Annotated in this window: 132 protein-coding genes and 5 pseudogenes; 123 read left to right on the forward strand and 14 right to left on the reverse strand. The window is 32.0% G+C overall.

Features of this window, described 5'->3' with window-relative positions; translation table 11 throughout:
* Positions 1–187 precede the first annotated feature (187 nt).
* A pseudogene (locus LC076_RS13315) lies at positions 188–451 on the forward strand (ATP-dependent Clp protease proteolytic subunit); the annotation flags it as partial.
* Between the two features lie 147 nt (positions 452–598).
* Positions 599–1219 carry a DUF3298 and DUF4163 domain-containing protein gene (locus tag LC076_RS13320; RefSeq protein ID WP_226669598.1) on the forward strand — a complete coding sequence of 207 codons (621 nt, stop codon included), beginning with the start codon at positions 599–601 and terminating at the stop codon, positions 1217–1219.
* An 805-nt stretch (positions 1220–2024) separates the two neighbouring features.
* Here LC076_RS13320 and LC076_RS13325 read toward each other — a convergent pair.
* Positions 2025–2510, reverse strand: coding sequence for a hypothetical protein (locus LC076_RS13325; RefSeq protein ID WP_226669599.1), 486 nt, complete (start codon positions 2508–2510; stop codon positions 2025–2027).
* A 412-nt stretch (positions 2511–2922) separates the two neighbouring features.
* On the opposite strand from LC076_RS13325, the gene LC076_RS13330 reads away from it, so the two are divergent.
* The 22 genes from LC076_RS13330 to LC076_RS13440 all read left to right on the forward strand — a co-directional run bounded on the left by LC076_RS13330 (position 2923) and on the right by LC076_RS13440 (position 18809).
* Positions 2923–3549 (forward strand): hypothetical protein, encoded by a 627-nt coding sequence (locus LC076_RS13330; protein ID WP_226669600.1) that lies wholly within the window; start codon positions 2923–2925, stop codon positions 3547–3549.
* A gap of 65 nt (positions 3550–3614) precedes the next feature.
* Positions 3615–3983 (forward strand): hypothetical protein, encoded by a 369-nt coding sequence (locus tag LC076_RS13335; RefSeq protein WP_226669601.1) that lies wholly within the window; start codon positions 3615–3617, stop codon positions 3981–3983.
* Between the two features lie 325 nt (positions 3984–4308).
* Positions 4309–4506 carry a hypothetical protein gene (locus LC076_RS13340; RefSeq protein WP_226669602.1) on the forward strand — a complete coding sequence of 66 codons (198 nt, stop codon included), beginning with the start codon at positions 4309–4311 and terminating at the stop codon, positions 4504–4506.
* 531 nt (positions 4507–5037) lie between these two features.
* On the forward strand, positions 5038–5412 hold the full coding sequence (locus LC076_RS13350) for a hypothetical protein (protein WP_226669604.1): 375 nt from the start codon (positions 5038–5040) through the stop codon (positions 5410–5412).
* A 304-nt stretch (positions 5413–5716) separates the two neighbouring features.
* Positions 5717–5872, forward strand: a complete 156-nt coding sequence (locus tag LC076_RS13355; RefSeq protein ID WP_226669605.1) for a hypothetical protein — start codon at positions 5717–5719, stop codon at positions 5870–5872.
* 141 nt (positions 5873–6013) lie between these two features.
* Complete coding sequence (locus LC076_RS13360; RefSeq protein WP_226669606.1) at positions 6014–6232, forward strand: hypothetical protein; 219 nt, start codon at positions 6014–6016, stop codon at positions 6230–6232.
* Between the two features lie 151 nt (positions 6233–6383).
* Positions 6384–6614, forward strand: coding sequence for a DUF3953 domain-containing protein (locus tag LC076_RS13365; RefSeq protein WP_226669607.1), 231 nt, complete (start codon positions 6384–6386; stop codon positions 6612–6614).
* 130 nt (positions 6615–6744) lie between these two features.
* A complete protein-coding gene (locus LC076_RS13370) occupies positions 6745–7338 on the forward strand; it encodes a hypothetical protein (protein ID WP_226669608.1) in 594 nt (197 codons plus the stop codon).
* 656 nt (positions 7339–7994) lie between these two features.
* The gene (locus LC076_RS13375) at positions 7995–8534 is read left to right on the forward strand and encodes an RNA polymerase sigma factor (RefSeq protein WP_226669609.1); all 540 of its coding nucleotides are present in this window, start codon (positions 7995–7997) and stop codon (positions 8532–8534) included.
* Positions 8524–9471 (forward strand): stage II sporulation protein P, encoded by a 948-nt coding sequence (spoIIP, locus tag LC076_RS13380; protein ID WP_226669610.1) that lies wholly within the window; start codon positions 8524–8526, stop codon positions 9469–9471. Before LC076_RS13375 ends, spoIIP begins: the two co-directional genes overlap by 11 nt.
* A 161-nt stretch (positions 9472–9632) precedes the next feature.
* A complete protein-coding gene (locus LC076_RS13385) occupies positions 9633–10385 on the forward strand; it encodes a hypothetical protein (protein WP_226669611.1) in 753 nt (250 codons plus the stop codon).
* Positions 10386–10557: 172 nt separating this feature from the next.
* Positions 10558–10857 carry a DUF2089 family protein gene (locus LC076_RS13390; protein WP_413465988.1) on the forward strand — a complete coding sequence of 100 codons (300 nt, stop codon included), beginning with the start codon at positions 10558–10560 and terminating at the stop codon, positions 10855–10857.
* Positions 10858–11142, forward strand: a complete 285-nt coding sequence (locus LC076_RS13395; RefSeq protein ID WP_226669613.1) for a hypothetical protein — start codon at positions 10858–10860, stop codon at positions 11140–11142.
* A gap of 376 nt (positions 11143–11518) precedes the next feature.
* Positions 11519–12295, forward strand: a complete 777-nt coding sequence (locus LC076_RS13400; protein WP_226669614.1) for a TerC family protein — start codon at positions 11519–11521, stop codon at positions 12293–12295.
* A 1135-nt stretch (positions 12296–13430) separates the two neighbouring features.
* Positions 13431–14021 carry a hypothetical protein gene (locus LC076_RS13405; protein WP_226669615.1) on the forward strand — a complete coding sequence of 197 codons (591 nt, stop codon included), beginning with the start codon at positions 13431–13433 and terminating at the stop codon, positions 14019–14021.
* Positions 14022–15516: 1495 nt separating this feature from the next.
* Entirely contained in the window at positions 15517–16095 is a 579-nt protein-coding gene (locus tag LC076_RS13410) for a histidine phosphatase family protein (protein ID WP_226669616.1), read from the forward strand.
* Between the two features lie 127 nt (positions 16096–16222).
* Positions 16223–16402, forward strand: coding sequence for a hypothetical protein (locus tag LC076_RS13415; protein ID WP_226669617.1), 180 nt, complete (start codon positions 16223–16225; stop codon positions 16400–16402).
* Positions 16403–16540: 138 nt separating this feature from the next.
* Positions 16541–16855, forward strand: a complete 315-nt coding sequence (locus tag LC076_RS13420; RefSeq protein ID WP_226669618.1) for an antibiotic biosynthesis monooxygenase family protein — start codon at positions 16541–16543, stop codon at positions 16853–16855.
* Positions 16856–17049: 194 nt separating this feature from the next.
* Positions 17050–17295, forward strand: a complete 246-nt coding sequence (locus tag LC076_RS13425; protein ID WP_226669619.1) for a hypothetical protein — start codon at positions 17050–17052, stop codon at positions 17293–17295.
* A gap of 162 nt (positions 17296–17457) precedes the next feature.
* Positions 17458–17946 (forward strand): hypothetical protein, encoded by a 489-nt coding sequence (locus tag LC076_RS13430; RefSeq protein WP_226669843.1) that lies wholly within the window; start codon positions 17458–17460, stop codon positions 17944–17946.
* A 261-nt stretch (positions 17947–18207) separates the two neighbouring features.
* Positions 18208–18432, forward strand: coding sequence for a hypothetical protein (locus tag LC076_RS13435; protein ID WP_226669620.1), 225 nt, complete (start codon positions 18208–18210; stop codon positions 18430–18432).
* Positions 18433–18599: 167 nt separating this feature from the next.
* Complete coding sequence (locus tag LC076_RS13440; RefSeq protein WP_226669621.1) at positions 18600–18809, forward strand: DUF5316 family protein; 210 nt, start codon at positions 18600–18602, stop codon at positions 18807–18809.
* 583 nt (positions 18810–19392) lie between these two features.
* On the opposite strand, the gene LC076_RS13445 is transcribed toward LC076_RS13440, so the two are convergent.
* On the reverse strand, positions 19393–20016 hold the full coding sequence (locus LC076_RS13445; protein ID WP_226669622.1) for a LysE family translocator: 624 nt from the start codon (positions 20014–20016) through the stop codon (positions 19393–19395).
* A gap of 144 nt (positions 20017–20160) precedes the next feature.
* Between LC076_RS13445 and LC076_RS13450 the strand changes: the two genes are divergently transcribed.
* The 9 genes from LC076_RS13450 (at position 20161) to LC076_RS13490 (ending at position 26915) form a co-directional block, all read left to right on the forward strand.
* Positions 20161–20706: a cupin domain-containing protein gene (locus LC076_RS13450; protein WP_226669623.1), complete on the forward strand. Its 546-nt coding sequence runs from the start codon at positions 20161–20163 to the stop codon at positions 20704–20706.
* A gap of 298 nt (positions 20707–21004) precedes the next feature.
* Positions 21005–21517: an RNA polymerase sigma factor gene (locus tag LC076_RS13455; protein WP_226669624.1), complete on the forward strand. Its 513-nt coding sequence runs from the start codon at positions 21005–21007 to the stop codon at positions 21515–21517.
* Positions 21504–22514: a hypothetical protein gene (locus LC076_RS13460; protein ID WP_226669625.1), complete on the forward strand. Its 1011-nt coding sequence runs from the start codon at positions 21504–21506 to the stop codon at positions 22512–22514. The genes LC076_RS13455 and LC076_RS13460 overlap by 14 nt, the downstream gene beginning before the upstream one ends.
* Positions 22515–22691: 177 nt before the next feature.
* Positions 22692–23408: an aspartate/glutamate racemase family protein gene (locus LC076_RS13465; protein ID WP_226669626.1), complete on the forward strand. Its 717-nt coding sequence runs from the start codon at positions 22692–22694 to the stop codon at positions 23406–23408.
* A gap of 176 nt (positions 23409–23584) precedes the next feature.
* Positions 23585–24226 (forward strand): HD domain-containing protein, encoded by a 642-nt coding sequence (locus tag LC076_RS13470; RefSeq protein ID WP_226669627.1) that lies wholly within the window; start codon positions 23585–23587, stop codon positions 24224–24226.
* A gap of 34 nt (positions 24227–24260) precedes the next feature.
* Positions 24261–24923, forward strand: a complete 663-nt coding sequence (locus LC076_RS13475) for an HAD family hydrolase (RefSeq protein ID WP_264191548.1) — start codon at positions 24261–24263, stop codon at positions 24921–24923.
* 175 nt (positions 24924–25098) lie between these two features.
* The gene (locus tag LC076_RS13480; RefSeq protein ID WP_319005527.1) at positions 25099–25452 is read left to right on the forward strand and encodes an RDD family protein; all 354 of its coding nucleotides are present in this window, start codon (positions 25099–25101) and stop codon (positions 25450–25452) included.
* Between the two features lie 234 nt (positions 25453–25686).
* Positions 25687–26202: a GNAT family N-acetyltransferase gene (locus LC076_RS13485; RefSeq protein ID WP_226669628.1), complete on the forward strand. Its 516-nt coding sequence runs from the start codon at positions 25687–25689 to the stop codon at positions 26200–26202.
* Between the two features lie 188 nt (positions 26203–26390).
* Positions 26391–26915: a hypothetical protein gene (locus LC076_RS13490; RefSeq protein WP_226669629.1), complete on the forward strand. Its 525-nt coding sequence runs from the start codon at positions 26391–26393 to the stop codon at positions 26913–26915.
* 124 nt (positions 26916–27039) lie between these two features.
* Here LC076_RS13490 and LC076_RS13495 read toward each other — a convergent pair whose 3' ends face one another.
* Positions 27040–27576: a hypothetical protein gene (locus tag LC076_RS13495; protein WP_226669630.1), complete on the reverse strand. Its 537-nt coding sequence runs from the start codon at positions 27574–27576 to the stop codon at positions 27040–27042.
* A 110-nt stretch (positions 27577–27686) separates the two neighbouring features.
* Positions 27687–27812 (reverse strand): annotated as a pseudogene (locus LC076_RS13500) (IS1595 family transposase); the annotation flags it as partial.
* A 182-nt stretch (positions 27813–27994) separates the two neighbouring features.
* Between LC076_RS13500 and LC076_RS13505 the strand changes: the two are divergent.
* The 4 genes from LC076_RS13505 to LC076_RS13520 all read left to right on the forward strand — a co-directional run bounded on the left by LC076_RS13505 (position 27995) and on the right by LC076_RS13520 (position 30507).
* Positions 27995–28144 (forward strand): hypothetical protein, encoded by a 150-nt coding sequence (locus LC076_RS13505; RefSeq protein WP_226669631.1) that lies wholly within the window; start codon positions 27995–27997, stop codon positions 28142–28144.
* Between the two features lie 463 nt (positions 28145–28607).
* Positions 28608–28802: a hypothetical protein gene (locus LC076_RS13510; protein ID WP_226669632.1), complete on the forward strand. Its 195-nt coding sequence runs from the start codon at positions 28608–28610 to the stop codon at positions 28800–28802.
* A gap of 154 nt (positions 28803–28956) precedes the next feature.
* Positions 28957–29499 (forward strand): DUF4269 domain-containing protein, encoded by a 543-nt coding sequence (locus LC076_RS13515; RefSeq protein ID WP_413465989.1) that lies wholly within the window; start codon positions 28957–28959, stop codon positions 29497–29499.
* 561 nt (positions 29500–30060) lie between these two features.
* Complete coding sequence (locus tag LC076_RS13520; protein ID WP_226669633.1) at positions 30061–30507, forward strand: hypothetical protein; 447 nt, start codon at positions 30061–30063, stop codon at positions 30505–30507.
* Between the two features lie 195 nt (positions 30508–30702).
* On the opposite strand, the gene LC076_RS13525 is transcribed toward LC076_RS13520, so the two are convergent.
* Entirely contained in the window at positions 30703–30936 is a 234-nt protein-coding gene (locus LC076_RS13525; RefSeq protein ID WP_226669634.1) for a hypothetical protein, read from the reverse strand.
* 278 nt (positions 30937–31214) lie between these two features.
* On the opposite strand from LC076_RS13525, the gene LC076_RS13530 reads away from it, so the two are divergent.
* The 13 genes and pseudogenes from LC076_RS13530 (at position 31215) to LC076_RS13585 (ending at position 38522) form a co-directional block, all read left to right on the forward strand.
* Entirely contained in the window at positions 31215–31745 is a 531-nt protein-coding gene (locus tag LC076_RS13530) for a DUF6518 family protein (RefSeq protein WP_226669635.1), read from the forward strand.
* 253 nt (positions 31746–31998) lie between these two features.
* Complete coding sequence (locus LC076_RS13535) at positions 31999–32244, forward strand: hypothetical protein (protein WP_226669636.1); 246 nt, start codon at positions 31999–32001, stop codon at positions 32242–32244.
* 104 nt (positions 32245–32348) lie between these two features.
* Positions 32349–32441: pseudogene (locus LC076_RS24375) on the forward strand (SAM-dependent methyltransferase); the annotation flags it as partial.
* 147 nt (positions 32442–32588) lie between these two features.
* Positions 32589–33041 (forward strand): hypothetical protein, encoded by a 453-nt coding sequence (locus LC076_RS13540; RefSeq protein WP_226669637.1) that lies wholly within the window; start codon positions 32589–32591, stop codon positions 33039–33041.
* A gap of 88 nt (positions 33042–33129) precedes the next feature.
* Positions 33130–33627: an LURP-one-related/scramblase family protein gene (locus tag LC076_RS13545; RefSeq protein WP_226669638.1), complete on the forward strand. Its 498-nt coding sequence runs from the start codon at positions 33130–33132 to the stop codon at positions 33625–33627.
* Between the two features lie 218 nt (positions 33628–33845).
* Positions 33846–34352: a hypothetical protein gene (locus tag LC076_RS13550; protein WP_226669639.1), complete on the forward strand. Its 507-nt coding sequence runs from the start codon at positions 33846–33848 to the stop codon at positions 34350–34352.
* Between the two features lie 131 nt (positions 34353–34483).
* On the forward strand, positions 34484–34807 hold the full coding sequence (locus LC076_RS13555; protein WP_226669640.1) for a hypothetical protein: 324 nt from the start codon (positions 34484–34486) through the stop codon (positions 34805–34807).
* Between the two features lie 94 nt (positions 34808–34901).
* Entirely contained in the window at positions 34902–35069 is a 168-nt protein-coding gene (locus LC076_RS13560) for a hypothetical protein (protein ID WP_226669641.1), read from the forward strand.
* A 180-nt stretch (positions 35070–35249) separates the two neighbouring features.
* Complete coding sequence (locus LC076_RS13565) at positions 35250–35849, forward strand: class I SAM-dependent methyltransferase (protein WP_226669642.1); 600 nt, start codon at positions 35250–35252, stop codon at positions 35847–35849.
* A 276-nt stretch (positions 35850–36125) separates the two neighbouring features.
* Positions 36126–36410: a hypothetical protein gene (locus LC076_RS13570; RefSeq protein WP_226669643.1), complete on the forward strand. Its 285-nt coding sequence runs from the start codon at positions 36126–36128 to the stop codon at positions 36408–36410.
* A gap of 453 nt (positions 36411–36863) precedes the next feature.
* Positions 36864–37142, forward strand: a complete 279-nt coding sequence (locus LC076_RS13575) for a hypothetical protein (protein WP_226669644.1) — start codon at positions 36864–36866, stop codon at positions 37140–37142.
* A gap of 179 nt (positions 37143–37321) precedes the next feature.
* Positions 37322–37936 (forward strand): hypothetical protein, encoded by a 615-nt coding sequence (locus tag LC076_RS13580; RefSeq protein WP_226669645.1) that lies wholly within the window; start codon positions 37322–37324, stop codon positions 37934–37936.
* 166 nt (positions 37937–38102) lie between these two features.
* Positions 38103–38522 carry a hypothetical protein gene (locus LC076_RS13585; RefSeq protein ID WP_226669646.1) on the forward strand — a complete coding sequence of 140 codons (420 nt, stop codon included), beginning with the start codon at positions 38103–38105 and terminating at the stop codon, positions 38520–38522.
* Positions 38523–38841: 319 nt separating this feature from the next.
* Here the strand turns inward: LC076_RS13585 and LC076_RS13590 are convergent, their stop codons facing one another.
* Positions 38842–39297 carry a VOC family protein gene (locus LC076_RS13590; protein WP_226669647.1) on the reverse strand — a complete coding sequence of 152 codons (456 nt, stop codon included), beginning with the start codon at positions 39295–39297 and terminating at the stop codon, positions 38842–38844.
* A gap of 77 nt (positions 39298–39374) precedes the next feature.
* On the opposite strand from LC076_RS13590, the gene LC076_RS13595 reads away from it, so the two are divergent.
* The 11 genes from LC076_RS13595 to map all read left to right on the forward strand — a co-directional run bounded on the left by LC076_RS13595 (position 39375) and on the right by map (position 46818).
* A complete protein-coding gene (locus LC076_RS13595) occupies positions 39375–40283 on the forward strand; it encodes a helix-turn-helix transcriptional regulator (RefSeq protein ID WP_226669648.1) in 909 nt (302 codons plus the stop codon).
* A 315-nt stretch (positions 40284–40598) separates the two neighbouring features.
* Positions 40599–41084 (forward strand): peptide ABC transporter substrate-binding protein, encoded by a 486-nt coding sequence (locus tag LC076_RS13600; protein ID WP_226669649.1) that lies wholly within the window; start codon positions 40599–40601, stop codon positions 41082–41084.
* Between the two features lie 129 nt (positions 41085–41213).
* A complete protein-coding gene (locus LC076_RS13605) occupies positions 41214–41582 on the forward strand; it encodes a hypothetical protein (RefSeq protein ID WP_226669650.1) in 369 nt (122 codons plus the stop codon).
* A 452-nt stretch (positions 41583–42034) separates the two neighbouring features.
* The gene (locus LC076_RS13610; protein WP_226669651.1) at positions 42035–42445 is read left to right on the forward strand and encodes an NUDIX hydrolase; all 411 of its coding nucleotides are present in this window, start codon (positions 42035–42037) and stop codon (positions 42443–42445) included.
* Positions 42446–42566: 121 nt separating this feature from the next.
* Entirely contained in the window at positions 42567–43052 is a 486-nt protein-coding gene (locus LC076_RS13615) for a hypothetical protein (RefSeq protein ID WP_226669652.1), read from the forward strand.
* 84 nt (positions 43053–43136) lie between these two features.
* Positions 43137–44051 (forward strand): hypothetical protein, encoded by a 915-nt coding sequence (locus LC076_RS13620; RefSeq protein ID WP_226669653.1) that lies wholly within the window; start codon positions 43137–43139, stop codon positions 44049–44051.
* 320 nt (positions 44052–44371) lie between these two features.
* The gene (locus LC076_RS13625; RefSeq protein WP_226669654.1) at positions 44372–44524 is read left to right on the forward strand and encodes a hypothetical protein; all 153 of its coding nucleotides are present in this window, start codon (positions 44372–44374) and stop codon (positions 44522–44524) included.
* Between the two features lie 87 nt (positions 44525–44611).
* Positions 44612–45148, forward strand: coding sequence for a GrpB family protein (locus tag LC076_RS13630; RefSeq protein ID WP_319005523.1), 537 nt, complete (start codon positions 44612–44614; stop codon positions 45146–45148).
* 173 nt (positions 45149–45321) lie between these two features.
* The gene (locus LC076_RS13635; protein ID WP_226669655.1) at positions 45322–45519 is read left to right on the forward strand and encodes a helix-turn-helix transcriptional regulator; all 198 of its coding nucleotides are present in this window, start codon (positions 45322–45324) and stop codon (positions 45517–45519) included.
* Between the two features lie 6 nt (positions 45520–45525).
* On the forward strand, positions 45526–45957 hold the full coding sequence (locus LC076_RS13640) for a hypothetical protein (protein ID WP_226669656.1): 432 nt from the start codon (positions 45526–45528) through the stop codon (positions 45955–45957).
* A 120-nt stretch (positions 45958–46077) separates the two neighbouring features.
* Entirely contained in the window at positions 46078–46818 is a 741-nt protein-coding gene (gene map / locus LC076_RS13645) for a type I methionyl aminopeptidase (RefSeq protein ID WP_226669657.1), read from the forward strand.
* A gap of 137 nt (positions 46819–46955) precedes the next feature.
* Here map and LC076_RS13650 read toward each other — a convergent pair whose 3' ends face one another.
* Positions 46956–48356 carry a PQQ-dependent sugar dehydrogenase gene (locus LC076_RS13650; protein ID WP_226669658.1) on the reverse strand — a complete coding sequence of 467 codons (1401 nt, stop codon included), beginning with the start codon at positions 48354–48356 and terminating at the stop codon, positions 46956–46958.
* A gap of 272 nt (positions 48357–48628) precedes the next feature.
* On the opposite strand from LC076_RS13650, the gene LC076_RS13655 reads away from it, so the two are divergent.
* The 16 genes from LC076_RS13655 to LC076_RS13725 all read left to right on the forward strand — a co-directional run bounded on the left by LC076_RS13655 (position 48629) and on the right by LC076_RS13725 (position 59354).
* Positions 48629–48823: a DUF6199 family natural product biosynthesis protein gene (locus tag LC076_RS13655; protein WP_226669659.1), complete on the forward strand. Its 195-nt coding sequence runs from the start codon at positions 48629–48631 to the stop codon at positions 48821–48823.
* A gap of 419 nt (positions 48824–49242) precedes the next feature.
* Positions 49243–49764, forward strand: coding sequence for a hypothetical protein (locus LC076_RS13660; RefSeq protein ID WP_226669660.1), 522 nt, complete (start codon positions 49243–49245; stop codon positions 49762–49764).
* A gap of 67 nt (positions 49765–49831) precedes the next feature.
* Positions 49832–50212 (forward strand): hypothetical protein, encoded by a 381-nt coding sequence (locus tag LC076_RS13665; RefSeq protein WP_226669661.1) that lies wholly within the window; start codon positions 49832–49834, stop codon positions 50210–50212.
* Between the two features lie 105 nt (positions 50213–50317).
* A complete protein-coding gene (locus LC076_RS13670; RefSeq protein WP_226669662.1) occupies positions 50318–50650 on the forward strand; it encodes a DUF3221 domain-containing protein in 333 nt (110 codons plus the stop codon).
* Between the two features lie 142 nt (positions 50651–50792).
* Entirely contained in the window at positions 50793–51179 is a 387-nt protein-coding gene (locus LC076_RS13675; RefSeq protein ID WP_226669663.1) for a hypothetical protein, read from the forward strand.
* A 185-nt stretch (positions 51180–51364) separates the two neighbouring features.
* Positions 51365–51772, forward strand: coding sequence for a DUF4362 domain-containing protein (locus LC076_RS13680; RefSeq protein ID WP_226669664.1), 408 nt, complete (start codon positions 51365–51367; stop codon positions 51770–51772).
* A gap of 259 nt (positions 51773–52031) precedes the next feature.
* Positions 52032–52253, forward strand: a complete 222-nt coding sequence (locus tag LC076_RS13685) for a hypothetical protein (protein ID WP_226669665.1) — start codon at positions 52032–52034, stop codon at positions 52251–52253.
* 280 nt (positions 52254–52533) lie between these two features.
* Positions 52534–53013, forward strand: a complete 480-nt coding sequence (locus tag LC076_RS13690; protein WP_226669666.1) for a DUF4240 domain-containing protein — start codon at positions 52534–52536, stop codon at positions 53011–53013.
* A 307-nt stretch (positions 53014–53320) separates the two neighbouring features.
* Entirely contained in the window at positions 53321–53572 is a 252-nt protein-coding gene (locus LC076_RS13695) for a DNA-binding protein (RefSeq protein ID WP_226669667.1), read from the forward strand.
* Positions 53573–53626: 54 nt separating this feature from the next.
* The gene (locus LC076_RS13700; protein ID WP_226669668.1) at positions 53627–54157 is read left to right on the forward strand and encodes a hypothetical protein; all 531 of its coding nucleotides are present in this window, start codon (positions 53627–53629) and stop codon (positions 54155–54157) included.
* A gap of 486 nt (positions 54158–54643) precedes the next feature.
* Positions 54644–54889 carry a hypothetical protein gene (locus LC076_RS13705; RefSeq protein ID WP_226669669.1) on the forward strand — a complete coding sequence of 82 codons (246 nt, stop codon included), beginning with the start codon at positions 54644–54646 and terminating at the stop codon, positions 54887–54889.
* 799 nt (positions 54890–55688) lie between these two features.
* On the forward strand, positions 55689–56417 hold the full coding sequence (locus LC076_RS13710) for a phosphatase PAP2 family protein (RefSeq protein WP_226669670.1): 729 nt from the start codon (positions 55689–55691) through the stop codon (positions 56415–56417).
* 65 nt (positions 56418–56482) lie between these two features.
* Entirely contained in the window at positions 56483–57352 is an 870-nt protein-coding gene (locus LC076_RS13715) for a metallophosphoesterase (RefSeq protein ID WP_226669671.1), read from the forward strand.
* Positions 57353–57426: 74 nt separating this feature from the next.
* Positions 57427–57549 carry a hypothetical protein gene (locus tag LC076_RS24170; protein ID WP_264191549.1) on the forward strand — a complete coding sequence of 41 codons (123 nt, stop codon included), beginning with the start codon at positions 57427–57429 and terminating at the stop codon, positions 57547–57549.
* Between the two features lie 237 nt (positions 57550–57786).
* The gene (locus LC076_RS13720) at positions 57787–58734 is read left to right on the forward strand and encodes a processed acidic surface protein (RefSeq protein ID WP_226669672.1); all 948 of its coding nucleotides are present in this window, start codon (positions 57787–57789) and stop codon (positions 58732–58734) included.
* Positions 58734–59354, forward strand: coding sequence for a class D sortase (locus LC076_RS13725; RefSeq protein ID WP_226669673.1), 621 nt, complete (start codon positions 58734–58736; stop codon positions 59352–59354). The genes LC076_RS13720 and LC076_RS13725 overlap by 1 nt, the downstream gene beginning before the upstream one ends.
* A 325-nt stretch (positions 59355–59679) precedes the next feature.
* Here LC076_RS13725 and LC076_RS24505 read toward each other — a convergent pair whose 3' ends face one another.
* Positions 59680–60756, reverse strand: coding sequence for an acyltransferase family protein (locus tag LC076_RS24505; RefSeq protein ID WP_226669674.1), 1077 nt, complete (start codon positions 60754–60756; stop codon positions 59680–59682).
* A 366-nt stretch (positions 60757–61122) separates the two neighbouring features.
* On the opposite strand from LC076_RS24505, the gene LC076_RS13735 reads away from it, so the two are divergent.
* From LC076_RS13735 to LC076_RS24385, 5 genes and pseudogenes are all read left to right on the forward strand, one after another.
* Complete coding sequence (locus LC076_RS13735; RefSeq protein ID WP_226669675.1) at positions 61123–61266, forward strand: hypothetical protein; 144 nt, start codon at positions 61123–61125, stop codon at positions 61264–61266.
* Between the two features lie 12 nt (positions 61267–61278).
* A pseudogene (locus tag LC076_RS24380) lies at positions 61279–61446 on the forward strand (GNAT family N-acetyltransferase); the annotation flags it as partial.
* A gap of 387 nt (positions 61447–61833) precedes the next feature.
* On the forward strand, positions 61834–62121 hold the full coding sequence (locus LC076_RS13745; protein WP_226669676.1) for a hypothetical protein: 288 nt from the start codon (positions 61834–61836) through the stop codon (positions 62119–62121).
* 148 nt (positions 62122–62269) lie between these two features.
* Positions 62270–63037 carry a DUF4230 domain-containing protein gene (locus LC076_RS13750; protein WP_226669677.1) on the forward strand — a complete coding sequence of 256 codons (768 nt, stop codon included), beginning with the start codon at positions 62270–62272 and terminating at the stop codon, positions 63035–63037.
* Positions 63038–63383: 346 nt separating this feature from the next.
* A pseudogene (locus tag LC076_RS24385) lies at positions 63384–63530 on the forward strand (RNA-guided endonuclease TnpB family protein); the annotation flags it as partial.
* A 156-nt stretch (positions 63531–63686) separates the two neighbouring features.
* Here LC076_RS24385 and LC076_RS13755 read toward each other — a convergent pair.
* Positions 63687–64175, reverse strand: coding sequence for a CBO0543 family protein (locus LC076_RS13755; RefSeq protein ID WP_226669678.1), 489 nt, complete (start codon positions 64173–64175; stop codon positions 63687–63689).
* A 581-nt stretch (positions 64176–64756) separates the two neighbouring features.
* On the opposite strand from LC076_RS13755, the gene LC076_RS13760 reads away from it, so the two are divergent.
* The 4 genes from LC076_RS13760 to LC076_RS13775 all read left to right on the forward strand — a co-directional run bounded on the left by LC076_RS13760 (position 64757) and on the right by LC076_RS13775 (position 69850).
* Positions 64757–65446 carry a response regulator transcription factor gene (locus LC076_RS13760; protein WP_226669679.1) on the forward strand — a complete coding sequence of 230 codons (690 nt, stop codon included), beginning with the start codon at positions 64757–64759 and terminating at the stop codon, positions 65444–65446.
* Position 65447: 1 nt separating this feature from the next.
* Positions 65448–66452 carry a sensor histidine kinase gene (locus LC076_RS13765; RefSeq protein WP_226669680.1) on the forward strand — a complete coding sequence of 335 codons (1005 nt, stop codon included), beginning with the start codon at positions 65448–65450 and terminating at the stop codon, positions 66450–66452.
* 126 nt (positions 66453–66578) lie between these two features.
* Complete coding sequence (locus tag LC076_RS13770) at positions 66579–67262, forward strand: ABC transporter ATP-binding protein (RefSeq protein WP_226669681.1); 684 nt, start codon at positions 66579–66581, stop codon at positions 67260–67262.
* Positions 67259–69850 carry an ABC transporter permease gene (locus LC076_RS13775; RefSeq protein WP_226669682.1) on the forward strand — a complete coding sequence of 864 codons (2592 nt, stop codon included), beginning with the start codon at positions 67259–67261 and terminating at the stop codon, positions 69848–69850. Before LC076_RS13770 ends, LC076_RS13775 begins: the two co-directional genes overlap by 4 nt.
* A 69-nt stretch (positions 69851–69919) precedes the next feature.
* Here the strand turns inward: LC076_RS13775 and LC076_RS13780 are convergent, their stop codons facing one another.
* Positions 69920–70267, reverse strand: coding sequence for a hypothetical protein (locus LC076_RS13780; protein ID WP_226669683.1), 348 nt, complete (start codon positions 70265–70267; stop codon positions 69920–69922).
* An 818-nt stretch (positions 70268–71085) separates the two neighbouring features.
* Here LC076_RS13780 and LC076_RS13785 point away from each other — a divergent pair.
* From LC076_RS13785 to LC076_RS13805, 5 genes are all read left to right on the forward strand, one after another.
* On the forward strand, positions 71086–71379 hold the full coding sequence (locus tag LC076_RS13785; RefSeq protein ID WP_226669849.1) for a hypothetical protein: 294 nt from the start codon (positions 71086–71088) through the stop codon (positions 71377–71379).
* A 111-nt stretch (positions 71380–71490) separates the two neighbouring features.
* Entirely contained in the window at positions 71491–72642 is a 1152-nt protein-coding gene (locus LC076_RS13790; RefSeq protein ID WP_226669684.1) for a DUF1835 domain-containing protein, read from the forward strand.
* Positions 72643–72963: 321 nt separating this feature from the next.
* Positions 72964–73482: a sigma-70 family RNA polymerase sigma factor gene (locus LC076_RS13795; RefSeq protein ID WP_226669850.1), complete on the forward strand. Its 519-nt coding sequence runs from the start codon at positions 72964–72966 to the stop codon at positions 73480–73482.
* Positions 73475–74554, forward strand: a complete 1080-nt coding sequence (locus LC076_RS13800; RefSeq protein WP_226669685.1) for a DUF4179 domain-containing protein — start codon at positions 73475–73477, stop codon at positions 74552–74554. Before LC076_RS13795 ends, LC076_RS13800 begins: the two co-directional genes overlap by 8 nt.
* A gap of 413 nt (positions 74555–74967) precedes the next feature.
* Complete coding sequence (locus LC076_RS13805) at positions 74968–75054, forward strand: putative holin-like toxin (RefSeq protein ID WP_226669851.1); 87 nt, start codon at positions 74968–74970, stop codon at positions 75052–75054.
* A 476-nt stretch (positions 75055–75530) separates the two neighbouring features.
* On the opposite strand, the gene LC076_RS13810 is transcribed toward LC076_RS13805, so the two are convergent.
* Entirely contained in the window at positions 75531–75926 is a 396-nt protein-coding gene (locus LC076_RS13810; RefSeq protein ID WP_226669686.1) for a DUF3888 domain-containing protein, read from the reverse strand.
* Between the two features lie 261 nt (positions 75927–76187).
* On the opposite strand from LC076_RS13810, the gene LC076_RS13815 reads away from it, so the two are divergent.
* The 16 genes from LC076_RS13815 to LC076_RS13890 all read left to right on the forward strand — a co-directional run bounded on the left by LC076_RS13815 (position 76188) and on the right by LC076_RS13890 (position 90057).
* Complete coding sequence (locus LC076_RS13815) at positions 76188–76358, forward strand: hypothetical protein (protein ID WP_226669687.1); 171 nt, start codon at positions 76188–76190, stop codon at positions 76356–76358.
* 407 nt (positions 76359–76765) lie between these two features.
* Positions 76766–77353 (forward strand): hypothetical protein, encoded by a 588-nt coding sequence (locus LC076_RS13820; RefSeq protein ID WP_226669688.1) that lies wholly within the window; start codon positions 76766–76768, stop codon positions 77351–77353.
* A gap of 271 nt (positions 77354–77624) precedes the next feature.
* The gene (locus tag LC076_RS13825) at positions 77625–78212 is read left to right on the forward strand and encodes a hypothetical protein (RefSeq protein WP_226669689.1); all 588 of its coding nucleotides are present in this window, start codon (positions 77625–77627) and stop codon (positions 78210–78212) included.
* Between the two features lie 274 nt (positions 78213–78486).
* The gene (locus LC076_RS13830) at positions 78487–79068 is read left to right on the forward strand and encodes a hypothetical protein (protein WP_226669690.1); all 582 of its coding nucleotides are present in this window, start codon (positions 78487–78489) and stop codon (positions 79066–79068) included.
* A 10-nt stretch (positions 79069–79078) separates the two neighbouring features.
* Positions 79079–81220 (forward strand): DUF6792 domain-containing protein, encoded by a 2142-nt coding sequence (locus LC076_RS13835; protein WP_226669691.1) that lies wholly within the window; start codon positions 79079–79081, stop codon positions 81218–81220.
* Between the two features lie 6 nt (positions 81221–81226).
* The gene (locus LC076_RS13840; RefSeq protein ID WP_226669692.1) at positions 81227–81559 is read left to right on the forward strand and encodes a hypothetical protein; all 333 of its coding nucleotides are present in this window, start codon (positions 81227–81229) and stop codon (positions 81557–81559) included.
* An 86-nt stretch (positions 81560–81645) separates the two neighbouring features.
* Entirely contained in the window at positions 81646–81783 is a 138-nt protein-coding gene (locus tag LC076_RS13845; RefSeq protein WP_226669693.1) for a hypothetical protein, read from the forward strand.
* A 151-nt stretch (positions 81784–81934) separates the two neighbouring features.
* Positions 81935–82018 (forward strand): putative holin-like toxin, encoded by an 84-nt coding sequence (locus LC076_RS13850; protein WP_226669852.1) that lies wholly within the window; start codon positions 81935–81937, stop codon positions 82016–82018.
* Between the two features lie 375 nt (positions 82019–82393).
* Complete coding sequence (locus tag LC076_RS13855; RefSeq protein ID WP_226669694.1) at positions 82394–84640, forward strand: McrB family protein; 2247 nt, start codon at positions 82394–82396, stop codon at positions 84638–84640.
* A complete protein-coding gene (locus LC076_RS13860; RefSeq protein ID WP_226669695.1) occupies positions 84615–86102 on the forward strand; it encodes a DUF2357 domain-containing protein in 1488 nt (495 codons plus the stop codon). Before LC076_RS13855 ends, LC076_RS13860 begins: the two co-directional genes overlap by 26 nt.
* Positions 86103–86129: 27 nt before the next feature.
* The gene (locus LC076_RS24510) at positions 86130–86213 is read left to right on the forward strand and encodes a putative holin-like toxin (RefSeq protein WP_226669853.1); all 84 of its coding nucleotides are present in this window, start codon (positions 86130–86132) and stop codon (positions 86211–86213) included.
* A gap of 505 nt (positions 86214–86718) precedes the next feature.
* The gene (locus LC076_RS24515) at positions 86719–86802 is read left to right on the forward strand and encodes a putative holin-like toxin (RefSeq protein WP_226669854.1); all 84 of its coding nucleotides are present in this window, start codon (positions 86719–86721) and stop codon (positions 86800–86802) included.
* A gap of 440 nt (positions 86803–87242) precedes the next feature.
* Positions 87243–87443 (forward strand): hypothetical protein, encoded by a 201-nt coding sequence (locus LC076_RS13875; protein ID WP_226669696.1) that lies wholly within the window; start codon positions 87243–87245, stop codon positions 87441–87443.
* Between the two features lie 332 nt (positions 87444–87775).
* A complete protein-coding gene (locus LC076_RS13880; protein ID WP_226669855.1) occupies positions 87776–87859 on the forward strand; it encodes a putative holin-like toxin in 84 nt (27 codons plus the stop codon).
* A gap of 454 nt (positions 87860–88313) precedes the next feature.
* Complete coding sequence (locus LC076_RS13885; protein ID WP_226669697.1) at positions 88314–88556, forward strand: hypothetical protein; 243 nt, start codon at positions 88314–88316, stop codon at positions 88554–88556.
* 115 nt (positions 88557–88671) lie between these two features.
* The gene (locus LC076_RS13890) at positions 88672–90057 is read left to right on the forward strand and encodes a PD-(D/E)XK nuclease family protein (RefSeq protein ID WP_226669698.1); all 1386 of its coding nucleotides are present in this window, start codon (positions 88672–88674) and stop codon (positions 90055–90057) included.
* 197 nt (positions 90058–90254) lie between these two features.
* Here the strand turns inward: LC076_RS13890 and LC076_RS13895 are convergent, their stop codons facing one another.
* Positions 90255–91142 carry an AraC family transcriptional regulator gene (locus tag LC076_RS13895; RefSeq protein WP_226669699.1) on the reverse strand — a complete coding sequence of 296 codons (888 nt, stop codon included), beginning with the start codon at positions 91140–91142 and terminating at the stop codon, positions 90255–90257.
* A 173-nt stretch (positions 91143–91315) separates the two neighbouring features.
* On the opposite strand from LC076_RS13895, the gene LC076_RS13900 reads away from it, so the two are divergent.
* The 13 genes from LC076_RS13900 to LC076_RS13960 all read left to right on the forward strand — a co-directional run bounded on the left by LC076_RS13900 (position 91316) and on the right by LC076_RS13960 (position 106829).
* Entirely contained in the window at positions 91316–94660 is a 3345-nt protein-coding gene (locus LC076_RS13900; protein WP_226669700.1) for a DUF5107 domain-containing protein, read from the forward strand.
* Between the two features lie 80 nt (positions 94661–94740).
* Positions 94741–97074 (forward strand): beta-galactosidase, encoded by a 2334-nt coding sequence (locus LC076_RS13905; RefSeq protein WP_226669701.1) that lies wholly within the window; start codon positions 94741–94743, stop codon positions 97072–97074.
* 97 nt (positions 97075–97171) lie between these two features.
* Positions 97172–98704 carry a response regulator gene (locus tag LC076_RS13910; RefSeq protein ID WP_226669702.1) on the forward strand — a complete coding sequence of 511 codons (1533 nt, stop codon included), beginning with the start codon at positions 97172–97174 and terminating at the stop codon, positions 98702–98704.
* Positions 98701–100032 carry a histidine kinase gene (locus tag LC076_RS13915; RefSeq protein ID WP_226669703.1) on the forward strand — a complete coding sequence of 444 codons (1332 nt, stop codon included), beginning with the start codon at positions 98701–98703 and terminating at the stop codon, positions 100030–100032. The genes LC076_RS13910 and LC076_RS13915 overlap by 4 nt, the downstream gene beginning before the upstream one ends.
* Before the next feature lie 54 nt (positions 100033–100086).
* Positions 100087–100446 carry a sensor histidine kinase gene (locus LC076_RS13920; RefSeq protein WP_226669704.1) on the forward strand — a complete coding sequence of 120 codons (360 nt, stop codon included), beginning with the start codon at positions 100087–100089 and terminating at the stop codon, positions 100444–100446.
* A gap of 73 nt (positions 100447–100519) precedes the next feature.
* Complete coding sequence (locus LC076_RS13925) at positions 100520–101836, forward strand: ABC transporter substrate-binding protein (protein ID WP_226669705.1); 1317 nt, start codon at positions 100520–100522, stop codon at positions 101834–101836.
* 237 nt (positions 101837–102073) lie between these two features.
* On the forward strand, positions 102074–103030 hold the full coding sequence (locus LC076_RS13930; protein ID WP_226669706.1) for a carbohydrate ABC transporter permease: 957 nt from the start codon (positions 102074–102076) through the stop codon (positions 103028–103030).
* Positions 103027–103833 (forward strand): carbohydrate ABC transporter permease, encoded by an 807-nt coding sequence (locus tag LC076_RS13935; protein ID WP_226669707.1) that lies wholly within the window; start codon positions 103027–103029, stop codon positions 103831–103833. Before LC076_RS13930 ends, LC076_RS13935 begins: the two co-directional genes overlap by 4 nt.
* 537 nt (positions 103834–104370) lie before the next feature.
* Positions 104371–104649: a hypothetical protein gene (locus LC076_RS13940; RefSeq protein WP_226669708.1), complete on the forward strand. Its 279-nt coding sequence runs from the start codon at positions 104371–104373 to the stop codon at positions 104647–104649.
* Between the two features lie 224 nt (positions 104650–104873).
* A complete protein-coding gene (locus tag LC076_RS13945) occupies positions 104874–105074 on the forward strand; it encodes a hypothetical protein (protein ID WP_226669709.1) in 201 nt (66 codons plus the stop codon).
* 110 nt (positions 105075–105184) lie between these two features.
* On the forward strand, positions 105185–105703 hold the full coding sequence (locus LC076_RS13950) for a peptidase MA family metallohydrolase (RefSeq protein WP_413465992.1): 519 nt from the start codon (positions 105185–105187) through the stop codon (positions 105701–105703).
* A 268-nt stretch (positions 105704–105971) separates the two neighbouring features.
* Positions 105972–106409: an SMI1/KNR4 family protein gene (locus LC076_RS13955; RefSeq protein WP_226669710.1), complete on the forward strand. Its 438-nt coding sequence runs from the start codon at positions 105972–105974 to the stop codon at positions 106407–106409.
* Positions 106410–106535: 126 nt separating this feature from the next.
* Entirely contained in the window at positions 106536–106829 is a 294-nt protein-coding gene (locus LC076_RS13960; protein ID WP_226669711.1) for an RNA polymerase alpha subunit C-terminal domain-containing protein, read from the forward strand.
* A 216-nt stretch (positions 106830–107045) separates the two neighbouring features.
* Here LC076_RS13960 and LC076_RS13965 read toward each other — a convergent pair whose 3' ends face one another.
* Entirely contained in the window at positions 107046–109859 is a 2814-nt protein-coding gene (locus LC076_RS13965; RefSeq protein WP_226669712.1) for a glycoside hydrolase family 2 protein, read from the reverse strand.
* Positions 109860–109976: 117 nt separating this feature from the next.
* Here LC076_RS13965 and LC076_RS13970 point away from each other — a divergent pair, with 117 nt between their 5' ends.
* The 3 genes from LC076_RS13970 to LC076_RS13980 all read left to right on the forward strand — a co-directional run bounded on the left by LC076_RS13970 (position 109977) and on the right by LC076_RS13980 (position 114438).
* Positions 109977–110825 (forward strand): helix-turn-helix domain-containing protein, encoded by an 849-nt coding sequence (locus LC076_RS13970; RefSeq protein WP_226669713.1) that lies wholly within the window; start codon positions 109977–109979, stop codon positions 110823–110825.
* A 127-nt stretch (positions 110826–110952) separates the two neighbouring features.
* Positions 110953–111036 (forward strand): putative holin-like toxin, encoded by an 84-nt coding sequence (locus LC076_RS24520; protein ID WP_226669857.1) that lies wholly within the window; start codon positions 110953–110955, stop codon positions 111034–111036.
* A gap of 591 nt (positions 111037–111627) precedes the next feature.
* The gene (locus LC076_RS13980) at positions 111628–114438 is read left to right on the forward strand and encodes a DEAD/DEAH box helicase (protein ID WP_226669714.1); all 2811 of its coding nucleotides are present in this window, start codon (positions 111628–111630) and stop codon (positions 114436–114438) included.
* Between the two features lie 41 nt (positions 114439–114479).
* On the opposite strand, the gene LC076_RS13985 is transcribed toward LC076_RS13980, so the two are convergent.
* On the reverse strand, positions 114480–114872 hold the full coding sequence (locus LC076_RS13985; protein ID WP_226669715.1) for a (deoxy)nucleoside triphosphate pyrophosphohydrolase: 393 nt from the start codon (positions 114870–114872) through the stop codon (positions 114480–114482).
* Positions 114873–115343: the final 471 nt, after the last annotated feature.

A 115343-nucleotide genomic window follows, 5' to 3' on the forward strand; every position in this document is an offset into this window, starting at 1 on the left:
CCTGTGTATGCGGAGTCCATCATCAAAGAGATATTAACGCAGGACAAAATCTTAAAAATGAAGCGATAAGACTTCTAACCGCAGGGACTGCGGGTGTAGCCTAACCATAACTGGCGGGTGCGCTGGTGTTCTTAGGAATCCCCCACTTCAAACAGCTCGAAAGAGCAGTTAAGTGGCGGGTAGTTCAATACTGGCTGGCACGAAAGGAAAGCGCTATGCTCTGCCAAACAGTGAGATAATGATTCATCAGCCGTTAGGTGGTGCGAAAGGGCAGGCAACAGATATTGAAATATCCGCCAAACGCATCCTCAGCCTCCGAAAACACATTAATCAAATGATTGCTGACCGAACAGGCCAACCAATTGAAAAGGTTGCCCAAGATACGGACCGTGATTATTTTATGAGTGCCGAAGCGGCAAAAGAGTACGGCATCATTGATGAAATCATTTAGTATCTTGCATGAAAAACCACTGAAGAAGGTAAAAGACCTTTTTCAGTGGTTTTTAATTTAAATTTAGTGTAGTTGGATAAGCTCTCTTAAGAGTATATCTTTAGGTACGTGATGCATAGAATGAGGTAAAAAAGAGGATGGATGACAATGCCTATCACGTTACCAGTTACTATTAAAACATTAAAGATTAGTAGTGGACCTAAAATCACCGTTTTTTATCCAAAAGTGCTTAATATTGCAAATCAGCAGTTGCAAAAGATAATCAATACTACAATTGTCTATGAAACTCAAAAACTTATTAACGAGCAAGTAGGTAATATGCCCACCACAGTCGAAGAAATGCTAGGCTATTATGAAATCAAAAATAATCAACGAAAAGTTTTAAGTTTAACACTTTCTAATTATACCTACCACTACCATGCTGCACATGGAATGACCTATTTACAATCATTAACCTTTGATTTAGAAAAAGAGAAACAGTGCCAGTTACGTGACTTATTCAAGCCCGGTGTAGATTATGTCAAGAAACTGTCAGAGATCATCAAGAAGCAAATGAAACAACGAGATATCCCATTGCTTAACGAATTCAGTACAATCAAACCTAATCAAGATTTTTATATTGCTGATAAAACTCTAGTCATTTATTTTCAACTGTATGAAATCACTCCATATGTTTTTGGTTTCCCCATGTTCCCGATTTCTGTTTATGATATTCAGGATATCATTGATGAAGATGGTCCCCTTGGTCGCATGGCTGTGAATAATTAGCACAGGTTAGATGTTTATAGATTTCCTTGGGAAAGTAATATTTTAGACCATCTATTATAACAAAAAAAGGGTTAGACTCCTTGTATACTTAATTTTAAAATAATATATATTTTCAATATACCAAACTAGTATATTACAAAATAAAGCAACGGCGGAATTATTTTGAGTTGTCTCTGGTGATAGTAAACAAGAAAATAATCCAATATTTCATAATATCAAAGCCTCAGATTCAAATGTATCATTAGAGTAACCTTATTTAATTAAAGAATCTATTTCTTCAGAAATCATGTTAGAAATAAGTTCTAATCCTTTATAGGAAAAATCAACTTTATATATAAAGAAAAAGATTCAGAATATGCTTTAATAATTTTAAAAAATGATAAGCAAGTTAATCTGAATAAACCATTTATTAATGTAGAAAATATAGGGAAAGTTGAAATTCCTATTAATTTCAAACTAGAAGATAATTCAAATAATATAATCACTTGTTTAATACCAAAACCATTTAATGAACCTAATACTAGTGAAGATCAATTAAAAAAATTTGGCTCTGTTAAACTTTGTGGTTGATTTCCGTTACAGGCATTCGCTTTCCGCGGGCGGTCCGGAAGCCTCCTCGGCGCAAGCGCCTGTGGGGTCTCCCTTCGACACGCTTCTCCCGCAGGAGTCTCATGCCTTTCACTCCAATCAACCAAGTGCTAATAATCAACCTTAAGCTTTAACATAGCCAAAAATTTAAACCTTACTCAACTAATAAAATTACTATGATTAAAAAATAAAGAAAAGACCTTAAATAGTCTTTACTCTATTTTATTTCTATTGGAAAACCTCCACTTTTTTCATAGCCGAATAAAGGATCACTTTTATTTGTTTTAATCTTCATTTCATATTCGTAATAAACTTCATATTTACCTGAATCTAACTTTATTGATTTGTTCGAAGAATACATCTCTTTTACCCTTATTTCCCGTTTATTATTTTGATTTATACCGTTAAAATCTGAATAAATAACTTTACCATTTTCTAAATTAGTTATCCTAATATAAGGAGAAGTACTTCCTTTTAAATTTTCAATATCTTTAAGTAATGAGACATTAGAGTCAAATTCTAAAACCTTTCCCTTTTTTTCTCTAACTGTAAGATTAATTTTAACAGGAACATCTCTACCGGCTTGATCTTTAGTATCAATTATTTTCGGTAGCTTAGTAAATCCGTCATAAGTAGTCACATTATCATTAATACCTCCTGATAATAAAAAACAAAAAACGATACCTAAGATTAAAGCTTTCATATTTTCACTTCTTTCAAATATTTTCTCAGTAATATATTTTCCTTAAAATAGAATTAAATGCACATTACCAATTTTTTTAAGAGAGGGTCTAGAATGGCACGTCATTTACATTCCTAGCATTTTTCATCATGGCTTTATTATCATTTGTCGTTGATTTATGTTACTGGATATAACTTTTCTAGGAGGCTTTTTGAACCCTTTTTCTGCATTTTTGTCAAATTAAGATAAAAAGCATTTACTAGAGAGTATATGATTTATTTTTTAAAATTTATTGAAGGGGATCTAATTAAAATCTGGCAACTTAAAGTATAATTGGGTTATCTATATTCAAGGTATAGGTACTGTTTTAAAAAATTAATAGAGCAGAGATATTTAACTAGAGGAAATTTTGGTTGTAGTAAGGAGGAAGCTAATGAAACAAGGAACGAGTATTTTTATGATGGTATTTATCCTGTTAATGGCTGGTTGTAATAGTGATGATACTATAAAAATAGAAGAACAACAGAAACAATTGAAAGAATTAGAAGCTAAAATTGTCGACTTAGAAGAAATCAACAAAGAACAACGAAAGATTATCGAAGAACAGAATAAAGAGTTTTCTTATATAAAGGATTTTACAAAAGAGGAGTTAGAAGCCTACGAACAATTTGTTCAAGATAAAGATGCACAACATCTATTAGGTTTATCACCTGAAAAGATTCTGTTGATTTATTACCACTTAATCGTTATTGATGATGTAGAAGCAATTTATTCATTAACATATGATGATGGTACTTTACCTGACTTATCAACTTTTAGAGAGAATTATTATAAAAATGGTCTTCATCTAAAATGGCAAGATAGCACAATCTATTACAGGTACTACAATTCTATTAAAGTTAAAGAAGATCATAAAAATGAAAATGAAGTCGTGGTCGAAATGACCGTAAACTTAGGATCTAATGTATCAACAATCGTTTATGGATTAAAAAAGGAAAAGGGAATTTGGAAAATGGATACCTTGCACTTAATGGAAAACGATAAAGATGGAAATAAATAATTATCATTAATTCTACACGTATCTCCAATTTTAGAAAAAAAGCAGCAGACGTCAGGGGAAATTTTATGAAAAGTTTAAAAACTATGGATATTGTGATTCTTTTCGCAATTACATTGTTATTTATTTATGACTATTTTCCAAATAATGCTTGGACAAACCTCATTCCAAAAATAGTTGTCATAGTATTAATTATTGGATTATTTTTATTTAGTCTGCTTTTTAAAAGATATAGAAATGTGGAAAGTAAAGAAATACTGCAATGGCAAATCATTTCTACTGCTTATTTCGTTTTCATAATAGGGTTGTTTACTGCATTAGGAGGGAAATCTTCTTCAGGCGTTTCATTGAATAATGGCTTCTTATGGATAGCTTTGTTCATCTCTGTAGTTGAAATGACTTTCCAATGGAAAAAAATCAAGCAGTCAAAAGCATAGAATGTGAAGTTGTTTAATTAAATTAACGAACACTTGCTTGTTTTAAGTGAGAGGTGTTGTAATCGAAACTACTTTTGTTATTGACTAACGATGCAGAATTTCTGAATAAATCTTTTGAACACTAACTGTGCAAAAGTAAATAATGTGATAGTGAATTACCTTATAGTGAGTGTTCTTAATAAGAACAGTCGCTTTTTCATTTAACGTAGTAAAATTGTAAAAGATAGGTATAATGTGAAACTTCCTTCATAATTGTTTCGTAGATAAGTAAAAGGAAGTGAGAAGATTTGAAGAAATATATTGTTTTATAGTAAGTTTTGTTTTGATGTATATGGTATTTCAAATATTATCAGGTTTGCTTTTAACAGCTCTATATACTCCAGATTTAACGTCAATTAACAATAATATAAGTAAAGAGGTAGTGTTAGGACAGACTTCATTTAAACCATTTTTAGCTACTTTATTAATCGCAGTTTTTGCTTATTTAATGTCTCAAAAATTATTTATAAGCGGTAAAAAATAAATACACAGTAGATTGCTTGAATTAAATTAAATTCTGACTAACTGAGTAGTTTCGTTTAAGTTTAACAAGTGATGATATAAGGGTGTGAAGATATTCGTGAATAATAGGGATTTGGTTCAAGAATTAATAAGTATGAAATAGATAATATTGGGGCTGATTCTGCAAGTTACAATCAAGAAGAGGTTGAATCTCTTCTGAATTGTTGTTATTATGCCGCAGTTTAATTGAGGAGATGATTCTTTGATTAGTTTATTAGAAAATGTATTTCAAATAACGGCAATCATACTACTGCTATGTTCATTCTTTTATTACAATCACTTTAAAAAAATGAAGAGGGAAAGAAAACTAACTTTACTTGAGCGTACAGTCTATATATCAACCCAAGTTGCAATTTATCTTTGTGCAGGTAGTTATTTACTCTTGTTTTTAGATAGGAATTTTGGTTAGAAATTTTATCTTTTTTATGAGTATTTAATTTAATCTGGATGGGAAAATACCTATAACAATTCTATTCAGAGGTGTTAATAATTCATGAAAAAAACAGTCATATTAGTTATGGTGTTAGTTGTTTTACTTTTGGTAGGGTGGAACCGAGGAGTGTCCAAAAATGAATTGCTCGAAGAAACTTTATATGAAAGGTATCATTCTTATCTCAATAAAAACTATTCAGAGTTTATTATGTGTCCCAAAATAGATAAAATCGAAAGAATAGAAGGCGATATACGTAGACATATCGCTCACATAAGTGCATTAAATTATGATGGACATCATGGCGATGTTCCTTATGATAGAATTTATATCATTTTGACTGATACTCCAGAAAAAGGTGTTAAAATCAATAAAGTTAGAGTTGAAAAAGGCATTTCTGAAAAAGAAAGTCTTATACAATGTAGAAAGAAAAACTAATAACTAATAACTCTTATTTGGCTAACGAGGGGAGGTTATAACTTAGCTAATATCGTTTATCAAAACCTCGCTAGTGCATAAACAACTGTTCTTATTGAAGACTTACACCTATTAATTTTTTCATTTTTTATTAAGGTAACTATCCCAACACTAAACACTAAGATACCAATTAACATCAATGAATGTATAAAACTATTTAAAATTGGTATATATTTTTCAGTTGAATTCTAGTGAATAAAAAGTGAAAAATAAATAAAGGTTTATGGTAAAATATTCATATTTACATCAACAGAGGAGATATAGAATGAATTTCACTATCCTATTAGTTTCACTTATTATATTTATATTAATTTTTAATGGAGTGAAAAAAGGATCTATAACTTTCACTTTTAAAAAAATCGCTCTTGGATTAGTTTTAACTCTAGTAATTATTAATGTAGTCATGTTTTTAATTATGTAAATATGAAAGGGTATGCAGTTAATATCATGGTCTTAATTTTTACGTGGTTTATATGAAAGAATGCCGATGCTTTAGATTCTTAAGAATGAAAGTATTCAACTTAAAGTTGAAGTATTGTCGATATTCTTGAAGGGGATTCATATGGGGAAAGATAATAGGAATACACCAACTAAATTAATTCTATTTTGTGTTCTTTTTACTTTTATTCTGATAAGTGAGAGTTTTTTAGTTATAACCTCACCCTTGTTAATTGTTAGAGTAATAAATCTTGTAGCAGTAATTGGTATTTCACTAATTATAGGTGCATTTATTAGAGAAATATTTATTTTAAAGAATGGAGAGAAATCAAAATCAAAGTAACCTTTTATTCAATTATCGTGTACATTCATTGAAAAAGGGGTGCTTTTTTTCTATGGTGTAAAAGGAAGTTAATGTTAAACGCAAGAGCGGGAGTATTCATCAGATCTTAAAAAATAGGTTCATATTTTCTATTTATATGGGAGATGACAATTTGTTACTAGTTTTGAGAATAGTGATTGCTGCTCTTGCACTAAGTATATCATTTTGGGCTTTAGTTACAGGAATCAATGATTTTTCACCATATATGTTATTATTTTTAGCAGCAATGTTCCTTGCGATTGCTGTTTTTGAAATGAAAGCAAAACGAAAGAAAAATGCTGTTATATCGTACCTTGCATCTGCATTTATATTTTTTATTTCGTTTTATACTTTTTTAAGATAGCAATTTTACCCTTAAACAGGCGGTTCATGGCGAATAGGAATTTAATCGTAAAGTAAATGGGAGCTTTGTTCAAAGAAATTAGAAATGAATGATAAAATTAAAATCTAAATACATTTATTAGGGGGATTTGATGAGACTTTTCATTAGTATTCTAATAATGCTATTGCTTTTTTCAGGGTGTGTAAGTAAACCTTCAATAGAGTTAGTTAGCTCATCAGTTGATTTTAGTAATGAGGAAGAAAGACTTGGAGGAATTGGTATTACTTCAGGAGAAAAGAATGGTGAAATCATAGTACCTACTGCATTAAGTTATAATTTTATTTTTAAGAATATTGGTAAAAAAAGACTCGGAAGTGCTGAAAACCTAAATAAACAGACATTTGATTATGACGATGGAATAAAAGTACATATTGAACCAAATGAAAAATTGAAAGCCGTTTCTGAAGAAATAATGGGAGTAAATATTTTCAATTTTGATGAAGAAGGAAGGCATAATTCAGAGCTAGGTACAGGGGTTACGGGTGTACCAATTATTGAACCAAATCAAGAAGGAACATATACTTTAGATTTTATTTTGGGTGCGAATAAAGATCATCCTGAAATAAGAGTTTTACCTTCAGCAGAACAATTAGAAATATTGAAGGGAAATGCTATGGAAGCGAGTTTAATTGTTTCTATTGAAGGTGAAGAAGTCGCACATTTTGATCTTAGTAATTTAAATTAGCTGGATAAAACATTTTTGTATTGTTCATAAGTTAAAACTTACTCTTTTACTAACAGATGCGATTTTTCAATTAGAAAAGCCACTTTTTACTAACTGACCAAGATTGTTGAAGAAGCCTAATTCATTTTAAAGTTTAATTGAAGATGTTGTCATACATTCAGAATTTCAAAAATAGCTTTTAGTTCGATCATGGTGTAATCTTTGTTAGATGAACGATCTTATATTGATGTGATTAGCATGATGTGTGTAAATGAACTAATTCCTTATTATGTGAAAAATAATTTTCGATATAGGAAATCTTATTTTGTATTTCTCAGAAAATCAAAGATAAGTGATTCAGCTAAAAGCAAGCTTTTGTTCAAGTAAATCTTTCCAAACCCCTAGAAAAAGGATCGTCAATCGACGTTCCTTTTTAGGTTAAATAACCATTTATATTGAATCTTAATTCAACTTAAAAAGGAATTTACTTAAGGGTAGATTATCCATTTAATATTTAATTCTAATATTCGGTTTAATGATTTTAATCTTAAAAGTAAAAATGTGATATAAATTAAAGTTTTAAATTGAAAAATCTTTTTACTTAATTATTAAAAACTGTAACTTTTTTGATCCTCATTCGATTAATCATTGAACACTTAATTAAGGGGGGGGTATTGTTGTCAAACACAAATATAGTAGACACGTGGATTGCAGAAGTTTATGAACTTTACTACTTAGATGTATATAAGTTTTTAATTTGTTTTACTGGTAATAAAGATGATGCAGAAGATCTTACACAAGAAGTTTTTATTAGAGTAATAAAATCCTACTCAAATTTTAATAACGAAAGTAAATATAAAACCTGGATAATATCCATTGCTAAACATGCTGCCATAGACCAAATGAGAAGAAGAAAGTTTTCCTCCATATTTAAAGACACCTTCTTTAAGCAAATACCGTCAAAGAAAAAATCACCTTATGAAGAAATTCAAGTAAACGAAGATAGAAAAGAATTGTATGATGCTATTTCCTTATTAAAACCAAGTTATAGATCTGTAATAATCCTAAGAGGAATCAATGAGTTTTCCATAAAGGAAACAGCTGAAATCCTTGAGTGCACTGAATCAAAGGTAAAGGTGGATTATTATAGAGCATTACGTGTATTAAAAAATAAATTACATATCAATTCTGAGGAGGTATTTAATAATGCGAACTGAAGAAGAAATCTTTGATCGTATCAAAAATTCTCCAGAGCTAGAACCTCGTAAAGAATTTGTACATCAGACAAAGTTAAATTTAATGAAAGAAGCAAAAAAATATAATAAAAGACAAAAAAAGATAAAGTTTTCTTATTACTTTTCAGGAGTTATCGCGTCAATCTTATTAGTAACTTGGATAACTCTTTTTGGTGGAACTGAATATATTGCCGAATCAATAAATCAAGTAAAAGCTTCATTTACTTCTAATGATAAACAAATTTCAACACCTGATCATAATAAAAATAATACCCCTATTTCAAATGGAAATGCAGAAGTATTTATATATCATACACATAACACTGAATCCTTTACACCATTATTGAACATTGAAGACCCAAGGATGGCTGCTGATAATGAAAGAAATGTAACTTTGGTGGGCCAAAAATTAGCTAATTCCTTGAAAAAGAGAGATATAATTGCCCTTCATGATAAAACGAATATTCAACAAATACTTAAAGACAAAGGATTAAGTTATTCATATTCATATGAAGTAGCAAAAGACATTATAATAAAGGCTCTTGATGAGAATTCTAAGATGAAACTTCTGATAGATATTCATAGAGATGGACAACCGAAAGAGTACACGACAACTAAAATTAACGGAAAAAAAGTCGCGAAAATTGAATTTGTCGTTTCCGAACGTAGTAGTAAATTTAAAGGAAACTTAGAAATAGCTGAAAAAATTCAACTTGAACTAGAAAGCAAATATCCAGGGATTACGAGTGGTGTTTGGATTAAGGGAGCAAAAGAAACAGAACAAGATTATAATCAAGACTTATTTACAAACTCACTTCTTGTTAACATAGGTGGCGCTGAAAATTCTTTAGAAGAGATATACAGTAGTGTTGATATTTTTTCAGAGGTTATCTATGATGTTTGGGCTGAAATAGAATAAATCTTTTCCATTGAACCCTTAAAAACTGCGTTGGGGTTTTTAGATCTTCATTAATCTATACTCGCGATTGTTCAATAAAAACAGTCGCTTTTACACTAAACCAGTTTGTACATTTAGAATACATAGTAAGGTAACACTAAAAATAAAAAGAGGTGTTGCCTATGAAACCATACTTCACTTTAATAATAGGTTTAGCTCTTTTATTTACTACTACTTATGTAAGAGCTGAGATTAAAGGATATGAAATTGTGAGTCAGAACAATAAAGAGAATGTAACCCTTTATGGTAAGGAAATAGACGGTTTATACAGAGGATTTAAAATTGATTTCAAAGGCGTAATTTATCCAAAACCTTATTGGAACAGCACAACAAGTCTAGCGTACGCTCCACAAATTTTTTATCTAGACATGAATAAAGATAAAAAGAAAGAGTTAATTATCACGCTGACAACTGGGAATGGTTCAGGTGTGAAGTTGGAAGAAGTTCATCTTTTTAAAATGCAGGATGATCAACTTGTCGAACTCATTGTTGATCATCCTTTAGCAATCATTAATAACAATGTAAAAACCGAGTTATCAAATAAAGAAGCGAAAATATGTATAGGCGATAAGGATGACGAAGTGGATATAACACCTTTTCAAATTAAACCTGAGAACCTATTCAATGATATAGGATTTGGGAGCATTATTGATTATGAAATTATTGATAATCAACTTATGGTAAGAGTAAGTGGACAAATATCACCTGCTTCGTTTGTTGGGGATATTGTGATCAGTTATGAATACCGTGACAACATGTATCAAGCTGAAACAATTTTTTTTATAAAGGACATTAATAAAAATCCTTTTTATGGTCCAGTGACAGTAGGAGATCCAAAAGGTATGGTTCTTTTAAAGAAAGGAGCAGAAAAATGAACAAAGTGATAAGCTAAAATCAGGCGTGATCTCTTTCTGAGATTACGCCTAAATTATAGAATTTAGAAAATATTCTTATACAAATACTTAAATGAAAATAAATAAAATTAACTTTTTGTTGAATAAAGTTAAATTATACTTTAATATTATTTATATAGAAAGGAGGTTTGAAATGAATAGAGAAGATGTTCCTGAGTGGATTCTTTCGTTAGATGTGGAGTCACTTGAATTCATTAGGAAATTTATACTGAATTCTGGTTCACTTAAAGAAGTTGCTAAAATTTATGGAGTTTCTTATCCAACAGTTAGAGCAAAGCTTGATAAGTTGATTAAGAAAGTCGAATTAAACAGCAAGAAGGAAGATGTTGAGTTCATTAATATGATTAAAAATCTAGTCATTGATGAAAGGGTAAGTCTTGATGTCGCAAAAGTTATTATTGAAAAGTATAAATCTGAAAAGGATGATAAATAAATGGAACAAGTTTATGGGTGGTCAATTGCCATCGTTGTTTTAGTTATTCAATTTTTACTTTCAAGAAGAGAGAAAGCTATATGGGGTGCAATAATTCCTTTTCTATATCTGATTTTTATGGTCTATTGGATACCTAATAATTATGAGGATTTTAGTATATTTAAACTTATAATAGTGGCTATTGGAGGCCTTGCAGTTCTATTCAGTATTTGGATTAATGGTAGAGAGTATTTAAAAAAGAAACGAAAAAAAGAATTAGTACAGATTGACTTGAAGAATCTTTAATGATTAAAAAATAAATTATCAGAGTTAAGTATCTAAAGAATTACAAGCATCATATATTTAATTATCTATTGAACGATGAGGAAGAGGATCGTTTTTCAGAAAGTATCAAGAAGGTATGAAAAGTAGAGGATTATAATAATCGAAAATTTATAAGAAAAACAAATGTAGTGAAAAGATTTCATATATGTAGATAAAAAAGCTTATAACGGGTGTTATTAGCTTTTTTTGCTTTGCTAAAGTTATCAGAAAAAGGAAAAAATAGAAAGATTTTAAGTATTAGTGTGAGAAATATCCAAAATTCTCTAGGCGTAATTTGTCAAATGAAGTAGAATCTATTGTTAGGGAATCATTTTTAATTTTTTGGGGGGAAAGGCAAATGGATTCAATTTGGATTGAATATGGTTGGGCGTTGTTGATTTTAATTGGTTTAGAAGGATTATTATCAGCAGACAACGCTCTTGTACTAGCAGTTATAGCGAAAGATTTACCTGAGGAGCAAAAAAAGAGAGCTATCAATTATGGAATTATTATGGCCTTTGTCTTTCGATTTGGTGCACTGTTTGCGATTTCTTTTATTGCAAATGTGTGGCAAATACAAGCAATAGGTGCTGCTTATCTTCTGTATCTTGGACTGAAGCATGTGATTAAAGCTAAGTTCGGAAAAGAAAATGAAAATATCCGCGAAGACTTAAAGGAAGAAGCTAAAGGAAAAGGATTTTGGCCAACTGTTGGTAAGATCGCTTTAGCAGATTTGGCCTTTGCGATTGATTCTATTTTAGCTGCGGTTGCTCTTGCTTTAGGTTTACCGGATTCACCATTAGATGATTTCGGCGGTATGGACGGTGGTAAGTTTCTTGTTGTCGTTTTAGGTGGTATTGCAGGATTAATCTTGATCAAATTCGCTGCAACTTGGTTTGTGGCTCTATTGGCCAAGCGTCCAGCGTTGGAAACAACAGCTTATGCGATCGTAGCGTGGGTTGGTGTCAAACTAGCCGTTATTACATTAGCTCATGAGGATATTGGTGTTCTAGATCATCATTTCCCACACAGCACAGGTTGGAGTCTTGTTTTTTATGGTGTATTGATCGCAATTGCCCTTTTGGGTTGGTTCGCACCTACTAAGAAGTCTTCAGATATAAAAATGCCTGAATAATATACAAAAATGAGACCGACTTATTTAGTCGGTCTTTTCTTTCCTATGCAAGTTTAGCTGAGTATAGATTTTACCTTCCTATATAAACAACACGAACCATACTCCTCAATGTCATTCACTAAATCTTCACTATAAACATGGTAAATTTATACAATTGTTTATTTAAAAAGTTCAAGTGAAATCAATCCTTAAAATGCACAAATCCAACTTACAATAGCATCCACAATGTTTTCAAGTGCTTTAACACCTACTCCAACACTTCGACATCCATTCAAGAGAGTTGAAGTAAAATTCTCAAATGGGTAATTTATTGAGATTATTGAATACAAAAAAAAGGAAATTAATGTTAAAATTTAAAGAGGAATCAGTGATGAAGCAGTTTAGTTATTATAGAAATGCTCATTTATTTATCAGGATAGATTGGTTTAAAAAGTTAGGCATAAATAAAATAGGTTTTACATATCCAAAACAATTTACTGTGATTTGGTGGATTAAATATTTAGAAAAGGTGTGACAACCTTGTTTTAGACAGTAAGATATATCATAAAGAATCTCTATATAAAAATCCGGCATTCCATTTCAACACTGACGATATACATAAGGCTTATCACTCTCTCAAACAACATAATGTTGATTTTGTTACCGATATCGAGGACGACATTGGTTTAATTTTAAAGATCCTGATGGGAATTTGTTAATGGTTTGCAAATGTTAGAATATACCTTTTTAGTGTGAAAATTGGATTAATGATTAAAAGATTAATTTAACTTCAATTTCTTTTACTTTAGGTTCGGTGTTTGAAATGGTTATTCCCAGTTAAAATAGTTAAACAACGATTAATTAGGAGTAAGAAGATGAATAATAAAAAAAGAAATAGAGAAGGTTTTTTTAAAGATACCCTAATTGAATTTATATTTGAAGTGGTTTGGAATATCTTAATGTTTATACCAAGAATGATCATTCGCTTAATAGGGAACATGTGGTGAAGTAGTTTAGTCAAAATAAAGCTAACGGTGGCGAGTGTTATAAGAACACTGGCTTTTTTATTATGGATTAGGTTAGTTTATAATAAGGGTAGTAAGAAACTTTTCTTATCCATTAATCGTCTATCAATAAAAAGGGGGTTAACAATGAGATGAGAAAATTCTCTTACATATTTTTATTTACCAGTTTCTTTTTATCAATAATGATAATTAACATTTCAGTTTCAGCAACAAGTTGGGTTGAATTAAAACCAGAAGAAGTTGTTGATAGAGCTGAAGTTATTGTTACTGGTAAATATGACTTTTCAAGCAAGCCGAAACCAAGTGATTTTGTTTTTCAAGGTTTATCATTCAACGTTATAGATGTTTATAAAGGAGATATTTCTAAACAATTAAGAACAGGTATTGATTTTAATGATGTAGGATGGGCAGAGGAATTTCAAAATGAAGGTGGTGAATTCCTCTTATTTTTAGAAAAAAGTAAAGATGCAGATTTCCTAATTCCAGTAGGAGGTTCGTACGGTATGATTCAAGTTTACAATGGGAGGGTTAAGGACCCAAATGATGAAAGAAGCATTTTTTTCGAAGATTTTATAAAATCACAAACAAATCAAACGAGTGAAACACATCTTAAAACAGTTGATAATGGTCAGAATGATAATTCTTACATACTCGTTAGTACAGTTGTTTTAGTTGGTATAGCAATATTTTACTTACTATATCGAAATATCAGGAAAAAATAGTTTTTCATGATTAAAAGCTGCGTATCTTCAAGAAAGAGATCGTACTTTTTATTGAGTAAAGTAGTAGTTTACTTCTAGAGTGATTGGCTATTTATGGTAAGATAAATACGTAGATATTAACTGTATTTAGTTAAAGATTATAGATAGACAACGTTAAAGGGGATACTTATGAAGCTTTTTAAGTTTAAACCAGAATTCATTCCAAATTTTATTGGATTTTTATTAGGAGGCGTGCTTCTTTTAGGAATAATAAGTAAAATGTTTTCGATTAAGGAAATAGTTACTTTTTCTCTCGTAATATCTTTACTTTTTGTTTTTAGTTCGGATATTAAAAAAAGGACTTTTAAGAAGGAGAAAAACAAATTACCTGTCAAATATGGTGTTTACATTGGACTATTTTGTTTATTAATCTTTATATAATTTGTATACTAATGCTTACAATTTTTTCTTTATGGTCATCAAGAATTCCTAAATATCTCTATTTAAGACAGCTACTTACTATCAACCCCGTTTGATATAGAACTGTGTCCTATTTTGTAATTTAATGATAATGCCCTAATAACGAGTAGCTTGCGAATATATGTACTTCAAGTAACAGGTGTGAGTGTTCATGAAGAATAGTCACTTTTGATTAACGGACAGTAAAGTTCAAAAAAATTAAATAATAAGGTCGATACATATGTTTAAAGAATTTAAAGACAAGCGTTATTGGATATTACTTCTACCATTCCTATTTATTGGAATTATACTACTCATTTATTTACCTCAAAATCTTAAACCATTTACAATACTTTTAGGGTTAGTTTTTTGGGTAGTTTTTTATAGTTGGAATTACTTTAGTGAAATTAGAAAGGTTAAAGGAAGAAAAAATAATTAAACGTTTTAATTTTACGGATGAGTGCATTCCTTCAACAAGGGGTGCTTTTTTTATGTCTTCACGAAGGAAAATTAAATTAAACTAGAGAAGCTTACTGGAATAACCTGGGTTGAATTATGGTATTATTTAGGTGGGATAATGAAGTGGTAATTTGCCATCTATAATTACTCACTATGACTTTTGTTATTATTGTTTTTTTGCCATGGCTAAAATAATAAATTTAAAGATGCTCTGTGGAGGTGTGATTGATATGTAAATGGTTCATTAAATTGTAGCGGGCAATGTTATAAGCAATAAAAGACTTACTCTTATGGAATTACAAACGCTTTGATTTTGTTGCAGATAGACGATTGATGGAGATTGAAGATGAGCATCTTACCTATGTTGAAATACCAAAAGATTTAATTTTTCATCATAATGATAAATGTATATTAGCTATGTGTTCCCACGAAAAAAATTACTAAATGGAAGAAACGATTTAACAATTTGTAATAATTTTTTATTGAACTGACGTGGTGCGAGATTTCATAAAGAACAGTTTTTTTTTCAATAGGTACATTCCAGTTTAAAAGTATAGATTTTGGTTATGTAAGATTAAAAATCAAAGGAGGAGCAGAATTGCAGTTTATCTTTATAAGGCATGGACAAGGAGAGCATACATTGAATTTGCCAAACAGCTTAAATCATCCTGATCCTTCATTAACTCAAAATGGCATGGAACAAGCTAAAATGCTTAGAAATCAATTCCCCTTATCAGTAGACGATGTATTAATGGTTAGTCCAATAAGAAGGACAATACAGACTGCAATAATATGGAGCGAGGGTGTAAGGTGTCGAAAAATAGTAACCCCATTGGTATCCCCAAGAATCTTTCCTCAAAAAAAAGAGAGATCTTCAACCCTACCTTGTAATGTGATTTTAACAAGGGATAAGATACAACTCGAATTTGCAGATTTCCATTTGGTTGAAGATTTGTCCTTGGAATTATGGAATAAGGGTATTAATACGATTCCAGAAAAAAAGTTTAATTCCATTGCTGAAATGTTTTTGAAAAGGTGCAGAAAACTAGGTAAGGAGAAGATCTATATTGTATCTCACGATGGAACAATAACTTCATATAGGCAGTTTATCACTGGCGATAAACTTTCAAGAGAAGATTTCCCAAAAGAGACGGGCTGGTTTACAATTGACTGTTAATTCGTTGTGGTATTGTTTCCGTTTGATTTTTAATGATAATATCTTTTTCTTATTCAACTAACGGAGCAGGTTAGTTGAACAAGAAATGCTAATATAAAGTTAAATAAACTTGTTGGAGGTCTTCATAATGAAGAAACCAGTTGGAGTTCAAATAGAGGGTTCTATTTATGCAAGTGACGGTGAAGATATAGGACATAATCAGTTTTTGGATGAATTTATTGAGTTTATCGAAAGTAAGGGCTGGAGTTTCGGTGGAGGTAGTTTCCAGATAGATGAAGAAGGGATAAAAATAGATGATATTGATTAGTTTGTTAAGCTAACGGGTGCGATTGCTCAATAAAGGGTTATCGCTTCTTCTTGTAGAAGTAACGGGGCAGGTTAATTGGAGAAGACTTTTGTCACAGGGGGACAGTACTTTTATATTACTAATTGGGGGGATTTATAAATGAACAGTAATGAGAAAAAACAACAACCACCATATTATGCAGTCATATTTACTTCACAGCGAACTGATGGTGACAATGGATATGGAAAAATGGCACAAGCAATGGAAGAATTGGCTTCAAAACAAAAAGGATTTTTAGGTGTTGAGAGTGCAAGAGATAGTGAGTTAGGCATTACTGTTTCATATTGGGAGACTTTAGATGACATTAAAAAGTGGAAAGAAAATTCAGCACATAAGGTAGCACAAGAAAAGGGTAAAGAAGAATGGTATAAAAATTATAATGTTCGAGTCTGCAAAGTTGAAAGGGATTATTGATTTGATATGTAGTATTGTTGTGCTAAAGGTTGCGTTCCTTTAACAAGGAGACACATTCTTGCAAATGAAAAGGAAGTCAATATTAAATGATGATGAAGTTTTATAGAATAAGTACTCTGGGTCTAATTCCATTATATGTTATTATGTAAAGGGAAGAGTGTAGAAATAGAGGTGTTTTTTTGGGATTTATAATCTTGATACAAGACTATACAAAAAATAGTAAAATGAATTATTTTGAAGTTTCTTTAATTCAAGATGGAAACAAGATTACTTCAGCAAAACCTTTAAATCTTATTGAAGTTATTTCTAGAATTAATTTCTTGACTGCACATTATAAGTTGAACAATCGCGATAAGATTATCTATACATACTATGATGAACAATCAAAAGAAACGTTATCAGCAGAGAAAACAATAGCTAAATTTAAAGATGTTTTTTAGAAGGAAGTGAACTAATTCACCTTCTTTTATTATTCTACTTCGATCACTGAACAATAGCAGCAGGTTTGTTTAAGAAGAAATGGAACTTGTAATGAAAGGGTTTAGTATGTGAAATATAAAAGATCGAGTTCAAGAAGAGAAATCTATATATATAGGCTGAATATGGAGGTGAACAAAATAATATCAAGAAAAATTATTTCTGCATCTGTCTCTGGTTCAATGTTTGCTATTTTGTTAGGTCTAATCGTGCCAAATCCATTTGGTGGAACGATTTCATCAATACCAAATTATTTATTTGAGGTTGTATTAACCACTCCTCTTTATTTGATGTATAGTTTCCCAGCGATACTAATTTATGGAGTGTTAACCTCTGTCATTAGTGATAGAGTCAGTCAATTTATTTCAACAAAAGTGAAAAATGGAAAATCAGAAATAATTTTCTCAGGTATTTTGCACGCTCTTTTTGGTCTTATATTACTATTTTATAGTTTAGGTGCTTCTATATTGTTCTTTATTACCGATAGAGTCCTACAAAGGATAAATATAGATTATAAACCGTTACAAGCCATTAAGAGTTTAGCAATTCCATTAACAGTCTGGCTAATTTTTATGGGGATTGTATATTTAGAGCATATATTAACAGGTGCTTAAATAGGTACTGGGAAACTTTATCAAGGGTTGCTCGAATTTTATATCATACTTCAACCATAAAGTTTAACAGTGTCTTATATTTATATCTTTATAAAAAAGCACACTGAATATGAACCTATTTCGATGTCTAAGTAACTAACCGTTTTATATTTAAATCCTCAAATCCTCTAGATTTTAAAACGACATTTCAGACTTTGGAGAATTGTAAACGAAAAAAATAAAAACACTCATTCCTATTTATTTTCTATTTAAACCATACATATGGGAGACGAATCTTCTGCTTGGGATTTACTACAATATAGCTTATTTCGTGTTGATAAATTTTCTTCTGCTATGACACATAAATTTCTCCAAAATCCTTCTTATTTTATAAGTAGTGAAGAAAAAGAGAAAATGGACTCCGTTATTACAGTTAATAGAACCATTGATGAAGAAAAAGACAATGAATTAGTCGACTTATATGTACCTATTTTCCGAAAAATATGACTCACTATATTTATAATGCTGCACTCTTATACGATAGGTAAATATAAAGAATTTACCAAATATGTTATTCATTTATAATTGATTTATTTATAATTGTATAATAAAGGAAATGGATTGAAATTTTTGAAATTATTTACTAATAAATTCAATATATAAGGAGTGGTATTTTGGAAGGATATACTTTTTTAGTTGGTGTGACGTTTCTAATAATTGCAGGAATTATTAGTGGTGTAGGTTCAAGTTTTGAACAGCAACGAATGAATTTTGAAACTGAAACAAATGCAGAAAGAACTAAGAAACATAAATATTCTTTCTGGTTTTTTATTTTGGGTATAATTTTTATCATTGCATCAGTTTTTTTATTCATGGTCAGATAAAAAAACGGATACATTCTTTATGTATATTTCAAGAATATCGCAAATGTTAATGGAGAGGAATTACATAGGGTGCGAAAGTTACTAGAAGAACTTTTATTACAGAAGACATAATAAACAAGATGGTTGAAAGTATTTAATAAGAGAGTACCAATTCTTAAACATACACTACAAAACCTATTAATCTTATTGTCTTGTATTGGGAGGTTGCAATGTTTGTTCTTAAGATGCTATGTGCAATGGCAGGAATGACAATATTGATTTGTTTCCTCGTATTCTATATCTACAAATTGTTACGAAATCAAAAAAACTTTTACTTTTGGTTCATTACCCTGATAGTAACTATTTCCTTTTTAGGAGTTGCTATTTGGGAAAGTTTAAATTTCTTTAACATAAGGCCATAATGCTCTATTAATGTAACTGGGGGCTAGCTACCTATACTGTGAAATATTACACTTAAACAACGGGTGATTATCTTGAAGAAGGATAAGTCCCTTTTTGTTGAAGTTATTAAGCTAACGGTGCAGGATAGTTCAACAGTAACAACAAAAAAACATTGGGACATATAACCCAATGTTTTTAGTTGTTACTGTTGCTTTTCTAAGGCTAATTTTAAACCAAATCCAATTAAAACCAGTCCTGTTGTTTTGTCCATGTTTCTCTGAACCTTAGCAGACATTAGCCATTCTCGTAAATAGTTGATGAAAAAAACATAAATAAAGAACCATGTTATTGAAAGTACGGTATAAATAACGCCCATAGTGATGAGTTGGACAGTAACATTGTTTCCATTAATCACAAACTGTGGAAGAAACGTAATGAAGAACATAGCAACTTTTGGATTTAATACATTAGATATTAAACCTTGTTTAAAGGCTGATTTACTTCTACTTACTTCATTAAATTGTTCATTATTATAGGGTTGTTTGTTATTTCTCGTAATAAACGAAGAAACACCAAGATAGATTAAATAAATGGCTCCAACATATTTTACAATTTCAAATGCAATAGCAGACTGCATTAGAATAGCAGAGAGTCCGAAGGCAACTGCCAATGTATGGACTAACGAACCTGCTGTAATCCCTAATGCCATTTTAAATCCATCTTTTCTTCCATCTGAAATTGTCCTTTTTGTTATAAGTGCGGTATCAATACCAGGACTCATGACAACAAATAGTGATAACAACAAAAATGTAAATATGTCATTCATGTTAGACACCCTCCTAAGCATTGTAATAGAACATTAAATAAAATATAATTTAATATATGTTAAATACAGATTAACACAACCACTTGTGTTTGTTAAATTATTTTTAATAAAGTTAAATTATATTTAATGAGGGAGAGTGTAAATATGGAGAATATTGATATTGGTAAAAAGGTTGAAAAATATAGAAAAGACAAGAATTTAAGTAGTAGAGAATTAGCCAAATTAGCTGAAATTACCCCTTCCATGTTAAGTCAGATTGAACGAGGGTTAGCTAACCCTTCCATACAAACACTTAAAGTATTAGCTAAAGCACTTGATGTGCCAACCTTTAGCTTTTTACTCGAAGATACGCAAACAGCAGATTTAGTTGTGAGAGCGAATCAAAGGAAGAACATGATTGTTGAGGATATGTCATATGAACTTGTTACACCTAATTTTACAGGAACCTTGGCAACTGCAATTATGAAAGTTCCACCACAAACCTCTTCGTCAGAAAAACTTTTAGAGCATAAGGGCGAAGAAGTTGCTTTTGTATTAGAGGGGAAAATTAAAATGTACTTAGATAACGAGGAGTATATTTTAGAGACAGGAGATAGTGTTAAAATTCCTTCATATATGAAACACAAATGGGAAAATAGCTTTGAAAAAACAGCATCCATTTTATTTTCCGTTACTCCACCGTCTTTTTAAGAGACCTAACTATTCTTCTTCAATTAACGGGTGCGTTTCTGGAACAAGTAGAAACGCTTATTTCACTATTGGGCAGGATAGTTCAACAAGCCAATTTTAAAATAGCGTCTTTTGTTATGAAAAACGAAATTAATAAATTAAACCGTGAAGCTTGGTTACTTTCGAACCAGGCTTCTTTATATTATTTATCTATGATAAAATTTGAAGCATTTCTCAACAAAAAATATTTGGAAAAACTGAAATATTTTGATCAGTGGATTCGACTAAATATTAAGTGAAAATAACGGAGGAGAAATGGATGTTAAATACCACAATTTCAGAATGGTTTTTTAAATACAACAAAGATATATACCATTTCTTAATGTACTATGTCGGATCAGGAGATATAGAGGATCTGGTTCAAGAAGTTTTTATCCGTGCAATCAAAGGGTTTGATTCCTATCAAGCAAAATCAAGTCCGAAGACTTGGCTGTTTTCTATTGCACGAAACGTAGGAATAGATGAGATCAGGAAAAGAAAAAGGAATAGAGTAAAAAGTATGTTAACCTTTGGAGAAAATGAACCAAAAGAGGAAAAGACACCTGAAAAGATGCTTAGATTAAATGAAGACAAACGAATTTTATATCAATTAATTCAGTCTTTAAAATCGAACTATCGGGATGTAATAATTCTCCGATCCATTAAGGAGTTATCTGTTACTGAAACTGCAGACATTTTAAATTGGAATGAAAATAAAGTCCGTATTACTTATCACAGAGCCCTAAAAACTTTGGAGATGAAAAAGGAGGAATTTCTATATGAAAGAGAATGATCGGTTTAAAGAATTAATCGATGAAATACATTCACTTCCTGAACCAGATTATGAAAAGGATTTTGATATAAATAAACAAAGTAATATATATGAAAACCTTATAATATTCTCAAGAAGTTTTGAACAAAAGCAGAAAAGAGGCGATTTAATAAAACGATTATCTACTGGGGTAGTAGGTCTAGCTTTACTAATATTATTTTCTGTTGTTTTAATTACAAACTTTGATGATTCAACTAATGTTACTACCCCAGAAATAAAAACATTTGAAGAGTTTTTCCATCAAGAAATGGAGATAAAACACGAGGCAGAAGATGATTTTTCATACAACCTTGTTCACACAGAGTTAAATACATTACACCAAAACGATGCTATCGCTGTATTTAGAGAGTATAATCCTCAAGGAGAACAAATTTTCATAGCTTATTTTGAAAAGCAAAATAGCAAATGGGAATGGAAACAAACAAGAGGAGCTGAATGGGATTCACCTGTCAAATGGTCTTCTATGCATCAATCACCGTACATTTATTCAGGTGCAATTAGTGATAATTCAATAAAGGAAGTTTATGCAGGTGAGAAACGAGCAAAAGTAATTACAGTTGAAGGAAATAAAAGGTTTTGGTATGTCATTAGCCCAGAAAAAAATGTTAAAGTTATGTTCGTAAAAAAAAATGGAAGTAAAGAAATTGTTGAAGAAGTGGACCAGCAAAACGTAAAAGAGAAAAACAGTGATGAAACACTGGTATTAGACGTTAGGGAGGATATTTGGAATCAACTTACAGAAAATCATAAAAAACATATACAGGGGACTTGGAAAGATGCAAGTTACCAAAAAATAATCCTTAGAGAAACAATGGGAAATATAACGGATAAAACGTTTATTGGAAAAGAAGTTTTCATTTTGGATTTTCCATCAAAAGATAACCCCACATTGGGAGGGGTTACAGTTTATGCGGATTTAAAAACACACAAATTGATTGGATATGGATATAGAGAGTAAAGATTGTGAAGTTACTCACTCAAACTAACGGGTGCGTTTCTGCAATAAAATACAGTTACGCTTTTTAATTTGTCTAGCACCAAAAAGGTAATAACTGCGTGGTTAGTTGACAAGAGAAAATTACAATTTTAACCAATTCGTGCTAAAGTTAAATAGTATTGTGAGGGGAGAGATATTATGCAAAAACTTGGTATTGTTGGCGGTATGGGTCCAGAATCAACGGTAGACTATTACCAAACAATAATTTCTAAATATCAAAAGATGATAGGTAGTAAAGAAGAATTACCAGAGTTTTTTATCAATAGCATTAATATGTATAAAATGTTTAACCTTCTTACGATTGGACAAACTCAAGAGTTAATAAATTACTTAGTTGATGCTGTAGAAAAATTAGAAAGTGTTGGGGCTGATTTTGTCATAATGGCTGCAAATACACCACACATTGTTTTTGATGAAGTACAGAAAATTGTTAGAGTACCAATGATTAGTATTGTCGAAGAAACATTCTTAAAGACACAGGAGTTAGGTTTAGACAAGATTGGATTAATAGGTACTAAGTTTACAATGGAAAATAATTTTTTCAAAAAACCTTTTACTTCTAATAAAAAGGAAATTATAGTACCAAGCCTATCAGAACAGGATTACATACATAGGAAAATTGTTGAGGAATTAGAAAATGGAATTGTAAATTATGAAACTAAAAAAGCTTTCTTAAATATCATCAACGGCATGATAAATCGTGACAATATAGAAGGCGTCATATTAGGATGTACAGAACTTCCAATCTTGATTAATAGTGATGATTTAACAATTCATCAATTAAATACAACTGAAATTCACATAAATAAAATTATTACTACAATTTTACAAAAAAAACCTTTAAGAGTTGAGTAAGGAGTTGTTAAGAGCAACTCCTTTCGTTTTATTTCAACAAAAGGGTTCGAATAGAAGAGCAATTACTAATTAATAGCAGGATTAGTTGTTGTTCTTGAGTCAATAATGCTTAGGAAGAAAACTTGAAACACGGGGGAGAAAGAGTATAGATTAAATTAGAAAGGAAGAAAGATCTAATGAAGTATATAGTGGACAGAGATTATGCAATCGAACTTATTGAATGGGCATATCAACAAAATCCTGGACCTTGGTATAAACATTCTCTAAATGTCGCAAGAGCTACTGAAAATATCTTGATTGAATTAAATAAACAAGGCTTTGAACTTGATGTTGATTTAGGTTATAATGCAGCCCTTTTGCATGACATAGGTAGGTATAAAGGATTTACAAAATCTGTTATTCATTCATATGACGGGTATATTTATTTTAAGGAACTAGGTTACTTAGGTAATGCAATTGTTTGTGTTACCCACTCATTTCCCTGCAAAAATGAACATATAGAAATAGCAGCCGACTGGAGCCTTGTTCCTAAACATATGAAGATAAAGTTAGTAGAAATTCTAGAAGAGAACAGTACAAATGATATTTATAATAAAGTAATCACTTTATGTGATGCTCTTGCTGATTCCGAGGGCTTTACCACACTTGAAAAAAGATTGGTATCAGTTGGTTTACGACATGGAACAACTTCACACACTTCTTTGCACTGGAAGGGATTTTATAAAATTAAAAAGGAGCTTGAAGAATTGCTTGATCAAAGTATATACAAGCTACTGCCAGGTATAGAAGATTCAATATATACAAACGTAGATTTCTAGTTTTATAGAGTTTTTTTATGGTAGGTACATTAATTTGATAAAGGGGTGTGTAGTTATTATAGCGATTATTTTTGATTTTGATGGTACTCTTGCTGATACGTTGCCAGTTTGTTTTTATGCGTTTCAAGTAGTATTTAGGGAATTTGATAAAAAAGAGGTTACACCAGATCAAATAAAGGCTATGTTTGGCCCATCTGAGACTGGAATCATCAGAGAAAATTTAATGGATTCTAATCATGATAAAGCTATTGAATTGTATTATGAGAAATATAGTGAAAAACATCGAGAACTTGTTCTTGAGAATGAGGAGATTAACGACCTTCTGCTATTTTTAAAAAGAGAAGGGTATAAATTAGGGATTGTTACAGGAAAAGCTAGCAGAAGTCTACTTATCTCTTTAGATTGTCTTAATATGGACGACTTATTTGATGTAATCATCACTGGTGATGATGTTTCTATTCCAAAACCTCATCCAGAAGGATTGAACAAGGCATTGGCACATCTTAACATAAAAAACACTGATGCTATTTTTTTAGGTGATAGTGACGCTGACATTTTGGCTGGTAAACAAGCTAACGTACATACAATAGGAGTACAGTGGTTGCCAAATTATCAGACATTAGAGTTTGGTTTTCAACCAGACCAAATGTTAAGTAACATAAATGATTTCATAGAATCACTTAAAAATTACAGGTAAGAACAACAGTAAAAAGGCTTTATTGAAGTTAACGGATGGGTATGTTTTTCAAAATAGTAAGAACATTTTTAAATCCAGCCGCAGTAGGTACAAATAAATAGAGGTGAAGAAGATGTCTGAACTCTATAAAGCTACCTTTTTAGTAAGAGTATTGGCAGGTATATAGGATTCAGTAATTCTATTTACTCCCATAGCACTTATCCTTTTATTTATAACAGGAGACCTTTCGTTAGAATGGACACAAGGATTAATCTTTAATATCCTTTATTTAATTTATCTAACTTTTTTGCCAATAATTTGGCGAGGGAAAGTTATTGGAAAGCGAATTTTAAACATACGGATTGAGAAATTAAATGGTGAGAGTTTAAGTATATCTGATATGATAATGCGTGAAATTATTGGAAAATTTATATTAAGCTATGTAACTTTTGGCTTAACGATTATTGTAAGTGCCCTAATGGTTCTACTAAGGAAAGATAAAAGAGCAATTCACGATTTATTGTCTGGGACACAGGTTTCTTCTGAATAAAGGATTAGTGAAAGATAACCTTCATAATTAGGTGTATAGTTAAGTTTTTGTATTGCTGTACTATGTATTTTTAATAAGAAAAGGTGCTATTTTACTAGCGAAGAAAGAAATTAAGAAGGAAATGGTAGCAATTTGACGAATGGGTATGTTGTAAATATTTTTCTATAAAAGAAGGGATTTGATGATTTAGATGGGAATGTTAAAAATCTAGTTCTTGAAACAGAAAGATTGATATTGAGACCTTATGAAAAACAAGATGCTGAATCTGTGTTTAAGGTAGTAAGGTTAAAAGAAATTGCAGAGACTACGATTTCAATACCTCATCCATATCCAAGGGAAACCGCTGACTGGTGGATTAACTTTGTAAGAGAGAATATGAAAAAATGTAGTGCATACGAATTTGGCTTATTTAGTAAGAATAGTCCAAATGAATATGTTGGTAATTGTGGTTTTGTCAGTATTTCAAGTCAACATAATAATGGTGAATTAGGTTATTTTATAAACCCTTACTACTGGAATCAAGGATACAGTACAGAAGCGTGCTCTAAACTCGTTGAATTCGGCTTTAGTACACTTGGACTCGAAAGAATCTATGGTAGATGTATGGAAAAAAACATAGCTTCCAAGCTTGTAATGGAAAAGTGTGGATTAAAAGTTGAAGGAATTGCAAAACATGAAGTTCTAAAATGGGATAAATATGAAGATGTTATTCATTTGGGTTTGGTAAGATCTGAATGGAATAACCTTTGATAATGAAAGCAATTTTGGTAACGACAGAATTGCTTTTTTAACTATCGGAGCGCAATTGTTAATAGATAGACAGTCGCTATTCATTAACGATGCAGGTTATTTATATGTATGTTAACTTAAATAGTATAATTGAATAATTCTCCTTAATTTTACAAATAGTAAAATAGTTAAATTTGAGGAGTGATATTATGAAAAAGGCTTTTATTTTAACAAGCACATTAATAATAGCATTAACCTATAATCCTTTATATTCATTTGCCGAATTGAAACCTAATTTGTCTTCTAAATGTCTAGAGGAGATTAAGTATAGAAATGATACTCGTAATAAGCTTATAATGAATGATATTATTTCAACTTTCAATTTAGACATTGACCAGTCTGGTTATAGTGAACTTTCATCAAGGGATTTGGATGCAGCCAATCTTATTTATGGAGGACGAATAGACGACACATTCTATAACTCATTAAATAAGCATTTTGAAACAGTACCAAGTACACAAGGGAATCCAAGACTGTATGTTAGGCCATTAACTGCTTATTTACTTTACAAGGAATCAGACACCACAAATGTAATGGTGTCCCTTAAATTAAAGGGTAATAAATGGAAAGTAGTTGAAGAGAAAAAGGCAAAAGGAAAAGAAGTAAAGTACAATAGAGTTAAGTGTGAAAAAGAATATCTAAAAAAGAGAAATGAATATGAAAAAAATAACTGAAACTAGATACTAATGCTTTCTTTTAAGGCTTTGTTAAATTTTAAAGTTGTTTTTTATGTATATTAGGGAAGCCCATTCTTTAAAGAGGTTCCCCAATTCTTGTTAAGCTAACATTTTGGTTAGTTCAATTTACGCGACAACTATGCCACATACTTTTAAAATATTCGGACAATACACCTTCTCCTTGAAATCTATCTTCAAGAACAGCGTGTACCTGATAAAATTCATCTTTAAGTTTTCCCTCAGTATTAAGAAAAGTACCTAAGTACGAATATCTATACACTGGTTCATCTGGGCATAGTTCATAAGCAAGTTTTAACATCGAAATACCTTTTTCTTCCCAATATTCGTATTCACCAAAGTAATATGGGAACAGTGAAATCATATAACCAAAACACCAAAGAAAATCCTCATTTGTCATGTAATTAGCCATTCCAAAATGCGTAACTTCATTCAACACATTCTCTAACTCATCAAAATCTACATCTTTAATCCCCAAAGGTCCCTCTTCGACTAAAACATACCAGCAAAAGAAACCTAGTCGAATAATAACTTTTAAGTCATTAGGTTTTTGCCGCCAATTCTTTATTAGGAGCGATTTAGCTTCATTCCATCTTTCCCGGCTTTCTAATGTATCAACTTCCTTCCATCTCCAATCCATCAAAGTGATTCACCGCCTATCTTGCATTATATTTTCACAAAAGCAACTCAAACTTAATAAGTATCGGTCATTTCAATGAAGATTGATTTCGTTACTACGATTATCCATCAAGCAAGATAGTTGTCAAGATTATTGGTTGCCAAACCTTTAAAACGATCTAACCATTGTTTCATACGAGAGTGGAGACTATTGACGTTCTGAACGTGGTATGAGTCTTTAATAACGTATTTACCATCGATTATATCAATGAAATGAATAGCATTTGACGATGAGTTAATTTACTAAGTTTTATTGTTTTTACTAATATATGTTGATTTAGCAGTAAATAATAATGTAATAAGCTTTACTATAGTAAAATAAGGTATATTATATTTATTGAATATATTTTCTTTAGAGACATGAAAAGTAGGTGAACAAAATGGGGAAATATCAATTGGATACCAAAGGTCAGGTAGCTGTAACAAAATTTCATGAAAAACAGAAGCCTGCCAAATTCGATAAAAAGCAGCAACTTGAAAAGTTACGTGAGGAGTATTTAAAAAAGAAGCAAAAACAAACAGATAAATAATATGAATGAAAACATAGGAAGAATAAAAATCCCCTATGTTTTTCTTATTCAAAGCTCCTTTTTCAATTGATGATAGAGTCTATTATTCCAAAAAATTTCAGATTCAGTGACAAAAAATTCGTTCTCAGATAGCTATTTCTTTCTGAAAATCAGTCGCAGAATCAATAAATAAACCGTTTCTTAGGATACAACAGAAATCTCCAGCAGACATGATCAATAAATAAAATGTTGGAGGTTGCAAGGTTAAAGAAATAATTTATAGAACGAACTTTGAGCATTCCTTCAACAAAGGGTGCCTTTTTCTATATCAACAAAATAGGTGATTGATGTTGCAGGATACTTAAATAACAAAAAATCCCAAAACTAATGTATAATCAATAATATCATTTATTATAGGTGTAGCGATCGTGGGATCTTGAACAATTAATCTTTATCTATTTATGGATGTTAAAGGAGGGGTTTGATGAAACTTAGTCATAATTTAGATTTGTATATTATATTGATGCTTACAATTGGCATTCCAATAGTGACGATTATTCCAGGGTTTAATTTTCCTTTTTATATAGTTTACCCAGCTCAAGTTACAGGTTTAGTTCTTATTTTTCTTGGTTTATCTGCATCAATTGTACGACTTCAATCATATAAACCAAACAAGTAGATTTTGCGGTCAATTTCTTTTGGATTTAAGAAAGATTATTGTGAAAAGTAACGGGGGATTTCGTTCAATAGCCATCTTCAACATACGAAGCGGTATTGTTAAATTAGTATACAATTTTTAATAGTTTATATCTTTAGGTTAAGGTGATGATTTTTTGATTGATTTATTTGAAGGGATGAAAACAGGTAATAGAAAACAACAAGATGCATATTCAGTAATCATGGAACTAAATATTTTTCATGAGTTGAGAACCTACAATCCCGTTCTATGTGGAACTCTACCCATTGGGATAGATGTCGAGGGATCTGACCTAGATATTATTATGGAAGTACAGGAGTTAGAGCATTTTACAGAACAGCTGCAAACTTTGTACAATAATAAAGACAACTTTACGTTAAAACGAACAATTATAAGAGGAAGAGAAGTCGTTAAAGCAACATTTTTCTTTAATAATTTTGAATTTGAATTGTTTGGTCAAACTCAACTTGTACATAAGCAAAATGCCTATCTCCATATGATTATTGAACACAAACTGTTGCAAAAAGTTCCTAATCTTAAAGAGAAAGTAATAAATCTTAAAATACAAGGGTACAAGACAGAGGAAGCATTTTGTAAACTTTTAGACATTACTGGAGACCCTTATGAAGGTCTCATCAGACTTGGTGTTGAAGAAGGAATTGTAAAAGACCTAATTTGAAACAGCTTTTTCAACAATAAAGCGTTAATCTTCTAGAATGAGGAAATGTATTGAACATAAACTGGATAATTATGTTCAATTATTAAAATTTATAGTAATAATGTATAAAATTCCACTTTGGGGGGATTGACGATTTGTATATTTCTAGATCTATTTATCTGTGTTAAAAAAAAATTATATGTTACTTGTTATTGCGTCATTATTATCATTTTTAACTTTCTTTATTTGGGCGGGTTTACCTGTCTTTATAATAGGAACTGCTGTAGCAGAATTAACTACTAATTTGGGAGTTATTCATTTTTTTATTTGTCTTTCAGGAGGATTTCTATTCTCATTAATGTTTATACCAATCAATCTTCAAGTAGCTAAAAAAATTGCTGAGCTTAAGAATCGAAGTATGGTGAGTTCTTTTTTACGTATTGAAACGGCATGGATATTAATTTGCTCTGTAATTTTTGAGACCATTTTTGTTATTCTAATTGTTCTTCAACTATAGGGCAGTTTAGTTGAACAATTTAAGTAGTTAATATGGTTGTGGCATTAAAAGAATGGAGTGGAAATTTGAAAAAATGGTTTTATCTATTGTCATTCATCTTCTTATCAACAATAGTTATTTCTGTAATATATTTATATTTTCATTACAAATCAGAAGTAGAGAATAATCATAAGTACATCGAAGTTTCTCAAGAATTTGGTGAAATAGAAGTAGAGAATGATAAAGTAAATGTGGCTTATCGAGTAAGAAATATAACGGATGAAGAGCTGAATTTAAGGTTTGATGATAATGAACGTCAAATAGATGTGGCTATAGAAAGTGAAGTATCTGTAAAAAATGTAACTACTTCAACATCACATAGAGATAATATTTTTAGCCCTCATGAAACATGGGAGTATAAGATTGAAATAGAAACTAATGGGCAAATAAAAGGAGAAAATTTCATTGAAGTCCGATTCATCCCATACGGTGTTAAGACCCTTAGTTCAATTAGCACCGTGTGGGGTGAGTAATTGTTAAAAGTGTTATTGAATTAGTGCAGCTCCATAGTTTATTGACTAGTTGTTATATTATTAGGGGTTTGTTTGGAGTACCTAGTATATTATTACGGTAGTAAAATATTTAAAAAAACATTGAAAACATAATAAAAGGATCTTCCAGTCATGGAATCTTTTTAGAAACTATAATAATATTTCAACGTAATGAAATCACTTTTTTTGTGCTTCCCATTTAAGAAAAACCTGAGTGAAAAAAAATGCCAGAAATGCTGCAATAGCAGAAATAAACAAGTTAATCATGCTGTCTAGAGATGCGAGAATGACGATGTGATTATGATGAGATTTAGAATGGTGATTAATGATAAATATAATAATCATTGCTAATTTCTGACACACAGGAAAGAATAAACCAAATAACATCATGAAAAAGAGATATTTTTTCATACCAGTTTCCTTTCACAGTACTTTTTATCAAGATATTATAACTAGTCCAATTTTATGTATTTAAAAAATGTGAAAAGATGTTAGAAGTTCGTTGAAAATGTGCAGAAATAGAAGGTAATTGGTCACTATCAGGTCTTAGGAGTTCAATAATAATTGATATAAGTATTCCTCTAGCGAACCAAGTTTGTTTAATCGAAAATTATAATAGATATTGTAAAATCAGAGCATTAATGCTTTTAGTATAAAAGGTGTAATAAAGATTAGTAGGGTGAGAATGAATGGGGAATATTTTGAATGAGATTCGTAGACCAATAGAAATACCACTTTCAAGGAAATTATTAAATTCGACTTTACTATTTATGTTAGGAATAATTTTAGGAATAATTTCCAAGTTACTTGATACAACTTTAAGTAATTCATTACCCTATTATCTTGAAATATTAGATTTGAAAAATTTCTTTTCTCGCATGGGAGTTTGGATTTTCCTAGCAGTAGTAATATCTTTGTATAGCAAATCACCTATTAGGTCTGCCATTAATGTCTTTTTGTTTTTTGTAGGCATGGTAGGTGGATATTATCTCTACACAATTCTAATTGCTGGATTTTTCCCAAAATCATATATGACGATTTGGATTGGTATTACTGTTATTTCACCATTGTTAGCTTTTGTTTGTTGGTATGCTAAAGGAAAAGGCATTATTTCTATATCAACTGCATCTATAATTTTTATATTTATTTCAAGACAGTCTTTTACATTTGGATTTTGGTATTTCGATATTAGTTATATTATTAATTGTTACTTTGGATAGTCACGATTTTTATTTTATATCAGTCACCTAAACAAATAATCAAGGTGGCTACTATAGGATTATTTCTCTACTTCTTAACGGCTCAAATCAATTTATTTTGGGGAATGTTGTAGCTTTTATCTTCACTTTATTCTTATATGGACTGTTTATTATTTCAATTAAATTAACGGGTGAAATTGTTTATTAAGAACAGTTGAATCTTTTTGCAAACTAATAATGTTTAACAATAAGTAAAGAATTAGGATTGATATTCATGAATGACAAAGGCTCAAAAAAAAATAATAATGTAAATGCAATACTTTCTTTAATTATAGGGATAATATCGATTTTTGGACTTATTTTTATTAAAGAAGGAACGCTTCTTAGTATTGCTGGACTAATATTGGGTGTAATGAGTTTGAAAGAAACAAATGTTAAACTATTAGGTGAAAAATTGAGTTTAGTAGGTATTGTTTTTAATTTGATAGGCTTTACTGGATTGATTATTTTATCAGTGTAAGTATTATCAAATAACCAGATAACTTTTACAAGCCAGTGTTCAATAAGAACAGTTGCTTTTTCCAAAAAGGCGATTTTCATTTTCATGTATGAAATGAAGCAAAAGGTGTTATTTTTCGTTCAGTAAAATATTACCCTCGAAATCAAGGGGATAAGCCTTTATTCCCATCGCTAATTATCGATGCGATAAAGAGTTAGTTATTTAGCTAACGGCTAGCTTTAGTGAAAATTTCATCAATACAAGAATGTGTATGTTTAAGAATTAGAAGAAGTAAGTGGAACATGGATTGTTGAATCTAACTATGGCTGAACGATCCAAATTATTAGAAAAGGTGAGCCCCTAATTTGAAAATAGAAAATAGAGTAGCGATGATTGTAATGTGTCTGCTGATAATTGCAGCATTAATAAAATTTTTCGATGAGGAAGATATCTGGGATGTTAATGAAAAACGGTTAAAAGAAGAAATCCTTTCGATAGATGAATCTGTAGATAAGGTGAATTTATTAGATGTCACACCGTTTGAGTGGGATGTTGCCTATTCGTTTAATCCTTATACAAGTATTGAAGATGTATATGAAACGGTTGGGTACAAGTGGGATGACATGACAGAAACCGTCAATGAGGGAATGAACCAGATCGTTTTTATGAATAATGGACAGGTGATTTGTTATGTATATGGGTATCCCGAGAATAATAAATACGGAATTGATTTTCATACGCAAATGCTTACACCTGATGTGCAATTGACATTTAAGGTAGACAGGAGTAATGGAATAAACTATCTTTTTCGTGATTAGTAAAAGGATGGAACTTACCTGTATTATTTAGCATCTAGAAATACTTGTCATGCGATTTAATACATTACTATTTGGAAGGAAGTGTAGGATGAAACAACTTTATATAAAACAAAAGGTATTCAGTCTAAGTGGCAAGTTTACGGTTAAGGATCAGCAGGAGAAGGATGTGTTTTATGTAGAGGGCAGCTTTCTGAAAATCCCAAAAACATTCTCCATTATGAATACAGCAAAAGATGAAATTGCCCTTATTACGAAAAAAGTGTTTAGCTTTTTACCGAAGTTTTTTGTTGAGGTAAATGGTAGTGAAATCTTTACGATAAAGAAAGAGTTTTCTTTCTTCAAAGCACGTTATACGATTGATATGGAAGATATTGAAGTACAAGGTAACTGGTGGGATATGGAATTTAAGGTCTTGCAACGAGGTGAAGTAATCGGTCAAGTGAGCAAGGAGTGGTTCACTTGGGGCGACAGTTACAAAGTCCAAATAATGAAAGAGGAGATGGAAACCATCATTATCGCATTAGTTGTAGCGATTGATTGTGTAAAGGCTGATGAAGCAGCTGCCACATCATCATCTAATGTTTAAAATAGGGGACAAAAATAGTTGATGGTGTTGGATGAAAAATGATCTAGCAGTCATAAAGTATTTTATATGATTTTGCTGCGGTTTTCAGTTTGATTATTTGGAGTTTAGTATTAAAGACCTTTAATCTTAATTAAAGTAATTGGTAACGAATGCTTTATATAAAGTAAATTCGTACCTTTGGTTATAGGAGAGAAAGAAGTTGATAGGAGAGTAAGACATTGAAATATTATTTGTATGATTTGCACGTAGCCCTAAACATGGACAACATCAGTGAAAAAGAAAATGATTTCAATGATAAACAGTTGCAACAGAATATTGCTCGATATCAAGAGATATACAAAACACTATCTGACCGGTTACCATCTGATGTTTATCAACACTTTCACTCTTGGGGGTTTCATGATTACCATTTAACAAAAATGGAGTTAGAACATAAAAGTTTAGTAGATTTAAGTGTTCATTTCACACTTTCAAGTGATGTAGAAAATAAAGATCAAGAGAAAAAATGGTTATTAAGTTTTAATAAAGTCTCTTTTTATCATTTTCAACACCATAATTATGATAATGAACAAAGCATCTTTCATAAAGAGATAGACAATTGGTTATATCAAGAATTCTTACCGATTGACAACGCAACATTATCATTTGAAGTATTATTTGAATCAGGAGCAAACATTTTATTACATTTTCCAAGCAACTTTGTTGCGATTAAAAGAATAAAATAGAGACTGTATTTATTGCAAAAATGAGGCAAGAGTTGAAGAATAAATTAGGTTGCTGAGGCAGCCTTTTTTAAAATTTTTTTCAACTAAAGGTGTAGGTTAACAGATTAAGAGTCAAGAAAGGAGGTATAAAATTGAAAAAGAAAAAAAGAATTTTAATGTTCGGCTTGTTGGCATTATTAGTGATACTGATATTCCCCCCTGTATTTGCCCCCTTAATACATGATAATGATTCACCAAGGTCGGCAATAAGAGAAGCAATTTTGAAAAACGGACATCCATATCAAAGTATCTTCGCTTTAATAATCAAAGATACTTATAAAGATAAAGATTACGGACAGCGATACAATGTATATTGGTTTAATTACGATAGCGCTACTGGTGACACGGCAACAATATGTTATACAAAAGAGGAAGAAATTGAAAAGTATGAAGTCTCATGTGGAACAGGTCCTTGATTTGATTAAGATCTTCAAATATTGACCGTTAGTTCTTTGTTCAACTATAGAAGCAGGTTAGTTGAGATTTGTACTAAAATAAGGGGGAAACATAATGATAGCTCTTGGATACATATTACCAACTATAATAGCAGTGTTTTTCGTTGGAGTTTTCGCACCGTTGGTTGGAATTGTGGTTGGTTTTTTTATCAATATTATTGTATTACAAATAAGAATTTCAAAAAAATTAGACAAACTTATGGAAAAAGATGTGAAAATGTAAGTGTGAAAGTTTTCACTTAAAGGTACGAATACGAGAGTTGAAGAAGAAAATTCTGTCAGAAAGTGCTCGTCTTTTTGCTAGATAAGGCGCAGAATAGTTCAAGAAAACATTATATTTTAAAGAGGGAATTATTATTATCCCATTGAATATAATTCACTTGAATATAGGGATGTGTAGAATATGACTTTATTAAATCAGTTAATAGAACAAGCTAAGAATCCTAATGGAATCATAGGATCGCTGATGTTGAGGATCATGAATACCTCTCATACTAATATGAACAAATGGGCTTTAGAGAAGATACAAATGAAAGAAGAGTCGATTGTGTTGGATGTAGGGTGCGGTGGAGGGAAAACAATACTATTATTATCTAAAATTAACACACACAATAAAATATTCGGTATAGATTACTCCGACCAAGCAGTTAAAGATTCTTTAAGAACCAATAAAAACGATGTAGCGAAAGGTAAAGTACATATTAAGAAAGCAAGTGTTACAGACATCTCATTTCCAGAAAATACATTTGATATTATTACTGCATTTCAGACACATTATTTTTGGCCTGATTTAGAGAAGAGTGTTAGTGAAGTTTGTAGAGTATTAAAATCAGGAGGGTGTTTTTTAATTACAGCCGAGTTATACAAAATAAATTATCATATGAAGTCTTATAAAACAAAAATTGAAATGGAGCAATTATTTAAGAAGACAGGGTTTGCTGCGGTTAGTTTTTATGAGCATACAAATAAAAAATGGATTTGTATTAAAGGAATAAAAGAATAAAAGAATAAAAGACTGTAAATCTACTAACTCAGAGTGACTTTTTTTAACAGTTGATTTTTAAAACCTATAACGTGAAATATTACACTTAAACAAACGGGTGCTAATCTTCAAGAAGAAGATTGGCTCTTTCTTATTGAAGTAATGAAGCAGTAATGTTGTACAAAGAGTGGTGTTGTGTCAGATGTACGATAAGTTAAAAATTTATATTAAGTCAGTTTTAAATAGGTGAATTAAATACGAAAAATTCTTATGAAATGTTGTTTGAAGGTTATGTTAATGAACTGGAATAAAGCCGTTTCTTTTGAAGAATTCATTACCGGTATATTAAATAGGTGGTGGATTATAGAATTTATGGAGTTTCGTAATAAATATATTAAATATATTGTTGGCTTTTTAGTATATGGGGTAGGGGGATTGTTAATTTTCGGATTAATATTCTTATTCTGTAGTAATTTCTCATTGTTAGAAACATTTAAAGTATTAATATTTGGTGCATTAGCAGCTTTGTTATTTTCCCACATATTCATTATATGGAGGAAAGCATTCGGTTTTTTTAGGTGAACATTAGTATTCTTTTTTCCTATAGAATGTTTGTTAAATAGGGAGTTGTTGATAGACGGCAGCTCCTATTTATGTTGATATCAATAGCACGAAGATTAGTTCTTAAAATAAAAGGAGATTTTAATATGGAAACACCAACAGTTACATAGTGGCTAAAGATGATCAAACTTACTGAAAATGAAATTGACTTTCTGCTTACCTTTATACCAACAAAAACATATTTGTAAAAAAGTCCAGATAAAAAAAGAGACATTTAAAATGTTGAAAAAACAATTTCCAACCTTTATCGTTGAACCAGAGTTAAATTATTATGAATATGAATTATTAGATTCAGCTATCTGAAGAAATGGTTCGAATAAAATATCTACTGAAAAATTTTTAGAACGTATGTCAGATCAAGATCTGTGTAAATTATTTTGCGATAATTTACTTAAAATTAAAGGAGGAGTTTGCTTGGAATATAGTTTTATAGAAATATTGATATTATTTATTGGGGTTTATTTACTCTTTACAGTCATTAAACTGGTTGGTCGTGTTAAGAGCTTGAAATATACTTTAGACCAAATGTCTAAAGCAATGAATGTCACTGAAATGCCAATAAATCAGGAGCTGCGACAACTACTCGATGAGGGTAATGATGTTAAAGCGGTGAAAAGAGTAAGAGAAACACTAGGGTTTTCATTAGTAGAAGCTAAACAGTACATTGATGCCTTGAAATTGGAAGATAAATAAGAGTAATTATGCTAATAACTGGTGAATCCTTTATGGAGCAGGGTTTATTCTATTCTTAATGAAGTGTAAGAACAGGTTATTAAAAGAAAGATCTAAAAAAATCATATAGCGAGTGGTATAATTTGGTTAGTAGAGTAGTAGACTTCTAATTTTTTTGTTTTATCTTAGGAGGATTTTGTTTGTATAAAGGTTTTGTTATTTTTATTGTTACTTTAATCTTTATTATTGTAGCATTATGGTTTGGATTACTTGTCTCTTTTTTAGGCAATTCTAAAAGACAAGGGTTGCTTTTAGGGCTATTGGCTATATTACCAGTACTCTTCTTCTTTTTTGCTAAGAATAAAAAAAGAGTTAATAAAAACAAAATAAATTATATACCTGTTTCTAATCCTTCTTCTGAACTTCCAATAAGTTCTATTGAGAAAGATGGATATGATTTTGATACGTTAAAGAAGATGTTTAAGGAAAACTTTGAGGGAAATATGCGTGCCCCTTATAATTTGCACCCCTCACAAGCAGCTGGAATGTTCCTAGATGATTTTAATTTACTGTGCAAAAAATATATAGGGTTTGAGCAAACGATGTATGTGCTCTTAGCTGATATAATGTGTGAACATTCGACGTACAGTCCATACATCCATTTAAAAGCACTAAAAATAATCACAACAGGTGAACTGAAAGGGATTTGGGAAAGTATTAATGTGGAAAAGTATGAAATAAAAAGTAGGCTTGAGTATGTTTCAGAAATAAAGAAAAGAATAATATGTTTAATCGAGAATGAAGAGATTAAATGACTAGCTCCTCTAATTAGAACGGAGCGAATATATTTGTACTTCAAATAGAGATGCTTAGGTGATTGGGCAGGATTCTACTTAAAGTAACGGGTGCGAGGGTTCAATTAGAATACTCGCTTTTTCGCTAACGAAGCATGTTAGTAAATAATATACAAGGAGAATTCTTATGGTGCGCTATAAGTATTATTTAACTATGTGGGGAGTTTTCGCTTTATTGTATACTCTTGCCGCAGTGGGTATGGAATTTTTTGAAGGTAATAAAATAACTACTACCTTATACTATGGACTTAGAAATATTGGCTTTGGTTTTATTTTGTTTAACTTAGTGCATAGCATCATCGTTTATCCAATATCCTTTTTACCTTTAACTTTTCTTCTCAACAAGTTCACGAAATCTTTTTCTCTAAGAATTATTATTTATTCATTTGTAGGGGGAATAAGCGGAATTTGGGTATTTAGACATTTATATGGATTTGAAAATTTAATCAGTAGTTATGAGCTTAATAGAAGTAGTGCAATTATAATGTTCGGTATATCTGGTTTTGTTTATGCTTTAGTAGATTATTATAATACTAAAAAAAAGTAAACCATCACCACAATAATTGCACATTTTCATATGATAACTTTCGTACTTGTTCGACTAACTGCCCGAGTGTTCAATAAGAACAGTCGTTTTTCACTAATGGTTTCATGTTATACTGCAGAGTTTATTACTAATTCCTACTATAGATTAATATTTCTTGCCCCTTTACATCCCTACTTCTAAATAAAATTTCAAACTAAAAAAATAATAAAACAAGCCCTGAAATCACTAATCATAAAGGTAATTCAGGGCTGTTAATAATATATTAGTGTGGGTGTATGTAATAAATTATTAATTGGACACCCACTCTGATAATACAAATTTAATCTACGAAACTATCTAGAAATTTACTGGCATCACTATTGAATTTCCACATTACACCAAATTTATCGACTACCATTCCAAAACTTGCTGACCATGGTGTAGAAGATATCGGCATAATCACAGTACCACCTTCCGAAAGCTTTTCGAAACATTGTTTATTCAACTTTGGATTAGCATCAATAATACTGATTAAGACATTATTCCCTGTTGTGATTTCTCCTGCCGCAGCCTGCATAAATGGCGGAACATCAGAGATCATTAAACTATTACCTGAAAACTCAATACGAGATTCCATAATCATGTTTTGTTCTTTTAAAGTTAATGGAGAATTTGGATCTTGACCAAAATCACCAAATCTCACCATTTTTACATTTGTTGCTTGTAATGCCTCTTCATAAAATGCTAACGCTTCTTCTGCTTTTCCACTAAATTGTAGATAAGATATTGTTCTCATAACTTAATTCCTCCTTTTCTTACTTGAAGTATAATAGGACATAGGCGACAACATAATGTCGTATATGGGAGGGGAATATGAAAAAAATTGAACGACTTATCTCGATAGTGATGATCTTGTTACAAAAAGAAGTTGTCTCCGCATCAGAATTTAGTCGACTTTTTAATGTAACGAAACGAACGATTCAACGTGATATGGAAGCATTAAATTATGCAAACATACCTATTTATGCCGAATATGGTGCTGAAGGGGGATATGCGCTAATAGAAGGGTATAAATTTGACAAAAGATTACTAAATCACAATGATATTGAAAATATACTCATAGCTTTAGGTGGTTTTGAGGGACTAATTACGAATCAAGAGGTTAAAACCACTATTAAAAAAATCAAAGGAATGACAAGCAAAGATATCTTTCCGAAACTTGATTTATCTTTTTATGATTGGGTTGGAAGAAGTGAAATTAAGGAAGTAATTTTATTGATCAAGAAGGCAATTGAGAATAATTGGATATTAAAGTTTGAGTATGTAGACCAATCAGGAAACATAACTTATAGAGTCGTAGAACCCTATAAATTACATTTAAGTGAGATGCGGTGGTATCTTATTTGTTATTGTGTAGAACGGGAAGATTATCGAATGTTTAAATTGACGAGGATAATAAATATCCAAAAAGACGGTTTTTTTGTCCCAAGGTCTGAAAAGGAATGTAAGGATGAAAAAAAACACATTGAACAACAAAATGTGGTGAGTGTCCAACTATTGATAGATGTTGCCGTAAGAGATCAATTTATCGAGAGATACGGAAAAAATGCGGTTACAAAAGTAAATACAAGAAGTTACCTCGCGATAATTGAATTGCCAGAGAATCAATTTGCCTACCAATTTATAGCCGGATTCGGTAATAAAGTTAAAATTATGAAGCCAAAAGGTTTTGTTTCTGAATATTTGAACTTTCTAGAGGAAGCAATGAAGCTTTACAAATAAAATGTTTATAGGTCAGTTTATAAGATTCACGATGGATATCAAAAGCTCTAAATTCAATTCCCATTTCCTTTCTTGAACAAAAGATTAAGTGTCCACTATCATTCCATTGACCAAACATTTTACTTTATCTTGTATATTGACTAATGACATGTCACAGATCAATCTATTGAAACTGATATTAAATCAACTGAAAAAGTAAATATTCCGATTGGTTTTTATTTTCTTCTTCAACTATCGATGCAATTTAATTCAAAATCAAGTTTTTCTGAAACGGAATTAAAAAAACATCGTCTATATAGTGAAGGAGGGGATAATTTGAATTTTAAATCTTTTAGTATTCTGTTTATACTTTCGGTGTTGCTTTTTGGTTGCAATAGTGGAATAGATCCAAAGGAACATTTAGGAGAAATATATAGTATTGCATTGGACTCGATAATGGAAAAGGATGAAGCATTAAGTAGTGATATGGAATTTATAGCTATTGATATGAGTAATTTTGGTGAAGTAGATGAAAGTGATAAAAAAGAAATATTAAGCTACTTCAAGGAAAAATATAAAGTTAAAGTAATGGATGCTACTATTGAACAACTGCAAAAAAAGGGATTATATAATCCAGATAAGATGTATTTGGACGGCGTACTTCTTAGAATAGAAAAAGTGGAGTTTAAATTCAACAATAAAGTTTTTTTTGAGGGCTCTAAGTATCGCTCAGGTTTAGGGGCAGTTGGAGTAGAAGTTACAGTACAAAATATAGATAATCAATGGCAATTAAAAGAAGCGAAAATGACTTGGATTAGTTAATTATTTTGTGCTAACAGTTGCTAGTGTAATCTATGAACACTCGATTTTACACTAACGAAGAAGGCTACTTTAATGAACTTTTAGTCATTAACGAAAAACTGAACTATAAAAAAGAAAAGGTGGTTAATATTGAAAATTAAGCATGTATCCATGTTATTTTTGCTTATTTTCGTAATGGTAGGATGCCAAACTAATAGCCTAAATCTAGATGAAGATGTTACCAAAGTTGAAGTGTATAATTGGCAGAATGAAGAATTAATAAAAACCTTTGAGGATACTTCCTTCATTGAATCATTGATCAATAATTTAAATAATGCAAATGTGGAAAAAATGTCCGATACTTTTGATATTGAGGTTCCACCATACCAAATAACATTTAAAAACAAAGAAGAAATAGTGATGGAGCTAGGTTTATACCAAACTGAGATTAAAGCACATTTTATGGATATTGATAAAGAAATTATGTACATCGTTGATACACCTATTCCAATAGAATAAAACAGTATGAATTGTTCCACTATAATCGAGCTTTTTTACAATTATTGAATGAATAATACACTTCTTTTAACTAGAGCGGTAAAAAGCGAAAAATAGCCAAACCCATACTAGCAAGGGTTTGGCTATTTTTCTAGTTTCTTATAATTTATATTATGTTTACTAGATTTGTATAAGTATAAAGTATACATATGATTCAAAGTGCAGAAAAGTTAAATGGGAAATGGTAATATTAGTATATACTAATAGCCTTGGGAACGACTAGCAAATGTTCATTAAACTAATACCTTTCATTACTTTAATTATACTGGCAGGAATTGAAGGGTGATCGAGATTTACAAGGAGTGCATAAGGCAAATCCTTTTTTGATAGAACGATAAGGCATTAGAGTTAAAAAACGTTCTGTAAAAATTTTTAATTAATTTTAGCATTGAAATAGATTGGAGGGGTAAGAAATGAATCGAGTAGATGTGGCATATGCTTTTATTTATAAAGAGGATGCTAATAAAGTCCTTATGGTTAATAACAAGGGTGGAGGTTGGTCTCTTCCTGGTGGAGCAGTGGAACCAGGGGAAACTTTAGAACAAGCAGTTATTAGAGAAGTTAAGGAAGAAACTAGTTTAACAATTGAAGCGGGTGATATTATAGCTGTCAATGAAGCATTTTTTATAGAAAAGGGACATCACGCTTTATTTATAACATTTAAAGCAACAGTAATTGAAGGGGAAATTTCAATTATAGATAGTGACGAAATTTCAGAAATAGAGTGGGTAGACATACAAAGGGCTAATGAATTAATGCCTTATCATCCTCATGGTGTTGAAAGCTTACTCAAAGCTTCTGCTCCTTATACATTTCAAGGCTAAAAAACCTATCATTCATTTGTTGATAGTGATTGTTGAATAAGAACAGTCTTTTTTCACAAACGCAGCAGAAAAGGTGGAGAATTTTCTGTTATCAGATGTATCCAAGCAAGGAGGAAATCATTTGTTTTTATATCACATGGTCATTCATAATGATTTTGAGGTAAATATAAGTCCACAAAGAGTTTTGCAGGAAGGACTAAGTCATAAGACAGCTACGAGATGGTATTCGAAAATAAATGATTTATTTCCTGAATTAATAGAAATTTACAGACCAGAAAATTTGCCAAAATGGGTTGATTTTAAAAATGCCTTTAAAGCAGATTTGGAGGAGTATGAAAAACCATTCTATAGATTTCCTAGGTTGACTGATAAAATTTTAGTTTTTAACGGAGAGATAACAAGTGATTTGTTTGCTTATATAGAAGATATATATGATGGTGGAAGAGGATATTTAGTTGAAGGTTTACCGTCAAAGGAAGATTTAATAAAACAGTATTGGGATAGTATGAATACTCTTGATGAGTATTTGAAAAACGTCCCTTATAATAACCCTGATATATATATATTTGATCAAGTTCCAGCAAAGTTAATTGATTATATAGAGTAAGTCTTATGCAACTAAACGGAGCGAGTGTTCGATAAAAGTGAGGCATATCAAGTTTGCTGGTAACAATATAAGGAGTGACTTATTTTGGACAAACTTATGAAATTAATTGTAGGAATCCTTATGATTGCTGTACTGACAGGGTGCTTTGGTGAGGATTATGATGTTGGTGTTCCAACGGCACATTTACATTTAGAAATTGGTTTGCAAAATCAACAAACACAATTAACAGAAGCAAATATTAGTTGGAGTTCATCAAGTGGAGATGTAGAAGAAAAAATAGATAATATCGAAGAATTTGGATTATCGCAAAAGGAAATTAGAGTTTCACCAAACCAAGAGGCTTCTTTGGAATTTAAAGAGAATGAAGAAAATGGTGGAGATATTTGGACAGACCCAACGATAACAGCTACTTTATGGAAAAACGGAGAACAAATAGACATCGAGTTTAATGAATATAGAGAATTTCAATTTCCAGTAAACGAAGGGAATTATGTATTAGAAGTTAAATTCATTGATTCAGAAGACAGTGCTCAATATGTAGGGAATATTGTGATCGAAAAAACAAACGAGCAAACAAAATTAATTGATGGCAAACTTCCAGAGTTCACACTTATGGAAATGCCTACAATACAAAATGTTCATACAGTTGGGGCAGAGGGTGTAATATTTGATAATAGCTATTTAGAAGTATGTTGGAATGATTGTGAAGATAATAATACATCTCATTACCCCGATATTCACTCTGGTGATGTTGAGATAGGCGATACAATACAGATTGATTGGCATAAAATGAAACCACAGCCCACTGATATAAACCTACTTCAAATAAATACGGAGAATTATGAAGTTATAGATAAGAAGAGCGAAAAAATTTCTAATACTCCTTTAGAAATTGAAGTGAATGAAGAGAATATTGGCTCACAATATGCTTTAGAGTTTTTATGGAAAGAAGGAAATGATATAAAAGGAAAAAGTATATTGAATTTTAGATTAAAATAAATAGTTTAATACGATCATGTAGATGAGATTATTCAAAAGAAAAAAATCTACAATCATAGGGTGCAATACAAGAAAATGGAGTTGTCGAATGCGATAGCTCTTTATTTTTTAAAAGAGGCAGATTAATTAAATTAAAATGCAATAATTTTTATTCAAACGTATTAAGAAGTGAGGAACTCGGAGTTAAAACAACAGGTATAAAATATGTTGAAAACTATAATAATCATTTGGTATTTTCCGTTTTTAACGATAAATTATTCCCTTTTCACTCAAGAAAAGGGTAAAATTAACATATGTATTAGTTAGAAGGAGGACTCTTAATGGTGGTCGGCTTAGTAATATTAGGAATTGTTTTATTAATTTTAGGAATTTTAACACCTATTGCTTCAGGAACTACTATTTTAATTTCTGTCATTTTATTTGTCATTGCAATGGTGCTTTTTTATAAAAAAAGAAGAGTATCCAAATCGTAGTGCATTATAATAATCAAAGCTATCTATCTTTTTCGACTATTGCTCGACTGTTCAAAAAACTAGTATGTAGCCTGGGAGGGTTATGAAGTGGTGAATCGTGCTATGAACATTATTGTTAAGGATTATGATAAAAATTGGATTGAACTTTATAAAAAGGAAGCAAAAAAAATAAGAGAGATATTCATTGGTGAACTTGTTGAAATGAATCATATAGGTAGTACAGCTGTACCTGGTTTAAAAGCAAAGCCAATCATCGATATCATGCCAGTCGTTAAAAATATTGAAAAAGTTGATATTTTTAATGAAAAAATGATAGAAATAGATTATGAACCACTTGGAGAGTTAGGGATTACAGGAAGAAGATACTTTCGAAAAGGTGGAGAAAACAGGACACATCAAATTCATTTTTTTCAATATGATAATGATTATGAAATAGTACGTCATCTTGCTCTTCGTGATTACCTAATTTCCCATAAAGAAGTTATGTTAGAGTATGGAAAGTTAAAAGAAAAACTTGCCGAACAATTTCCTAAAGATATTGAAGGATATAGTGAAGGGAAAAATGATTTTGTAAAAAACATGGAACGAAAAGCAATCGAATGGTACCGAAAAAACAAAAAGTAAAAAACTCCAAGTGTCTTCTCAATCTCATATTCTTGAATACTTTCATCATATTTACGGCAATTTCTATTGTGCGAAATGCAACGATCTTGGAAATAATTGCACACTAAATGCAATATATATATTGAATTATGTAACATATATGTTACACTTATTTTAAGGAGGGATACAACCATTTGGAGAACAAAGTGAAGATAGCTCGAATTCAAGTAAGTTTAACGCAACAACAATTGGCAGAAAAGATTGGTGTCACTCGCCAAACAATTAGTTTAATTGAGAAGGGTAAATATAATCCAACATTAAAGTTGTGTCTTGATATTTGTTATGTGGTTAACAAAACATTAGATGAAGTATTTTGGATAGAAAAGGAGTGATGAATGATGAAAAAAATCACAGATGAACGATTAAAATTACAAAATTTAAAAAACATCCGCATTGCCTTTATCATACAAACGAATGGTATACTAGGGATTTTAGGATATGACTTAGTTACAAAAGGATTAGACGGAATGAGAGAAAATCCTCTATGGTTCGTATTCATGATAACTACAGTTATTTCCGCCTATCTATCAATGAGTATTAGTACAGATCATGAAAATAGTAAAATTAACCCGCAAAGAAGTCTAAGTATTTCACTGATTGTGCTTGTTTTCATTTCAACTGTTGTTGGTTTTTTTGTTACACGTACTGATGGTTTTAATATACTGGATGGAGTCATATTGGGTGGAATATTATTTGTTTGTGGATTTGTACCAATAATCTATATTTATCATTTGCGTAAAAAAAGACAAGATGAACATATCGAAGAATGAAGTGGTCATTCCCTATACATTTACAACCGAAACAGTTTAGTTGAAGAAAAGGTGATCCTTTTATGCTAGAATCAAAACAGAAAACAAATTTTTAGATACTTTAAAAAGTGAGGATATACGATGATTGCAAAAACAGAAGAAGATTTTAATGGTTTGAAGGAAATTGGCAAAATTGTTGCCTCAATTAGAGATATCTTGGTACAAAGAACAATTCCAGGTATCACGACAAAAGAACTTGATGATCTAGCTGGAGAGCTTTTTGAGCAAGAGGGTGCCGTATCAGCACCTAAAAGTGAATATGATTTTCCAGGCTATACTTGCATAAGTGTTAATGAAGAAGTGGCACATGGTATTCCAGGTGCACGGGTTATACAAGAAGGAGATTTAGTTAATATCGATGTTTCAGGCTCTAAAAATGGATATTTCGCAGATACAGGAATCTCGTTTGTTGTAGGTGACGGGGAAGAAATTTTAACAAAAATATGTAACGTTGCTAAAAAAGCATTTGATGCTGGGCTTAAAAAAGCAAAGCCAGGTTCCAGAATAAGTGGAATTGGAAAAGTCGTATTCCAAACAGCGAATGAAAACGGATTAACTGTGATCAAAAATCTAACAGGACATGGTGTTGGACGAAACATCCACGAAGCACCTGACCACATTTATAATTATAATGATAAATGGGATAATGCATTATTAAAAGAAGGAATGGTGATCGCATTTGAACCATTTATCTCTACATTAGAAGAACAAGTATTTAAAAAAGATGACGGCTGGACATATGTTACTGAAAAAAGCTTTGTCGCTCAAATAGAACATACGATTATTATTACGAAAAATGGACCAATCATTGTTACACTTTAATTTAAGTGTTTGATAATGGAAACTAGAGCTAACAGCAAAAATACTTTCTCAAATGAATTGGCTAGTTGAATTAACAGAAGAGAAACAATGGAACGGCACTCTGTATCAGATGCAAAGCACCGTCCGTTTGTTTTAAATCAAGGGATTATTTCAAATACAGTCCCTTGGTTTAAGTCTGATACTTTCATCGAGTGATATACCCCTAAATAAAGATTGGTTTGAACAAGGTTTGTTCCTAACCCTACATAATAAGCTGGTTGAGATCCAAAGTCATAACTAGGTTCAATCACACCATAATCATTAAGTTTCCCATCAAACCTTACTTTGGTATAAGCTAACCCTCCTCTAACTGGAGATTCTGATTGCTTATTCCGGGCCATATCGGTAAACACTATACTTCCCGTTAAATCTGGTATTTCGTTGCTCATATATGGTTGGACTCCCGTAAGTGCAGTGCCTTCAAATTTATCAGGTCGAGAATCTTGATGAAAATAACACGTTAAAGGAGGAAGACGATTCACAGAATCTTTTACGGCTTCTATGTAATAGGCAATCGACTGTTTATCCATAGAATTTTCTGAGCAGTTCTCTAAAATCGAAGTCGGAAAAGCTCCTTCCCATCCTCTCCAACCGAAGTTGATTAAACCCTTAGGTTCCTTTTTTGTCGAATAAAACTGAATTAGCTGCTTAACAGGGATTCGCTGATCGTACACAAATGAAAAGATCGATTCTACTAAATCTTGTCCAACATTTCCGACATACTTAATAGACTGATTACCATACCTTTGATAAGAAATGCCTGGGTTATTACGAACTCCTTTGGCGACTACTGCTAACGCTTCCTGAATAGAATTTGGGAGTTCATCAAAACGAGTGACTGCTGGTAGATCAGTGGGAAATGTTTTAGACACATCAATTTCAATAATTTTACCGGCTATTTCCAGGTTATCTTGGCTTAGATTAAAAGGATCATAGCCTGATCCGCCATCTCCAGTACTTAAAACAAGGTTCCCTGTTTCAGGTGAGAAGTTTAAGCTATTGAAACCATTATGATTAAAAAATGGCCTTTTAAGATTAAGTAAAGTTCTGCGTTTTTTCGGTTGTCCGTTTGTTTGGAGGATCCACTCTTCCACAGTATCAATATGATCATATTGATTATTTCTATCTTCCCATTTCAAGTTTAATGTACTTGGGTCACACGAATCAGGAGTAAAAGAATTAGAAAGAGCACCTGGACCTTGACTACCAGCGACTGAAAAATGTAGATAAAACACCCCGTTATAATAAAATTGAGGGTGAAACGCTAAACCTAATAAACCTCGTTCATCATATCCACCAGAAGCACCCAATTCGATAATTCGTGAACGAATATCTATAAACGTTTGAACTTCACCATTTCTTAAGAAAAAGACCTCTCCTACCTGAGTAGCAATAAACAATCGTTCCACAATGTCTCCTGGTAGAAACGCTGTTTTCATAACAGTAGGTAAATTAATGTTAGTCACAAGCGGCCGTAAACCCACATTCACATTCTTCAACTTCTCACACTCCTTTAATTGGTTTCTTTTAAGTAAGATATGATAGGTCTTATTTCATTTAGTACTGAGAAAGGAGAAACACTAGTTAGATCGGAATAAAATAAATTCACCTAAACTAAATGGTGCGGTCCTGCAGTGTTTTCTTTACGTCAAAAGAAGGAAATAAATGTTAAATTAACTATTTAATAGAATTTTTCAAGAATAATTGAAACCTTAAAAACAGCTAATCGTATTGATTAATAAGAATAATAGAATATAAGGGGAACTTTAAAATGGGTATCGGAATTATTCTAACAATTATTGGTGTGACAATGATTGTGAAACCATCTATTTTTTGGGTATTAACAGAGAGTTGGAAATCAAACGATCGTACTGAACCATCAAACTTGTACAAATGGTCAACTCGTTTTGGAGGGATAATGATGACTATCGCAGGTATTGGAGGAATTATTGTTTATTTTCTATAGAGATGGTGCGGAAGTATAATTTTTAAAAAAATGGAACTATCTTATTCGAAATGCGTGATCCAAAACGAAAGGGCTGTACTGAAAATAAGGCATATCTAAGAATTGAAGGTACATTTATTTTGTGAGGATTTTTTAAATAGTAAATCTAAAAATAAACCTTTTTAAGTTAAGGGCGCGAGTGTTCAATAAGATTACTCGCTATTTCATTAACGGTGCGGAATAGATAGACAAACCTCGGAATAATTCCATACGATATTTGAAACGAACAAAGGATTTTATTCGTCTAAATTAAAAAGTAGTTAAGGGAGGTTAAATCTATTAGAAATATTAGTTGGGTCTTATTATTATTTCTACTATCGATTAGTTTATTTGGCTGCCAGCAGAATAGTGAAAGTTTAGAAAAGATAACAATTGAACCAATGGAGAGCAATAATTCCGAAACATTAGTTATAGAGGATAGAAAAACAATCGAAATGATTGAAGAAGCAGTAAGTAATTCAGAAAAACAACCAGGTATTGTCAATATGGCAGACCCTGAATTTAAAATTGAAATAGGAGAGGAAACATATTTCCTTTGGGTTGATGCAAAATCTGGAACAATAATGAATACAAAAGATACACACACAATTTATTCTTTATCTGTTCGTTCAAGTAAACAAATCAACGATATCATCTCATATAATTATTCGAAGATTAGAGAAATAGCGTGGAACTTCTTAGAAGAAAAAGGTTGGAGTGATCGTGCCAAGGAAGAATGGAAAAGTGCAAAAGTCTCTAAAATCATAGTTACTAAAGATTATGAGTTGTTAGATAAAGATTATAAAGGCAAAGAAGTATTCTCTGTTTCATTTGAAGATAAAGAAAACATTATAGCAAGTACCCCGATTATACTGGTTGATGCTGATACAAACAAAGTTATTGGCTATATGCCAGGGGAATAACATCTCTTTATTAACTAGCATTATATTTTACTTGATTTCGTCTGTTTATTTAACGAGGGGGTATCAAATGAAATTTAAGAAATTTATATTTTCTATAAGTATTTTGCTTATTTTCTTAGTCGGATGCAATAGCGGTTATATTGACAATCCAGTTAAAGGTAATCCAACTCCAAAGGAATTTCTAAAAAATGAAAGTGCAGATATATTTCTTCTTAATGGGATCGTTTATTCTAATGCACAAGATGTTGAATGGGTTTCAAATTTGGAATATAAATTAGGTGAACAAATTGGAGAAATAACGAAACAAACAGATAAGGCACGTAGGTTTAAAGATGGTACTGCAAATAAATTACCTGTTGGCACTAAGCTACATGAAACAGATGGACCAGTATATATTGCAATTATAGATGAGAAAGAAATACCATATTTAAAAATGCTTGAAGGTTAATTGTTATTCAACAAATGGTTAACGATTGTTACATGGAAAAGTGAAGGTTTTCTTTTCGTAAGTTATAGTATCCTTTTAAAATATATTAACGGAGGGATATGTGTGATGACAAAGATATTTAAAGTATTAGCAATCATTGTTTTTTTCACCATTGTTGGGTGCTCTAATTCAACAGATCGAACTGAAGAAAATAACAATAAAATCAAAACGGAAAATTCCAGTTTTATAGGAACAATCAAGGAAATTAACGGTAGCAGTTCAATTGTTTCTGCTAAAGTATTTGAGGGTAATCCTGAAGGTGATGTGTTTGTTGACCTTACCGTGAATAGTGATGAGACATTCCAAGTTGGAGACAAGGTGAAAGTAGGATTTGATGGCACCGTTAAAGAATCTTATCCAGCTCAAATTAATACACTTTCTGTAGAATTGGTTGATTAATACCGTGTTCATTAACGGGTGATAATGTGTAACGTAGTTGTTTCAACATCTCCTTTAATTATTAAACTAACGGAGCAGGTTAGTGCAAGAAGAAATTTAGGATAGAGTAATTCCAACTATATATAAAAAGGGGGGTATTACATTGGTTGAAAAGTTATTTTATGTCCTGATTGCATTAGCTTTAATTATTACTAATGGATGTTCAAATGAAGGGGAAGCAACCACAGTAACAATCGATAGTATTGATGCCGAGGAAGTTTTAACATTGGATTCTGATGCTAATATTTTTCAGTATGAAGGAGTGATCTACAAAACTAATATTGATTGGGTTGAAGAATTGTCTTTAACAAAAGATGTTCAAATCGGTGAAATAAAAACAAAAAACGAAGCAAATACAGATTTTAAAGACGAGATGTCTAATAGATTGCCTGTTGGTGCAAAGATTTTTTCCACCAAAGAAAGAGGAGATATTTTAATTGTTGAATCTGAAGGAGAAATCAAAAAATATCTTGCAATCGTTGAAGGGTAGACAAAACGCCTGGTTCAACATAAATAAGCGATAGTCTTATGTTAAAGTTATTTGACTAACGAAGTAGTTGAACAACAGCAGTCGCTTCTTTCGTTAGGGCAGTTTAGTGGAAGAAGGGATTTAACAGTGTTTCTAAGAATGTATAAGTAAATAAGAAATTTACTAAGGGTTGTTAGGGGGAAATGATGAAACAGATTTTGGTTTTTACTGCGATATTACTATTCATTCTTTCTGGTTGCCAATCAAATGAGATAAATCAAGGGGATGAATCACCTTTTACTACAAAACAAAACAACATTCCTGAATATGTTCAATCACCAGAAGACGTAGTAAATATGCACGGAGACATTACAAGCATAGATAAGTTTTTTGCATTTATAGAAAATGTAAACCTAGGTTTTGAAGATAAGACTAGAGTTGTAACGTACACTGAAGAAGGAGACCCAATGCTGCATGACCTTAAATATGACGGTGAAGTAATTCAATCAACCACAGATACAAGAAGAGATACATTTGGTTCTGGTAACATAAACACAGCAATTTGCAGATCAATAGATATTAAAGAGAACGAAGAAGAACTGATTATGATTTAGCAGGTTGTGACAAAACAAATAGAGATAATAGTATTTTAGTAATCTGGAAATGAAACATGGAATAAGTTATTGTTCTTCTTATTCAACTATAGGGGCATTTCTTCAAAAAACAATGCTCTTTTCTATATCTACAGAAAAGGAAATAAATGTTAAACTCAAGGGGAGTAGAGTTTAACAAGAACTCCGATTTTTATAGAAAACTTTAGGCAATAAAGAAAAGTGGTTGAATTGAATGTATTGGAATTTAAGAGTTCCCTTAATGTTGGGAATTATAGGAGTTGTGTCAGGATTCTTTCAGAAATTTCTAAATCTATTTCTTGTGGATACATCTTATTTCATTAGAAGTGCTGTTTTTATTGGGTTAATTGGAATTGCTTATACTATTTTTGAAAAAACAGGAGTGTACGAAAAAAAGGTTCATTTTATAATTGGTCTTGGGATAATCCTCTTTGGTATTACCTTTGACTATATGATGGCATAAGTTATTTTTGAGCTAACGGGTGCGAGTGTTCAATAAGAACAGTCGCTTTTTCACAAACGTAACATGTTAGTGGAATAAGTGAGATGAAAGTCTATCACTCTATTAGTTTGCAATTGAAAAAATAGGGTGTAGTTAATTATTGGTCAAGTTTACTTTCTATTTGTTTTAACTTGTTGAAAATTTTTGTTAACAAAATTAGCATATGTATTGGAAAACCTATTGCAAAACCAACTAATGGAGAATAAGGTCAAGCAAAAGTTACACTAAAAGGAGTGTGTTTATGTTAAAAAGGACTAAGAATTTTGGGATGGATGAAAATGAATTCTGGAAGTTAATAGATATGTTTGAGTGGAAACACTCAGGCGATGATGAAAAAGTATTAAAGAAAGCAATTAAATACTTATCAAAGAAGTCTGATGAAGAAATATATGTGTTTGCCGATATTTTATCAAAGTTGTTATATGATTTAGATGGGAAAGTATATGCAGAAAATATTGGTGAAGGTGCGTATACAACCGACGAAGATACATATTTTTCAGTTGATGAATTTCTTTATTCAAGATGTGTTGTAGTGGCAAATGGAAAAGAATTTTACTACGAAGTTCTTAATAATCCTACTTCTATGCCAGAGGACATGGAATTTGAAGGCCTTCTTTATTTACCGAGTGATGCGTTTGAACTTAAACACGATGAGGAGTATGATTACGTTCCAAAATTTGATTATGAAACGTTCAGCAACAAAAGTAAGTGGAAGGAATAATTCATTTTTTATTGAGTTATTTGTTAAGTGAATTATAAGGCGATGTGCGAGTGAAATTTTATTATTCATTCAAAAAGAAGCTCTACCTTGGTTAGAAAAATGGAGGAGCAAAGAACATTTGTATAATGAGCAAAATTCTCCTTTAAAAAATGATTTTATTTCAAATTATGAGAAAGTCATTAATGGCTGTGAAGAGAACTTTTCAGGTTTAATTAAGAAAAGTAGGATACTATTAGGTATCAAAAATTAGTTGTTTCTTCTTTCACTATAGACGAGCTTATTTTGCACAAGGTAAGGTGATGTGTTCGTGAATGAACCTAATATGAAAGAAGTCATTGAAAAGCTAGAAAAGGTGCTTTCAGGTGACTTAAATAGAGAAGACGTATCAGATTGGGCTGAATTTTATGTTATGACTGATGAACCAAAAGTTAATGATGAAAATGTTTGGGAAATGTTGAAGACAATTAGTGGTATTGATATTTTAGACTCACCCACAACCTATTATCATAACCAAGAAGACATTAAAGAATGGATTGAAAAAGCAAAAGGTTTGTTGTGAAGCTAACGTTGAGCTTTAACATAATTTTCCCTTTTAAGAATTGAGGTTGATTTCATGCTGGGTATTAAAGAGTACGAACCAATTTTCTATACCGATATAAATGAGTTTATTAATTTTCATGGTGACAGTTTGAGGCAATTAATTGGCTCAACAATTGAGGGAATTTGGACAGTGTATGAATTTTCTGATGGTGAATTTTGGGCTGATTGTCCTGTTATATTAGTTGTAGGAGGAAGACAATTAGAGTTTTGTTCCTTTAATGATAGAGAAATTGCAGTTACTTGGGATCGAATTGATTTAGAGGAAAAGTTAGATTGGTACGGTAATGGTGAATTAAATCTTGAATGGAGAAGGAATGCGTTTGGAAACTCTTCTTTAATTATTGGAAAGCAAATTGAGGAAATTGAAGTAATTGAAATGACTCAAGAGGCAATAGACTCAAAAGGTAATGTACTTAATTCTGAACTGTTGTTAAATGGGGTAGGTTTTGGTATTGGTTCAAGATATTTTTCGATTTTTAACGCTTTTGACGAAACAGGCTTTTCATATTTGAGGCAGGATAATCTTATATATACTAAGCTTTAAATAATTCTAACCCTTCTTCAAATAACAGGGGCTAATCTTCAAGAAGGAGATTGGCTTTTTCTTGTTGAAGTAAAGAAGCAGTTTTGCTAACCAAAAAAATAGGAAAATGGTATAATTATACATATTTTAATCAACTATTTTTAGGGGGATTTTATGATTAAATCTATAAAAGGGCAATTAATTTTGTTTATATTAGTTACTATTGGTTTTATTTACCATACCCTGTCTGATATTACGTTTACTGGTGACGAGAGGTTTCTGTCCATTCGGGTATTATATTTCTTCATTATGATTTTTTCGGTGTTTAATGTTGGATTATTAACGCAAAAATACATTCAAACCAAAGAAAAGCAATAATTATATTAAACTAAAGGGGTGCGATTCTGCAATTCTAGCAGGATGTTATTTTACTAACGAGCAAGTTAATTGAACAATCACTCATATTAATGGGAGTATATGGTAGAATGATAGGCGGGGGGATGAAATTTGGGTAAAAAAGCTCACATATTTAATGTTATTGCAGGTATTATAATAATTGGTTCGGCGATAGATGCCCTTTTAAATGGGAGTAATAACCTTCCGTATTTTTTTATATTTTTGTTTGTTGTATTTTACCTTTTGCAATTTTTACACAATAAAAGTTTTAGATTTTTTGGCTTAAGCCTTACCGCTTTGCTTTTATTTGTATCAATTATGACTTCGCTACCACGTATTTTCCCATTTGCTCCATAATCAAACATTGTTTGTTGGTGTTTCAGCAAAGGGTGGTTATGTAAAAACAAAGCAAAGTGCTTTTCAACATATATTGTAAATAAATGTCCTTAAGCTAAAGGGTGCTTTAGTTTAAGAAGACTGTTAATACAAAGCAAAAGGATCAGATTTAAATCTGATCCTTTTGCTTTGTATTTTTTTGTATTCCTGATTTGATTACTAACACCAGTGTTAATTACCATGTAAAATTACGTTTTTTTAAAACATTAATGGAGCATAAAAAACTGCACCTTTTTTAGAGAAGTTGTGAATATACAAGATGTGAAGTTTATTGAACTAAAGATATTAATGCCAATGGGATAAGATAAATAAATTCAAAACTTTGAAGGGGTGGGCTCTTAGAAGTCTTTTTCTTACTCCTGGTTCCCCTGGTTTACTGTTCATTCGTTTACTCACTATTTTTTGGGGAAAAAGCGAATATAGGATGAATTATTGGAGGGAGATTGGTTGTGTGGGTTTTACGGTTTGTAGGTGTACTATTCATTTTAATAAGTTGATTTTTTGATAGAGACAGGCTTTTGTCCAGGCAGCTGTTCCATCTATCTTTTTATCGTTTTAAATATGATTCATCTGGAAAGAAATTGATAGCTCTGTTATTGAAAAAGGCAAAGGAGGGGGAAGTCAGGCTTCTGATTGACTTAGTTGGTAGCATTTGGTTGCCTAGGAAAATCAAAAATTAAAGATTTAAAAAAGAATAGAAATAGTGAGAGGCTTGAAATGCTTTAAGTGAAAATAATTAAACATTAGAAAGGAGCATCATATGGAAACGAATAAACAAAAAGCAAAGAAAGCCGGATTTCCATTTCTAATCATGATTTCAGGGGTTGGATTTTCGGTTCTTTTTATCATTTTATTTGCAAAACTTTCAGAAGAATTGCTAGAAAAAGAGGTAGAAATATTTGATGCCACAATTATTAATTGGTTTAAATACATAGAAAATGGCACGCTCGACCAAATCATGATATTTGGTACGGAGCTAGGTTCAGTTTGGTTTTTATCAGTATGTACAGTTGGTGCCATCATCGGGTTATGGGTTACATCCAAGGATAAATGGGGAATTCTATTCCTCGTGATTGGGATCGGTGGAGGTGGTCTGCTGACTACCTTATTGAAACATCTATATGCACGCGGTCGTCCATCTATCAATCCTGAAATCGATGCGATTGGCTATAGCTTTCCAAGTGGCCATTCAATGGGTTCTTTGATTTTTTATGGATTTATCGCATATTTCATCGTTCGCTCAAGCAGAAAGAAAGTTTTAAAGTGGTTTGTGATATTCACTGCAGGATTGGTGGTAATCTGGATCGGATCGACACGGATATATCTTGGTGCTCATTACCCAAGTGATGTTCTTGCGGGGCACCTAGCTGGAGTTATTTGGCTAATCCTCACCATTCTTGCATTGGAATGGGTAGAGTGGCGAAGTGCAAACTCTATCCGGCCAACTCATGTCTTTAAGAGATTCATAGGAAAATATATTCATTTTTAAATTGGAAGGAGAGGGTGAAAATTTTAAAAAAAAATAAATTTGCAAAAATAGTGGGATTGATTCTAGTGAGCATCTTAATTTGGGGATTAGTAGAACCATATTTTTTAGATATTGAAAAGGAAAAAGCAGCCATTCCGAACTTGCCATCGAAATGGGAGGGCAAAAAGGTTGCGGTGATTGGAGATTTCCAAGTAGGGATGTGGATGGATAACACAGAAACTGTAGAGAATGCTGCTGAAAAAATCGCAGGAATGAAGCCGGATGCAGTGCTGATTCTCGGAGATTTTATCTATCATTCGCTTGAGGATCCAAATGCAGAGATGCAAAAGGTTGAAAAGCTGATCAACCCTCTGGTAAAAACAGATATTCCCATATTCGCCGTTTTGGGGAATCATGACTATAACATGGGTAACAAAAATGACGAACCCAAAATAGCATCAGCGAAGCATGTGAAAACATCTCTAAAGGAGATGGGAATAACATTGTTGCACAATCGTTCTGTTGCTTTAAAACTGACAAAGGATAATGAAGTCGTAATCGGAAAGCCTCAGGATAGTTGTTTTTATTTAGCTGGATTGGGAGCTAATTGGCCTGAAAATGCGGAGCCAGCCAAAGCGCTCAATGGTATTCCCGAAGCAGCTCCGAGAATGATCATGATGCACAATCCAGAATCATTCGCAAAGCTACCAGAAAATTCAGCACCACTTGCAGTAGCCGGTCATACACACGGAGGACAATTTAGAGTTCCATTTGCGCCAGAGTGGTCATATAAAAGCCTAGTTGCAAAAGACAAAGCAACGGTAGATGGGTGGATTGAAAACTTAGGAGCAAAGGGGAACCATTTGTATGTAAATAGAGGGATTGGTTTCAGTGATCTTCCACTTAGAATCAATACACCTCCGGAAATTACCGTTTTTATATTAACAAAAGTCTAGAATGATAGAAGACGTTTATAGCATTCTGTGTCGGGTAATAGTTTTATAAGCTAAAGGAATAGTTTTCAAGACAAATGACAAGGAGTGAAATCATCTATGAAAAACTATTAACATTACCTATAGGAGCTGAATTGGTTTTGGAAGATTGTCCAGAAGGTGCAAAAGAGGATACAGGGGAACCTGATACTGAAAAGTGAATAGGAAGAAGTAAACACAATAAAGTAGAATCAGAATCTAATGAAACTGAAACGAATGAAAAAGAGGAGCCCAGATCTTGATGCAGAACTTTCTGAAAAAGTAAACGGAAAATAATAATCTAGTAATTTTCTTTAAAAATAATCCAGAGCTAATTGAATCAAAGTCGCTGTTATTTTTAAAAGTGAATAAATAACCTTTCATGATTTAATGAAAATAGAAACCAAAGGAGGCTAAACATGAAAAAGAAAGTAATACCATTTGCAGTTGTATCAACATTAGTTTTTGCCCCACTATCTGCGGGTGCAGTGGAATATAAAGAGGTAAAAGAGCAATACCCGGCGGTGACATCCTGGACAGAGGTGGACTGGAATAACTATCTAGAAGAAAATTACGGATCTCAGTTAGATGATTATGATAACATGAATGAACTGAAAGCAGACATCGGAGAACCAATAGATATTAATCAGCTGGCTGACGGAAATCTTGATCAAAATATATTGGACATCATTGAAAGATACAATATGGATACAAATCAGCTGGTAGCTTTCTTAGAAGAATATGACAACAGGGATAATATACACTTTGTAGGCGATTTGGTGAAATCATTGGATGAAGAATGGACCGTTAACGAAAATGATTCAACCAATAATGATGGAGATGTTGCTTCGGAAAACAATAACGAAGACAATGCTTCCGATAACTCTAATGCCAATGGAGCAAACGAACCCGCTGAAACAGAAACACTGGACGAGGCGCTGTTAGAGGAAACGTACTTAGTACCACTTGGTTGGACGGTTGATGAATTCAACCAGTATTTAGTTGATAATTATGACACAGACTTGAATGATTACACTTTATTTGAAGACCTGGTATCTCAGGTAGGTCCGCTAATTACCGACGAAAATGAACGTGAGTTAATAGAAAAATACGGCTTGACTCCTGTAGAGTACGAAGTATTACTGGCAGAATACGGAGAACGTCCAGATGATTATTACTTCCTATATGACTTGAGAGAATCGCTTGATTACTATAATAGTGATCAGCCGGAAGAAGCAGCAACCGAAAAGGGCGGTGACATGCCAGATACGGCTACAAATTCACTTACCAATGCATTACTAGGAGTAGGACTATTCATGCTTGGAGGCATTACCTTAAGAGCCCGTAAATACTTTGGTGATCGGTAATGGATAAAGGGAAAAATAATGGTAAGCGGGAATGGATTATTCCCGCTATTGCCTTTTTCCTCATCATTTCTGGCGTATATTTGGCAAGCACCCACGCATATAGCTGGGCAAAAGGAGTCATGGCTGTCGAGAATGGTAATGACGGTGTTAGTATCAGGAAAATGGAACAAGAAATGGATAAAAATGAAAAAAGCACAAATACCGATAAACCAGATAAAGGAGAAAAGATCGGGGAAATATCCATCCCAAAGGTCGACATATCTGTTCCGATATACGAAGGTACAAGTGAAGAAGAGCTTGAAAAAGGTGCTGGACATTATTCCAACAGCGTTATGCCTGGTGAAGACAATAACACAGTAATTTCAGGGCATAGGGACACTGTATTCAGAAAGCTTAAAGAAGTCGGAGAACATAATGTGATTAAGGTTGAAACTGCAAAAGGAGTATACACCTACCGAATAGAAAAGGTCAGGATTGTTGACGCAGAAGATAAAACCGTCATTGTCCCAAAGCCTGAGGCTACATTAACTTTGACGACCTGTTACCCATTTACTTACATTGGCGATGCACCAGAACGTTATGTTTTGGTTGGAAATTTGATAAATTCATCTGAAAAATAAGATGCTTTTAAGGGACCACATTTTAAAAACTTTCTAATCGCAATTACGCTTGGACGATCTTTGGTCCTTGGAAGGTGTTCTAAAAGGGCAGGACAAATGAGTGCATAAAGAAGAACCAACAGAAGACACGTCAGTTGACGGACAGATTCAGAATTTAATAACGATGAATATAAGCTTGAGGAAGAAGAGACTGCAAGTATTGAAGAGGAAAAGTTTTAGTCAGAAAATGAACTTGATCAAGACAACAAATAAAAACAGTTGCCCTTATTAGACGGCAACTGTTTTTATCATGTATTTTTATTTGGGCCGTAGCTATGTTTCCATACTATTCTTGCTTCCCTAACTGTTCCTTAAGCTTTTGATGTTTGCTATTTCTTGATTGATTGTCCTGATTAAAAAGACCTGATGCAATTTTCCCTTCAATTAGTGGCTTTGTTAGTTGGACTACATAATCGGAACTTAAAAAGAAAGTGAGCACTAGCCAGATAATAGGCACAATAATAAAATGAATTGGCTGGATAGTACTTGAAAGGTCTAAAGTATACATGATTTTTATGAACAAAATATGTAAAATATAAATATAAGCAGTTCGTCTACTCAGGTGGGTAAAAAAGGTCTTCCTCTTAGAAACCCAGGGAAAAAATGAAAAGATTCCTAGCAACATTACAAAATAGAAAACTATTCTAAACAAGGCCCCCTCAACATAAGAATCGGCAATTTCAATATATGGAGATCTACCTAGTAGATAGGAACGTGCTTGTGGTAAAGCAAAAAATGAAAGTATGAGACAGCTAAATCCAATGCTCGTTATTGAGATGATCTTTGCATACCCTCTTTTAAGCCAATTGAATGATTCCGCCCCTATATAGTGACCAATTAGGAAGAAAGGGAAGAACACGAATGTTCTTGAAATGCTTAAATAATGTCCAGCATGGTCAAGCGCCCCTATGCCAATACCTATTAGAAAGGAAATAAGGATGGGGTGTTTTAACTTTGTGAAGACTAGAAGGAGAATGTTCCAGGAAAACAAACTTAGCATGAACCACATGGCCAAGCTAGGATAAAATAGGGAAACATTCAAAGTCTCGTGTCCATATATTACATCATTCAATAGAGAATAAAAGCTTTGGAAAATTAAATAAGGAATGAATATACTTAATGTGATTTTTTGAAAGAACCCATCTTTATAGAAACGTTTTGAGAAATATCCTGTGATTAAAATGAGTGCGGGCATTCTAAATGAAGCCAAAAAATTATTTGCAAAGTAAATAGTATCACTGTTTGCTCTAGCTGGACTGACCAAATGTCCAAGTACCACCAGAGCAACGAGGATAAATCGGGCATTATCGAAAAATGGGTCCCTTTTATTTGTTTGTTCAGGAACTTGTTCCAGACATAACACCTCTATTATAGAAATCTATTGCTCTCTATGTTCACTACTTAAAAGCTAGTTACTATAACTAGTGGACATAACTATACATTAGCCTTACCAATGAGTCATTAAACATAGAATTCAAGTACTAATCTATATTACGTTAGTTAGCGCTTCTTCTATAGAAACTGGGATATTTTCCGGATAATTCTCAGTCTTTTTTATAATAGATAACATGTTGATTAAACAATAAGACTCTTCTTATTCAAGTAACGGGTAATTTTTTTCAACAAGTAGCAAGGCATTTTTCTTATTTGAATAACTGGAGCAGTATAGTGGAACAAATGCTGTTTTTATTTGCACAATAGTTCAAAACAATTAAGAAGAGGGATGGTTTTGACATTGTATCAAATAAAGAAATTAAATCTTGAAGATTATTATAAGTGCAGTAATATATGGGAAATGGAAAAGAAATTGAAAATGGCTAAAATGATATATGAGGAATTAGTAAGTGGTACTAGAATTACTTTTATTTATTGAGAGAACAACGAGTTTATAGGTGAAGGATCATTAGTTTTTCAAAACAATGATCCAGATTATACTATTCCAGATAAACGAATTTATCTATCTCGTATGATTGTTAAAGAAGAATATCGTAATCGTGGAATAGGTGGCGTTATTGTTGATTATTTAATTGATTATGCTAAACAACTCGGATAATAGGAAATAACGCTTGGTGTAGATATAGATAACATAAACGCAAGACACCTATATGAAAAAAAGGGGTTTACAACCGTATTATATCTTGGTGAAGATGATTATGGCGAATATATAAAACTTTTAAAAATATTAAGATAGATTTAATGAGTATTATGATGAATGTGTGAGAATTTATTTTTACAAACAGGGCATTTCTTCAAGAAGAATAAGCACCTTATTTACCAAAAATAAAGGAACAAGTTTGTTCAATAAGAAACACAAAAGGAAGAGCATTTACTGTAAAATAAGATTTGACATATAAGTGTCTAATACAAAAGTAATGTAAAAAATTGAGATGAAGCACATTCGTATTATTAGTGACAAAATAAAAAAATATGGAGGTTAGTAATGTTATTTTTGATATTTGGGGTTATTGCAATAGTAGCAACATGTATAAATCTATATATGTATAAAACAGGAAAGGATTATAAGCTTGCTATGGCAATAGGACTATCATTTACAGCATTAACACTTTGTGCAGAATACAGTCTTATATACAGGTGGATAGAAGTGGAAGATTGGTCAGCTTTAATGGATGTAGTACCTGGTATGGAAAAGGCATTATGGTTTTTGACAATTGTTTCGATCATACTAAATATAGCACCTATACTTTTAGAATTAAAACGAAAGAAATAATAATCACTTATTGTCTCATTATTTATATAATATGCAATTAATGTGTAAGTCTTTATGTATGATACTATCTAATTTATTACTCAAATAATAGATTAGTGGATTAGAAGGATAAGAAGCATTGTGATGATAAAAATGAAAGGTGAAAAAAATGGATAAAATTAGAGAAATGATAGAAGAAAAAGACGAAAAAATTGCACAGCTAGAAAGACAATTAAGAGAATTAAATGAAGCACAACAACAAAGTGCTGCGACTATTTCGGTAGGTCAAAACTCAAGATATTTATCTTCACCGCAAGGAATATCTAAATCTTTCTTGAATTTTGGTAGATTGAAGAATTTTTTAATTATTGCCATCGTTATTTTTTTAGCTCTAGTCATCGCTTTAGGAGGAACCCGGTTATTTGCGGACAGTACCTCCAAACAAGAGTCTGTCACGTTTGTTGAACGTGTACAAGAGCTAGCCACTTTGGCAACTGCTGAGGCTCATATGAAAGAGGTTCTACACCAAGAGGATAATAAGAAGTTCTTGAATATCAATTTACCAGGAACAAAGCGAGAAGTTTTATTAGTTGTACCTGCAACGGTTATTGCAGGTGTTGATTTGAAAGGGATTACTTCTAATGACATGGTTATTAATGAAGAAACAAAAGAAATAGATATTACTCTTCCTCATGCAGAGATTATCCAGGAACCATCAGTACAGATGGATAAAATACAAGCCTTGGACAAAAATGGGCTTTTCCGTGATGATGTGAAAATGGATGAGGGATTTGAGTTGGCCGCAGAAGCACAAGAGAAAATTCGTCAAGGAGCCATCTCTAGTGGTTTACTAGATTCTGCAGAGAAAAATGCAGAAAAAGTGTTAAAGGAATTTTTTAAGAATGATGGTTATACGGTAAATGTCACGTTTAACTAATAGGACAGGCCTTGCCTTTACTAGGGGCTATAGAGGTTTATCAAATTTCAGTTATTTTTGGACTCTTTGCTATTGTGTGGTTGCACTAGATTTCAACTAAAGGAAATACCCACCCATTCTTAGATTTTCATAGTGGTCAACAAGCTAAGAAGGTTTTTTTCCTAGCTTAACGGGCTATAGCTTCATCTCTAATCTATCATTCTAGCCAAGAGGACTCCTTCCTCAAAAATTCGTTAAAATTTTAGGTGGGAGGTGAATTGGCGGTTTTGAGTTTTCCTACTGGGATGGTTATAACAATTATGGTAATATACCCTTATGCGAACTAGCGTTTGGGTTTGAGAATCAAATGGTAAACTACAAAACAATGCACATTTGGGTCCAAAAAGGTCATCGCATGCATGGATATTTTCAAGAAATCTGTCTAAACGCAAAGAACATGCACAACACGACCAACTTTTATATCCGGCAGATTTTTACCGGTTTAACTCAAGAGTATTTAGGACATAGATCAACAGAAACGACACTTAGATATGCAAAGATTACTCATGAGCGAAAGCGAGAGCAGCATAAAAAAAGTATTTGATTAGATACTGATAACCAGAAATTCCTAATATCTTTTGATTCATATTGTTTAATAAAGAATCTCTAATTAAGACATATCATAATCATTATTGAAAATACGTCTTATCACAGACATTGTAAATCTAACTAATAAAAATGAAAATGAGAGAGAATAAAATGTAGTTTTCCAATTCCATCCATTTTTATATTTAACAAGTCGTGTATTTTTTTCTAACCATAACTCAGTAATAGTCATCGGTATGCTGAAGTACAGAACTTTTAAAAGGCATTGAATGATGCGAGAATCCTTAGTTAATTGATTATAAAAGACACATATAATTGGAAATAGTATGTAATCAAATAACAAGCTTGTCTTAACTTGTTTTAGTAATCGAGTGGGGTATTGAACAAACCCTCTTTTTACAACAAGTTGATCGACCAATGATGCATAATAACTTTTAATAAAGAAAACAAGGAGCCAGTCCTTTGCAAGTGGTTTTTTAATAATGTACACAAAAGAACTAATACCAAAGAAATATAGTGATTTGATAAGGTTTTTTTCAAATTTTTTACCCAATGTTTTGCACCTCCATAAAGATAGGTTATCTCTGATGCAGTAGTTTATACTAAGGACAATTCAAAATTAAATAACTAAACAGTGAATAAACAAGGCTCAATTTTGATATAAAGACTTGTTGCACCTACGTTTTTAAATATAAAGCTTCATTAGATTACTCCACTTATTGCTTTTTAAAGATGGATACTATAAGAATTACGATTTTATCAAGAATAATACAATTAAGAGAGGGTCCAAAGAATAACATTTTTGTAAGTACTTACAGCTTGACAAAGAAAAAATTGGAATTCGCATAAACGATAGAAAGACGGAAAATACCATATTTTTTACTGCACAGTACTAGGATACTGTGCAGTAAAACGATGTCTGTTTGTACTGACTTTGTGAAAAAAATGTACCTAAAAGTAACGAAAGCCAGTGTTCTACAGGAACAGTCGCTTTTTCACTATCGAAGTAGACTTTATATTTTTTGCCAATAGCTAATAATGAATCTCCCAAACACTATTTCATTCTTTTCAATTATTAAACTCTGATACTATAATGGAAAGAGACTGAAAAAAACCAATAATAAGGTGCTATAGATGAAAATATTACTTGTCGAAGATGATAAGACGATTGCAATGGGACTTGACTATTCATTAAAGCAGGAAGAGTATGAAACGATTGTTTGCTACAATGTGGAAGAAGCAAAGAAGGTTATCAACCTGCAATTAAATGAATTAGATTTATGTTTGTTCGATTTGTCTTTACCAGATGGAAGTGGCTATGAACTATGTGAGTTGGTGAAGAAAACTTCAGATAAACCTGTTATTTTTTTAACGGCTTTGGATGATGAAGTGAATGTGGTGATGGGGCTTGATATGGGAGCGGATGATTATATTACGAAGCCGTTTCGTGTTCGTGAGCTACTTTCGAGAATCAAGTCTGTGCTACGCCGTTATCATAAACAACCAACTACACAAGTGAAAAATATCATTGAAATCCAAAATATTCGTATCAATACATTAGAAGGTAAAGTGTACAAAAATGGCGAGGAAATGCTACTCACTGCGTTAGAGTATCGGCTTTTATTGATTTTTGCTAATCATGTAGGACAAATCCTTACAAGAACACAATTGTTAGATCGAATATGGGATGTAGCAGGTGATTTTGTGAATGATAATACATTGACAGTTTACATAAAAAGATTACGTGAAAAGCTAGAGGACGATCCTCAAAGTCCATCATTAATTAAAACTGTACGTGGCATGGGCTATAAGGTTGGTGAGTAGATTGTTTCGAAACAAAGAAATCCAGGTTTTTCTTCTGAGTTTACTAGTCATTACATTTTTAGCAGCAATGTCTTCTTTTTTCTTTCTTTCAAGGGAAGCCACGGTTGTTGTTTTATTAACATCATTTATACTCATTTGTAGTTTTCTCATTTTCACAAAATGGAGATACCAAGAAATCGAGAAGTTGTCGAGCTATTTACGTCGAATTTCAAACGGTGATTATAGCTTAGATCTCAGGGATAATTATGAAGGTGAACTTAGTATTTTAAAAAGTGATATCTACAAGGTGACATTAATGCTATCAGAGCATCACTCTTTATTACAAGAAGATAAAGTAAAGCTAACGAATGCCATTTCAGATATTTCTCATCAATTGAAAACACCATTAACTTCGATGATGGTGATGGCTGATCTTTTAGGCGACGTGCAGCTTGATGAAATGAAACGACAGGAATTTACGAACAATATTCGAGTACAGTTAGAACGAATTGATTGGCTCGTCACTTCTTTATTAAAGCTCTCAAAAATTGACGCTGGAACGGTCGCTTTTAAAAAAGATCATGTTTATGTTTGCGAATTAATAGAGCGTGCGATTCAACCTGTGTTAGTTCCTATGGATATTAAGCAGCAGGTTCTTAAAGTGAGTGGGAAAAATGAAGTATCTTTTATTGGTGATTTTAACTGGACAGCTGAAGCGATTATAAATATATTGAAAAACTGTGTAGAGCATACAAAAGATGGTGGCACGATCTCTATTTCGTTTTCAGAAAATGCGTTATTTACCGAATTGATCGTTTCAGATAATGGCGAAGGAATATCAAAGGAAGATCTACCTTATATATTTAAACGGTTCTACAAAGGAAAAAATGCAGGTGAAGATAGTGTCGGAATTGGACTAGCAATGGCTTATGGTATGATCAAAAGTCAGCAAGGTGATATTGAAGTGAAGAGTATACATGGAGAAGGAACTGAGTTTATCATTAAGTTTTATAAACAAGTAATTTAGTAGGAGGACGATCTGCTTCCATACTATCTATCTTAATGTGACTAAAATGTCACTTAGCTAGTCACTTTAATGTCATTTTAGGCAGATATACTAACTGTAGAATGAAAAACATGGAGGAATATATCGATGAATATTTTACAAATTGAAAATCTGTCTAAAGTTTATGGCAAAGGTGAAACAGCAGTCAAAGCACTTGATGATGTATCTTTTTCTGTGAAAAAAGGAGAATTTGTGGCGATTATTGGTCCATCAGGTTCTGGGAAATCAACTCTACTTCATCTTCTTGGAGGTGTAGATCGACCATCAAGTGGTAAGGTATTAATCAATAATACAGATATTTACAAGCTAAATGAAACACAACTAGCAATTTTCAGAAGAAGACAAATCGGTCTGATTTATCAGTTCTACAATTTAATTCCGATTTTAACAGTGGAAGAGAATATTACCCTGCCCATGCTGCTTGATGAGCACAAGGTAGATCCTGAGCAATTGAAAAACATTATAAACACGCTAGGTTTAGAAAAACGGTTAAATCATTTACCAAATCAGCTTTCAGGTGGTCAGCAACAGCGGGTTTCAATCGGACGTGCTTTAATCAGTAATCCTGCTATTATGTTAGCAGATGAACCAACTGGAAATTTAGATAGTAAAAACAGTGAAGAAATACTTGAACTTCTAAAAATGTTTAATAAAACATTTAACCACACATTAATTGTGATTACTCATGATGAACGGATTGCCCTTCAAGCTGATCGCGTGATTTCGATTGAAGACGGAAGGATTGCCATGGATGAGGTGATTCGTTCATGAACATAATCAACAAATTAACAATACGGCATCTTAAGGAAAATAAACGACGAACACTTGTCACCATTATTGGTGTTATTATATCTGTTGCGATGATCACAGCCGTTGCAACTCTTGGTGTATCTTTTTTAAACTTAATGATTCGCGAAGATATCGCACAAAATGGTGAATGGCATGTTAAATATAAAAACGTGAATGCTGAGCAAATCGAAGCAATTGAAAGTAATAAAGAAACCGAAAAATTCATGTTAAGTAGAGACTTGGGTTATGCAAATTTACCGAATTCTAAAAATTTAAGAAAGCCTTATTTATTTGTAAAAGAATATAACACAACAGCATTTGAACAATTTCACATTGAGGTATCAGAAGGACGTTTACCGAAAGCTGAAAACGAAGTTGTCATTTCTGATGAAATTGAAAATAATGCAGGTGTAAAGTATAAAATTGGTGATCAACTTACACTTGATATAGGGAACCGTATTGGTAACGGCGGAGAATCGAGACTTGATCAAACGGATGGGTTGATTAAGAATGAGGATGGAGTAGCGGAAGAACTTAAAATAACATCAACAAAAACCTTTACAATTGTTGGTACAATAAAACGTCCAACATGGGAGAATTCGTGGGCACCTGGCTACACAATTATAAGTTATATTGATAAAAGCTTAGTAAGCAATACTGAAAAAGCAAATGCAATTGTTATGTTAAAGAAAGTGAAGGGTTCAATTTTTGAATCGACAAAAGAATTTGCTGAAAAACAAAACATAGAATCAATTGGGTATAATACCGAATTACTTCGTTACTATGGAGTAACGAAAAACGATAATTTACGAGTGACATTATTCTCACTTTTAGGAATTATTATGATTGTTATAATTGTAGGCTCAGTTGCGTTAATTTATAATGCCTTTGCGATTAGTGTGTCAGAACGTTCAAGACATTTAGGGATGCTTGCGAGTGTTGGTGCTACTAAAAAACAAAAGCGAAATTCTGTGTTTTTTGAAGGTGTAATTATTGGTGCTATAAGTATACCTATTGGTTTGGTTTCAGGGATTGGTGGGATAGCTGTTACCTTTTCCTTTATTAACTCTTATCTACAGGGAGCACTAAATATAGATGAAAAATTACAGGTAATTGTCACACCTGGTTCGATTATGGTTGCATGTGTTGTTTCCGTGATCACTATTTTTATCTCAACTTTTTATCCAGCAAAAAAGGCTTCAAAGGTGTCAGCCATTGATGCTCTTCGTCAAACACAGGATATAAAATTAACAGGTAAAGCAGTGAAAACGTCAAGATTTGTACGCAAATTATTCGGTATCGAAGCGGAAATAGGTCTAAAAAACTTAAAAAGAAACAAGCGAAGATATCAAGCAACCGTTTTTTCTTTGGTTATTAGCATTGTCCTCTTTTTGGCTGTATCATTTTTCACAGAAAATATTAAGAAATCACTGGAGCTTTCTCAAGGCGATAGTACCTCTGATATCCAAGTCTATGGATCTGAAAAAGGTTTAAAGGAGCTAGAACCTCTTACAAAAGTTGATTATGTAACAAAATCGGTCATGGTTAATGAAGTACTTGTCAATGCATTGATTGATTTAGATATGGCTTCAAACGAAATCCTTGAACTAGTGAAAGAGGATGATTCAGCTCTTATTGATGGGAAATATCCTTATTTTACAACAATATATGGAATGGATAAAGATAGTTTTCGAGAATACGCAACTAGTATTGGCGCAGATAGTGAGAGATTAGAACAATCTAAACAAAACAGTGCAATTATTATTGAAAAAATAAAATATGAAGACGCTGAATCTGGTAAATTTATTGAAACAAAAACAATTAATGCAGATATCGGTCAAAAACTAGATTTATATGCGATAAATTATGAAGACACGGAAGATCGTGAGTTCTTATATAGTATTGAGATTGCTGCATTAACGAATCATGCTCCAATGGGAGTGCAGTCAGCTAGTTTAGGTGGAATGATTATCATTGTCCCACAAGAAACTTTAGATAGACTTGTTGGTTCAAATACACAAACACAAAGTCTAATGCAACCCATTTTGTTTATGAATTCCTCTGATCCGTTGGGAACTCAAAAAATATTGGATGAAATGAATTTATCTAATGTGAATGTGTTTAATATACATGAAAGAAGACAAGAACAAGAACAAATGGTCCTTTTGTTATCAGTCTTCACATACGGATTTATTACGTTGATATCGTTAATTTCAATAGCCAATATCTTCAATACCATTTCAACAAGCATTTCGCTACGTAAACGTGAGTTTGCAATGCTTCGTTCAGTAGGTATGACACCAAAAGGCTTTAATAAAATGATTAATTACGAAAGCATCTTTTATGGAATAAAGTCATTAACCTATGGACTTCCAATTAGCTTTATGATCATGTATTTCATGTATTTAGGATTAAAACAAACCTTTGCATACGGCTTTGTTGTGCCATGGCTGAGTGTAGCTTTCTCAATCGTGATCATATTCATTATCGTTGGAACCGCGATGTTTTACTCTATTCAAAAAATTAAGAAAGAAAATATTATTGATGGATTGAAGCAAGAGAGTGTTTGATCGTTAACAGGAATATAGACAGAGTACCTATCTCCAAAATTTTTTGGGGTAGGTACTTTTTTGGACAATTTAAAGAAAATCATTCATCTTCAACTTGTTATAATACTCGTTCGCAAATTGTAATTGATTAATTAAAAGAGGTAAAGCCTCTTTTTCCCAAAACAATGTGCTAATCACACCACTTGACATCCCTCCATGGGAATATTTTTCTACCGACAAAGTTTCAATTTTCGTGCTAAATTCATGATTTGTCACTTCTTGAAAATGTTTTTTTAAAAGTTGTATAAATTGTGATGTTGAGCAGGGTAATGGAATCCTAGCAAAAGTGGTTTGAAGTTCGTTCCATAAATATGGATCACCTCTAAGTCCCCACTTATTAGGCTTTCGCTCAAAAATTATTGATACTGATGTATTCATCATTTAACTCCTAACTTTTACAACAATTAAATCCTCTTTTTAGAATTCCTCAATAGCTCATAGTAATAGAGTTTTATGATATTCGCCATAGCCATATCCAAACAGTTTCGTATTAGAAGCAACATAGCAAAACAATTAACAGTCTTATGTAATTTTTTTCGTATAAAGGATTTAATCATATACTAGTTGTATGGTTAAATATTGTATTATAAAAACACTGGATATTTATGTTAAAATTGAAGAGAAATGCTATTTATTTTAATTCAATCTTAATAATAAGATCAATCCATTAATTTAAAATAGTATATATATATGAATGTTTATCGTTTCTTCAACTAAGGGGTGAAGATAATGTTGTTTAAGTTGTTTTTTCTCGTATTTCTTGTTGGAATCATATATTTGTTGATAAGAGATTATAGGGTCATAAAAAATGAATTTAAAAATGATCCTAAATCCATGTTACTGGAACTTTTATTCATATCAGGTCTATTTATCTTTATTGCAGGTTTGTTCATTAATGACTATATAATTTCTAATGTAGCTGCAATTTTTTTACTTTTACTCTCTTTAAAGAATTTGGTGAATCTTTGGAAAACGAACAAACTTAAAGTGATTTATTGTATGGTCATGTTCACTTTATTTTTTTCTGTACAAATCCTTTTAGATTAACAGGTTGCAATTAATGTAATAAGTGTTAATAAATTTTTCACTTGAACAGACGTGTGAGAACGTACAATAAGAAGATTTGCTTTTTCACTGACTGTTTAGGCTAGTATAATTAGCCATTTAATTTCAAGAGGGGAGAAGACAAATTGGGTATGAATCAATTATATATGTCTTTAAATAAAGCTGGTTTCATGTATAAGGAAGAAAGTAATCAGGAAACTATAGATTTCATTCTTCTTGAAACTTACGAAAATGGAACAACACATTCGGTGGATGTGAATACATTTGAAAAGCTTTTTGAAGATATAGTAGAGAATCCAAGCTATAAAGCCTTATCTGGACTTCATACGTTTAAGCTGGAAGATGTGGAATACACTATGACCTCAGAGGAAATGGGTTATCAAAAGTATTTCGACAAATGGAGAGAGCTAGGATTGTTAAATTAACAGAAGTGTTGATCAACAATAGTAAAGAGTTTTTTGACTAATGATAATTGTTAGACGAAATAAGTAAAAAAATTTGCTGAATAACAATTATAGATGTCAAATTAAAAGGAGTTGTACGACATTAGAACTAAAGTTAATAATCCATTTATCTATTTCTTTATGGAACCTAATGTAGTTCTCGTTTATAAAATGGAAACGCAGGAATACTTAACCGTATCTGATATGACTGAAAGTGAAGCGTGGCAAACATATGAATTAAATGATCTGGATGAATTTGATATGTTTAACCATGATGAAAACCAACCACTTGAAGGGAAAGGATATTTTATTAACCAAGAATATCTGATCAAGATCGTTAGAGAAATTAATGAATATATACAAAAAAACCGCAAATTACTTACAAATGCTTCATCTTCAAATGAGACAGATTACATTTCAAGTGCTATACATATCGTTTCTTCAGATTCAGCAGCAGGTTCTTTACGAGTAGGAATTGAAAGACCTAAGATTGTGATTGGTTTACCAGACTCACTTTCAATAGGCCCATTGTGGAAGTTGGATGAAGAATTAGGACAAACATATCGTAATCAATGGTTATATGAACATATCAATGATGAACAAGATGAATTTGAGTATGAGAATAAATTTATCAATACATTACGTGAAATAACAGATCTTCCTCATCAAATTCCTATCTACATATGGTATGGCGAGAATATAGATGAACAAATTGGAATGCGGTTTCTACTCTATCTATTACGTAACAAAACAAATGATATTTTTCTGATGAACACCACTGCACTTTATGAAAAGTATGTAATCTCTAACGTTAATTGTCATGAGATAACTCATACAAGCCAAATCGAACCGGATGATATAAGACGCCTATTTGAAAAACACCAAGACAAGCACCCTTTATCTGAACAAGAACGAATTCGGTATAAAAACGAATGGAAATCCTTATCACATACAAAGGATGTCTTACATATATGGATGAACCAAGAAATAATTGGAGTCAATAAAAATTACTATGATCCACTTATTATTCAAACTATTGCAAAGCTGCATAATAAAGAGGGGGAAAAAGACTTTATCAAGGTAGGTATGGTGATTGGGGAGGTCTTATCAAACAGTAACAGTTTGATAAATCCTTACTATTTAGAGTATAGAATACGTCATTTAATATATAATGGGATGCTTGAGTTAAAGGGAATTCCTAAATCAATGAGACATTATCGTGTTAAATTACGCGAAAAGTATTAATTTAATAAAAAAATGATTTTAAAATTTATCAACCTATTGTAATTAAGCCAAATGTATGACTTCCTAGGTTCTAGAAAAAATGAATACAAGAGATCTAGTAACAGTATTAAGAACATAAGGAATTTTTTGAAAGTAACCTAACTTAAAGATTCAGAAGCTTGTTTCATTATAAAGCAAGCTTCTTTTTTATTTTACTCCGTTATACAAATTCACGCTTAACCCTATTTGCAAGTTTAAAATTTTTTTATGAATAGTTAAGCCAAATCACAATTTAATTTGTCTAATAGATATACGAAATAAAAGGAAAGAGGCTAAAATGTGATGATAAAGTTAGTTCACAAGGCCCAAAAGGGTAATGATAAAGCATTTTTAAAGCTTTTTCAGCAGTATGAAGAAGATATTTATCGAATGGCCTATGTTTATGTAAAGAATGAAAGCGATGCATTGGATGTTGTTCAGGAAGTGGCCTACAGATCGTTTAAAAAAATCAACACCTTAAAAAATCCAGAGTATGTTAAAACATGGTTAATTAGAATTGCGATCACTTGTTCATTGGACCTCATTCGAAAGAATAAAAAAGTCGTTCATTTAAAACAAGAGTATCGAGACATGTTTGGATCAGAAGAAGAAGATATCCCTCTATCGATTACATTAAAAGACTTACTAGATCAGTTGAATGAGCATGAAAGAAGTATTGTTATGCTTAAGTACTATCAAGGATATTCATTTTCCGAAATAGCAGAGCTTGTTGACATGCCACTAGGTTCGGTGAAATCGGTGCTATATCGTGCGCTTGCTAAACTTCGAAATGAATTCAAGGAGGCTGACTTTTATGAGTAATATCAAGAGTGAGATAGAGAAAATCAACATTCCGAGAGAGTTACATGAACGATCAAGGCTCGGTGTAAAAAAAGCAAAGCAAGAGAAAATAAGTAATAAAACCAGCATCATAAAACGATCACTAACTGCAGCAGCTTGCATCATAGCAATAGTAGGACTTTCTTTTTCCCCTGTAGGAGCGGCTGTAAAAGAGGCGTATGATAAAATTTTTGAAAGTGAAAAAATCGATGATCCTGGTTTAAAAGCTGTTCTAAAAGATGGACATGGTCAAGCTCTTTCTCAAACATACTTTGATGAAAAAAATGATATTACTGTTCATTTTGAAAATGTTATAACAGATAGCTCAGAAACAAAGCTTTTAGTTACCTTTGAAAGTGAAACAACAAATTTAAAAAACTACGCGATTGACCTTTTCGAAGGTGACAGTAAAATGTATGTCGTTACAGCAAATGGTGAAAGAAAAGAACTAGATAATATCGGATGGGGAAGCAGACACTATGATAAAAAAGAAAACAAAGTGAGTACAGCGTTATCGGTTGATTCGATAAAGGAATACGAAAACCAAGAGATTTCTTTAGAAATTGAAAACATCACCATTTGGAGTGATACCGGAAAAGATAAGTTAGAAACCGTTTGGCCAGTGTCTTTTACACTTGATAAATCTTATATTTCAAATATGGAAACAGTAGTGTTAAATAAAGAATTTTCGTACGATAACGAAACATACAAAATTGAGCAGGTCGAGTATTCAGAACTAGAAACAAGATTAGTTATTTCTGGTAGTGACATGATCTATATTGATGAATTTGGTGAAAAGTTTCAAACGAAGAGTAAACTCGAACTTCAATTTTTAAATGCAAGAAAAATTAATCCAGGCTCTGGGTATACGGTTGCGGAAGGAAAATCAGGAGTGTTCTTACGTGAATCAAGTAAAAAAATCGATCCAAACTTTAGTAAGGGAGAAGTAGACAGCGAGCTTGGAAAATTTCTCATGATCTTTGCACCAGTGAAGGATCGTTCAAATGTGGTGCTTGAAATTGGAGAAGAGTTGAAAATTCCATTAACGAAATAGGAGAAAAATAACCTATTATATCTCTATACAAGCGCTGGTCCTAGGACTAGCGCTTGTTTCTGTTCGTTAAAGGAAAGTCTGCTTTGCTACCGATTTTTTAATTGTCGGTCTATTTAAGAAAGATATATTAGATTTAAATCGTCCATTGGTAGGTTCATCCAATCAGCGATATCATTTTTTAACATCTGTTTATAAACATTTGGAAGACAAACCAATCACTATACAAAACAAACTTGAAGTTCGAATTTCAAAAGATGGAGTAGTTTCCTTCATAATGTTTTTTCTTAGCATCGAAAATTGCATAGAGAAACTTAATAGAACAAGAGTTCTATTTTAGTGATATAATAGAATGGCACTAGTTAGGTAAACTCAAGGGTGGTCAGCGTTACCCCGTAAGGAAGGGGGTGATGCTTATGTTGACAATTTTTCAAACACTAATGCTTATGATCGCATTTGCAAGTTTGGTGTTGTCAATTATATCTTTTAGAGACAAAAAATAACCCACCCTTGAGCCTACCAGCGAAATAGGGTGAGTTATTTACCAACAGCGCTGATCCCCTTGATGGGAACCTAGCTATTGTATGACTGTTTGGTGTTCGAGCACCGAACAGTCTTTTTTTAGTTTATGTTTTCTATACTTTATTATAACCAAAGTTTCAATGGCTGAAAAGCATTGAAACTTCAAAGTTTAAAGATCTCTAACTATTATAAAATAAACATGATAAAAGTAAGCGAGTAGAAAAGATAGATACTAGATAGAAATACTTGCTTAGGACAGCAAAATTTAGATGAATCACTTAAAGAGTGTATGATTTAGTAAAGCCTTAATCGGAAGAGAATTGGTGCAAAATGAATATATAAGCTGCGAAAAAAATGATATAGGTCATTCTACTGTTTATACTTGGATTTGTTTATTCTTCCATAATTGAATGAGCGTTATTGTAGTTGAATAAATAACGAAGAAAAAACATCCTTTTTACATAGGATGCCTGCATATATTTATTTCGGTTGGCTTTAACCTTTTGCTTATAAAATCAATTGGATACCACTCTAATGTCTTTTCATTACTAAAAGTAATAGTAACTAAATCATATGGGGGATTATGAGCACCTTCAAAAGTCCTTGCCTGGACGGTGACATTAAATAGGTAATTGCCTTGTCTCAGCTTATTAATTTGAATTATTTTAGCACAATCTATTTGTTTGATGTCGCCATATTGCTTTTTCAATTCCTGTTGAATTGAGGGATAAAGCAAAGTGAAAATAAGGTCATCACGTAACTGTATTTCATTTTTGGTTTCGGTTTCGGCTTTAACGGGTGAGTAAGAGAAAAGGGTTAAGCAGGCAATCAATATTAAAAGACTTTTTCTCATAATAATCCTCCATTTCGGGTTTGTCTTATAATTAACAAATAAAGAAATTTTTATTAAGCTTAGGTTGCGATTCTTCAATAAAAGTAGTGCTTCAGGCTAACGAAGCAATTTTGTGGAAAAAGAAAATAATGTCGTAACTCAAAAAAAGGTTCTTTTTTAACTGTAAATGCACTGGTTGATTTTAATGAGTATTTTGTAAATTAATTCCATAAGCATGTTATAATAATAATGTATAAAAACCTTATTGAAGGAGGTATTATTATGATTTGGTTATATTTTTTACTTCCTGTTGTTATTATTGGTGGTATTGCTGTTTATTTTGAAAAGAAATCTGGAATGACCCAACCTGATGAGAATAAACAAGCTGATAATTTAGGAGAAGTTTTAAAACAGAATCAAATTAACATTAATGGAACTACTGGAACAGATTAAAATGAATTAGATGGTAAAAATTCGATTCAACAGTTGAAATAGACTTTTATTATTTAATACGTTGGTGGAACTTCTGATTAGGATTTGAGGACAGAACAAATGATTGTGTTAAATTATTCAATACGTATAAGACCATGGATTTGATTTATTTAAATCGGTCATCTTCAATTCATCATCTTAATCATCATTCTTTCTCTAGTAAAAAGGATACACCCCTAATACTTAATAACTATATCCACCATAGTAAATTACTCCTCTCTTTATAGAAAACCAAATTTCACGTTGGAACAGACTGGAAATATATGATAATAATGGAGTGTTAAAGGAAATCGAAAGGGGTCACACGAATGCGTTCATGGTTAATTTATGCCCTTGTATGTACTCTGATCTTTACAGGAGGATGTAGTATGAAAAAAGAAGTGGATCGGGAGGAATTACCAAATACAGCCGCGTTTCAGGATGAGTTTACTCGTAGTTTGTTAGATTCACCTGAGGAAGTGGAAGATGGATATTATTTATATAAATCAGAAACAGGTGGATATTCTATGCTTTGGCCTAAAAATGCGGTAACAGATGGCCCGCCATTTTATCAAAAAACAAAAGATAGTTTTGAAAAGATTATTTTCTATGACAGAAAAGAAGAGGAGAATTATAGATACTCTTTTAGTACAACATATTCAACTTACGGTGAAAGTATAATTGATTCCAGTCTTGGCATCTTGAGTGAATCAGTTGGTTATGATGGAGAATATGAAAAAATAGAAACAGAAAAAACTCGTATATACTATGCGAAGTCTGAAGAACCATTAGAACATTCAACCGCCTATCTTTATTTTGGTTATATTCTATCGAAAGAAAGTCAGAAAGGTTTAGAATATGTATATTCAGCCCAATGTATTGATAAGTCAAAGACTAATTGTGATATTAATATTAAAAAAGAAGAGGAAAAAGCATTACATTATATGAAAACAGTAAAATTCAATAAAGATGAATAGAGGTAAAATAATGAGCAACTACGGAATACTTCAAATTTAAATGAAGAATAATATTATCCTTCTTGTAAAAAGGACACACCTCTAATACTTAATAACTATATCCAACATTGTAAATAACTCCCCTCTTTATAGAAAACTAAATTTCACGTTGTAATCAACTGAATATATAAGAATAATGGAGTGTTAAAGGAAATTGAAAGGGGTCACACGAATGCGTTTATGGTTAATTTATGCCCTTATATGTACTCTGATCTTTACAGGAGGATGTAGTATGAAAAAAGAAGTGGATCAGAAGGAATTACCAATCACAGCTGCGTTTCAGGATGACTTTACTAAGAGCTTATTAGATTCGTCTCAGGAAGTGGAAGAAGGCTATTATTTATTCAACTCAAAAACAGGTGGATATTCTATGCTTTGGCCTAAAAATGCGGTAACAGATGGCCCACCGTTTTATCAAAAAACAAAAGATAGTTTTGAAAAAATTATTTTTTATGAAAGAAATGAAGATGAGAATTATAGATACTCTTTTAGTACAACATATTCTACTTATGGTGAAAGTGTAATTGATTCCAGTCTTGGAAATTTAAGTGATTCGGTTGGTTACGATGGAGAATATGAAAAAATAGAAACAGAAAAAACTCGTATATACTATGCGAAATCTGAAGATTCTTTTGAAGGTTCAACAACTCATTTCTTCTTTGGTTATATTACTTCGAAAGAAACTCAGAAAGGATTAGAATATGTATTTTCGGCAGAATGTATAGATAGCTCTTCGTCTAATTGTAATATTGATATTAATAAAGAAGAAAAGAAGGCTTTACATTATATGAAAACAGTAAAATTCAATAAAGATGAATAGAGGTAAAATAATGAGCAACTACGGAATACTTCAATTCTTAAAGCAAGAATAATATTATCCTTCTAGTAAAAAGGACACACCTCTAATACTTAATAACTATATCCACCATAGTAAATAACTCCTCTCTTTATAAAAAACCAAATATCAAGTTGTAATCGAATGGAAATATATGATAATAATGGAGTGTTAAAGGAAATCGAAAGGGGTCACACGAATGCGTTCATGGTTTATTTATGCCCTTATATGTACTCTGATCTTTACAGGAGGATGTAGTATGAAAAAAGAAGTGGATTCAAAAGAATTACCAAATACAGCTGCGTTTCAGGATGATTTTACTCGTAGTTTGTTAGATTCACCTGAGGAAGTGGAAGAAGGCTATTATGTATTTAAATCAAAAACAGGTGGATATTCTATGCTTTGGCCTAAAAATGCTGTAACAGATGGCCCACCGTTTTATCAAAAAACAAAAGATAGTTTTGAAAAAATTCAATTTTATGATAGAAGTGAAAAAGAAAATTATGATTTCTCATTTAGCACAACTTATTCAACATATGGAGAAAGTAGTATCGAATCTAGTCTAAATATATTAAGTAGTGGAGTAGGTTACTTTGGGGAATACAAAGAAATAGAAACAGAAAAAACTCGTATTTTTTATGCGAAAAAAGAATTGCCTTTAAAACTCTCAACTGCTTACTTCTATTTTGGTTATATTGTATCGAAAGGAAATCAGAAAGGATTAGAATATATCTATATTGCCCAATGTATAGATGAATCTAATTGTGAAATAGAAGTTGAAAAGGAAGAAAAGAAGGCTTTACATTATATGAAATCAGTAACATTCAATAAAGATGAATAGAGGTACCAAAATGTGTAATAAAGAACTACTAAATACTGATGTTCTCAGAGCAAGAATTATGGATCTTGAGTATGAAAATCTTTCAGAAAGGGAAATTGAAGGTGAAATAAGACGTATTTATTTTGAGGAATCTGGAAAGAAGTTACCTACTGATATTTCTGTATATCGTTCTGATGACATCCTCGAAGAACGAAGGGAAACTAAAATAGATAGTGGTTTCGATGGAACAGTTATTCATTTCCAAAGTGAAGACCAAAAAATCAATCAGGCAATTACAATAACTAGGGGAAGTGAGTTAGGAGAAAAGGACACTTGGAGACCAATTGATTGGACTTATAATTTAATTGGAATATATGTTGGTGGAACGGATAATCAATACCAAGATGCAAAAAGGTTCGATGATGAAGTAAGTAGTATGATTCAAGAAAAAAATGATAAATTGCCTTTAGTTAAATATGGATATGGTCATTCTCTAGGTGGCAATAATATAACAATTTTGCAAATGATGCCAGACTATGAAGGTAATTTAAGATTTAAAAATGTTTACGCTATAAATGATGCAGCTCCTACGGCATATCAACTTGCAGTAATTGATAGTGAGTTTAAAGTATTGGTTAAGAGTGAGTTCCAATTAAAGACAGACCAAGACATCTACAAAATCCCACCAGACGAACTCAAAACCTTCACCGAAGAATACTACAAAAATAAAATCGATGAAACAACAATACACCATCTTACTTCTGAAGAAGATATGCTGTACGGAGCTAGTAGTGTCAGAGGGTTCCTTGAAATAGGTGGCCGTGATGGCTTTCTTGACACAGATCCTCGTTATGCAGGCATTCGCGAGTTAGTGGATAAAATCCCTGATCAAGATTTGCGTACAATACAAATGTTTCTTTCGAATTTTTCTACAGCCTATAATGAAGATGGATTTGATGGTTTTATGAAAAATTTTACTGGTTTTAATCCGGCTGTTCTTGATTCGGCTCTTTCAAAATGGGATGAGTTTTCTGAAACCGTTAAAAGTATTGAAGAATCGGTTGATGGCTTTGAGAAACCATTTGCAGAATTGAAGGATGCTGATTCAATTTGGTCTTTTGCAAAGGAAACAATATCACTTCCATTTGATTTATTTGGCGCGAACTTGAATTTTCAAAAAGAGCTGGTGACAGGTTATTCTCAGACTATCGCAAACTTAACAGTACTAATAGTTGAAGCAGTTCCAACAATTATAGCAATGGCTAATAAAATACCGGAGCTTATTAAAGCTGTGAAAGTTTTATATAAAAACCTTGATCCGATACTCCAAGCTTTAGTTGATGTTGATTTTATAAGTCAGGTTGAAAAAGATAAGATCATTTCTAATATAAAAGAAATTGAAACAAGTTTAGTAGAAATCCAAACAACTATTGATAAATTAGTAGATCCATCACTAAATCTATCTCTTTCACTAACTTTAAATACAATGAATCCAGAAGAACAAATTAAGGGAATTGCCGAGTTCATAGCTGCCTTTCAAACAATCAAGAATGAGGTAAGTGATATAAAAGAAGCATATGAAGGGTTAAAGGCTATAGATACTAGTTTTATTGAAAATTTCAGTGTAAGTGCGCATGCACATGGACTTGATGCTGTGATCAACGCACTTGCAAAGGATAAAAATATTAGCTATGTTCACAATGATATGTACATGTCACCTGTTGGCAAGGGAGAAATAAAAGTAAATATATCCTCATCAGTTCGTATTTATCAAAAAGGTCTAGCAATTTCTCAGGAAAAAGAAAGCAATGTGAATAGATTGAAAGCTTTGTTTGACAGTGACTATGTTGATGATTACCAGGACAGAAAGAATAAAATCATGTCAAAGATTCATACTATGGAATCGAATCCAACTCAATATTCTTATCTTTTATCACAATCACTATGGTATCCAGTTGGTGGGTATTATAAACTGACGAATATCAATGTGAATGAACACCTTCCACCATTGCCAGCATCATACCACCAATCGTTCTCACAAATGATTCAGACCATACAAAGTGAAATTGAAAAAGAGAAATGGCTTGTGAAAAAAATTAGAGATTCAATTGAAGATTTATTTTCAGAAGAGGAAAAAATTTCAAATATGTTTGATTATCACTATGGGAGGTGACTAATTATGGGTTCTTTTACAATAAAACATCATTTTGCAGATTCAAAGGAATTAAGCTACAAAGCCACTCCACTAAAAAACGCATTACAAGAAATACGAGACCTAGGGACTGATTTTACCACTTTCATGAAAAAAGAAATGGAAAACGAAAACGGAGAACTGGTAGAAGCCATCAATCAAGAAATCATCGATCAACACCGCAATCATAACCTCATTTTAGATTACTGTGAAGACTCAATAACGAGTATGACTAACACCTACACCGATTATGTGAATGATATGAGAAAACAGGATGTCACACTTTATTATAAGTTTGTGTCTTATGTGGAAAGTTCGTAATATGATGGAATTTATGTGGACTTACTAGAGTAGGTCCTTTTTATGTAAGTGCAGATTGGGCATATTAATTTAAAAAGGAGAGAATGATGTTGATAAATGAAAGTCAGTTTTCGTATAAAAAACTTAGAACATCACTCACCATTCTTAATACTGTGCTGATTTCTTCGGGTGTGTTAAAGCAACAAAGTATGCAAAAACAGCCTTTTTTAATTGCAAAAACGTGATCATCAATCCAGTAAATCCTGCCGTAAAACTATGAATAATACTCCATAAAAGATAACCCCATTGACCGGTTAACAATGATATCAATAAGAAAAGAACAGGAAAACTCTAGGGTGGTCAGCATTACCCTGAAGGAAGGGGGTGATGCTTATGATGACAGTATTTCAAACGTTAATGCTTATGATCGCATTCTCAAGTTTGGTGTTGTCAATCATATCTTATAGGTACAAAAAATAACCCACCCTTGAGCCCGACAGCGAAATAGGGTGAGTTATTGCCAAAACGATGATCCCCTTGAAGGGAACCTAGCTATTGTATAACTGTTTGGTGTTAGAGCACCGAACAGTCTTTTTTATTGTATGTCTTCTCTATCATTATTATAACCAAAGAATGCATGTTTGAAAAGGATTGATGCAAAGCAAAAGTACAGTATGAATCGTTTTTTAAAAAATTTCATAATAATCATACTAAGATAATCGCTCATGTTGTTGAAGATTAAAAGAGGGATATTGGTTTTCTTTTACAAAATTCCTCATATTTAGTTAAAAAACTAGATTTTATGTATTAAGATAGTAATAGGGATAAATACTCAAAACTCGGGAAGTGAAAAACATGATCCAAGCCAACAATTTAGTTGATATTATGAATATAGATGATACAACAGTTAGAAACCAACAAATCCTTGATGAAGTACAGCCTTTACTAAGAAGAATCATGGATACTTTTATCGGAAAATACAGTGAGCGTGATTCTTATTTACTTCAGTTAAAAATACATACACATGAACGAGCAATTAAGACAACGATAACAGATTCTAAAAATCCTAAATATGCAGAAAAAAAACAGCATTATGGCAACAAAGGATTTGTGGAATTGATTGATGAAAAATTATATCAAAGTCCATTATTTATTCTAAAACTAGAGTTTCATTTAGCTTCACGTGAAATCCGTATGACGATGAGCTCTGATTTTTATCCATTTTGGGTTTTATCAAAACGAACTCAGATCCACGAACTTGATAGAATGGTTGAAGAATTAAGTGATGATCTTAAGATTTATACAATTGAAGAGAAAAAGAGTTTTATTGATAAACATGAATTTACCGATAAAGTATGGCAGTATATCAAAAACAAACGTAAGCCTACCATCCATTTTGGCAAAATCTTACCTCTAGAGGGATTAATAGAAGAAGACGACATTATTGGCCAGCTTTGGGATACTTATCAAAAATTAACTCCAGTACGAAGCGTTCTGGAGAAAGAAGCATTAGAACATAGTCATGCGATGTTATTAATGAAGGCAATCCAAGAAGCAACAGATCCTTTTGATATAGAACTTTTCTCGAAATCTTATCGAGTAATTCTTAATGAAGAAGTAAAAAAGGTGAAAACAAATGATTATAAGCAAATGTTTTACATATATGATCAAGATCAATTAATCACAGAAGGTCATATTGGTTACTTCACTCGTGATCCACATGAATCAATCGGGATATTTATTGGTAATTACGGTCAAATTTTTCATCGAATCCGGAAACTGGCGAATCAAAAGGATTATGATTGGTATATTAAAAAATCTTTCTATCATCGAGGAAAATATAATCAAAACAACGAAAACCAAATGTATCAGGAAGTGTCATTGCAGGAATTAAAAAATAATGGCTTTGTATTAAGTGCTAGTAATTCCTTTTATGTTGGAACATACAAAGGTGTTGATGAAGGATTTACAGAGCCTATGTACAAAATAAAAGAACGTCTGATCACTGCTGCAGCCATTTTTGCTGATACTACAGAATTTCTAACTTTTCCAAAAGGAGGACAAACACCTAAAACTTCTGAAGAAGAAGAGGAAGAATTTGATCCAGAGTTGGAGAGTTCTTTTGACTTTTCCAATATACTAGATTTAGTTGAACAAAGTGGTTTCACGTTTTCACTTGATATTATTAGAGATTTTTACTTGAACTTAACAAGTCTTGATGACAAGCATTTTGTGATTTTAAGTGGTATATCTGGTACAGGTAAAACTCAATTATGTCGAGTGTTTGCTAATGCGGTATATGGACTTGATTATAGTGAGGAAAATCCATATCTGAAAATCATTCCTGTCCGACCAGATTGGATGGATGCGACATCACTATTTGGATATTACAGTTCTTTTGAAAAAAAATACATGAGAACCGAGTTTTTAGATATGTTACTTCAAGCTGATCAAGAAAAGGACAAACCTCATTTTATTGTTTTAGATGAAATGAACCTAGCCAGAGTGGAATATTATTTAAGCGATTATTTAAGTGCAGTTGAATCAAGAAAACCGATTACATTACACAATATTGATGATCTTGAGGACGTGCCGAATACAATTGAAATTCCACATAATTTCTATGTGATCGGGACGATTAATGTGGATGAAACAACTCATAGTATTTCTGATAAAGTACTTGATCGGGCCTTTGTGATGACGTTATCAGATGTTGATTTTTCAAGCTTCTGGGACCGTTTAGATGACAAGTTTAAAAAAACCGTTCAAACAGAATGGGATCTATTAGTAGCGATTCATGAACACCTTGCAACATATGACCTTCACTTTGGTTATCGAACGATGAATGAAATGATCCGAAAATTATATAAAAATAGCTTGTTAGCTGAAGAACTAAGAATGGAGCCCCTAGTTGCACTTGATCGTGTTGTCGCTGAAAAGGTTATCCCAAAAATAAGAGGTGATGAACGAATTACAGATTTATTAGAAACTCTAGCAAACTTATTTTATCAGCAATTTGGCGAAACATCTCAAGGTTATAAACATATAGAACGAATGAGAGAGGAATTAGAGCGATATGGCTCCACTCAATTCTGGCGTTAATATTACAGTATGGGATGATCATCAAAAAACCTGGGTAGCTATAAATAAAGTCTATTTAGAAGAAGCAAAAATCTATAAATGGAGAACACACTCTAAAGCAACATTTCAATTTAGAATGCAGAATATTCCCCTACCAATGAACAAAACAAATGAAGGCTGGGAAGGAGTATTTGAAACTCCTTTTCAAAGTGGAATCGTTTCATTTAAGATCAGTACGAAAGAAGGTATAGATACCTTTGAAAATTATGTGTATACTGATTCTCGTAAATTAACCCAGCAGCAATACCAATTTCTTTTAGATGATTTATTAAAAGAAGCAAGTATTTGTTTTCAACAATCTGGTTTAGAAACGAACATTTCTTCAAGTGGATTCACAAGAGAGTGCTCCATGTTGCAGTGGATGTACATTGAATCAACCATTTACAAACTAAGAAATACCTTTCAAAAAATCTCAGCTCACCCGTTAAGAAACCTTCGTAAAGAAGAAGTTTTCATGAGAAGAGAACGTGTGAAAACAGTGACACCAAGAAGCATTGCATGGATGGAACGGTATGGTGAAAGCTACGGAGGCTCACCAACAAAGCTACCAAGTCACATTCAATCAACAAAAGAAGAAGAAACCTTCAATGTATATGAAAATCGAGTGCTGCTTTTTCAGCTTAATGAATTGCAACTCTTGCTAAAAACATACCGAACGATAAATGACCGTGATATTGGGAGAAAAGCAACGCAATATCTGGACTGGATCACACTATGGAAAAAGGCAGAATTCCTTCAAGGACTAAGACCCTATTCAGGACCTGTAAAAATCACTCAAGTATTTCGTAAGCACCCAGTCTACAGACTTTGGTATCAGTGGTTTTCTTCACTTTATCAGTTCAAAACGCTTACCTTTGATATTGAACAAAAGCTAAGCTTAAAAGACACGTATTTGCTGTATGAAATGTGGTGCTTCATGCAAATCATTCGAACTCTACGTGAACTAGGACAACTAGATGATACAGCAGAGTTATTCACCAAGAAGGATGGCTATTATTTCTTAAGATTGTCTGAAAACAAAGAAAGTGTGATACACCTTAAAAATGGTGGACAATTAATTTATCAAAAAATCATTCAAATTAATACAAATCCATACTACTCATATACGCAAAGAATGATTCCTGATATTGTGATAGATTACCAAAATCAACTGTATGTGATGGATCCTAAGTACCGCATTCCTGCCAACCTACCAATGGCGCTTGGGGAGATGCATAAATATAGAGATGGGATTTTAGCAAGAGAAGATGATATGAGGGTTGTAAAAGACGTGTTTATATTAACACCAACTGAATGTTATATGCCGAGTGATAAGGATTTTTATGATGTAGAGTTTCATGAGATATATCACATGGGGGCGTTTTGTTTTTCGCCAGGAGAACATTATGATGTTTTTAAGGAATGGTTAGGGAAAATTCTTTAAGGTAAAGTTAAATATTTTCTTTTTTCTATGACAGTATTTCAAACGTTAATGCTGATGAATGCATTTTCAAATTTGGTGTTGTCAATCATTTCTTTTAGAGACAAAAAATAACCCACCCTTGAGCATACCAGCGTAATAGGGTGAGTTATTTTCAAACTTCGCTGATTCCCTTGATGGGAACCTAGCTATTGTAAGACTGTTTGGTGTTCGAGCACCGAACAGTCTTTTTTAGTTTATGTTTTTTCTACTTTTATTATAACCCAATATGCTAACCTTTAAAAGAGATGAAATACTTAGTAAAGAGTGATTTACTACTTAATTAATAATAAAGGCTGTTTTCGCAAACTTTGTTGCTTTAAAATAGCCGAAGCAATCAGCACTGTATTAAGTCTAGTGGCATCTTTTCTTCTTAAAATAGTACCCTTATAGTGAAAAAACACTGTTTTCACTATAAATTTTGGTTACATAGCAACTATCGTTCAGAAAAGAGCCATAATAAAAGTTCTTTATATACAGGGTAAGAACATACATTCTATTTTGTGCTATAATAGTTTTGCAATAGTTAGGAACTCAAGAGTGGTCAGCATTACCCCGAAGGAAGGGGGTGATGCTCATGATGACAGTATTTCGAACGTTAATGCTCATGATTGCATTTAATAGTTTGGTGTTGTCAATCATATCTTATAGAGACAAAAAATAACCCACCCTTGAGCCTAGCGGCGTAATAGGGTGAAGTTATTATTTACCAAAATTGCTGATCCCCTTGATGGGAACCTAGCTATTGTATGACTGTTTGGTGTTACAGCACCAAACAGTCTTTTTTAGTATATGTTTTTTCTATTTTTATTATAACCAAAGATGAATTGATTGAAAAGTGATGAAAAGAAAAGTAAGAACTGACACCATTTAATAGAAATAAGTGAGCTATACAGCAGTAACACTTGTTTAATAGATAATAAACGAAAAAAATTAAGATATCATTGGAAATTAATTGTGAAATATTCATAGGCTGTAACCCAATAGATGATAGTGAAAAGGGTCAATATTGATAACGTTTGTATTGTATAATAAGAAGTAGGTATGGTTAAGAAATATTCAAAGTTTCTCCTTTTAAAATAATACCGAATAAGGGGTGTTACTATGTACGAAGTTACTTGGTTGGCTTATGAAATATTTGAGGAGCTTGGAAGGTATGAGCAAATACATAAATCACTACAATTTAATTCACTTAGGGAAGCTAAAGAGTTCTATATCAATAAGAAGGAAGATATTGACGTGGAACATATTAAATTATCAATCCTGCTAGAAGAGTTTAGTAGAGCCACTGAAGTTGTATTGTGATAGGAAGATAAGTTAACAAGTTTTTTTATATACCAGTATGAAATACATTAGCATGAAGTAGTTTACTATAATACAAAATACATATAAACGTAGAGTTCCTCCAAGTATTAAGTTCTTTTTCAGGATCATTAAAAATTACTCAAGTATTTCTCTAGCTTACGTTTTAAGTAGTATTTTTACAAATGATTTTTCCTAAACTAATTTAATAGTATTAAAAGTTTCTTACTTACATAAAAAGAACATACATTCTATTTTGTGCTATAATAGTTTTGCAATAGTTAGGAACTCAAGGGCGGTCAGTGTTACCCCAAGGAAAGGGGGTGATGCTTATGATGACAGTATTTCAAACGTTAATGCTGATGATTGCATTTGCTAGTTTGGTGTTGTCAATCATATCATATAGAGACAAAAAATAACCCACCCTTGAGCTCTCCAGGCGATAGGTGAGTTATTTTCAAACTTCACTGATTCCCTTAATGGGAACCTAGCTATTGTTTTGACTGTTTGGTGTTATAGCACCAAACAGTCTTTTTTATTTTATTCTTTTTCTCCTTTTATTATAACCAAAGATCTGTTAATTGAAAAGTGATGAAAAGAACAGTAAGAAATTGAACTCATTTTTTTGAGACTTGATCTATGCATTAGTAACTGTTTAATTTTCATTTAAGAAAGCAATAGTGGAATTTAGCTAAATAAATGATTATAAGAAAAAGAAAAATGTCGTTTCTAATCATGTAACTGAAAAATCTTTATTATGAAGGTAGATAAAAAGGAGAGTGCCAGATTGGAATTGCAATTAAGGGAAGTAAACGAAAAGAACTTTGGGGAAATTACACAACTGAAATCAGATCGAAGTCAAAAGGAGTATTCATGGAACGGTTTACAATTGTTATTCAAAAACAAAATTACGAACTAATTGTAGGAGATTGTTACAGTATTCATTTTTTTGATGTTGATATTAGTTTTCATGGTTTAACAGTAAAAATTGAAGATACTTATTGGAAAAATGAAGATGGAGAAAATATGTTCTATATTTGGGTTCCTGATCATAAAGAAGATTATTTGGTTTCTGACAGAGAAATAAGATATATTAAAAAGGTTAATGGTAGGTAAGATAAACTATATACTAATTTTTGTATGATATAAAGGTACAATGAAATATAGTTTACGAGAAATATATTATGTAAACTTAAAACTTTAATTGAAAATTAATTGGGGGAAATAACTGTTGAAATCACTAAAACGTATGCTCTACGAACTAACAATGGACAAAGACTTTGTCGCGTTGAAATTTCTGATTGATCGACCGAATGTTTTTCATGTTGTTGGTGCTACTCATTTAGAAACATGGCATTCAAGGTTTTTATCATGGGTATTGGATCCTACAGAAAGACATATGCTCGGGTATTATCCTTTTCAGCGATTTTTAATGGCTGTTGCTGAATCTGCGGAAGAAAATATTGATGATATTACCGATATAGCCATGTTGAATGTAAATACATTCAGAAATTCTGAGGTTATAGCAGAAAAGGACATTAACAAGCTGGATATAACAGAACAACAATTCAGCGAAGAAACCGAAAGAAACGATGATAAAGGCAGACTAGATGTCTTTTTTAAAGTAAATGTTGTGAATGAAAAAAATCCTCAAGAGGAAAAAAGATTGATCCTTGCTGTTGAGCAAAAGGTTTATGCAAGAGTTGACGTGAATCAGTGTCATAAATACTTAAAAAAGTTCGAAGAAACATTCAAAAACGAGACGTTTCTTTTAGTTGCTTTAGTTCCCAAAAGTCAAATGAAAGAGTCCAATGAAGCAACGTTTGGAAGTTCAAAATGGATTGGGGTCGATTATCAGCAATTAGTAGATATTGTTTTAATGCCTTGTCTTGAGAACCCTGATTTAAGTATCTACGCGAAACCTATCATTCAGCAGTATATTGATGCGTTAAGAATGCCTTATAAAGTAAAACGTGAAAAATTGGCTACTATAGAAGAGGAACGTATACTCGTTCGCTCTCTGTATGATCGCTTTGAAGATGTGTTTAAAGCAATCACGAAAATATCAAATGAAGTTGACAGTGAAGAAAGAAACTATGTTAACACAGTTGTGACTGAAATTTATGGTGAAGTCTTTAGAACGATAAAATGGATTCTTAATGAAGAAGATGATGTAGAAGAAATATGGAATTTTTCAACAGCATTTCAAAGAAACGTTTATAAAAAATGGGACGAGATCTATCTAATTATTAAACATCAAGGAAATGAAATCGTTGTTAACGGAAACTCGGTACCAGAGCTTTGGAAAAAGGTTTTACTATGGATTGAAGAACAAAATCTTCCTCTTCGTCAGCTTGTAGAAGAAGGATTTATTCTTGGTGGTGGTAATAGAGGAAACCGATATGCAATCGCACTCCAACCGGTGCATAAAAATAGAAAAAAATTCGCTTCAATCCATACATATGAATCGATCATAACGGGTGAGACTTACTACATTGAAACGAAAATTAATCCTCAAAGTGCAATGAAAACGATTGTTAAATTGTTAAATGCTTTAGGTGTTGTGGGTCAAGCACCTTTGTTAGAGCAGGGTGAGGAAGGCTCTACTCTAGAATAGTTGAAGATATTCTTGGTTTATTATACGGAAAATAAATTTACTAGTTAATATGGGGCAGTGCACTGTCCTTTTTTTGTACAATAAATTTTCGGTACTAAGAATACCTACAAAGATCGTTTCCCATTCTTTTCAGGATTAAAGAAAAAAATGAAAAATACGGCTATTACTCACAAATTTTTTATACACAGATGAAACTTTCACCCTTTTTTAATCTTTCTATATTGGGATGGTGAAGTACCCATAATTTTTTTGAAGATTCTCGAAAAGTAATAAGGATCATCTATGCCTAATGAAACGGCAATTTCTTTAATAGAGTTTTCTGTAAGATCAAGTGTTTGTGCCGCTCTTTGCATTTTCATTCTTATAAAGTAATCAATAGGTGGGTAACTGGTTTCAGATTTAAAAAGATGTGTAAGATGTTGTTTTGATAAACCCGAGTATTTTGCAACATCATCGAGTTTAATTGATTTGTTCATGTTTTCGTTCATAAAATGAATAGCTTTATCAAGATAATCTTCTTTTTTTCTATCTTGGTTTGTGAGCTCGCTTGTTACACTAACAATGCTCAAAAGATATTTTATAGATTGAGATACATGGATATGGTGGAGGTGAGAGTATATTCTATTTGACAGAAAATCGAAACAATTATTAAAAATCTCTAGAAATTTTACAAATTCTATAAATTTTAGTTGTGATCGATTACTTTTTAGTCCTAAACCTTCTATAAATTGATCTACATCGGTGCCACCTAGATGGAACCAATAAATGCTCCAAGGTGTTTGCTCAGATGCACCATATCGATGAGGAGTTTCCTTAGGAATAATGATTAGCATAGTAGGTTTAATAGTTAATTTTGCACCATTTATTTCTATCCATCCTTCTCCCTCAGCACAATAAATGACAATATGATTATCACAACCATTATTTCGTTCACGATAATGATATTTAGCTCTCGGGAAATAGCCAATATCAGTTACATAGAAAGGAGCTATTAACGGATGCTTCTCAATATCTCTTATTACATAATCAGGTAAAACAAGCAGTCGTTCCAATTCAAATCCATCACTTTTTTTAATATTCCCCAAATCAACACTCCTAAAAAAATAAGAAAATAATCAAATTCCTTCTCTTTATATACTAGTACCTTTAGCAATATATTAATAATAATTCAGAATATAGTCCATTATAAACCGAATTTTGTTAATTGTAAGAAAAAACATATCAACGTATCGTAGTAGTATAAAGAGGAGGGAGTTTAATGAAAATTGAACAAAGAGTTCAAGTTTGGGAAGAAGAACGCCATATCCCAACTTATGAGGTAGGAGAGCCAAATAAAAATCCTATGTTCCTTGAAAAGAGAGTGTATCAAGGTAGCTCTGGAAAAGTATATCCCTATCCGGTAATCGATAAGATACACGATCATAAAAAAATGAAACCGTATAACCTTGTTATAGTAGAAAACGAATACATCCGTATTGAAATCATGCCAGAATTGGGTGGTCGTATCTATCGAGCATTAGATAAAACGAATAATTACGATTTTGTTTATTACAATCGAGTGATTAAACCAGCACTTGTTGGATTGGCGGGTCCTTGGATTTCAGGTGGGATAGAGTTCAACTGGCCACAGCATCATCGTCCAAACACATTTGGACCAGTTGAATACAAAGTAACAGAAAATGATGATGGAAGTGCTACTGTATGGGTAAGTGAAATCGATCGGATGAACGGTACAAAAGTGACGGCAGGTTTTATCCTACATCCTGATAAAGCATATTTAGAAATCAAGGCACAGTTATATAATCGTACATCTTTGCCTCAAACCTTTCTTTGGTGGGCAAATCCAGCCGTAGCGGTTAATGATTACACACAATCTGTTTTCCCCCCAGATGTTCATGCCGTTTTTGATCATGGGAAGAGAGATGTATCACGCTTTCCAATCGCCACTGGCACTTATTATAAGATGGATTATTCTGAAGGTGTAGACATATCGCGTTATAAAAATATTCCTGTTCCCACTTCTTATATGGCTTACAAATCTGATTACGATTTTGTCGGGGGTTATGATCATAAATTGCAAGCGGGCTTACTTCATGTAGCAGATCACCATATCTCTCCTGGAAAAAAACAATGGACATGGGGTAATGGAGATTTTGGAAAAGCGTGGGACCGACAATTAACAGATGAAGATGGTCCATATATAGAGTTGATGACAGGGGTATTTACTGATAATCAACCGGATTTTACATGGTTACAGCCTTACGAGGAAAAAACATTTACACAATATTTTATGCCTTATAAACATATTGGAATGGTGAAAAATGCCACAAAACATGCTGCTGTGAATCTAAAAGTAGATTCTCTATTAAATGAAGCTTGTATTAGCGTATATGCTACATCAAATTATACTGATGCAATTGTCGAGTTAAAGGGTAAAAAGCACTACTACTTAAATGAAAAAATAAACTTGTCTCCAAACCACACATATAAGATAAATATTAAACTTGATGAAAGTGAACTAGAACACAATTTATTATTATCTGTGAAGGATGAACACGAGCAAATATTAGTTTCCTATCAACCACCAAAAAAGCAAATAGAAGAAATACCGACACCCGCAAAACCTTTACCATCTCCAGATGAATTAAAAACAACAGAGGAATTATATCTCGCCGGATTGCACTTAGAACAATACAGACATGCAACACTGGATCCTGATGAATATTACTTAGAAGGATTGAAAAGAGAACCAAATAATATCAGAATAAACGTGGCATATGGAACATTACTATTGCGTAGAGGGTTGTTTCAGAAAAGTGAAGAATACTTCAGAAACGCAATTAAGTTGTTAACTTGGAGAAATCCTAATCCATACGACAGTGAAGCTTACTATCAGCTTGGCCTATCACTCAAGTTACAAGGGAAATTAGATGAAGCATATCGTGCATTTTATAAGTCTGTATGGTCATCACATTGGCAAGAAAGTGGGTATTTTTCCTTAGCGCAAATTGCTTCAACAAATGGATTGTATGATCAAGCATTAGAATTTATAGAAAAAGCCTTAGTTAAAAATAGTAGAAATTATAAAGGGCGTCACCTAAAAACAATCATTCTAAGTAAAATCGGTCGATTAAAAGAAGCAAAACAATTTGCCGAAGAAACAATAACAATGGATATTGCTGATTTTGGAGCATATTATGAACTTTATTTAATTACTTTAGAATTGGGAGATACATTAACTGCTCATTCTATCGTGTCTGAATTAGAAGCTTTCATGAGATATGATCCTCAAAATTATTTACATCTTGCTGCTGATTATGAAGAATGTGGAAGATATGAAGAAGGTATACAAATTTTAAGTCGATTAATAGGAGAAAACAAAAATAAAGAATATCCAATTATTAACTATACGATAGGTTATTTGTATTCCAAATTAAAGCAGCATGATCAAGCTCGGTATTATAGACGCACAGGTAACCAGGCTACTTCAGATTATTGTTTCCCAAATAGTTTATTTGAGTTAATTGTACTAGAAGATGCGATTGCAGCGAACCCAGAGGATAGCAAGGCCTGTTATTATTTAGGCAATTTACTTTATGATAAAAAAAGATATACAGAAGCAATTAAATTATGGGAAACCTCAAGAAAAATAGATCCTAGTTTTGCAACAGTTCATCGAAATCTAGCTCTTGCTTATTATAACCATTTACAAGATGAACATGGTGCACTAATTTCTTTACAAACAGCATTTGATTGTGATCAATCTGATGCAAGGGTATTGTATGAATATGATCAGTTACACAAGAAATTGGGATATTCACCAGATAAAAGATTCCATTTTTTAAATAACAAATTACCTTTAGTACAATCAAGAGATGATTTGTATATTGAATATATAACACTTCAAAACTGCTTAGGTTATTATGAAAAAACAATTCAGTCACTGAAAACTCGAATTTTTCATCCATGGGAAGGAGGAGAAGGAAAGGTCACAGAGCAATATGTGTATTCCTATATCGAACTTGGAAAGCACGATCTTCATAAAAAGTCATATGTAAACGCTTTAAATACCTTTAAAAAGGCACTTACCTATCCTGATAATCTAGGTGAGGGGAAACTTAAAGGTGCACAAGATAATAATGTGTACTATTACCTTGGTTGTGCTTATGAAGGGTTAAAAGATGAAAACCATGCTGCTGAGTGTTTTAAGATTGCGTCCGAAGGATTTGATGAACCCGCAAGTGCACTTTATTACAATGATCAACCACCGGAAATGATTTTTTACCAAGGATTAGCACTGCAGAAATTGAAAAGGTTTAAAGAGTCAAAGAAACGATTTAATAAGTTAATAGATTATGGAGAAAAACACATTTTTGATAGTCCGAAAATTGATTATTTTGCGGTTTCTCTTCCAGATTTTCTAGTATTTGATGATGATCTAAAAAAACGCAACGAAATTCACTGTCGCTATATGAGAGCACTTGGGTTAATTGGATTAAACAAACATCAACAAGCAATCGAAGAGTTAAATATAGTGTTGAGTTTAGATTCAAATCATCAAGGAGCAATAACTCATAAAAAGGTAAATATGATAACGACCTAAAGATTATTCTAGTTGTGAAGCAATAAAATGGCTGCTTCACAACTATTTCTTATTACATATAGTCAGGAGATGATGAGTGCATGAAGAAATATACTATTAATGTCAAAAATCCTCAGAAGAATATTTATCCCGCCAAAACCAAACTTGGAGGAATAAACCTAAGCGGAGACAGAATTAGTTTCACAAACTATTATATGGAGAAAAATAACCAGCCTTTTCAAGGAATTTGTGGTGAATTTCACTTTAGTCGGTATCATCATACAAGATGGGAAGATGAACTGATTAAAATGAAAATGGGCGGTGTAAATATAATCGCAACCTACATCTTCTGGAATCATCATGAAGAAGATCAGGGTGTTTTTCTGTGGACAGAAAATAGAAACGTAAGAAAATTTGTTGAAATTTGTGCGAAGCATGAACTTTATGTGATCTTAAGAATTGGACCATTTGCTCACGGTGAAGTAAGAAACGGTGGTTTACCAGACTGGCTTTTCGGACGACCATTTGATCTGCGCTCAAATGATATAGAGTACTTGGAATTTGTAAAAAATTTTTATCAAGAAATTGGAAAACAAGTAAAGGGTTTATTATTTAAAGACAATGGACCAATTATAGGTACCCAGCTTGAAAACGAATATGAACATGCAGGTGCACCATGGGAAATAACAGCTGGAACAAGTAATGAATGGCTTCCTGCTGGCAGGGATGGAGATTCACATATATTAACATTAAAAAAACTAGCCATCGAGGCTAATATTGAGACTCCACTTTATACTTGTACTGGATGGGGAGGGGCAGCTGCACCTTCTGATGAAGTACTTCCTCTATGGGGAGGATATGCTTTTTGGCCATGGATATTTTATGGAGATGTGAAAGAACATCCAGCTACACCAGAGTTTATTTATAGAGATTTTCATCATAATGAAAAAGAAAATTATGGGTTTACCCCAACCTACCGTGCTGAAGATCTACCTTATGCTTGCTGTGAAATGGGAGCAGGTATGACTAACTTCTATCAGTATCGGTTTACATTACCATATGAAAGTGTTGATGCCATGGCGAATGTAAAGCTTGCGGGAGGGTGCAATTTCATTGGCTATTATGTCTTTCATGGTGGTTCAAATCCAATAGGAAAATACTTCTTAAATGAAAATGCGACACCTAAAATTTCCTATGACTATCAAGCTCCCATAGGAGAATTCGGACAGATTAGAGAATCATATAAAAGACTGAAGCGGTTGCATTATTTTTTAACAACCTTTGAAAAAGAGTTTAGTAAATCACAAACCATCCTACCTGATATGAGTGATCATATCGATCCTACTGATATTGAATCTTTGCGTTATGCAGTTCGAGCTCATAAAGATGCAGGTTTTCTATTTATAAATAACTATCAAGATCATGTTGAAATGAAGGACAAACATGATATTTCTATTTCTATTCAACTTAATTATGAAACCATCAATCTACCTAACAGTGAAGCACTATCAATCGCAAAAAATACAAGTTGTGTTCTCCCATTTAATTTTAAAATGGATGGAACAACTTTGAAGTACTCCACAACTCAATTAATCACGAAAATGAAGCATAATGGTGAAAGTTACTACTTTTTCTTTACTCCAAAAGGCATGAAAGCGGAATATTGCTTCAGTCGAGAAGCTATACAGAATATTGAAAGAAATGATGGTGATGTTATTTGGGGTGAAGAAGTAGTAATTAAGCTAGATTCTGTAGTAGATACTCATGTTAGTGATATAACGCTGAATTCAGGAACCAACATTCATATTGTCACTTTATCTGATAATCAAAGTCTGAATTTTTGGAGATATACACTAGATAATCAACATCAAATTGTGATAACAGATAGCACTGTTTTATTAAATGATAACAAATTAAAGTTGGAGTATAGTAATGAACAAGAAAAAATAGAATTAATGCTTTTTCCACCTTTAAAGAAGAAATTACTATACCAGGGAAGAGAAATAACAAAGCAAGAAAATGATGGGTTCTTTGATGAGTACTATATTTCTACAAATACAAATAAACTAGAAATAGATAGTAAGAAGGTTGGTCATTCAAAAGCGAAAATTGACTTTTCACCAGATTTCTTTAACTCAGTTAAAGAGCCGCTACTTAACATAGATTATATTGGAGATATTGGATATGCGTTTATTGATGGGAAATTAATTCATGATAACTTTTCCAATAATGATGTTTGGCAAATAGGACTGAAGCAATATCAGCAAGAACTAATCGAAAAGGGAATGTACCTGTATGTATCACCGTTAAAAGAGGGAAGTTACGTTAAATCAGATTCACCAATGGCAGCTAGGACAGAAATTAATGATAATACCTCTGAGATTAAATCAATAAAAGCAACCGCAATATGTGAGATACAGCTTGAAATAGAATAAACAACGAGAAACTTTCTCCTGAAGCTAATGTTTATATTAAACAATTAGCTTTTTTTCAATACCTAATTTCATAACTTCATATAAAAGGGGGTACAACATGATAAAAGTAATGATTGTTGATGATGAGATATTGGCGATTGAGCATCTAAAAATGCTTTTAAAGTGGGAAGAACTAGGCTTTGAAATTATAGGAGAAGCTCTTTCAGCAAAAAAAGCGATGGAAGTTGTTCGATCAACTTATCCTCAAGTGATCTTTATGGATATAAGAATGCCTGTTGTTGATGGTCTTAGTCTTAGTGAAAAGATACTGGCGCTAAATCCGAACATAAAAATTGTCTTGCTTACCTCTCACAGAGATTTTGAATATGCAAAAAAAGCAATAAATATAGGTATTTCTCATTTCCTGCTCAAACATGAGATGAATAAATCAAATCTAGCTAAGGAACTTAGAAAGATACACGAAGAATTGGTAGGAGAGGACGAAATAGCTAGATCAGTAAAAAGTCAGAGTATTAGAGATTTATTGTTTTTTGGTCATCAAATTGGTATCAACAAATTTTACCCAAGAGGAAATAAAGGAAATTATTGTATGTTTTATCTTAAGGTAGATCGCCCTTACCCAATTTTTGATGAAAGAATAGAGAGGAATAGTACATTCCAACGTCTGAATCTTGAATGTATAAAGGAAAACTCAGACGTGGTAGAGTTTGTTGAAGTCATTCCAATTGATAAAGACAAAGCAGTATTACTATGCAGTTCTAAAAAAAGATCAACAGAGCGAGAAAACTGGCAAATCTTCCATCATACAGCCTTAAAACTACAAAGAGAATTTGTGGATATGGTCGTTTCTATGTCAATCATAATTTCTCCACTATTTAAGAACATAGAACAATTGACAGAAATCTATGCTCAATGTGAAGAGAAATCATCAGCACTTGTGTTGTTTGATAAAGGGTCAATATTAAATTTACAGAATTTATCTGTTTCAGCTACTGATATACAAGAAAGCTGTAGAGAAATTGCAAGATACTTAAATGAACATAACGATGATTTTATTCGAATGGTACAAGACGCATTTGAGTTAGTGAAATTGAACTTCCACCCCGTTACACTAAGATTTCTATGTAAGGAATTAATAAGCATGTTAGAGAATTTAAGAAGTCAACACCATTTACCAAGCTATTTGGATACTGATGTAAGAAATGAACTACATGCTGATGAACTATTTAATTTAAAAGATATTATGCAATGGATGCTTGATGAATATAGAAAAATAACATCTACTAAAGACGAAATCAATTACTCTACTAAAGTTGAATTAACGTTAAGGTTTATACATGAAAACTATCAAAGAGATTTTACAATGAATGAGATCGGTGAAAAACTTTCAATAAGCGGTGATCACCTTCGCCATATCTTTAAAAAAGAAACGGGAAATACAATTTTAGATTATTTAACTTGGTATCGCATTGAGCAATCGAAGAAACTTTTACAAAAAGAAGATTATAAAATTTATGAAATTGGTGAAATGATTGGTTATAAAACAAGTCAATATTTTAGTTTAGTTTTTAAAAAAATGACTGGTGCAACTCCAAAGGAATATAAAGAAAGTCTGAATAAAAAACGATGAAGATAAAAACGAAGATTTTATTTGTCATTGCTATTATCATTTCATCTTCATTATTATTATGTGGAATTTTCACTTATTCCTATTTCAATAAAATATTTACTGAACAGGTGAAGAAAGACGAAAGTGCAAAATTAGAAGAAAAAGCTGAAAGTATACAATCGTTCCAAAACGATATTAAGCAATTTTCTCAATATATATTGGTTGATAATGAAATTCAAGACAAAATCAATAGACTTTATTCTGCTAAAAGTATGTATGAAAAAATTCAAAATGAAGATTGGTTATCTAATGAACTAAAAAGCTATTTACTTCTTAAAGATTATCTTGACAGTATTATTTTGGTCGGTAAAGATGGAAACGTTATTTCTTCAAGATCAATCCAAAATGATTATTATATAAATACGCTAAAGGAAAAGTGGTTCACAGCTTTTTTGAATAGGGAAGTGAATGGTGGTTTTTCAGAAGAACATTTGCTTACAAACAACCAGCAACAAAACAAAGTGATCAGCTACATTGTGAAATTTAACCCTATTTTAAATCCAGATAGTAAACTAAAGTATCTTATTGTGAATATTGATACTAGTCATCTTTCAAAACTTCTGATAGATGAAACGAGTGATAATATTTTCTATCTTTTTGACTCACAAAATTCATTATCGTTATATAAAAATAAGGATTATGATAAAAAAATAGACTCTATTATTAGAGAAAAAGATAAAAAAATAAATGTTGTTGAAAATGAAGAGAAAATATTCATTATCAATCCTAATATGGAAGATGGTTGGAAAATTGTTTCAGTTAATCAAAAAGAAGAAATTTTAAAGAAAGTAAATTTCGTTTATTACTTTATTGCAGGTGTAACTATTCTCAATATTATGTTGATTATGATTGTGTTAACTCCAATGATTATAAATTTATCAAAGCCAATTTCCTTGTTAACTACAGCGATGAAAGAAGTATCAAAAGGTAAGCTGGAGACTTCTGTAAATATTAAAAGTGGTGATGAGTTTGAGGTTTTAGGAGAAGGTTTTAACTATATGGTGAAAGAGCTTCAAAAGTATATTGATCGTTCAATTGAAGATGAGAAAATAAAACAGAAATTACACATGGATTTACTAATATCACAAATAAATCCTCATTTTATTTATAATACGTTAAATACAGTCATCTATCTTGCTCAAAAACAAGAAAATGAAGATATTGTAAAAATAACAAAATCTTTCATTAGTCTTTTACAGGATACAGTAAAGTATGGCGAAGGTGGATATTTTATCACCGTTGAAGAGGAAATAAATCATTTGAAAAACTATCTTGTTATTCAAAATTAACGATATCCAAAACGGTTTGGAATAAAATGGCAAGTTGATAAAAAAATATTGGGGTTGAATGTACCAAGAACAATTCTTCAGCCATTAGTTGAGAACGCCTTATTTCATGGTATCATTCCCAATGAAGAATTCGGAACAGTATGTATTGAGATCTTTTTGATTGATCATTTTTTACACTTATACGTAAGTGATGATGGAGTGGGCATGTCTTCAAAACGGTTAGAAGAAGTAAAATTAGGTCAAACGTCAATCCAATCTTTTTCAAATATGAGAAGCATAGGGTTATCTAATGTTAAGGCTCGTGTATTAAGTTTATATGACAATAAATCAGCATTTTACATTGATAGCGTCGAAGGTATAGGCACGAAAATCACGATAAAAATTCCGTTGAAATCTCCAGATTTTATACAATAAAACCGAATTGTTATGTTTTGAAAGCGTATACAAATTGTTATTATCGGTTTGTAAGATAAAAGGGGGAGAGAGTATGCAAAAGAAAATGAGGAGAAATTGGTTTGTCTTTACAACATTTGTACTATTAATAAGTTTAATAGTAGGGTGTAATGGATCAAATGAAACAAACAGTCAGTCACAAAGTGAAACAGATGGTGATGAGCTAAAAGGTACGATTACCATGTGGGGATGGGATACAAACTACATTGAAGTGGTTAGTAAAGAATTTAACAAGGTTTATCCAGACATTAAGATTGAATTAACGAATGTTGCTGCTGAGGATTATCTTCAAAAAGTTCAAACAACCTTAGCATCAGGAGGGGAATTACCTGATATCTTATGGGGTGAACGAAACTATCGAGGGAAAATTTTCGAACTTGATATTTGGGAAAATCTTGAGGCAGAGCCTTACAATTTTGATAAATCACTAGTTTTCGATTATTTAGATGAATTAACAACAAGTCCAAAAGGTGAAGTGATAGCACTTGAACAATCTTTAACACCTGGTGGTTTAGCTTATAGAAGAGATTTAGCGAAAGAATATTTTGGTACAGATGATCCAAAAGAGTTAGAAGCCGTGTTTCAATCTATTGATGATTTTATAGAAAAAGGGAAAGAAGTACAAGATAAAAGTGGTGGAGAAGTTTACATGTTTTCAAGTTTAGGAGAACTAAATGAAATCTTCACAGCTCAAAGTCAAAAACCACTTATGGATGGAGAAGTAGTTGATGTATCAGGAAAAATGCGAGACGTAATAGATCATGTTGTAAAAGTAAGAGATGCTGGAATCGTTGACAAGTTAGAGTTGTGGTCACCTCAATGGAACGCTAGCTTTGCAGATGGAAAACATATCTTCTTCCCTGCGGCAAACTGGGCTCCACAATATGTCATTAAGCCTAATGATAAAGATGGAGAAGGAAGATGGGGATTAATGAAACCTCCTGGAAATGCTTATTCTTGGGGAGGTACAGTATTTGGAATTTCAAAGGATAGTAAAGAAAAAGATCTATCTTGGACATTTATGAATTGGTTGTTATTAACAAAAGAAGGGGCAGAAGCTAGTAAGCTAGTGAATTTTTATATCCCTTTGAAATCAGTTTATGATGATCCTGAATTCGTTTCATCAGAAGATCCTTTCTTCAACAATCAAGATGTTGGTAAGTTTTGGATGGAGGAAATTGTTCCTGAATTAGAAGTACCAAAAATATCTGCTAGTGATTCCGTTGTGAAGGATGCGACAAACTTAATTCTTAATCTCTTAAATTCGGATCCGGATGTTGGGACTGATGAAGCAATAAGTAAGTTAAAAGATGAAGTTGAAGCAAAACTTCCTGATAAGGAAATAAAGTAAGGCTCTTTTCTGAAAGATTGGTGCTATGTAACTAAAATATTCGTTAGAAACAGTGATTTTTTGCAATTAAGGATACCTTTTTATGAAGAAAAGATGCCACTAGACTTAATACTGTGCTGATTTCTTCGGATATGTAAAAGCAACAAAGTTTTCGAAAACAGCCTAAAGTAAAAATCATAAAGGATCTAGTTCAAGCTTAACTAGGTCCTTTTCATTTGAGATAAGGAGGTTTATAAAGTGGAGAACAAACCCATTTTCCAATCAAAAAGAACCATTTCTCCAAAAGTTTCAAGATCGAGAAGATTTACAATTAGTATAAAAGCCTGGCCTTACTTGTTCTTAATCCCTTTTTTACTCTTTTATTTAGCTTTTAATATCTTTCCGATTATTTATTCATTTTATATTAGCTTTACGAGTTGGGATGGTTTTAGTGAAAAAACGTTTGTAGGCTTTGATAATTATGTACGTGTTTTTACACAAGATCCATCTTTTTGGAAATCTGTTTGGAATACATTATTAATCATGTTAATGTCAACTCCCTTTGTTATCATTTTTGGTTTATTGTTGGCTGTGTTTTTATTCAATATTACAAAGTGGAGGTCATTCTTTCAAACGATAAATTTCATCCCATATATTACAACACCCGTTGCCATCGGTTTGATCTTTGCCTTTTTATTTGATTGGTCTTCAGGGACTGTTAATCATCTATTGATGAGTAAAGGCTTGATCAAAGAAGGGATAAACTGGTTAGGCGAACCGATGTATGCAAGAATTGTGGTGGCTCTTATGATTATATGGAAATATACAGGCTATCACATGGCCATTTATTTAACAGGGTTAAGCACGATTCCTCAAGAACTTTATGAAGCAGCTAAGATGGACGGATCTTCCGCTGTAAATACTTTCTTTAAGATAACCATTCCGCTGCTAGCTCCAATTACAATGTTTTTAGTGTTAACAGATATTATTGGTGGATTACAAATGTTTGATGAACCGAAATTGCTTTTTACTGATACAGCTGTTGGTGGGCCTGAACGCTCTGTGTTAACAGCTATCTGGCATTTTTATGATACCACCTTTGCTACATCTCGTTTTGGTTATGGTGCAGCAGTATCCTTCTCATTATTTTTAATCATTATCATCTTTACATTAATAAGCTATAAATTTTTAAATAAGAAGGAGTCTTACAAATGAAAAAAGTTATAACAGCCCTTGGACTTGTTGTTGTTTCATTTATAAGCATTATGCCTTTTTATGTACTCATTATGATGAGTACACAGGTGACAGAAGATATTTTTAAAGGAAAAATGTTTTTGCCAGGAAAATATGCCATTGAAAACTTAACAACAGTTTTAAATAGTAGCTTTTTAAATAGCTTCTTAAATAGTATATTTGTCTCAGTAACTTCAACCATTCTATGTGTTCTGATATGTACGATGACAGGTTATTCACTAGCAAAATATAATTATAAATTTAAGAAACTATTTTATGCTTTTATTATTGGTACGATGATGGTTCCAACTCAAATTGGTTTAATTGGTTATATCATGGAAATGAGATTTTTTCAGCTAAATAACACGTTAATTCCATTAATCCTTATCTGGATCGCAAATCCCTTTGGTGTTTTTTGGATGGTACAATATATCAAATCAGCGGTTCCACAAGATATCATTGAAAGTGCCAGAATCGATGGTTGTAATGAATTACGGATATTTATCCAAATCATTTTACCAATTGTTAAACCGGCAATGGTCACATTATCTTTAGTCATTTTCTTATGGTCATGGAATAATTACCTGCTGCCTCTAGTCATGATCAACAAAGAAGAACTTTTTACAATTCCACTTAGTATTCAGTCATTAGGAAGCTATTATCGAACAGATTATGGAGCACGAATGATGGGATTACTTATAGCGATTATTCCATTAATTATTTTGTTTATCTTTGGATCAAAAAACTTTATTCGAGGGTTAACTGCAGGAGCGGTAAAAGAATAGAAATCATGTTTAATAAGTGATGATTTAAGGAGTTATGGGGTTCGATTTAAGATGCAAATAGTTGAAAAAGGAGTTCATTTCGCTATTCTAGAGGGATGATTATTTACGATAAAAATATCATAAGTTAACGCTATTGGTTATATTATCGGGTCCTGTTTTCGTGTACAGAATACGAAAAAACATACCAAGTAACAGAACAAACGCATAGGGTTTGGTCTGTTCTTATTCCTTGTTATATCAATGTATCGTTTTTAATCACTTGATTGAATTTTCAAACGAAATCACAAACCAAATAGCATAATGACATTAATTGTCATTATGCTATTTCCTATGTGAATTATTTGCGATACTGATTTTTTATCCAATCAGTAAATTGTTATTTTATGTTAAAATAAATGTAGGTATTTTGAAGAGATGTACTTAATTAAACGGGGTAGGATTGATGAATAAGTTTTATATAAAAAATGACCACTAAATGTGTAAAAATAAACCAATATCATTAAAATGAGATAAAAAAATGGTTATCGGAGGTAAATCATGAAAAATGACAAATGCGACTTAATAAACGCGAACGGTGTCAAGGAAAAGAAACTTGAAGTGATTGATGGATACACGATAAAGTACCATGCAAACGGAAAAACTATATGGTCAAAGGGGAAAATAATTGAAGATAAGCCAGAGGGCTATTGGGAGTGGTATCGTTCCGATGGCACAATAAAACGTTCAGGATATTTTAAAATGGGTGAGCCTGTAGGTGAATGGGTGACTTATGATAGCAAAGGTGAAAAATACAAAATCACAAATCGTAACAAATAATAAATAATAGGTTATCTTTTGTGGAAATAGCATCTTAATAATTTTTAGCTTATTACAGAAAAATGCATTGCAACTAAATATGTAGTTAAATTTGACGGACACTTATTTTTCAATGAATGAATTGCCTTTTCTTCTTGAAGTAACTGGAGCGACGCTTTGATAAGGCATCGTTTTTCTTATTGAACTAAAGAAGCAGGTATCTTTAATAAGGGGGTTAAGAAATTATGAAAAAACCATATAATATTATTTTTATTCTAATTTTATTGGCAAATGTAATTATGGGTATTAAGTTGTTTCAACAAAGCGCCCAATTGACTGAATTTGAACACATCCTCTCCAATCTTGAAGTCAGAATGGAGGATTTAGATGACGCACACGAAACAGATATTGTCCCTCGTTTAGATGAGATTTTAAACGAAAACTAAGTTAAGCTAACGGGTGCGAGTGTTCAATAAGAACAGTCGCTTTTTCACTAACTAACGATTAGTTTTTTTAGGAAGGATATATAGAATTTACTGATGGACTAAATGTAATAATATTCAATGAAATAGAAGATCTGCAGGAATATTCTGATTTGGATAATGTCGGAGCGTTTTATTATGGCAAATATAATTTAATATCCATAGTTAAACCTGACTCACTTGAAAGAGAGGCAGATTTATGGTTTTTCAAAAGAGATCTTAGTCATGAATATACACATTACTATTTAGATAAATACTTACATGAAAATAGTACTACTTCAATTCCTAAATGGTTTGATGAAGGATTAGCTGAGTATGTTTCTGTAACATTAGATAATGTGGAAGTATCAGATAGTATCGAGGATGTTATTAATTTCGAGAACCTTAATACAAGAAAAGACTGGGCCAATTATAGAAAAGAATCAAACCAGTTATATTTACAATCACATTATGGGGTTAAATATATTATTGATAATAATGGTATTGAGGTAATAAAAAAAATAATTGATCAAAGTAAAAGTATTGGATTTTTAAAATCTTTTAAAGATAATACAGGCTTAGATGTAAGTGAATTACATATGTATATAGAGTAATTTCAAGACGTGATTATAAAATTATTGTTGAATTGAAAAAATATTATAGGAAAGTACAATTTTTGATAAATTGATAGATGAGATGAGAGAGTTTACGAAATTGAAATAAATAAAATTAAAGTGTACTGCCGCTTCATAAAAAGGTTGGATTTTTTGTGTACAAAAGAATTCATAACTTTATTAAACTAAAGAAGCAGGTCAGTTTAAGAAGGATTTTCATACATAAAATCGAATATGATTTAAATCCAAAATTTAGGGGGGAGATGAAATGTGGAAGGAATTTGTAAATTCTATTTCGAAGGAATATCACTTTAAAGAGCCAGCACAAAAGTTTGAGATTGCTCAAATTCAAAAAGAATTAAATGTTAATTTACCAAAAGAATTAACTGACTTATATAACGAAACAAATGGTGTTTTCGACAACTGGAATTGTCCATTGGTGTGGTCAACTTCCCAAATCATTAAGGACAATCAATTTTATAGGAATTTTGATGATTATAGAGATATTTATATGCCATTTGATAATCTTTTCTTTTTTTCAGATGCAGGTAATGGCGATTTATTTTTTTATGCAATATTAAAAAACGGCACCATTGAAAAGAACGATATATATGTTTGGAATCACGAGGATGATAGCCGAAACTGGGTTGCGGCATCATTAAAACATTTTATTGAAGGTTGGATTACTGGTGAGATTGGAGTTTAGTCAGTTTGAATAAAAAGAGTTTGTGAAACATTGCACTTAAACTATATGGTGCTTATGTTAAAGTTAACACATCTAAGTTCTCAAATTATAATATGAAAATCTCTTAATGTAAGGAGAAATTTTAAGATGACAACTTCCAACAAAGATTTGAAAATTTGTAACAAAGGGCATAAATATTATAAAAGTACCGATTGTCCAACCTGTCCGATTTGTGAGCAAGAACGCAAACCTGAAAATGGATTTCTTGCATTGCTATCAGCACCAGCAAGACGAGCCTTAGAAAACAATGGTATAACTTCTTTACAGCAGTTATCAAAATATAGTGAAAAAGACATTTTAACATTTCACGGTATGGGTCCAGCTTCTTTACCGAAACTTAGGTCTGCTTTGAAGGAAGAAGGGTTATCTTTTAGAGACTAATGAGAGTTTCAAATTCTGATAAATTCAAAAAAATTTAACAGGTGCATCTTTAATCAATATAAAAATAATGTGATTTACCCTTTTGTATTCGGAGTTGGAATCTGTTATCTAGATAGTTAATCTTTCTTTTATAATGGGTTTAGAAACTAGAGACATTATTGAAAAAGTAAAAAAGCAAAAGAGAAATAATTAAATTCTCTTTTGCTTTTTTGAATTTCACCATGTACCTTGAAGCTTGAATAATCCAAGACATTCTCCTACTGTAAGATGTGCTAAAGGTGTAAATTTATCACTCATCAAATAATGGATGTTGTGATGTAGCAGTGATTCAACTTCTGGACGTTTTAAGTTTTGCAAAATAGTAAAGCTTGTGACAAACAAACTTCCTTCACCAATTTTTGCTTCAAAGCAGTAACTGAGATGTTTCCCACGGTTATGATTATCAATGACTTCAACAATAGGTTTTATTTGGGGAACGGTTTCTAAATTTATTGCCGTTGCTCCATCAACCAGATGATACCAGTTCCAATTCGATGTTCCATCATGGAGATATCCATCGAGTGAAGGGTGGTCATGAATGATCATGCCCATCGTTGTTCCAACTTGTGAAGGAAACCAAATGTAATTCCAGAAAATCGGTAAAAAGCGTGTTTTTACTTCATCATATTGATTTCCTTCTTCAGCCATTAACCAAGCTTTTCCACCATCTAGTATATATTGAAGTAATTCAGTTGACATATGATCTGAAATGGCTAACTCTATACCTTTTACTTTTTTATAGCTAAAATCCTGAAATCCAATTTTACCGTTATGCTTCATTCCGTAAATAGAAGATGTTAATGCAGAAACATCAGACCATATTTGGTTTGCTTGACTATGGAGAGTGGGTCTTACATATGTCCAGAACTCCCATTCATTTTTAATGACTTTGTTTAAAGTTTCAACATATACACTTAACAGTAACTCTTGACTTTTATTAGGCTGTGTAGTTGCTTCAATTACTCCAATTGTTGTTACTTCCCCAGGTGTAGCACTAGAAATAGTGATCGTACCTGTTTGTTGAATATCACCATGACGATCTTTTAACTCCCATATTAATTGATTATCTTCAAAGAAATACTTACTGAAGTTAGATAGATCAATGACGATACTTATTTTCTCGCCTGCAACATGGGTACGCGACTTGCATCTCATTAATAAAACACATTCATCATTAAATGTGCGGAACTCGTCTGGAGTAATCGTGCCTTTATTGTCCCAAAAGACGTCCAGTACGCCGGTGGTTGCATGACCTTGACCAGGGAAGTCTCTAATATCTAACAATTGGATCCCAGACAGACCAGAAGTTCGTCTTGCTCTTTCAATGCTTTCTTTATAGGCTCTTGTTTGAAGTACACCTGATGCTTGGATAAATTCATCAACACGACCTAGAAGACGCTTCTTTTCTAATGTTTCCATTGTTGTTTTTAACCAATGTGGATGTAAAATTCCTTGATATTTGTCTTTCTCTTGAGGTCGTATATACATAGTAAATTGTCCATGTTCATGTGCAAGCATTGGCTTTGCTTCTAATTGTGTGACCATACTGTAATCTTCAAAGGTGTTAGGTGTTCCTGCATAATGATTCGTAACAGGCGGATGAGCGTTCAAAGTTGGGATATAAAAGTCACCTTCACGGTCATGTGCTGGAAGATGGCCAAATCCCGTATTATCTGTGTAAAGTCGAGTAGAATCTAAAGAACGGCATTTATTTACCATTTCATTTAAAGCTTCATGGCCTTCAGCGCTAATTAATTCGTTACCTAATGACAGTAAAACGAATGATGGATGTTCGTTTAATGAAGATATCACTCTTTCAATTTCTTGAGATAAAAATTCATGAACTTCTTTAATAGGTAATGTATCTCTTTTTGTATATAAATTTGACCAGTGAGGTAATTCTGTTTGAACAAAGATACCAGCTTCATCTGCAGCTTCCCAAAATGGCTTTGGTGGTGTCCAACCATGAAGTCTTACATGATTAAATCCATACTCCTTTACCGTTTTAAATTGTTTGAGATAATGGTTTTTATCCCAAGAGGGGTAACCTGTTTGAGGAAAAATACAACAATCTACATAGCCTCTTAAAAATCTGGGAGTTTGATTAACAACAATATTCTTATCCACTGTTTTTATAGATCGTAAACCTAAGGACTGCACTTTATGATCAATAATCGTTTCTTGATGGATAATAGAAGCAGAGATTTGGTACAAGTATGGCTGATCTTCATCCCACAGTATTGCTTCATCCCACAGATCCAATGTGACAATTACTTTATGGGAGTTTGATAGTAGAGATTTTTCAGTATGTGTTACCCTGTTTCCATTCTTTGTGTAAACAGCGATAGATAAATAATCATTCTGTTTTAATAGAGTAGCATTTGTTAACTCTACATGAACATCAATCTTATTTTGATCAAGATCAGGATAATAGGAAAGTGTTTGAATACTTACCAGAGGTGTTGCTTCTATATGTATTCCACCAGTGATACCACCCCAATTTGTCGCTGTATGGTATGAATGAATATGACTATCATGAAGAGGGAGGATCATGGTGTTGTTTACATAAATCGTAATTCTGTTTGTACAACCAACATTTATGTAGTCAGTTACGTTATAAACATGAGAGCTTACAAGACTATTACATTCATCAATACAATGGTTATTGATATACACTTTGGTTTTCCACCGTGCCCCTGAAATGACCAAGTTCAGAGATTTGTTCTTCATATCATCTGAAATAAAAATATCTTTAAAATACCATGCAGTTCCTTCATACTCTCTTGATTTTTTCCATGTACCAATAGGGTGATGCTTTGAAGGCTGTCCAAATCCTTGTTCCTCCCACGATCCAGGAACAGTAATCTTGTCACACAGTTTTTCTGGATCAAGGTTAGACGGTACATATTTTTCCTCTGGATCTAATAAAAAAGACCATTCACCATTTAACGATAGCTTTTTTCTATCATTCATTTTTAGAGAATCTAACAAAGACGACTCCTCCTGACATGATTATTTTCCTTATAACATAGACGAATAACGAAAGAAAAAGATAAAATAGAATTACTTTTATAATAAAATTTTTCATTTTAGAAGGGAATGTAGGATTTGGCTATTAATCTGAACAATTATGTCATAAATACTCCTTCACCACCTCCTGGAATTCTTGTTTCTGATACCTACAAAAATGATGACAAGTACCATATTTATCGCTCAAAAGGGACGAAAGATTGGTTAATGATTTATACAGCTTCAGGTGAAGGTGCCGTTAGAGTAGGGGGGAAACAGTTCTTTCATACAGCTGGAACACTTACAATTCTACCACCTGGGGTAACACATGATTATTACACAATTGAAGGTCATATATGGGAGATGCAATGGTGTCATTTTATTCCTAGACCATCATGGATTGAATGGCTGCCAAAAATATCTAAAAATACAATGATTTTTCATACAGAAATAAAGCTGAAAAGTGAGAGGATAGCCATTTATGAATCATTTCGAAAAGTAATTCAATATAATTTACATTCAGAAAATCTCTTTCATTATGAATTAGCCATAAATGCATTGGAAGAAACGATATTACTTCTAGCCAATTATCTTCACCAGCAAAACAGCTCAACGGTATTATTAGATTCACGAATAAAAGAAGCAGTTGATTATGTAACAGAAAACTACAATCAGCAAATTCAAGTAAAAGAGCTTGCCAAACATGTTTCCCTTTCTCCATCAAGACTTTCGCATTTATATAAAGAACAAGTAGGGGAATCAATTATTGAAACGGTTAAAAAAATACGATTAAAGCAAGCTGAACGCTTATTACTACATACAACAAGAACAATTAATGAAATATCACATGAAGTTGGGTATCAGACCCCAGATTATTTTACGAGAATATTCACCGACTACTTTGGAGAAAGTCCTTCAGCTTATCGGAAGAAAAGGCGGGTGGGTTAGGCAAGTCTAAAAAAGACTACTATAAATAAGAACATACATTCTACTCTTGTGCTATACTAGTGATGCAATAGTTAGGAAACTCAAGGGTGGTCAGTGTTACCCCGTTTCGAATAGGGTGATGCTTATAATGACAGTATTTCAAACGTTAATGCTTATGATCGCATTTGCAAGTTTGGTGTTGTCAATCATATCTTTTAGAGACAAAAAATAACCCACCCTTGAGCTTTGACCGCGATGGGTGAGTTATGTTACAAATATCGCTGATCCCCTTGACGGGAACCTAGCTATTGTGTGACTGTTTGGTGTTCCAGCACCGAACAGTCTTTTTTAGTTTATGCTTTGTCTATTTTAATTATAACTTAAGATGCAATGGTTGAAAAGCGATGAACATCAATGTGAACACGATATAATTTTAAGAAAAAGTTTTAGGATCAGAATATATAGTAAAATCCTTTTGTGAAAAAATCCATTTAATATTGGGGTTTTATAGTAAAATATGCTTATTATGATGTTTTAAACAATCAATAATCCAGGTGGCTGGTTATATAGATATAAAGATTTAATAGAAAGTAAACAACATGTTTATACGATTAGTCAGATGAAATAAATGATAAAGTTTGATAGTCATGATAGGTATTGAAAATATATAATGATCATTAACAATGAAAGCTCTTTAATGTGTAATGATTGTTATAAAAGAAAAAGAATGAAGTTTAAAGTTTACTAGACGGGTAAAGAATATACATAATAACTAATGAGCTAAGCTAAATACATATAATGAGCAACTAGTTAGGAGTTAAACATGGATACAGATAAGAAATTAATCACGAATTCCGCTAACGGTAATTTATTGATAGAGCTGACTAAATCTATTAAAGAGTGCGAGCGATTCTATTTTAGTGTAGCTTTTATCAATTATAGTGGCTTACAGCTATTGCTAGATTCCTTAAAAGAAGCAGGCGAAAAAGGAGTAAAAGGGAAAATCCTTACTTCCACGTATTTAAATTTTACTGATGCAAAGGCATTGGAAAAAATTAAAGAGTTTTCGCATATCAATTTAAAGGTGTTTGTAACAGATAAAGAAATTGGTTTTCACACTAAGGTATATATTTTTGAATACCATGATAGCTACAAAGTAATCATTGGGTCATCGAATATTACCCAAAGTGCTTTGAAAAGCAATATAGAGTGGAATTTGGAGATCATTTCTAAAGAACAAGGTGGTTTTATCCAAAACATCTTAAAAGAGTACAAACATCTTTGGGATAGTAGTGAAATAGCTGATTATGACTTTATTACTCGCTATAGAGAATTTCTACTTACTATTAAAAGTCAGCAAACAAGGCAGCAATTAATCTATGAAAATGCACCATATATTGTTCCAAATCGAATGCAAAGAAGTGCGATGGAGAATTTAGAGAGATTACGCAACTATGGTGAAAGTAAAGCACTTGTTGTCTCGGCAACTGGAACAGGTAAAACATTTATGTCAGCATTTGATGTGAAAAGCTTTGAACCCAAAAGACTATTATTTATTGTACATAGAGAAGAAATCCTTAAAAAAGCAAAAGAAACGTTTGAAACACTTATTACAAATCGCGGTATTTCATTTGGTTTACTTACTGGCAATCACAAAGAAGCAGATGCAGATTATGTTTTTTCCACAATCCAAACGATGTCTCGCTTATATGAAGAATTTGATCGTAAAGAATTTGATTATATTATTTTCGATGAAGCTCATCATGCTACAAGTCCTACCTATCAGAATGTTATGGAATATTTCCAGCCGAAATTCACGTTAGGAATGACGGCCACACCTGAACGAAGTGATTCTTACAATGTGTTCGATTTGTTTGACAATAATGTTGCATTAGAAGTGCGACTTCATGATGCGTTAGAAGATGATCTCGTCATACCTTTTCATTATTTTGGCATAACAGATGTTGAAGGAATCGATTTAAGTGATGTATCAATTGATGATGTTGCTGAAGTAACAAAAAGGTTAAAAGTAAATGAACGTGTTGACTTTATTATTGAAAAAATGAATTTTTATAGTCATGACGGTGAAAAGAGAAAATGCTTAGGGTTTTGTGCTAGTATCAATCACGCACAATATATGGCTGATGAATTTAACAAAAGAGGATATAAAAGCATTTGTCTTCATGGAGGAAATTCAGTTGAAGAGCGTAGCAAATATATCGATCGTTTAGAAGATGATTACGATGAGCTAGAATGTATTTTTACAGTGGATATTTTCAATGAAGGTGTAGATATTCCTTCTGTAAATTCCGTTCTCATGCTTCGACCAACAAATTCACCGATTATATTTATCCAGCAGCTAGGAAGAGGCTTGCGAAAGCATGATAGTAAAAGCTTCTTAACCGTTTTAGACTTTATTGGAAATCATAGCAAAGTGTTTCTTATTGCAATTGCACTAAATGGAAGTCGTTACTATGATAAAGAAAGCCTTAAAGTGGCGATTGCGACTGATTTTGCCAATATACCTGGTGCAACACATATTCAAATGGACAAAATAGCCCAGGAGCGAATATTAGAGCAAATTGATCAAGAAAACTTTAATTCAATGAAATATTTAAAAGAAGAATATTTTGAATTTAAAAAGCTCAATCAAGGTCGTATTCCACTATATTTATTAGATTATTTAAAATTTGACGGTGCACCGGATCCGATTAAGTTTATTGAAAAAGAGAAATCTTATCTTTCATTCGTCGCAAAGGTAGAAAAAGACAATCATCTCAAGTCAATATTAATGGATGAAATCTTTGAAAATATTTTAAAGCAGTTATCAAGCCATCTACCATTAAAAAGAGTGTACGATTTTATTATTATTAAATACTTACTAGAACATGAAGAATTAACGATTGCTGCTGCAAAAACTGAAATTCTGAAATTAATCAAAGATGTTGATGATGACAGTATTCATCACTCTTTTGAATATTTAGATCAGCAATACTATGACACAACACAACTAAAAATAAAAGAGAAGCTAGTAAATTATCGTGATGAAAAATTAATCAAATCAGCAGCTTTTATTACAGTGTTAGAAAATACAGAGTTCAAAAAGTATATTGAAGATGTACTTAATTATGGAATTTACCGTTATGAAAAAGAATATAAACACGAATATTACGGTGTTCCACACTTCAAGCTTTATGAACAATACCAAATGATTGATGCGGCAATATTATCAAATTACCGCAAAACTCATACATCATTCAGAGGATCTGGAATTGTCGCAAATGATAACGATTATTTCCTATTTATAGATCTTCATAAAGAAGAAGACATCAAAGAAAGCATAAATTATCAAGATAAATTCCTAGATCAAAACTACTTTCAGTGGCAAACACAAAACAACACAAGCCAAACATCTGAAAGAGGAAAAAACATAATCTTTAACAAAGAACGCGGAGTACATTTACATCTATTTGTAAGGAAATACAAAGAAATTGATGGCAAAACAGAACCTTATATTTATATTGGAAAAGGTGATTCAGTTGAATATGAAGGAGAAAGACCAATTACAGTAAAATTGCGTCTAGAACATGAAATACCAGGTAATCTTTATACTGAATTCACGAAAAAAGTATAGAAAAAGAAAAAGTCCCCAAAGTGATAATGGGGACTTCTTCATTATTCACATATAAGCTGCTCAACAGCTGGAATGTCAGCTGGAGCCCATTTTAGAGAGTCTAGATTTTCTCTTTTTAACCAAATTAATGTGGAATGCTCACTAGGAGTTGGATTACCTTGGGCAACTTTACACTTGATCGCGATTAAATTAATGATAAAAGAATCGTACTCATGTGTATGATCATTAAATAGATCCATTGTTTCAATTGTACAATCTAGCTCTTCCTTGATTTCTCTAACCAGCGCAGAATAAATATCTTCATTCTTCTCTACTTTACCACCAGGAAACTCCCACATATTAGGTATAGCCATTTCCGGTGATCGTAAAGCACAAAGAATCTCATTTTGTTCATTTTCAATAATAGCTGCAACCACTTTTACTGTTTTTTTCATAATATCCCCCGAAATAAAATTGATCTTTAAATATCATATCATTTTTTATTTTTATTAAAAAGGAATTATGGTAGTGATTATTTATCTGTAAGTAAATGGAGGGAAATAACAGTTATTGTCGAAATAGTCATAGATAAATATTTATTCCACAGATAGGAATGGATATTATACCATTATACAATAAGCTTGTTTTAGTTGAAATCCAGGAAATTATAGGGAATAAAGTTGAAAGTTATAGAACTAGAATACTAGCAGATGAAGAGATACTCGAATTTTCAAAAAAAAGCATACGATTAGATTGGTTATACTTTAGTATTTGAAGAATCAGTGGATGTACAATAAATAATTAAATGAAGAATTAATATTTCTCCATCATATAAAGAGGTTTGTATTCCTTGATAGATAGAAAGTCAATGAAGGTATTTATGTCCTAACAGGAAAAGATACTGTTCGACTTGATATTTTTTATTA

Source organism: Metabacillus litoralis (assembly GCF_020524045.1).
Taxonomy (GTDB): Bacteria; Bacillota; Bacilli; order Bacillales; family Bacillaceae; genus Metabacillus; species Metabacillus litoralis_C.

Bases quoted from the DNA above. Each gene is read 5' to 3' on its own strand.
- LC076_RS13725 (WP_226669673.1), top strand. From the start codon at position 58,734: ATGGATAAAGGGAAAAATAATGGTAAGCGGGAATGGATTATTCCCGCT.
- map (WP_226669657.1), top strand. From the start codon at position 46,078: ATGATTGCAAAAACAGAAGAAGATTTTAATGGTTTGAAGGAAATTGGC.
- LC076_RS13460 (WP_226669625.1), top strand. From the start codon at position 21,504: ATGAAAGAGAATGATCGGTTTAAAGAATTAATCGATGAAATACATTCA.
- LC076_RS13685 (WP_226669665.1), top strand. From the start codon at position 52,032: ATGTTGGGAATTATAGGAGTTGTGTCAGGATTCTTTCAGAAATTTCTA.
- LC076_RS13915 (WP_226669703.1), top strand. From the start codon at position 98,701: ATGAAGATAAAAACGAAGATTTTATTTGTCATTGCTATTATCATTTCA.
- LC076_RS13325 (WP_226669599.1), bottom strand. From the start codon at position 2,510: ATGAAAGCTTTAATCTTAGGTATCGTTTTTTGTTTTTTATTATCAGGA.
- LC076_RS13925 (WP_226669705.1), top strand. From the start codon at position 100,520: ATGCAAAAGAAAATGAGGAGAAATTGGTTTGTCTTTACAACATTTGTA.
- LC076_RS13445 (WP_226669622.1), bottom strand. From the start codon at position 20,016: ATGAATGACATATTTACATTTTTGTTGTTATCACTATTTGTTGTCATG.
- LC076_RS13595 (WP_226669648.1), top strand. From the start codon at position 39,375: ATGAAAAAAATTGAACGACTTATCTCGATAGTGATGATCTTGTTACAA.
- LC076_RS13710 (WP_226669670.1), top strand. From the start codon at position 55,689: ATGGAAACGAATAAACAAAAAGCAAAGAAAGCCGGATTTCCATTTCTA.
- LC076_RS13945 (WP_226669709.1), top strand. From the start codon at position 104,874: ATGAAAAAACCATATAATATTATTTTTATTCTAATTTTATTGGCAAAT.
- LC076_RS13880 (WP_226669855.1), top strand. From the start codon at position 87,776: ATGACAGTATTTCAAACGTTAATGCTGATGATTGCATTTGCTAGTTTG.
- LC076_RS13835 (WP_226669691.1), top strand. From the start codon at position 79,079: ATGTGTAATAAAGAACTACTAAATACTGATGTTCTCAGAGCAAGAATT.
- LC076_RS13805 (WP_226669851.1), top strand. From the start codon at position 74,968: ATGTTGACAATTTTTCAAACACTAATGCTTATGATCGCATTTGCAAGT.
- LC076_RS13850 (WP_226669852.1), top strand. From the start codon at position 81,935: ATGACAGTATTTCAAACGTTAATGCTTATGATCGCATTCTCAAGTTTG.
- LC076_RS13845 (WP_226669693.1), top strand. From the start codon at position 81,646: ATGTTGATAAATGAAAGTCAGTTTTCGTATAAAAAACTTAGAACATCA.
- LC076_RS13860 (WP_226669695.1), top strand. From the start codon at position 84,615: ATGGCTCCACTCAATTCTGGCGTTAATATTACAGTATGGGATGATCAT.
- LC076_RS24520 (WP_226669857.1), top strand. From the start codon at position 110,953: ATGACAGTATTTCAAACGTTAATGCTTATGATCGCATTTGCAAGTTTG.
- LC076_RS13585 (WP_226669646.1), top strand. From the start codon at position 38,103: ATGGTGCGCTATAAGTATTATTTAACTATGTGGGGAGTTTTCGCTTTA.
- LC076_RS13780 (WP_226669683.1), bottom strand. From the start codon at position 70,267: ATGAATACATCAGTATCAATAATTTTTGAGCGAAAGCCTAATAAGTGG.
- LC076_RS13875 (WP_226669696.1), top strand. From the start codon at position 87,243: ATGTACGAAGTTACTTGGTTGGCTTATGAAATATTTGAGGAGCTTGGA.
- LC076_RS13670 (WP_226669662.1), top strand. From the start codon at position 50,318: ATGACAAAGATATTTAAAGTATTAGCAATCATTGTTTTTTTCACCATT.
- LC076_RS13820 (WP_226669688.1), top strand. From the start codon at position 76,766: ATGAAAAAAGAAGTGGATCGGGAGGAATTACCAAATACAGCCGCGTTT.
- LC076_RS13855 (WP_226669694.1), top strand. From the start codon at position 82,394: ATGATCCAAGCCAACAATTTAGTTGATATTATGAATATAGATGATACA.
- LC076_RS13815 (WP_226669687.1), top strand. From the start codon at position 76,188: ATGATTTGGTTATATTTTTTACTTCCTGTTGTTATTATTGGTGGTATT.
- LC076_RS13680 (WP_226669664.1), top strand. From the start codon at position 51,365: ATGAAACAGATTTTGGTTTTTACTGCGATATTACTATTCATTCTTTCT.
- LC076_RS13330 (WP_226669600.1), top strand. From the start codon at position 2,923: ATGAAACAAGGAACGAGTATTTTTATGATGGTATTTATCCTGTTAATG.
- LC076_RS13825 (WP_226669689.1), top strand. From the start codon at position 77,625: ATGAAAAAAGAAGTGGATCAGAAGGAATTACCAATCACAGCTGCGTTT.
- LC076_RS13565 (WP_226669642.1), top strand. From the start codon at position 35,250: ATGACTTTATTAAATCAGTTAATAGAACAAGCTAAGAATCCTAATGGA.
- LC076_RS13405 (WP_226669615.1), top strand. From the start codon at position 13,431: ATGAGAAAATTCTCTTACATATTTTTATTTACCAGTTTCTTTTTATCA.
- LC076_RS13760 (WP_226669679.1), top strand. From the start codon at position 64,757: ATGAAAATATTACTTGTCGAAGATGATAAGACGATTGCAATGGGACTT.
- LC076_RS13905 (WP_226669701.1), top strand. From the start codon at position 94,741: ATGAAGAAATATACTATTAATGTCAAAAATCCTCAGAAGAATATTTAT.
- LC076_RS13370 (WP_226669608.1), top strand. From the start codon at position 6,745: ATGAGACTTTTCATTAGTATTCTAATAATGCTATTGCTTTTTTCAGGG.
- LC076_RS13530 (WP_226669635.1), top strand. From the start codon at position 31,215: ATGGGGAATATTTTGAATGAGATTCGTAGACCAATAGAAATACCACTT.
- LC076_RS13785 (WP_226669849.1), top strand. From the start codon at position 71,086: ATGAATCAATTATATATGTCTTTAAATAAAGCTGGTTTCATGTATAAG.
- LC076_RS13980 (WP_226669714.1), top strand. From the start codon at position 111,628: ATGGATACAGATAAGAAATTAATCACGAATTCCGCTAACGGTAATTTA.
- LC076_RS13955 (WP_226669710.1), top strand. From the start codon at position 105,972: ATGTGGAAGGAATTTGTAAATTCTATTTCGAAGGAATATCACTTTAAA.
- LC076_RS13545 (WP_226669638.1), top strand. From the start codon at position 33,130: ATGAAACAACTTTATATAAAACAAAAGGTATTCAGTCTAAGTGGCAAG.
- LC076_RS13810 (WP_226669686.1), bottom strand. From the start codon at position 75,926: ATGAGAAAAAGTCTTTTAATATTGATTGCCTGCTTAACCCTTTTCTCT.
- LC076_RS13490 (WP_226669629.1), top strand. From the start codon at position 26,391: ATGAAAAAGGCTTTTATTTTAACAAGCACATTAATAATAGCATTAACC.
- LC076_RS13560 (WP_226669641.1), top strand. From the start codon at position 34,902: ATGATAGCTCTTGGATACATATTACCAACTATAATAGCAGTGTTTTTC.
- LC076_RS13360 (WP_226669606.1), top strand. From the start codon at position 6,014: ATGGGGAAAGATAATAGGAATACACCAACTAAATTAATTCTATTTTGT.
- LC076_RS13525 (WP_226669634.1), bottom strand. From the start codon at position 30,936: ATGAAAAAATATCTCTTTTTCATGATGTTATTTGGTTTATTCTTTCCT.
- LC076_RS13940 (WP_226669708.1), top strand. From the start codon at position 104,371: ATGAAAAATGACAAATGCGACTTAATAAACGCGAACGGTGTCAAGGAA.
- LC076_RS13385 (WP_226669611.1), top strand. From the start codon at position 9,633: ATGAAACCATACTTCACTTTAATAATAGGTTTAGCTCTTTTATTTACT.
- LC076_RS13415 (WP_226669617.1), top strand. From the start codon at position 16,223: ATGAAGAAACCAGTTGGAGTTCAAATAGAGGGTTCTATTTATGCAAGT.
- LC076_RS13720 (WP_226669672.1), top strand. From the start codon at position 57,787: ATGAAAAAGAAAGTAATACCATTTGCAGTTGTATCAACATTAGTTTTT.
- LC076_RS13700 (WP_226669668.1), top strand. From the start codon at position 53,627: ATGCTGGGTATTAAAGAGTACGAACCAATTTTCTATACCGATATAAAT.
- LC076_RS24170 (WP_264191549.1), top strand. From the start codon at position 57,427: ATGACAAGGAGTGAAATCATCTATGAAAAACTATTAACATTACCTATA.
- LC076_RS13450 (WP_226669623.1), top strand. From the start codon at position 20,161: ATGGAGAATATTGATATTGGTAAAAAGGTTGAAAAATATAGAAAAGAC.
- LC076_RS13355 (WP_226669605.1), top strand. From the start codon at position 5,717: ATGAATTTCACTATCCTATTAGTTTCACTTATTATATTTATATTAATT.
- LC076_RS13495 (WP_226669630.1), bottom strand. From the start codon at position 27,576: ATGGATTGGAGATGGAAGGAAGTTGATACATTAGAAAGCCGGGAAAGA.
- LC076_RS13390 (WP_413465988.1), top strand. From the start codon at position 10,558: ATGAATAGAGAAGATGTTCCTGAGTGGATTCTTTCGTTAGATGTGGAG.
- LC076_RS13570 (WP_226669643.1), top strand. From the start codon at position 36,126: ATGAACTGGAATAAAGCCGTTTCTTTTGAAGAATTCATTACCGGTATA.
- LC076_RS13795 (WP_226669850.1), top strand. From the start codon at position 72,964: ATGATAAAGTTAGTTCACAAGGCCCAAAAGGGTAATGATAAAGCATTT.
- LC076_RS13395 (WP_226669613.1), top strand. From the start codon at position 10,858: ATGGAACAAGTTTATGGGTGGTCAATTGCCATCGTTGTTTTAGTTATT.
- LC076_RS13800 (WP_226669685.1), top strand. From the start codon at position 73,475: ATGAGTAATATCAAGAGTGAGATAGAGAAAATCAACATTCCGAGAGAG.
- LC076_RS13830 (WP_226669690.1), top strand. From the start codon at position 78,487: ATGAAAAAAGAAGTGGATTCAAAAGAATTACCAAATACAGCTGCGTTT.
- LC076_RS13340 (WP_226669602.1), top strand. From the start codon at position 4,309: ATGTATATGGTATTTCAAATATTATCAGGTTTGCTTTTAACAGCTCTA.
- LC076_RS13430 (WP_226669843.1), top strand. From the start codon at position 17,458: ATGGAGGTGAACAAAATAATATCAAGAAAAATTATTTCTGCATCTGTC.
- LC076_RS13770 (WP_226669681.1), top strand. From the start codon at position 66,579: ATGAATATTTTACAAATTGAAAATCTGTCTAAAGTTTATGGCAAAGGT.
- LC076_RS13935 (WP_226669707.1), top strand. From the start codon at position 103,027: ATGAAAAAAGTTATAACAGCCCTTGGACTTGTTGTTGTTTCATTTATA.
- LC076_RS13590 (WP_226669647.1), bottom strand. From the start codon at position 39,297: ATGAGAACAATATCTTATCTACAATTTAGTGGAAAAGCAGAAGAAGCG.
- LC076_RS13660 (WP_226669660.1), top strand. From the start codon at position 49,243: ATGGAGAGCAATAATTCCGAAACATTAGTTATAGAGGATAGAAAAACA.
- LC076_RS13960 (WP_226669711.1), top strand. From the start codon at position 106,536: ATGACAACTTCCAACAAAGATTTGAAAATTTGTAACAAAGGGCATAAA.
- LC076_RS13625 (WP_226669654.1), top strand. From the start codon at position 44,372: ATGGTGGTCGGCTTAGTAATATTAGGAATTGTTTTATTAATTTTAGGA.
- LC076_RS24510 (WP_226669853.1), top strand. From the start codon at position 86,130: ATGACAGTATTTCAAACGTTAATGCTGATGAATGCATTTTCAAATTTG.
- LC076_RS13535 (WP_226669636.1), top strand. From the start codon at position 31,999: ATGAATGACAAAGGCTCAAAAAAAAATAATAATGTAAATGCAATACTT.
- LC076_RS13320 (WP_226669598.1), top strand. From the start codon at position 599: ATGCCTATCACGTTACCAGTTACTATTAAAACATTAAAGATTAGTAGT.
- spoIIP (WP_226669610.1), top strand. From the start codon at position 8,524: ATGCGAACTGAAGAAGAAATCTTTGATCGTATCAAAAATTCTCCAGAG.
- LC076_RS13455 (WP_226669624.1), top strand. From the start codon at position 21,005: ATGTTAAATACCACAATTTCAGAATGGTTTTTTAAATACAACAAAGAT.
- LC076_RS13775 (WP_226669682.1), top strand. From the start codon at position 67,259: ATGAACATAATCAACAAATTAACAATACGGCATCTTAAGGAAAATAAA.
- LC076_RS13910 (WP_226669702.1), top strand. From the start codon at position 97,172: ATGATAAAAGTAATGATTGTTGATGATGAGATATTGGCGATTGAGCAT.
- LC076_RS13640 (WP_226669656.1), top strand. From the start codon at position 45,526: ATGAAAAAAATCACAGATGAACGATTAAAATTACAAAATTTAAAAAAC.
- LC076_RS13335 (WP_226669601.1), top strand. From the start codon at position 3,615: ATGAAAAGTTTAAAAACTATGGATATTGTGATTCTTTTCGCAATTACA.
- LC076_RS13470 (WP_226669627.1), top strand. From the start codon at position 23,585: ATGAAGTATATAGTGGACAGAGATTATGCAATCGAACTTATTGAATGG.
- LC076_RS13750 (WP_226669677.1), top strand. From the start codon at position 62,270: ATGGATAAAATTAGAGAAATGATAGAAGAAAAAGACGAAAAAATTGCA.
- LC076_RS13665 (WP_226669661.1), top strand. From the start codon at position 49,832: ATGAAATTTAAGAAATTTATATTTTCTATAAGTATTTTGCTTATTTTC.
- LC076_RS13400 (WP_226669614.1), top strand. From the start codon at position 11,519: ATGGATTCAATTTGGATTGAATATGGTTGGGCGTTGTTGATTTTAATT.
- LC076_RS24515 (WP_226669854.1), top strand. From the start codon at position 86,719: ATGACAGTATTTCGAACGTTAATGCTCATGATTGCATTTAATAGTTTG.
- LC076_RS13505 (WP_226669631.1), top strand. From the start codon at position 27,995: ATGGGGAAATATCAATTGGATACCAAAGGTCAGGTAGCTGTAACAAAA.
- LC076_RS13690 (WP_226669666.1), top strand. From the start codon at position 52,534: ATGTTAAAAAGGACTAAGAATTTTGGGATGGATGAAAATGAATTCTGG.
- LC076_RS13885 (WP_226669697.1), top strand. From the start codon at position 88,314: ATGGAACGGTTTACAATTGTTATTCAAAAACAAAATTACGAACTAATT.
- LC076_RS13985 (WP_226669715.1), bottom strand. From the start codon at position 114,872: ATGAAAAAAACAGTAAAAGTGGTTGCAGCTATTATTGAAAATGAACAA.
- LC076_RS13655 (WP_226669659.1), top strand. From the start codon at position 48,629: ATGGGTATCGGAATTATTCTAACAATTATTGGTGTGACAATGATTGTG.
- LC076_RS13420 (WP_226669618.1), top strand. From the start codon at position 16,541: ATGAACAGTAATGAGAAAAAACAACAACCACCATATTATGCAGTCATA.
- LC076_RS13350 (WP_226669604.1), top strand. From the start codon at position 5,038: ATGAAAAAAACAGTCATATTAGTTATGGTGTTAGTTGTTTTACTTTTG.
- LC076_RS13435 (WP_226669620.1), top strand. From the start codon at position 18,208: ATGGGAGACGAATCTTCTGCTTGGGATTTACTACAATATAGCTTATTT.
- LC076_RS13900 (WP_226669700.1), top strand. From the start codon at position 91,316: ATGAAAATTGAACAAAGAGTTCAAGTTTGGGAAGAAGAACGCCATATC.
- LC076_RS13465 (WP_226669626.1), top strand. From the start codon at position 22,692: ATGCAAAAACTTGGTATTGTTGGCGGTATGGGTCCAGAATCAACGGTA.
- LC076_RS13840 (WP_226669692.1), top strand. From the start codon at position 81,227: ATGGGTTCTTTTACAATAAAACATCATTTTGCAGATTCAAAGGAATTA.
- LC076_RS13745 (WP_226669676.1), top strand. From the start codon at position 61,834: ATGTTATTTTTGATATTTGGGGTTATTGCAATAGTAGCAACATGTATA.
- LC076_RS13610 (WP_226669651.1), top strand. From the start codon at position 42,035: ATGAATCGAGTAGATGTGGCATATGCTTTTATTTATAAAGAGGATGCT.
- LC076_RS13510 (WP_226669632.1), top strand. From the start codon at position 28,608: ATGAAACTTAGTCATAATTTAGATTTGTATATTATATTGATGCTTACA.